Below are 115,343 nucleotides of genomic sequence, written 5' to 3' on the forward strand. Positions count from 1 at the left end.
GTAAAAAAGCCGGGTGGCGGCTTCGCCTTACCCGGCCTACAAATGGCTCGAACACGTAGGCCGGGTAAGCGTCAGCGCCACCCGGCTTTGTTTTAGGCTACGTGACTCGCCGCGATATCTAGCAGCGCCATCTCATCGCTGTTCAGCAGCTTCTCAATGTTCACCAGAATCAGCATACGCTCGCCGAGCGCGCCCAGACCGGTAAGGTATTCGGTCGACAGCGTGACCGCAAACTCCGGCGCAGGACGAATCTGGTCAGAGGTCAGGGAAAGCACGTCAGACACGCCATCCACCACGATACCCACCACGCGCTGCCCCAGGTTCAGGACGATCACTACGGTGTTGTCGTTGTAATCAACGTCGCCCTGGCTGAACTTCACGCGCAGGTCCACGATGGGCACAATGACGCCACGCAGGTTGGTGACACCTTTAATAAACGCAGGCGTGTTAGCGATGCGGGTAACCTGGTCGTAACCACGGATTTCCTGCACTTTCAGGATATCGATGCCGTACTCTTCATCGCCTAAAGTGAATACCAGAAATTCCTGTCCTGATGGCTCGCCCGCCAGTTTCGTTACATTACTCATACCGGTCATGTTATTACCTTCTACTTAATCAGGCGGCTGTGTACGCCACACGTTGTTCACGATTTAATCCCTGAAGCGCCGACACGTCGACGATCAGCGCCACGCTACCATCACCCAGAATGGTGGCGGCAGAAATACCCGGCACTTTGCGGTAGTTGCTTTCGAGGTTCTTCACCACCACCTGGTGCTGGCCAATCAGCTGATCGACCAGCAGCGCATAGCGGCGGCCCGCGCTTTGCAGGATCACCACGATACCCTGCGTGGCCTCGGTCTTTGCCCCGTCCACTTCGAACACTTTCCACAGTTCCACCAGCGGCAGGTACTCACCGCGAACCTCGAGCACGCGCTCGCCGCCCGCCAGCGGATGCAGATCTTCCTCACGCGGCTGCAGGGATTCCATCACCGCGTTCAGCGGCAGGATAAAGACTTCGTCCGCCACCTTGACGGACATGCCGTCGAGGATCGCCAGCGTCAGCGGCAGCAGAATGCGAATGGTGGTGCCGGAACCCTGTTTAGACTGGATTTCAACGTGGCCGCCCATCTCCTGGATGTTACGTTTCACCACGTCCATGCCCACGCCGCGCCCGGAGACGTCGGTCACCTGCTCTGCGGTAGAGAAGCCCGGCGCGAAGATCAGCATGCCCACTTCTTCGTCGGTCATGTTTTCATTGACCGCCATCCCCTGCGAAATCGCTTTTGCCAGGATGCGCTCGCGGTTCAGACCGGCGCCGTCATCGGTCACTTCGATACAAATGTTCCCGCCCTGGTGTTCCGCAGAGAGAATCAGGTTGCCGACCGGCGATTTCCCGGCGGCAATGCGGTTTTCCGGCAGTTCGATACCGTGGTCGAGGCTGTTACGCACCAGGTGCGTTAACGGGTCAATGATGCGCTCGATCAGGCTCTTATCCAGTTCGGTTGAGCTGCCCATCAGGGTCAGTTCAATCTGCTTGTTCAGCTTGCTGGCAAGGTCGCGGACCAGACGCGGGAAGCGGCTGAAGACATATTCCATCGGCATCATACGGATGGACATGACCGATTCCTGCAGGTCGCGGGCGTTACGCTGCAGCTGGCCCATGCTGGTAATCAAATCCCCGTGGGTGACCGGGTCGAGTTCGTTTGAACGTTGCGCCAGCATCGACTGGGTGATCACCAGTTCGCCCACCAGGTTAATCAGCTGGTCAACCTTCTCAACGGCAACACGGATGCTGGTCGACTCGCTGGAGCGCGCGGCAGGTTTTTCACCACGGCCCGGTGCAGCAGCTTCTTTTGGCACCGCCTTCAGCGCCGGGGCCGCAGGGGCCACAGCCGGTGCGGCGGCCTGGGCGACAACAGCCACCTCTTCCGCAGCCGCTGGGGCGTCAACCGCGACAGTTTCGGTTTCGAAGGCGATTTGATCGACTTCAATCACAAAGCACAGCACCGCCACGATATCGTCCTGGCCAATACCGTCATCAAGCGTCGCGGCCAGGCTGTCTTTGCCTTTTACCACGTTGCTTAATTTCGCCAGGTTACCCAGCTCTTCTTCCAGCAGGTTAACTTCATTCTCTTTCAGGCGAGACAGCACAACGCGCAGCTTGCCTGCCGGTGCGTCAGCAGGGGCAGACGCCTGCGCGGCAACCGTGTCCACAACGCTCAGTTTTGCGGCAGGAACCACGGCTGCGGCAACCTCACCTTTTGCTTCCAGCGCGAGCTGGCGCAGCGCATTGCAGATGTATTCAAAGCTGGCGGCATCAGGCTCTGCCGAACTTTTATAGGCGTCGAGCTGTTCCTGCATAATATCTTTGGTTTCCAAAAACAGGTTGATAATGTCGGTATTGAGCTGCATCTCACCGCGTCGTGCTTCATCAAGCAGGTTTTCCATTAAATGGGTCGTTTCCTGCAGGATGGTAAATCCAAACGTTCCGGCTCCGCCTTTAATGGAATGCGCCGCACGGAAGATGGCATTGAGCTGCTCGGAATCCGGTGCTTCGGGCACCAAATCGAGCAAGTGTTGCTCCATATCGGCCAACAATTCGTCGGCTTCATCAAAGAATGTCTGGTAAAAATCGCTAATATCCATGCTCACGCTATCACCTCGGATTGGCTGGTGGCGATGTTGGAACGGCAGCCGAAGGAACGGCCCCAGGCTGTTTTAAATCGTCCAGTGACTCATTCTGACTTTCGGCGTTTTCATGCAGGATGGCCTGCTCCGCCTGCTGGTTCAGCACTAAAAGACTGATACGACGGTTGATGGCATCATCCGGCCCGCGGTCGGAAACGCGCATGGTTGCGGCCATGCCGACTACGCGCAGTACCTTGCCATCATCAAGCCCACCTACCACCAGCTCGCGACGCGAGGCGTTGGCACGATCGGCAGAAAGTTCCCAGTTGCTGTATCCCTTCTCCCCACTGGCGTACGGGAAATCGTCCGTGTGTCCTGACAGGCTGATTCGGTTAGGAATGCCGTTCAGCACCGGTGCAATGGCGCGCAGAATATCGCGCATGTACGGTTCAACTTCCGCACTCCCGGTTTTAAACATCGGGCGGTTCTGACTGTCGATAATCTGGATACGCAGCCCTTCCTGCACCAGATCAATCTTCAGATGTGGTCGCAGCGCGCGCAGCTTCGGATCCGCTTCAATCAGCTGGTCGAGATCGCCACGCAGTTTCTTCAGGCGCGCCTGTTCCATCTTTCTCTTCAGCTCGTCGATGTTCGGCTCTTTTTTCACCTCACCTTTCTGCTGGGTGTAATCATCGCCGCCGCCCGGGATCGGGCTTTCGCTGTTAGAGATACGCGGTCCGCCAGCCACCGCCGTTGCCAGCGGCGTGCGGAAATACTCGGCAATCTGGATCAGTTCTTTTGGGCTGGAGATGGAGATCAGCCACATCACCAGAAAGAACGCCATCATTGCGGTCATAAAATCGGCATACGCGATTTTCCACGAGCCGTGCGCGCCATGCCCACCGCCCTTGTGCTTGCGTTTTTTTACGATGACGATCGGATGGGACTGGTTTTTCATGCGTCCTCAGTTGTCGTCTGTTGGTTTGGGTTTTTCACCGCACGCACGTGTTCTTCAAGCTCGATAAACGACGGACGCTCGCTGGAGTAAAGCGTTTTACGGCCAAACTCAACCGCGATCGGTGGCGCATAACCGTTGAGGTTAGAGAGCAGTGTGATCTTCACGCACTGCATCATTTTGGTGGTTTCCGCGCTCTTCTGGCGCAGTACGCTGGCCAGCGGAGAGATAAAACCATACGCCAGCAAAATACCGAGGAAGGTACCCACCATCGCATGGGCAATCAGCGCACCGAGCTCCGCTGCCGGACGGTCTGCTGAGGCCAGCGCGTGAACCACCCCCATGACCGCGGCAACGATACCGAATGCCGGAAGCGAGTCGCCGACCAGCGCCAGGCTGTTGGCCGGTACTTCAGATTCGCTTTCATGGGTTTCAATTTCTTCATCCATCAGCGCTTCGATTTCGAAGGTATTCATGTTGCCGCTGATGATCAGTCGCAGATAGTCGACGATGAAATCCAGCATCATGGCATCAGCAAGAATGCGCGGATAGCTGGCAAAAATTTCGCTCTCTTTCGGGTTTTCAATATCCCGCTCGAGCGAGAACATGCCCTGCTGACGCGACTTCGCCATCAGGCGATAGAGCAGTGCCAGCAGATCCATATACATGCTTTTGGTGTATTTCGAGCGACGGAACAGCAATGGAATTGCTTTCAGCGTGCCCTTAATCGATTTACCGTTGTTACCAACGATAAAAGCCCCTACCCCTGCGCCGCCGATGATAATAAGTTCAGCCGGTTGATAGAGTGCTCCAAGGTGCCCGCCGGTCATCATGTAACCGCCGAAAACTGTACCGAGAACTACCAGGTAACCTAATAAGATAAGCACGACATCATCCTTCCGCTAGTGACTATGGCAAGGACGTCCAGCTCGCAGCGTTGACCGTTTACGGGGTAAAAAAAAGCAGCGGTAATCGCTTACCGCTGCTGGAATCTTTCCCACACGTTCGGGTTAAACAGCTTGTTCGATCTGTTCATCCAGCAGTTGTGGAATAATATCGGCAGCATCCCGGGAAAGTTTACGTCTTTTTACTGCGCGGGATGGAGGCTGACATAAACTACAGGCGAAGCTGCCTGCAGGCTGATGAGCATGGGTAATAAAATTGCCGTTGCAGCAGTTGCAGCGCGACAACTCAAGCATTCCGCTCTCAACAAAACGCACCAGCGTCCATGCGCGGGTCAGCGCCAGCAGAGGACCTTCTTCCTGCTGTGGGCATTGTTCAAGGTAAAGTTTGTAGGCTTTGATCACGGCGTCAACGCCGCTACACAAACCGGTTTTGAGAAGATACTGCCAGGCATTACAGAACATGGAAGCGTGAATATTCTGCTCCCACGTCATAAACCAGTCGGTAGAAAACGGCAGCATGCCTTTCGGCGGGGGACTACCACGTAACTCTTTGTACAGTTTGATCAGACGGCCACGGCTCAACTGCGTCTCGCTTTCCAGCATTTGTAAACGAGCACCCAGTGTAATCAGCTCCATGGCTAACTGTATGTCACGCGCTTCCTGAACAATGCTTTTCTCGCTCATTGCTAGGCCCTTTTCTTACGGGCTACGTCATCAGGCTGGCTGATTTCGTTAAGCAAGCGAGTGGAAAGAAGAATACCGGTATGGATCTGTTGAAGATCGTCTACACGGGACTCCTGCGTCAGACGCGTTATTGTCTGTGAATCATCGAAACGGAACTGGCAAACCAGTTGATTCGTTTCAGCCAGTTTAACCATCTGCGGGAGGGTTAAGCCGCCCAGCATGGTTGCCATTTCTTCGTTAATACCCAGACGAAACATCGCGGACGCCTTGTCCTGACTAATCAAACGCTGCGCGAGCAGTAAATACGACAAATTGATGTCATAGATATGTTTTAGCAACTCGGATGTATGCATTGTTCCCATCCCGAATAACCAACTATTATTTTTATGCGGAAAGACCGCACCCCGTGATGTCGCCGGGAAATCACCCGGTATAAAAAAGAAAAGGCTAAATGCATAGTTGAATTTAGGTTTGTATTCATCGAAACGCGTAAGAGAGGAAACGCGAATGCGTCTCTTACATGTTTTATCATTTCTTACAAATAACTAAGATTTTTCCTAATTCGACGCAAACTCTACTCGTCAGTTTTGACACATACAATCCAGCCATCCTCAAATTTAAAAAAAATGTGATCCACGTCACACAATTTAAGTGAATATGACCCATAAATCCATCAGTATGACTTGTAATTTGTTCGCTTATTGACCAATCGGCACTGTTTTGTATTCTTAATTGACGAATACTCATGCAGAAGGGGGATCAGAACTGGCATGCAATGTGCTTTTCCATCGGGGAGCATGGCGCGGAAACATTTACATCAAACACCCCTTCGGGAAACATTTTTCTTACTGTGAAAAAACATAGAGTTATGCAGGGAGCCTAAAAAAGATGTTTCAGTCCGTGATCATTCGAAATGATTTTGTAACGCGTAAAAACGATTCAACAGTCAAGGCATAAATTTGTGTGATTTACGTTAAGTTGTTAATTTTTTTCATTTAGGCCCATTTTTCAGTTATTCTTCTTATAAGAATAATTAATGAATAATTATGATAAGCTTCACACTAATGTCGTAATCAGCCCTTGCAGAACCCCGAAATTCGCGGTAAAGGTGATCAAACGCTGTCAGTCAGACACCCAAGGAGTGCGCCATGAGTTACTCCCATCTACTTGTTTCTGTTGCTGTTTCCCCAGAAAGCCATCAACTCGTCGCCCGGGCAGTGTCCATTGCCAGACCCCACAATGCCCGCATCAGCCTCATCACGCTTGCGGCCGAACCGGAGATGTATAATCAGCTGGCTGCCCCTATGCTGGAGGATATTCGTGAGGTACTTCAGGAGGAAACGCAGCAATTCCTGCGCGAGCTGGTAGAAAAGGCAGATTATCCCGTCTTTGAGACCGTTATTGCGACAGGAGAACTTAATGCCCATATTCTCGATATGTGTCGTAAACAGAATATTGATTTAGTGATATGCGGGAATCATAACCACAGCTTTTTATCGCGCGCGGCCTGCGCGGCGAAATCTATTGTCGCGTCAAGCCAGGTTGATGTGCTGTTAGTACCGCTTGGGGGGCGTTAACCCCCCAGGGAAATATCAGGCAAGTTTAGGGAAGGTTGCGATCTTTTTTTGTAAATCGCCTTCATGGCTTTGTGGGGCGATATCGCGGAGATCCTGAATAAAACGCGCCTGCCAGTGGTTAATATCGTTTTTCCGGATCGTCTCCATCATTTCAGCATGGCGGGAAATGCGCTCCGTGAGCGGCATGGTCAGCGCGCGGTTCAGGGCGTTAGCCACGTCATCGCGATCGTAAGGGTTCACAATCAGCGCCGACGTGAGCTCATTTGCGGCCCCGGCAAACTGGGAGAGCACCAGCACACCCGGATCGGCGGGGTCCTGCGCCGCCACGTATTCTTTCGCGACCAGGTTCATCCCGTCGCGCAGCGGCGTCACCAGGCCGACGTCCGCGTAGCGGAAGACCTTCATCAGGATCTTACGGTCAAAGTGCTGGTTCAGATAAAACAGCGGCGTCCAGCCCAGCTGCCCGTAGCGGCCATTAATCCGCCCTGCTTCTGTCTCCAGCTGATGGCGAATGTCCTGATAGGCCTGAACCTCACCGCGCGACGTCGGCGCAATCTGGGTATAACGGATTTTACCGTGATGCTCCGGATATTTATCCAGCAGCGTTTCATATGCCAGGAAGCGCTCCGGCAGGCCTTTGGAATAATCAAGACGCTCGACTGAGAAGATATTTTTCACGTGCTTGAGTTCATTCTTAAGCTGCGCCAGCTTTGGCGGCAGCGGGCCAGCGGCCTGCTCCGCGATTTCGTCAGGTTCAATCCCTATTGGATACACTTCGGTGTGGAACGTTTTTCCCCACGCCGTATGGGTTTTCCCGCCTTTGGTCACCAGACGCGCTTTCCCTGACACGGAGTCAAGGAATGCCAGTCGGTCATTTTCCGTCTGGAAGCCCAGCAAATCGTAGTCACACAGCGCCTCCAGCAGCTCTTCATGCGGCGGCAGCGCGGTAAAAATTTCCGGCGTCGGGAACGGGATGTGCAGGAAGAAGCCAATCCGGTTATTCACTCCCCTCTTTCGCAGCTCTCTGGCGAACGGCAGCAGGTGATAATCGTGGATCCATAAAATATCGTCTTCTTCTATTAAAGGCAGCAGTTTATCCGCCAGCAGCGCATTCACGCGCGCGTAGCCTTCGAAGGATTCACGCTGGAATTTGACCAGGTCAAGACGATAGTGAAACGCCGGCCACAGGACGGCATTCGAGAACTGCGAGTAATACTCGTCGTAGTCTTTCTCTTTCAGTGCAAACGAGGCCCACGTGATGTTCCCGCGCGTCACTTTCTTGAGCGGTTTCTCTTCTTCACTGATTTCTCCGCTCCAGCCAAACCACAGCCCGCCAGCGGCTTTCAAGGCACCTAACACCCCTACCGCCAGGCCACCCGCACTGGCTTTTTTATCATCAGGCGGTGCGATTCGGTTAGAGACGACGACTAAGCGACCCATAATGGTTTCCCCCTTTGTTTTGCGCTATTTGTTGTTGTTGCTGGTTAGCGATATCAGATACCCACTGCCAGACGCTGGCGACATCCGCCAGCCGCCATTCGGCGACAGTGTCACCAGGCCCTACCTTAACGGCGATCCCTCCGGCCTGATTAACCACACGGAACCCGGCCTCGTCGGTCAGGTCATCCCCAAAGAAAACAGGCGTCCGGCCCTTAAAAGGTGCCTCCGCCATAAATGCGGCGATGGCTGCGCCTTTATTAATCCCCTTCGGCTTTAACTCTACCACGCATTTGCCCGGCTGCAGCGCCAGCTGTGGATGTTCATCCGCAACCGTCTGCGCAAGCGCAAGCACGGCAGCTTCATGCTGCGGCGCCTGGCGATAATGCAGGGCAAAGGCCATGCCTTTGGCTTCCAGTTCGGTGCCAGGCAGGTCTGCCAGTGCAGCAGAGAGCTGCTTCTGGAGCGTTTGCGTGAGTGCGTCGGGGAGTGAAACGATATGCGTTTGATCATGGATGTCGCGGCGCTCCGCTCCGTGTACACCGGCCAGCGGAAAGTGGTATGGACTGGCGAGCAGATCCAGCTCGGCCATTGAGCGCCCTGATATCAATGCCAGTGCTCCCTCATTCATGAGCGAGAGCTGATGCAAATCCTGTAACACCGCCTCCGGAATAGACACCTGATCGGGGTGCGGTTTTATCCCGGCGAGCGTGCCGTCGAGATCAAAAAAGAAAGCATAGTGTCCGGGCAGTACAGGCGGTGCGGTTAACAAGTCAGCCACCCTTTTCCTCCTTACGGTTGACGAGAGGCAAACGCCTTTACCTCTTTCATAGCCATGTAAGTATAGACAGTGTGACGTCGCTCGCCATTTGACAACCGCCCCGCCAGTTTTACTGGCGGGGCGGTTAAGAGGTCAACTATGGTTATAAGTTGAGCAATAAAAGAGGTGCAAAACGGTTACACGGTACGCTTCGCTTTTTGCTTGTAACGGTCGAAAATCACCGCTGCCAGCAGGATCAGACCACGTACCACGTACTGCGAGAACGGCGAAATATTCAGCAGGTTCATGGCGTTCTCTACCGTCCCTAAAATCAGGATACCGGCCACCACATATGAGATTTTTCCGATGCCGCCCTTGAGGGAAACGCCCCCTAACACGCAGGCCGAAATAACGATCAGCTCATAACCGATAGAGGTCATTGGCTGGCCGCTGGTCATACGCGACGCCAGAATAATCCCCGCCGCGGCAGAAACCAGTCCTGAAAGCACAAAGATAATAATCTTGGTGCGCACCACCGGCACCCCGGCCAGACGGGCGGCCTCTTCATTACCGCCAATCGCCAGCGTATTACGGCCAAAGGTGGTCCGGTTAAGCAGGAAGCCGAACAGGATCAGGCAGGCCACCGTCAGCCAGATAGGCGCAGGCAGACCCAGCCAGTTGGCGTATCCCAGCGTGAAGAAGCGTTCGTCTTCAATCCCCACCGCTTTACCGTCAGAGATGATATAGGCCAACCCGCGGACAATTTGCATTGTCGCAAGCGTCGTGATCAGGGCGTTAATCTTCAGGCGCGCGATGACAAAACCGTTCACCAGACCGCTGATGACGCCGAGTAACAGACCGGCAAGGACGCCAATCCACAGGCTCTCCGTCATGTTGATCACCACGGCCGTCGTGACGCCTGCGCAGGCAATCACCGACGCCACCGACAGGTCAAAATCGCCGGAGGCCAGGCAGAACAGCATCCCGCAGGCCACCATCCCGGACATGGAGATGGCGAGACCCAGCCCCTTCATATTAATGAAGGTGGCAAAATTGGGAACAAAGATCGCGCAGGCGACGAACAGTGCGGCAAAGACCACCAGCATGCCGTACTGATCCCAGATACGCCCAACGCTCAACGCCGACTTCGACTTCGGCACTCCGGATGTAGTAACAGAGGACATCATTAACTCCTTACTCAGGCGACGGCCTGGCTAACTTTAGGCATGGCGAGGTTCAACGCCTGTTGTTCATTCGCCTGTTCATGAAGTAATTCGCCGGCAATTTCGCCTTCACGCATCACCACAATGCGGTCGGCCACGCCAAGCACCTCCGGCAGATCGCTGGAGGCGAAAAGCACCGCCACGCCGCGTTTTGCCAGCTCATAGATCACGTTATAAATCTCGTGTTTTGCCCCCACGTCGATACCGCGCGTCGGCTCATCCAGTAAGATGACCTTCATATCCTCTGACAGCCAGCGGCCCAGAATGGCCTTCTGCTGGTTTCCGCCTGACAGATTCATGATCAGCTGTTCCGGACCCGGCGTTTTGATATTCAGTGAACGAATATGGTGGTCGGCGTTACTCGACTCCCAGCTATCGTTTATCAGGCAACCGGCGCGAATAAACTTACGCCGGGCGGAAATATTGATGTTGTCGCGCACCGAGTGCACCGGAATAATGCCCTCCGCTTTCCGGTCTTCCGGACAGAGCATCATCCCCGCCCTGATCGCGTGGGCTGGTTTCTGAATATCGATCCGCTCGCCGTCAATGGAGACCTGCCCATCGGTAATACGGGTACCGCCGAACAGACCTTTCATCAACTCGCTACGCCCCGCGCCCACCAGACCAAACAGGCCGACGATTTCACCGCTGCGTACGGATAACGAAATCGGCGTTCTGACGCCCGGCGCTTTTACGCTATCCAGGCGCAGGCGTTCCGGGCCGTACTGGCGCGGCTGCCAGTGATAGATATCACCCAGATCGCGTCCGACCATCGCCTGGACCAGTTGGTCATGGTTCACCTGCGCCATGTCGGTAAAGGTGCGCACATAGCGTCCATCTTTAAACACGGTGATGGCATCGCTCAGGGCAAATATCTCTTCCATGCGGTGCGACACGTACAGAATCGTCCGGCCTTCCTGACGCAATTCGCGGATCACGCGGAACAGATTTTCGATTTCCCGCTTCGAGAGCGAACTGGTGGGTTCATCGAAGGCAATAATTCTGGCGTTACGCGCCAGCGCCTTGGCAATTTCAACCATCTGCCACTGGCCGATGGAGAGATATTTCAGCGGCGTCTGGGGATCGACGTCCAGACCCAGATGTTTAAGCTGCAGCCCCGCTTCATAATTAAGTAGCGAACGATTCACCACGCCGCCTTTGTGCGGGAGCTGTCCTAAATAGATATTTTCCGCCACGGTCATCTCAGGGATGAGGTGCAACTCCTGATAGATAATGGCTACCCCGGCATTGAGCGCCGCCGTGGTATCGGCAAAAGCGACCTCTTCGCCGCGGATCGCTAGCGTGCCGGTCGTGGGCGAGTAGTTGCCGCTGAGGATTTTCAACAGCGTCGATTTTCCCGCACCGTTTTCCCCCATCAGGGCATGAACCTGGCCGGCATAGCAGTCGAAGCTAATATCGGTCAGCGCGTTAACACCGGGGAAGGTTTTCCCGATGCCGCGAAAAGAGAGATACGGATCAGACTGTCGCATAACGTCTCCGTGATTCCTGTAGTGTGTACGTCAGGCCCCTCACGAAGGATGAGGGGCACAATCACCGCGTATTACTTCCCGCCCAGTCCTTTTTTCGCCAGCTCCTCTTTGAAGTTGTCGCGGGTGATCAGCACCACGTCGGTCACTTCGGTAAATTTCGGCGGTTCAGCCCCTTTGGTGACCCAGTTGTAGAGCATCTCGCTGGATTTGTAGCCGTGAACGTCCGGGCTTGGCAGCAGTGAGCCGTAGAAGCCGGTTGCCTGCGCTTTGGACAGCTCGCTGACGGCGTCAACGCCGTTGATGCCAATCCCGATCACGTCAGGCGCTTTGAAGCCCTGACCTTCCGTCGCGCGCACCCCGCCCAGCACGGTGTTGTCGTTCATGCCGACCACCAGCCAGTGTTTGACTTCTGGATGCTGCACCAGCATTGAGTTCGCGGCGTCGAATGCGCCCGGGATATCGTTGGATTTGGTTGGGACTTTATAGATCTGTTTTTCCGGGAAGCCGGCTGCTTTCAGCGCGTCCATTGACCCGGTCGTACGACGACGTGCCGTGTCCAGCTCATCCGCAGTAATGGCCATCACCGCGGTTTCTTTGACATCCCAGCCGCGTTTTTGCATCTCTTTATAGAGTTCCTGGCCCTGACGCTCACCGATTTTGGTCGCCGCCATCATCACCAACGGGACGCTGTCCATCGGCTTGCCTTTGGCGTTAACGAACTGATCGTCAACGGCGATGACCTTCATGTCATAGCCCCGGGCCTTGGCCGCGATGGCCGAGCCCAGCTTGGGATCCGGCGTGCAGATCACAAAACCTTTCGCGCCGCTGGCTGCCAGGCTGTCGATGGCGTTCAGGGTTTTCTCACCGTCAGGCACGGCGATTTTAATCACTTCAAAACCTAAGTCTTTCCCGGCCTTATCGGCGAATTTCCACTCCGTCTGGAACCAGGGCTCTTCAGGTTGTTTTACCAAAAAACCGAGTTTTAAATTCTCAGCAATAGCGGATTGTGACATAACGGCAGCCAGACCGATGGCCGCCAGCGCTTTAGTAAATTTGTGCATGGTAAACTCCAGCTTTAGCTTTCTTTTCTGTAGGGAATATTTGCGTGCTTATTATTTAATCGGACTTAAAACAAGGCATTAGCGCTTACCTCGTCATAAGCGTTATTGCTGGTGATAGTTTTAGCGGGAAATTAATCATCCATAAGAGAGCCCCATCACACCGCAGAATTACAGTAATTGCGTACATAAATTCAGCGAAAAATGACATAAAAAAGGCAGGATTTGTCAGACAAATGAAACGAGGGTAAGCAGGATTATCCATAAGATTAGCTAAGATATCCCTGATGCCTTTTAACAGGCGTGAGGACGCCAGACGTCAGAACGCTGCAGCATGTTTTTCATCAAAAACGCAGCACGTCCGTAGCGTTATTTATTTCGTAGAATTTGATTTAACGCAATTTTATTAATGCATCATATATTCGAAATAATTAATCCGTAATTCATTCTTTTACGGAGCATTATTCCAGCTTAATATCCCCAAAAGAGTAACAGTATATCTCTTCGGTAAAAGCCATTAATTATCAATGGATTAATCAGAGGAAAATTGATGGCGAGCTAATTATATTTCTGTACTATATTAAAGTTTGTAATGTATGGTAAACACAGCCTATTTAAGAGTTTTCTTAGACCACAGACAAGGGTATGCTTATTTATATCGAACACAGGAAGTGAATTTCGGTCGACTTCGTTTACTGCAGAAAACGTATTTCTGCTCTTTTTCTTCGTATTTGCCTGGCGCTCAGGTTAAGCAACGGACATCACGTCCCACCGTCAATAAGGATATGAGTATGGCTACCCAAACGATGATGCAAAAACTTAACGCGCAGATGAACCTTGAGTTCTATGCCTCCAATCTGCACCTGCACTTAAGTGCGTGGTGCGCTGAGAACAGTCTCACGGGGTCTGCCACCTTCTTTCGCTCTCAGGCGCAAAGTAACGTCACCCATATGATGCGGGTCTTTAACTTCCTGAAGGCCTCAGGGGCAAATCCTGTCGTTAAAGCCCTTGATGGGATCAACGAGAGCTATTCTTGCCTGGAAGAACTGTTTCAGAAGACGCTTGAAGAGTATGAACAACGCTGCAGCACCCTCAACAAACTGGCTGATGAAGCCAAAGCGCAGCAGGATATTACGACGCTCAGATTCTTACGCGATATGGACAAAGAGCAGCAGCAGGATGGCCTGCTGCTGAAGACGCTGGCGGATGAGATCCATAATGCGCAGCAGGCAGGTTTATGTCCTGAGCAAACCGACCGTCACCTGCTCGACATTGTAGCGGTGCAGCACCACTGAGGTTTTGGCCTGCTTCCGTCCCGGGGAGCAGGTCCCCTTCCCCTCTCCAACCTTCTGCTTTTGCTGAAATTTAACAAATCAGATCTGGCTCCCAATGATTAACCACACAACGTGTGATGATTTATTTAATTACATAATCATTGACGAGGGAGCATCATGATCACCATTGAGTTTGTTGTCATTCTCCTCTGCCTGCTGACGGGTACGCGTTTCGGCGGGATGGGGCTTGGGTTAATCAGCGGTATTGGTCTTTTTATTTTATGTTTCGTCTTTGGTCTGCAGCCGGGGAAACCCCCGGTTGACGTCATGCTGACCATACTCGCGGTGATTGGTTGTGCCGCTACCCTGCAAACGGCGGGGGGCCTCAACGTCATGATGCAGTTTGCGGAACGCCTGCTGCGCAAACACCCGCAGCACATCACCCTGCTCGCTCCGTTTACCACCTGGATGCTGACCTTTCTGTGCGGCACCGGCCATGTGGTCTACACCATGTTCCCCATTATTGCGGATATCGCGTTGAAAAAAGGGATCCGCCCGGAGCGCCCCATGGCCGTGGCATCGGTGGCATCGCAGATGGCGATTACGGCCTCCCCCGTTTCGGTTGCCGTCGTGTCGCTGGTGTCCATCCTGGCGGCCCAGCATGGGATCGGCCACGCGTGGGGGATCCTGGAAATACTTGCCGTGTCGGTTCCCGCGTCACTTTTCGGGGTGGCCATTGCGGCCCTGTGGAGTTTACGCCGTGGGAAAGATTTGGCCGACGACACGGAGTTCCAGGAAAAGCTGAACGATCCTAAACAACGTGAATTTATCTATGGCGGAACGGAGACGTTAATGAATCAGCGTTTCCCAAAACAGGCCTACTGGTCCACGTGGATTTTCTTTGCCGGTATTGCCGTGGTCGTTCTGCTGGGGGCCTTCCCTGAGCTGCGTCCTGCCTTTGAACTAAAAGGCAAAATAACGGCCCTGTCGATGAACCTTGTCATTCAGATGATGATGTTAATTGCGGGTGCCGTGATGCTGATGGCCTGTAAGGTCAATGCCTCCGCGATTTCCAACGGCGCGGTGTTCAAGGCCGGTATGGTCGCGATCTTCTCGGTCTTTGGCGTGGCGTGGATGAGCGATACTTTTTTCCAGGCGCATCTCGACGAGTTAAAGCTGGCGCTGGAGGGCGTGGTGAAAAGCCACCCGTGGACGTATGCCATTGTTCTGTTTCTGGTGTCAAAACTGGTGAACAGCCAGGCGGCGGCGCTGACGGCGGTTGCGCCGATGGGGCTGATGCTGGGCATCGATCCGAAAATGCTGATCGCCTTTTTCCCGGCATCATACGGTTATTTTGTCCTGCCGACCTATCCCAGCGATTTGGCCTGCATCGGCTTTGACCGGTCAGGCACGACCCGCATCGGGAAATTTATCATCAACCACAGCTTCATTTTGCCAGGGCTGATTGGGGTGAGCTGCGCCTGTGCGGCGAGCTACCTGCTGGTTCAGACGTTTTTCTGACAACATCAAAGGGCGACACATGCCGTCGCCCATTTCCCTGCTTTAGTGAGATTCACCCTGCGGCGTGAATCGCAGCTCGATCAGCGCGATGGCTTTCTGGATCGCACGCAGCGTTACCGGGTCAGCGGCAGCAGGATGGCTGGCGAAGTCGATGTTTTTCAGCTGCGTAGACATCTTCTCGCGCACTTCAACCGGCGCAATCACGTCCAGAACATCGAGGATTTGTTTGATAACCAGCTGGCAGGCGACAACGTCAGAGACCAGTTCCTGATCGGCGCTCAGGTTTTGTGACATGGGGGCTTTCTCCTTATTTAAAGGCCGCCATAGTACCAAAACACGCCCCCTGACATCTTCCCTTCATCGCCTGCAGGTACAAAAAAACCCGCCGAAGCAGGTTTTTTTATCAGAACATGGCGCCCGGCGGCACGTCTTTGAAGGTGCGGCAGTAATTGGCCCACATACTTTTCAGGATTTTGCGCAGTTTCACGATGATGCTCCATTAACTTGTTATACAACTTTATCGTCAACGTGCTTATAATATGACCACCATCACAAAAATCAATACTTTTGTGACAAACATCACAATTTAATCAGCCAGTGGCCTGATGGCGTTCACCTCTGACCCGTTGCGAAGAGTGAGGGCAGATTGTCCGGCTATTCCAGCCATTGCGGCGGGCATCTGCGGGTACGATAACGTATTTCCATCCACTCAGAGCGAACCATGAAAAGAGTCATTGTAGCCGGCACACTCCTGCTGCTCGCGGGGTGCAGTATTAACCGCCAGGCTGAAGTCAGCAGCCTCGACGCGCCGAACGGCATCGTCCGCCTCGATTACGGCCAGGCAGCGCTGCAAAATGCGTATTCCGATGAGTATGTGAACAACGGCACGGCGGTAAAAGCCTGTCAAAACATGGGGTATGCCACTGCCTCGGCCTATGGTCAGCCCATCAAAACCTGCACCCTGATTAGCGGTTCGTTGTGTCTGAACGAGAGCGTGACTATCCAGTATAAATGCCTGGGTTACGCCGTTAACCCTAAGTCAAATAATCCGTGGTATTAATCCAGACTGCCAGCCTGTGCTGGCAGTTTATTTCATTACGAACAAAAACAATTCTCATTAATAAATAATAAATCGGCAATGCGTTTTATTCCCATTCGTATTTTTAATAAATAAAATAAAGTTTTTACGTTTTGCAAATAATTAAATAACAAATTATAGTGTCGCTCATTGTGAACCAGAAATAATAACCCGGAGCGTCACCATGCTGAAAACTGAAATGATCGACAAGCTCAACGCGCAAATGAACCTTGAGCTGTTTTCGTCCCTGCTCTACCAGCAGATGAGCGCCTGGTGCAGCTACCACAGTTTCGAAGGCGCGGCCGCGTTTCTGCGTCGTCACGCGCAGGAAGAGATGACCCATATGCAGCGTCTGTTTGATTATCTGACGGATACCGGCAGCCTGCCGCGCATTGAAACCGTGGCTTCCCCTTTTGCTGAATATAATTCTCTCGATGAACTGTTCCGCGCCACCTACGAGCACGAGCAGCTGATCACGCAGAAAATTAACGAACTGGTTCATGCCGCGATGACCAGCCAGGATTATCCAACCTTTAATTTCCTGCAGTGGTATGTAGCCGAACAGCATGAAGAAGAGAAGCTGTTTAAATCCGTGCTGGATAAATTATCGCTGGTGGGTAAATCCGGTGAAGGTCTTTACTTTATTGATAAAGAACTTTCCACGCTTGATACGCAGAATTAATTTCAGCGCGGTGCCGGTTTCCGGTACCGCGTTAATTTACATACACCCGGCACAGCTGGTGCAGCGCCAGTCGTGGGGATTCACGGCCTGGTAAAAATAGCGGTAGCTGGACGTCTCCAGCGGAATCCCCTTCTCGTAGAACAAATCCGTCAACCAGTCGACATTCTCGATAATCCACTCATCTTCCTGTAAGCCTTGTGCAAAGGTCTCATCTTCAGGATCAATAACCGAATAGATCCCCCAGGTGCCCATATCCTTTTCGCGACGGGACTCGGGAAGATTCAGGGGCTGGTTCTGCCAGCTGATTATCCAGTGGCCATGGCACAACAGGTTGCCTCCCCGGCTCCATGCCGCGGTAAAAGGATTCTCCCCCGCCATAACACCCTCACTTTATTTGATAATTTATATTTATTGTTTACGTTACGCCGGAATGTCGTGCAGCAGTATTGCCCTTATGAGGTAGGCATAGGCCAAAAAGGATCGGAGGGTCATCAATACGTAAACCATTTTTTACACCACTTGTAACGGTGATTTGACGAGTTACGGCTTTTCCCTTACTCTGCGCCGCAGATTTTGTCGCGGTTAAGAAGCGTTGTAGAGGAAAGCGTGAAAAACAGAACTCTGGGAAGTATTTTTATCGTCGCCGGAACGACAATTGGCGCAGGAATGCTGGCAATGCCTCTGGCAGCCGCGGGCGTGGGATTTGGCATGACCCTGCTGCTGCTGGGCACGCTCTGGGCGCTGATGTGTTACACCGCCCTGCTGCTGCTTGAGGTTTACCAGCACGTACCCGCCGATACCGGTCTGGGTTCGCTTGCGGCGCGCTATCTGGGACGCTATGGCCAGTGGATCACCGGCTTTAGCATGATGTTCCTGATGTACGCCCTGACCGCCGCCTATATCAGCGGCGCCGGGGAATTGATCGCCTCCAGCGTCAACGACTGGTTTGGCTCTGACATTACCCCTGCGACGGGCGCCATCTTCTTTGCGCTCATCGGCGGCGGCGTGGTCTGCGTCGGGACGTCGCTGGTCGATCTGTTTAACCGTTTTCTGTTCAGCGCCAAAATTCTTTTCCTGATTGTCATGCTGGTTCTGCTGGCGCCGCACGTGCATAAGGTCAACCTGCTGACGTTGCCGCTGGAAAAAGGTCTGGCGCTTTCCGCGATCCCGGTCATTTTCACCTCGTTTGGCTTCCACGGCAGCGTGCCGAGCATCGTCAGCTATATGAACGGCGATATTCGCAAGCTGCGCCGCGTCTTTGTGATCGGCAGCGCGATCCCGCTGATCGCCTATATTTTCTGGCAGCTGGTGACCCTGGGCAGCATCGACTCTTCAACCTTTATTGGGTTGATGGCGCAACACGCTGGACTGAACGGTTTTCTGCTGGCACTGCGCGAGGTTGTCACCTCGCCGCACGTGGAGCTGGCGGTACACCTGTTTGCCGACCTGGCGCTGGCAACCTCGTTCCTGGGCGTGGCGCTTGGCCTGTTTGATTATCTGGCCGACCTGTTCCAGCGTCGCAATACTGCCGCAGGACGGTTACAGACGGGGGCGATCACCTTCCTGCCGCCGCTGGCGTTCGCGCTGTTTTATCCGCGTGGGTTTGTGATGGCGCTGGGCTACGCGGGAGTGGCGCTCTCGATCCTTGCTCTGCTCCTCCCCTCCCTGCTGGCCTGGAAGAGCCGCCAGCAGCATCCGCAGCAGGGTTACCGCGTGGCGGGGGGAAAACCGCTGCTGTGCGTTGTGTTTGGCTGCGGGGTAGTGATTATTCTGGTGCAGGTGTTGATTGCAGCCGGGATGTTGCCGGAAGTGGGTTAAATAAAAAAGGGGCTGTCATCAGCCCCTTGAGATTGATGACAAACTTCATCATTTATATTGATACCGTCTTTCTTGCCGGGTGGCGCTGCGCTTACCCGGCCTACCTGCTGACTGGAGGTGAACGAAATAAATCCACCTAAGTTAATAAAAAATTGATCAGTGCAAACAACAGCTCTTAAACTTCTTCCCGCTGCCACAAGGACACGGATCGTTACGCCCGACCTTCGTGCCGTTCACAATCGGCTTCTTCGCTTCCGGCTGTTGCGGGTTGTTAGCCCAGTAGTTATACAGGCGCAGCGCCGCAGGCTGGATGCTCTCGATGCTGGCGATGTACTCCTCTTCGGACAGTTCATCCAGCTTGTCGCTGTTCTCTTCCGTCCCGTGCAGGGCAATCACCTCAAGATCGGCCTTCAGGGCTTCCGGCAAGGCTGACCAGTCCGTCAGCGCCACGCCGCGCATATAGCCGTAGCACCACTCTTCCACCACGGTATAACTCTCACCGTCCACGTCGTTATAGCCAAACATCGGTTCGAACTGATCCGGGTATTCGCTCAGGCGCTCGGCAATATCGTTCATGTGCTTAAAGCAGAGATCGATAAAACGGTTCATCTCACGATCGTTTTTCCAGCGCGGGATATATTTCTCGCCGCCCCACACCGCCACCAGCCAGGCATCTGGCTCAACGACAACAGGGCCGGAAAGCACTGCGGTAAGCATGCCGTCCAGTTCGGACACGTCGATCACGGACGCGTCATCATGACCGTAAGACATTAACGTCTCTTCAAGCCACGCCATCTCGCTTTCATTCAATGGGCCTTCAGTCATCGCTGACACTCCTGCAAAAAAGGAAACGATCCTAACACATATCTCACGCCTCTCCGGGCTGAAGTTTAGGTCTTTATTGCTGCAAAAACGTGCAAACCGTGACCTTTGCACAACTTATGGGCTTTATTGTTAACGATATGTGATCTCCGCTGTAATTTCTTCTCCTCCCGCAAGGCGGCATAACGCGGCGCTCTATACTCAAACATGTCACAAGCCCGTCAATGGGTTAACCATTCTGGCAACGTTTTTGCTTAATGTTCTTCGCGCGACGCTGCGCAGGGATACCTCGCCGTATATGCAGGATGCCGTCTGTATCTTGTTCGTTTAGTGCATTTTGTTCTTGCTCGTGTTTCGGATTGGCTGCGCCGTCGGGCGTTCGGGTTTACGCCGTGGTGCAAAAACCTCTTTGCTAAGGAACATAATAATGTCGCTGAAATTTATCAGAACTCCTCTTTCTCTTGTGCTGGCCGGTTGTCTGGTGACGGCGTTTTCCGCCCGGGCAGATATTGTGATTGGCGTGGCCGGTCCGTTCACGGGACCGAACGCCACCTATGGCGATCAATACTGGCACGGCGCAACGCAGGCTGCTGAAGACATTAATGCCGCCGGCGGCATTAATGGTGAGAAGATCAAACTGGTTCAGGGAGATGACGCCTGCGAGCCGAAGCAGGCCGTCGCCGTTGCCAACCGTTTAGTTGACCAGGATAAAGTCAACGCCGTGGTCGGCCATTTCTGCTCCTCTTCCACCATGCCCGCCTCCGAGGTGTATAGCGATGCGGGGATCATCGCCATTACCCCCGGTTCAACCAACCCGCTGATTACCGAACGCGGCATGAGCGATATGTTCCGCATGTGCGGCCGCGACGACCAACAGGGTCAGGTTGCCAGCGACTTCATCATCGACAAATTGAAAGCTAAACGCGTGGTGATCATTCACGACAAAGACACCTATGGTCAGGGTCTGGCTGACGCCACCAAAGCGGCGCTGGCGAAACGCGGGGTTCAGGATGTGATGTACGAGGGGTTATCCCGCGGTGAAAAAGACTTTAACGCGCTGGTCACCAAGATCGGCGCGCAAAAACCGGACGTCGTGTTCTTCGGTGGCTGTCACCCGGAAGCCGGTCCGCTGGTTCGCCAGATGCGTGAACAGGGCGTACAGGCAAAATTCTTCTCCGGGGACTGCATCGTCAACGAGGAGATGGTGACCGCCGCGCGCGGCCCGCAATATACCAATGGCATTTACATGACCTTCGGTAAAGACCCGCGCCTGATCCCGGACGGCAAAGCGGTTATCGAGAAATTCCGCGCCGGTAAATTCGAGCCGGAAGGTTACACGCTTTACTCCTATGCCTCCGTACAGGCGATTGCCGCGGCCTTCAAGGCCACCGGCGGCAAGGATTCTGCCAAAGCCAGCGAGTGGCTGAAGGCCAATTCCGTCGACACGGTGATGGGCAAAAAAGCCTGGGACAGCAAAGGCGATCTGAAGGTCTCTGACTACGTGGTTTACCAGTGGGACGACAAAGGAAAGTATAAGGAAGTGCAGTAACGGGACGGAGTCACGCTCAACGCCGACGGGCTCTCCCGTCGGCGCGTAATAAACATCAGGCTGCGCGGCTCGCGCAGCCTATAAAACGAGCGCGCTAAGATGAGTACATTCTTCCTGCAACAGTTAATCAATGGTTTAACGCTGGGTTCCGTCTACGGCCTGATCGCCATCGGCTACACCATGGTGTACGGCATTATTGGCATGATTAATTTCGCCCACGGCGAAGTGTATATGATTTCCGCCTATCTCTGCGCTATTGGCCTGGCGCTGCTCTCGTTCTTCGGCCTGCAGTCGTTCCCGCTGCTGATCCTCGGCACGCTGGTGTTCACCATTGTGGTTACCGGGGTGTACGGCTGGACAATCGAGCGTATCGCCTACAAACCGCTACGCAACTCCACGCGCCTGGCACCGCTGATCTCCGCCATCGGGATGTCGCTTATCCTGCAAAACTACGCGCAGCTGAGCCAGGGCCCGCGCCAGCAAGGGGTACCGACCATGCTGGACGGCGTTATTCGCCTGCATCTTGGCGAAGGGTTCGTGCAGATAACCTACACCAAAGTGTTTATCCTGGTTGCCTCGTTTGCCGGCATGCTGGTGCTCACCTGGATAATCAACCGTACCCGGCTGGGGCGGATGTGCCGCGCGGTCCAGCAGGATCGCAAAATGGCCTCCATTCTGGGCATTAACACCGACCGGATTATTTCGCTGGTCTTTGTCATCGGCGCGGCGATGGCGGGCCTGGCGGGGGTGCTGATCACCATGAACTACGGCACCTTTGATTTCTACGTCGGGTTTGTGATCGGTATTAAAGCCTTCACGGCGGCGGTACTTGGCGGCATCGGCTCCCTTCCCGGCGCCATGCTCGGTGGCCTTATCCTGGGCGTGGCGGAAGCGCAGTTCTCGGGCATGGTGAACTCGGACTATAAAGACGTCTTCTCGTTCGGCCTGCTGGTCATGATCCTTATTTTCCGTCCCCAGGGACTGCTCGGGCGCCCAATAGTGGCCAAAGTGTGAGGGAGAGAATGATGACATCACACGGTTTTTCACTTAAACGCTGCATTCTGGACGCGATTTTTTCCGGGCTGATTGCGCTGATTATCTTCGGCCCCATCGCGGGCGTGGTGCTGGACGGGTATAGCTTTACCTTCGCCGGGCAGCGCCTGGCCTGGATGGTGGGCATCGTCATGTTAGGGCGTTTTCTGTTGAGCGCTTTTTTAGGTACCGCTGCCGGGGCCCGTTTCCAGGCGCGCTTCGAGGCCGACAGCGCGGGCGTTTATGTCCGGCCACCGGACTACAAAAGCCGCATGCGCTGGATCATTCCCCTGGTGATTGCTCTTGCAGTTTGCTTCCCGTTTGTCGCCACCAAATATGTGCTTACCGTCGCCATCCTCGGGCTGATCTACGTGCTTCTTGGCCTGGGACTGAACATCGTCGTGGGCCTGGCCGGTCTGCTGGATCTGGGGTATGTCGCGTTCTATGCGATTGGTGCGTACGGCCTGGCGCTGGGATACCAGTATCTCGGCTTGGGGTTCTGGAGCATGCTGCCGCTGGCGGCAATCATGGCCGCCGCCGCAGGCGCCCTGCTCGGCTTCCCGGTGCTGCGCATGCACGGTGACTATCTGGCCATCGTCACTCTCGGATTCGGGGAGATCATTCGCCTGATACTGAACAACTGGCTGACCTTCACCGGCGGCCCCAACGGCGTGTCTGCCCCTCCCCCGACCTTTTTCGGTCTGGAATTTGGACGACGCGCGAAAGAAGGCGGCGTGCCCTTCCACGAGTTTTTCCACCTGACCTACAACCCGAACATGAAGTTTATCTTTATCTACGCGGTGCTGTTTCTGGTGGTGATGCTGGTGCTCTACATCAAGCACCGCCTGACGCGCATGCCGATTGGCCGGGCATGGGAAGCCCTGCGTGAAGACGAAATTGCCTGTCGCTCAATGGGGTTGAACCATGTTCTGGTAAAGCTTTCCGCCTTTACGCTGGGTGCGTCGACCGCGGGCATTGCGGGGGTGTTCTTCGCCACCTATCAGGGGTTCGTGAATCCAACCTCCTTTACCTTCTTTGAATCGGCACTGATCCTCGCCATTGTGGTGCTGGGCGGTATGGGCTCGACGCTGGGCGTGGTGCTGGCCGCCTTCGTGCTCACGGTCACGCCGGAACTGCTGCGCAGTTTTGCCGAGTACCGCGTCCTGCTGTTTGGCATGCTGATGGTGGTCATGATGATCTGGCGTCCACGCGGTTTGATCCGCATTAACCGCAGCGGGTTTGCCGTGCGTAAGGGCGTCGCGCCATGAACGAAACGATATTACGCGTTGAGCATCTGATGATGCATTTTGGCGGGATTAAGGCCCTGAATGACGTCAACCTGGACGTGCAGCGCGGCTCCATTACCGCCCTGATTGGGCCAAACGGGGCAGGAAAAACCACCGTCTTTAACTGCCTGACGGGCTTCTACAGAGCCTCCGGCGGCAGCATTTTATTTAATACCCGCCATAAAACGACCAACGTTATTCAGGTACTCGGCCAAAAATTCCAGCCCGGCGACTGGATTAACCCCGCGCAGCTCGGGCAGCGTCTGTGCTACAAAATGTTCGGCGGAACCCACCTGGTCAACCGTGCCGGGCTGGCGCGCACGTTTCAAAATATCCGTCTTTTTCGCGAGATGTCGGTCGTGGAAAATCTGCTGGTGGCGCAGCATATGCGGGTGAACCGCAATCTGCTCGCCGGGATCCTGAATACGCCGTCCTACCGACGGGCGGAAAGCGACGCCCTGGACAGAGCCTTTTACTGGCTTGAAGTGGTGGATCTGGTGGAGTGCGCCAATCGCCTGGCGGGAGAAATGTCCTACGGCCAGCAGCGGCGACTGGAAATCGCCCGGGCAATGTGTACCGGGCCGGAAATGATCTGTCTGGATGAACCCGCCGCAGGACTGAACCCGGTTGAAACGCACAAGCTGAGCGGGATTATTCGCTTTCTGCGAGATCATCATGACATCACGGTATTGCTGATTGAGCATGATATGGGGATGGTGATGGAAATTTCGGACGACATTATCGTGCTCGACCACGGCGATGTGATTGCCAGGGGGAAACCCGAGCAGATCCAGCATGATGAAAAGGTCATTGCCGCCTACCTGGGCACGGATGAAAGCGAGGTCTCCCTATGAGCGAACCGCTGCTGGCTTTTCGCGAAGTGGATGTGTTTTACGGCGTCATTCAGGCGCTGAAGCAGGTCTCTCTTGAGGTGAATAAGGGGGAAACCGTGGCGCTGATTGGCGCAAACGGCGCGGGTAAATCGACATTGCTGATGTCCATCTTTGGTCAACCCCGTATCCGCAGCGGGCAGATCCTGTTCTGTGGTGAAGATATCAGCCATCAATCCACCCACTACGTTGCGTCCGGCGGCATTGCGCAGGCACCGGAAGGAAGACGAATCTTCCCGGATATGACCGTTGAAGAGAACCTGCTGATGGGGACCATTCCCATCGGCAATCAGTTTGCGGCTGAAGATATGCAAACCATGTTTGACCTTTTCCCTCGCCTTAAAGAGCGGCGTAAACAGCGCGCGATGACCATGTCCGGCGGGGAACAGCAGATGCTGGCGATCGCCAGGGCGCTGATGAGCCGTCCGAAGCTGCTGCTGCTGGATGAGCCCAGCCTGGGCTTAGCCCCGATTGTGGTGAAGCAGATCTTCCAGACGCTGCGAGAGCTGGCCCGCAGCGGTATGACCATTTTTCTGGTGGAGCAGAATGCGCACCATGCGTTGAAGCTGTCTGACCGGGGGTATGTGATGGTGAACGGCCAGATCCGGCTGAGCGGCAGCGGTGAGGAATTGCTGGGGAATCAGGAGGTGAGGAAGGCGTATTTGGGCGGGGTGTAACTACACAATGTTCATGCACCAACAAACCACATATAGTCCGAGGCTACCCTTTCGTGATATCCCAATAATGCTTCCCATGAAAAGGGATAAAATAATTTACTCGTGTAAATCCTTTTTATATGCAATAAGCGTCCTTATGCGATAAAGTAATAAAGTGATATCTTCACATTCTCACACAGTAAAACTATTAGCTAACAGGTAATTACATGAAGAAATTTATTAAATGGATTTTCTATATCTTTATTGCTTTGATGGTTCTGGGATACATCGTCGGTAAAGACGACAAATCGCAAGCAGGCGCGACTTCGTCTTCTGCATCCGTTACGGATACGCAGAAGTCAGTACCGCAAAAAGAAGTGTTTACGACCTCCGCGAAAGAGCTTTTTAAAGCTTATGAAGAGAATGAAGTCGCAACCGATGAAAACATGAAGGGTAAGCTCATCGCAGTCAAGGGTGTTGTACAGTCCATTGATAAAGATTTTACAGACTCCATTATCGTCGGCTTACAAACAGACAACCAGTTCATGCCTGCACGAATGGAGATGGAAAACTCAGAAAAGTCCACCGCCGTAGCATTGAAAAAAGGTCAGCAGGTCACTGTGATTTGTAAAAAAATGATCCGAGTAATGGGTGCACCAGCTGGACGAGATTGTTTATTTGCAAAATAACGAATCGGGAGGGTTGCCCTCCCATTCCATTCTCCCGCTCATGATGTCTTCAACATCATAATCCTAATCGATTCCAGATATGCCTACATAAACCCCATCATCCCACGCACCAGTTGAGTTGCATTATCGGGGCAAGAAATCCATATGAAGACGTAAATATGTAGCCGGCCAGGATACTATTGAATAGCTGGAATGACGGAAGAGTGAAATTCAGAAAATAAAAAACCACCTTTCGGTGGTTTATACGACACTGCTTATTGCTTTGATTATTCTTTGTTTCCCATGGTAGCCGGAGTGGGACTTGAACCCACACAGCGCGAACGCCGAGGGATTTTAAATCCCTTGTGTCTACCGATTCCACCATCCGGCCAGGGAAGAAAGTGGAGGCGCGTTCCGGAGTCGAACCGGACTAGACGGATTTGCAATCCGCTACATAACCGCTTTGCTAACGCGCCGTAAAACTTTTCAAACTGACACCCGCTGTTGCGCATGCCTTTAATCTGGAGCGGGAAACGAGACTCGAACTCGCGACCCCGACCTTGGCAAGGTCGTGCTCTACCAACTGAGCTATTCCCGCTTGGGCAGTCCGTGCTGTGAAAGCACTTTCAAATTTTGGAGCGGGAAACGAGACTCGAACTCGCGACCCCGACCTTGGCAAGGTCGTGCTCTACCAACTGAGCTATTCCCGCATGTCATCAAGTAAATGTCTAACCACTTGATTTCATTATCGTCCGGCTGACTGTGCCGCCGTTCGATGCGTTGCATTCTACTGATATGACGTTATGAGTCAACGTTATTTTTTGCATCCCCGGATCGTTTGCTGAAAATTACGGCGAAACGATCACTGATCAAGCAAATCCCCGCGCGCAGCGTTCAAATATTGCAGCATTGACCACAACGTCAGCACTGCCGCCACCCACAGGAGGCCAATCCCAGCCCACTCAACCCAGGCGTTCGGACGCCAGAGCATCCAGACCAGCGCCGCCATCTGCGCCGTCGTTTTCACTTTACCAATCCAGGAGACTGCCACGCTGCTGCGTTTCCCCAGTTCCGCCATCCACTCGCGCAGCGCAGAGATAATAATCTCACGGCCGATCATGGTTGCCGCAGGCAGCGTCACCCACCAGGTATGATAGTGCTCAGCCACCAGCACCATCGCAATCGCGACCATCACCTTATCCGCCACCGGATCGAGGAAGGCGCCGAAACGGGTGCTTTGATTCCAGCGGCGCGCCAGGTAGCCATCAAACCAGTCTGTTACCGCTGCAATAAGGAAGATCAATGCGCAGGCAAAGGGTGCCCAGACAACCGGCAGGTAAAACGCCAGCACGAAGAACGGAATGAGTACGACACGAAAAAGAGTGAGCAACGTAGGGATATTATATTGCATAGTGACGGTAACTATTTGTTGTCAGTAAAATTTAGCTCTATGTTGCTACAGAGCCCTCAATGTTTCAACGAGTAGTAGATCTTTTCTGCCAGCCCTTGCGAAATACCCGGCACTTTTGCAATTTCCTCCATGCTGGCGTTGAGTAATCCTTGCAATCCGCCCATATACTTCAGCAGCATCTGGCGACGTTTTGGCCCCACGCCTTCGATCGTCTCGAGTGAGCTGGTGTTTTTCACCTTCGCCCGTTTTTTGCGGTGACCGCTGATGGCGTGATCGTGCGATTCATCGCGAATATGCTGGATGACGTGCAGCGCCGGAGAGTCTGGCGGCAGGCTGAAGCCCTCACCTTCCGGCTCGAAGAACAGTGTCTCCAGACCGGCCTTACGATCGGCCCCTTTTGCGACGCCCAGCAGCAGCGGATGGTGTTTATCCCAGCTGACATCAAGCGATTCAAATACCGCTTTCGCCTGGCCGAGTTGCCCTTTCCCGCCGTCAATCAGGATCACATCCGGGATCTTGCTCTCTTCTATGGCTTTACCATAGCGACGACGCATCACCTGATTCATCGCCGCATAGTCATCGCCCGGCGTGATGCCGGTGATGTTATAGCGGCGATATTCGGCGCGCAGCGGGCCGTTAGCATCAAACACCACGCAGGACGCGACCGTCTGTTCCCCCATCGTATGGCTGATGTCGAAACACTCCATCCGTTTCACTTCCGGAAGCTTCAGCAGCGCCGCCAGGGCCGTTAAACGCTGGTGCACCGTCGACTGCTGCGACAGCTTCGTGCTCAGCGCCGTTGCCGCGTTGGTCCGCGCCAGCTTCAGATAGCGCGCACGATCGCCGCGCGGTTTGGTTTGTACATTGACCCGGCGCCCAGCCAGTTCAGAGAGCGAATCGGCCAGCAGGGTTTTATCATCAAGATTAAAATCGAGCAGGATCTCAGAAGGCAGCGTTCGCATCTGGCTCCCCTGGAGATAGAACTGGCCGACAAAGGTTTCCACCACTTCGCCCAGTTCGGTACCGCCAGGCACTTTCGGGAAATAGCTGCGGCTGCCGAGCACTTTGCCCTGGCGTATGAACAGCACATGCACGCAGGCCATCCCGGCGTCAAAGGCCACGCCGATCACGTCGAGATCGTCACCGGTATTCGAGACAAACTGTTTCTCCGTGACTCTGCGCACCGCCTGGATTTGATCGCGGATACGCGCGGCCTCTTCGAACTCGAGTGCGGCGCTGGCTTTTTCCATCCGCGCAATCAGCTGCGTTAACACCTGATCGTCTTTACCGGCCAGGAACAGGCGCACATACTCCACCTGCTGCGCATACTCTTCTTCACTCACCAGCCCGGCCACGCACGGCCCCAGGCAGCGTCCAATCTGGTACTGCAGGCACGGGCGCGAGCGGTTACGGTAAACGCTGTTTTCACACTGGCGGATCGGGAAGATTTTTTGCAGCAGCGCCAGCGTTTCACGTACGGCATAGCCATTGGGGAACGGCCCGAAATATTCTCCCTTCGCATGTTTTGCACCACGGTGCATGGCGAGGCGCGGATGGGTGTCACCGCTCAGAAAGATAAACGGATAGGATTTATCATCGCGCAACAGGACGTTATAGCGCGGCTGGTACAGCTTAATATAGTTGTGCTCAAGCAGCAGCGCTTCTGTCTCCGTGTGCGTGACGGTGACATCAATATTCTGGATGAGTGAGACAAGCGCTTCGGTCTTACGGGAGGCCAGGTTGCTGCGAAAATAGCTGGAAAGGCGTTTTTTAAGATCTTTTGCCTTCCCCACATAGATAACCGTACCGCCAGCGTCATACATGCGATAGACGCCAGGCTGGCTGGTTACGGTTTTCAGAAATGCTTTTGAATCGAACACATCACTCACTGACTTAACAACGTCTCCGCATTACACAAACCATGTCGGATGGCCAGATGCGTCAGTTCGACGTCACCATGAATGTTCAGTTTACTGAACATCCGATAACGATAGCTGTTTACCGTTTTCGGGCTGAGATTCAGCTGTTCCGAGATCTCATTCACCTTCTGACCTTTGGTGATCATCAGCATAATCTGCAATTCACGCTCGGACAAACTGGCAAACGGTGATTCGGTTTTCTCGGGCTCGATCTGACTCAGCGCCATCTGCTGAGCGATGTCGGACGCAATGTAACGCTGTCCGGCAAACACGGAACGGATAGCATTGACGACTTCCTGCGGTGCAGCACCTTTACTCAGGTAACCCGCGGCCCCCGCCTGCATCACTTTCGCGGGCAGTGGATTTTCGGTATGCACGGTCAGCATGATGACTTTGGTGTCTACAAAGGTACGCGCGATTTTGCGTGTTGCCTCAAGACCACCGATACCGGGCATGTTCATATCCATCAGCACCACATCGGCGGAGTGAGTACGGCACCATTTTACCGCATCTTCACCACAGCATGCCTCACCGGCAACTTTAATACCTTTAATATCTTCAAGAATGCGTCGTATCCCTGCGCGCACCAGTTCGTGGTCATCAACAAGAAGGACGTTGATCAAAGGAAATGTCTCCAGAATAGGGATAACGCTACTGAGTGATAATTTGGTTTATATTAACGGTTTTCATGACAAGATTAAAACGTTAAAAAACCGGCTATTCGATTTTGCTCTCGTTTTTGGAAATTAGCCTGTACAGGCGGTGGAAAGAGAGCCCGTGTTTTTAGGGCTCTTGCGGCTTTTTTTAATCATCTGTATTCAAAAAGTTACAAAAAAACGTGCTGGCTTAACCTGCACAAAAACAGGGATCAACTTTTTGTAACAATAATTAACGGCAAGCGGACCCGACCTAAACAATTAATAGTCATTAACCCGGTTGAGTTTACCGGTACGATCTGTTTACGCAATTAAACACCCGCGTAAAAGTACGAAAAACAACCGCTGCATTTTTTGCGTTAGCTTGTGGTATACTCCGCCGCCTTGACTTTCGTCGTCGCGCTCTAGCGCCGTTTAATAATGAGGAAAATAAATGAGCACACCTGAATTTGCCACTGCGGAGAATAACCAGGAACTGGCACAGGAAGTAAACTGCCTGAAGGCACTGCTGACGCTGATGCTGCAGGCGATGGGCCAGGCTGATGCCGGCCGTGTGATCATTAAAATGGAAAAACAAATCGCGGAGATGGAAGACCAGGCTGAATCAGCGGTATTTGCTAACACCGTTAAGCAAATCAAGCAAGCCTACCGCCAGTAACAAAAAACGGCTGGATGCAGTGCATTCAGCCGTTCGCTCGTCTGTCACGCAGAACGTTTTACGGAGTCAGATCAGTCCCGTTGCCGCCGCGTAGCACGCGATCTGAGTCTTATTGGGCGCGTTAAATTTCTTCTGCATATTCTTCTGATGGAAGTTAACGGTATTCTCTGAGATCGAGAGGATGATCGCTATTTCCGCTGACGTCTTCCCTTCCGCAGTCCATTTCAGAATTTCACGCTCGCGCTTGCTGAATTTCATTTCGGGCGGCATGACCATCTCATGGTCAAAACGCATCAGGGAGGTTAAAGCCATTTGCACCAGCATTTGCAACCGCAGTTCTATTTCCTCATGGGCTAATGGCCCTTCCTGTACGCGACTACGGGAAACAGACAGGAAGCCGAGCGCATGATTCGGCAGCATCAGGCACTGCGTTATTCCGGCGCGTAAACCGTGGTCCTGGGCGCTATGCCATAATTCCTGCGCCTCAGCGAATAATGCGTCTGTCCAGGGGAGATGCCCCTGAATGAAATTCTCCGGTTTTAAAACCGGATCGATCGCGAAATAGTTCGCGGATTGATATTGCGCCATCCACAGCTTTGGATAAGTGGTATGCAGGGAGATCTTAGGGCGCGTAAATGGCACGGGATGGCGCACACAGAGCGCATAATAATCGAATTCCAGCGCCTGAGTTTGTCGCTCCAGCTCCTGATATACCTCGGCGGCACAGGTCAATTCCTGAAACCGGAGGGAGCACTCCCGTCGCCAGGTGAAAAAGTCTAAATCCTTCATACTTACTAAATGAAGCCTCTGAACAGATAATCATTATTATGGTGAATATAAGCTAACACAGAAAACTTTTTTCTAACCACAAAATATCGGCAATAGCACAATTAACTTTACTATCGATAAGGTTTATCCGAGCCGGATAGAATAAAAAAACAGGGGACCTCATGCAGAGGGAGAATAATTTGCTCCAGAGTAAATTTCTGGAGCAAATGCGTGCAAAAATGCTACTGCATAAGGAATTTTTCAAGGAATTGACGGGTTCGCGGCTGTTGAGGGTTAGCGAACAGGCTTTTCGCTGGCCCCTGCTCCACAATCCGCCCCTGATCCATGAAGATGGCTCTGTCAGCGACATCGCGCGCAAAGCTCATTTCATGGGTGACGATCACCATCGTACGTTTCTCCTGTGCCAGCTGGCGAATGGTGTTCAGCACCTCGCCCACCAGTTCCGGATCGAGCGCAGAGGTCGGTTCATCAAACAGGATCACGTCCGGGCGCATCGCCAGCGCACGCGCTATCGCCACGCGCTGCTGTTGGCCGCCAGAGAGGCGACGCGGATAGCTGGTCTCTTTTCCCGCCAGCCCAACTTTGGCGAGCAGTTCGCGAGCCCGCGCCGTCGCTTCCTCTTTGGGCTCACCTTTAACGATAACCGGCCCCTCAATGATGTTCTCCAGCACCGTACGATGTGGGAAAAGATTGAAGTTCTGGAAAACAAAGCCGACATGCTGGCGCAAGCGGCGAATCAACCCTTTCTGCTGGCTGATGGATTTCCCGGTATCAATCGTTATCTCCCCGACCCGGATGGTGCCGCCTTCCGGCTGTTCAAGCAGGTTAATGCTGCGCAGCAGCGTCGTCTTTCCCGAACCGCTCGGTCCGATAATCGCCACCACTTCGCCCTGCTCGACCTCCAGATCGATCCCATGGAGCACCGTTTGACCGTGGAATTTCTTCACCAGGTTTTTGACGTCAATTGCACTCATTTTGGATCACGCTCCTGGCGGTTAAGCTGGTTTTCGAAATAGTTTTGCAGAGCAGAGAGCACTGTCGCCATCACCCAGTAAATCAGCGAGGCGGCCAGATACATGGTAAAGACCTCAAGCGTACGGGAGGTGATGAGCTGTGCCTGACGGAAAAGCTCCGGAACCTGAATCGTTGCCGCCAGGGAGGTATCTTTCACCAGGCTGATAAAGCTGTTGCTGAGCGGCGGAAGCGCCACGCGCGCCGCCTGCGGCAGAATGGCGCGGCGCAGCGTCTGCCAGGGCGTCATCCCGATACTGGCCGCCGCTTCCCACTGCCCTTTGTCAATGGAGGAGATGGCCGCACGCAGGGTTTCGGAGGTGTACGCCGCGGTATTGAGCGACAGGCCAATCATCGCTGCCGGGATCGGATCCAGCTCGATACCAAACTGCGGTAAGCCGTAGTAGATCATAAAGAGCTGGGCGATAAGCGGCGTACCGCGAAACACGGAGATATAAAAGCGCGCCAGCCAGCGCACCGGCAGGATGGGCGACATGCGCATCAAGGCCAGCACAAAACCCAGAACCAGCCCAAAGAACATCCCGCCGATACTAAGCTGTAACGTAAATACCGCACCTTTCAGCAGATACGGCAGAGAATCAATAACCAGTTGAATACTTTCTTGCATTATTATTTTTCGACCTGATTTTTAGACATGAGGATGGTAGGCAAACAGCGCAGGCGCTCCGCCGGTATGGACAAATAAAATCGGCCCTTCATCCTTAAAGCGTTTTTGCGCAATGCCGTCGATCAGTCCGGCCATCGCTTTGCCGGTATAGACCGGATCGAGCAGTATGCCTTCGAGTCGCGCCAGCAGTTTCACCGCTTCCATTCCCTCTTCGTTCGGCGTGCCGTAACCCGGCGCAAAATAGTCATCCCAGAGCAGAATATCGGCCTTTGCCTTCAGCTCCAGCTGCTCTGCGACCGCCTGCTGTAACGTAACCACTTTTGGCTTCTGATCCGCGACGCTGCGGGACACCGTCACGCCAATCAGTTCGACGTCCGGCAGCAGTTGCTCCAGCCCCACCGCCAACCCGGCATGGGTGCCCGCACTGCCGGACGCGACCACCACGGAGGAGAGACTCACCGCGCCCTCGCACTGCTGCGCGATCTCCAGCGCGCTTTCCACATACCCCATCGCACCCAGCGCATTCGACCCGCCGACGGGGATAACGTAGGGGCGGAACCCCTGCGCTTCCAGACGCGTCGCCAGCTCATCGAGCTGGGCGCTCGGGTCGGTCAGCGCGTCAACCATCTCAACCTGCACGTTAAACAGATCCAGCAGCAGGCGGTTACCGTTGGTGAGATAGTTTTCAGCCCGCGTGCCAATCGGGTTTTCCAGCAACGCCACGCAGTGGAGCCCAAGTTTCGCCGCTACGGCCGCCGTCTGGCGAACGTGGTTGGACTGGATGGCCCCGGCAGTAATGAGCGTATCCGCGCCTTCACGCAGGGCGTCCGCCGCCAGAAACTCCAGCTTGCGCAGCTTGTTGCCCCCCATCGCCATGGGCGTCACGTCATCACGCTTAATAAAAATATCGCGCCCTAAATAATCAGAAAATCGCGGCAGATACTCCAGCGGCGTCGGCGCGCCGATGAACTCCAGGCGAGGAAAGCGCGTTAAATTCTGTAGTGACATGGATGCTCCGGTAACTCTGACAAAATGTGATATTTTTCATTATGCACGCAGACGCGTAAGAAATAAAAAAGGCGCTTTTAAAAGCGCCTTTTTTTACGTCCGAAACTTATTTCGTGACGTCTGCCCCGAACCACTTCTCGGAAAGCGCTTTCAGGCTGCCGTCTTTTTGCATATCCGCAATCGCCGCGTCAATCGCTTTCACCAGGTCTTCGTTACCTTTACGAACAGCCACACCGGATTCCTGACGAGAGAACGCATCACCCGCGACCGCCAGGGTGTTGTTGGTTTTCTTCACCAGATCCAGCGCCGCCAGGCGGTCAACCAGAATGGCGTCGATACGGCCCACGCGCAGATCCTGGTACTTCGTCGGGTCATCATCATAGGTACGGATATCTACGCCCTGCACGTTCTGGCGCAACCACTCTTCGTAGTTGGTTCCCAGACCGACACCGACTTTCTTCCCTTTCAGGTCCGCGGCAGTTTTAATCCCACCTTCGTTGCCTTTCTTCACCAGCGCCTGAATACCGGATACGGTATACGGGGTGGAGAAGTCATACTTCTTCTTACGCTCGTCAGAAATGGTGACCTGGTTGATGACCACATCAATACGTTTCGAATCCAGCGACGCCAGCATACCGTCCCATTTGGTCGGTTTCAGGGACGCTTTCACGCCGAGGTGTTTCGCCAGCTCTTCAGCAAACTCCACTTCAAAACCGGTCAGCTTACCGTCATCGCCCTGGAAGCTGAACGGAGGATAGGTTCCTTCCAGCCCGACCAGCAGCGTACCGCGCTCTTTCACTTTATTCAGCAGGTTTTCTGCGGCGAACGTTTTCACGCTCATGCCTGCAACCAGCGCAACGGCCATAACACCCATCAGCGCCTGACGACCCAGAAGTGCAAATTTCATAAATACCCCGATATAGTGGAATTTTTACGTAGTGTAGAGAAATCGCCTGCAACGTCAAAGGCGACTGCGCTACATCTTATTCTTTTTTAATATATATCAGAAGTTGTTCCGGCGTGGGCTTTCTGCTTTATCGCACCCGGCATTTGTACCTTATATTGTGCATACTTGCGCAGCGCAATTCGGTAGTTGTTGGTGCTGGTCGCAGGCAGCCACGGCTCCAGGTTCTCGTCCAGATAACCGGTTTTCAGCAGATCGCGGGAAATGTTGTTCACGGTCAGATGTTGTCCGAGGCGACGCAGGCGAACCACATATTCGCGAACGGTGCCGTGGCTCATCTCCGTTTGTTCAAACAGGAACTGCTTGAAGCCGATAATGTCGAAGAAGTCGCTTTGCTCTTTGCAATGGAGATCGCCACAGAAACGGCAAAGCGCCACCCACTCTTTTTGCTCTTCGAGCCATGCTGCTTCGTCCATCAACGTGTCGAGGCGAGAAATCGCGATCTTATTGACGATTTCGCCGCGGCGAACCAGCGTGATACGATCGAGTAACTTGTTACAGTGGGCGCAATGCGTCTGGCTGTGTTTAAAGTCTTTCAGGTAGCGGCTTAAAGGCCGTCTTTTAGATTGCTGCACCGTCATGATAACTCCTGGTTGTCAATACGTTGTGCGGCATTTTTAAGGTGAATCAATCACCTATAACTTACCCAGCTTGGTTCGTAAGCGTTTAATGGCCTGGCTGTGCAGCTGGCTCACCCGCGACTCTCCCACCTCCAGAACAGCGCCAATCTCTTTGAGGTTAAGCTCTTCCTGGTAATAAAGGGTCAATACCAGCTGTTCGCGTTCAGGCAGAGCTTCAATAGCTTCCATGACGCGCTGGCGTAAATTCCCTTCCATTAAATGGTGTAACGGGTTTTCTTGCTGGTGCTCATCCGTCACCAGCTCGATGCTATCGCCATGCTCTTCTCGCCACTCGTCATAAGAGAAGAGTTGGCTATTATTGGTATCGAGCAACATCTGACGATACTCTTCAACAGCAATGCCAAGACGATCCGCCACTTCAGTTTCCGTTGCGTTGCGTCCCAGTTCCTGTTCCAGCTGCCCCATCGCATGCGCCACTTCGCGTGCGTTGCGGCGAACACTGCGCGGCACCCAGTCACGGCTGCGCAGCTCGTCCAGCATCGCACCACGAATACGCTGAACTGCGTAAGTCGTAAATGCCGTTCCTTGCAGAGCGTCGTATCGGTCAACTGCATTCAATAACCCGATACCGCCCGCCTGTAGCAGATCGTCGAGTTCCACGCTCGCCGGCAAGCGCACCTGGAGGCGCAATGCTTCGTGACGCACCAGCGGGACATAACGCTGCCACAGCGAGTGTTTATCCATTACACCTTCAGCGGTATAGAGTGAATTCACGATAAACAGCCCTGCGTTAGTTGAGTTATCGGCATGATTATCCGATTCTGCAGGGCGTTCAATTGGATGAAAAAGGGGGATAAAGTGAGGTTATTCTGAGGTTGCCCTCAACCGGGGCAACTTTTCTGCCTAAATTAACAGTTGCAACAATGAAAGATCGTCGCCCAGTTTGACGCTATCTATATGTTGATGAAAGAGCTTTCCCGCTTCCTGATTATGCTGGCTTAGCGAGTGGAAGCTGTAAATAACATCAATGATATTATCTTGTTCAATTTTCCCCGCCACGATAGCCTGACCGGCAAGTAACGTTTTCAGGAAATAGTACTCGGCAACGATTAAATAAAGATTATTCAACATGCTGCGACCGTTGCTCTGCGGGAAGCCCTGCTCCCAGAGTTTGTATTTAAAAAAGTTCTTAAATAAGTGGTCATTGGTCGCCAGGTAACTACCCGCCACATCGCGCCAGACGGACTCGATGTTCTCCATGACCTTCTCTGCCGGTTCGGCATCACCGACAGATTCGAACTGTTGATAAAGCTGGGCAAAATAGTGGTTTAACACCGCACCGCCGCGGGCCGTCGCTTTCTTCGTAAAGTAACTCTGGATGAGCGAAATTAACGCGAATTTCAGGCTGTAGTTCTGATTAAATCCGCCCAGCTCCGTCTTGATTTTACCGCTCACCAGTTCGTTAACCAGCGAGAAATAAACCGTTTCGAGCGTGCCGATATTTTCTTCCAGGTTTTCGAGTTTTTCAGCCACCATGAGGAACTTCACCACGGCGTAAACCTGTTCTTCAACGCTAACGTCCTCAACGCTGAATATATTCTGGCAGAAGAGATTGATGACTTTTGCCTTTAAATCAATCATCGGCGCAGTATTGACGTCCTGCTGGACAATGACCGATTCCATCATCGACATAGACTCCCGATCGTTCAACAGAAGTCGGGTGACTTCCGGACACGAGAGATTCAATGATTTTTCGATTTCATTTTTATAGACCCGGTTTGTCCGTGGAAACGACGAACAGGTTGGGCTTAAGGCCTGCGCGCCCATGGCGCTGTGAATAGAACAGAGTTTTTCCGTATCCATGAACGGACAGTTTTTACTTTCCGTATGGAAAATCACTTCGCCCCAGTTGCCATACTGTTTTTTGGTAACTTTTATCGCCGTTTTCGCCGTGTGACGAATGGCGGCATTTTTACTGTTCAGATAGCGATTAACGGAGGATTTATCAAATGCGATGGTCCAGCCCTGACAACAATGTTCGCGGCATTCCCCACCGACACATGAAAAATCTGCGACCAGCTTTGGTTGAGTGACACTGATTTGTTTCACGGGCGGATTCTCAAATAGCAGAGATAAAAAAACCCCGCCGAAGCGGGGTTTCGTGCGTAAAATTAACGCAGCAGAGACAGAACGGTCTGTGGAACCTGGTTTGCCTGAGACAGAACAGAAGTACCAGCCTGCTGCAGGATCTGCGCGCGAGACATGTTGGAAACTTCAGTTGCGTAGTCAGCGTCCTGGATACGGGACTGAGCAGCAGACAGGTTGTTAGAGGTGTTGTTCAGGTTGTTGATTGCAGAAGTGAAGCGGTTCTGCACAGCACCCAGGCCTGAACGTGCTTTATCAACGGTAGCGATAGCTTTGTCGATGGTGTCCAGATCGGTAGCACCCATAGCTTTCAGGTCGATTGCGTTCACGCCCAGAGTCGTGGTGTCAGCTTTAGCGCCGCTCAGGTCCAGATCGATGGTGTCGCCGTCGTTCACGCCAACCTGAATTTTAACAACGCCCGCAGTACCTGCAGTGCCGTCCAGCAGTTTGATGCCGTTGAAGTCAGTTTTGCCCGCAACACGGTTGATTTCAGCCAGACGAGCGGTAACTTCATCCTGCAGAGAAGCCAGGTCAGATGCGCTGTTGGTGCCGTTGCTTGCCTGAACAGCCAGTTCACGTACACGCTGCAGGTTGTTGTTGATTTCGTTCAGAGAACCTTCAGCAGTCTGCGCCATGGAGATACCGTCGTTGGCGTTACGTGCTGCCTGGGTCATCCCTTTGATCTGAGCGGTCATGCGGTTTGCAATCGCCTGGCCAGCAGCATCGTCTTTCGCGCTGTTAATACGCAGACCGGAAGACAGACGCTCGATAGCAGTGCCCAGAGAAGACTGAGATTTGTTCAGGTTGTTCTGAGTGGTCAGGGACAACAGGTTAGTATTGATAACTGCCATAATTTTCTTTCCTTCAAAAATTGGGTTTTAGGTCCGGTGCCTAACACTCACAGCGTCTCTCACCGTCAACAAGGTTATCGACGGGTCCCCAAAAGACTTTAGAATCAATTTTGAAAAAATTACAAACGACTGATTATTAACAGATTTATTTTTAAAAAATCAATTAAGGTCCGTCAGCGCATTATTATTTACGCTTTTTTAACGCGCAAAGAGATGACAAAAAAGGCACACACTTATTCATGTTTTAAATGCGCGGATAATGATCCTAAAGTGCAATCCTTTCATTAACCCCGCCAGGACGTGCCTATTCTTTGGATTATTTTTTTCTCACCATCGTAAACTTTTGCGTTAAGATGCCGATAAGAGTCCTGAACTACTTTCGTATTTTAAGGAAAATATGCATGGCTACTATCAGTAACCTCGGGATAGGTTCTGCAGGACTCGGGGATTTATATAATCAGTTGGAAGCGGCAGAGAAAACCAAGCTGACGACGATTACTTCCCAGCAATCAACGTATAACGCACAGTTAAGCGCTTACGGCAAGCTGCAGAGCGCCATGACATCGCTGCAGACTGCCACCGCTGCACTGGGTAAAGCCACCACCTGGAACTCAACGTCCGTGAGCAGCACCAACACGGCCTTTACCGCCACGACGACGGCTGATGCGTCCGTGGGTTCCTTTGTGGTTAACGTCAACCAGGTTGCAAAAGCACAGGCGCTCACTACCGGCTCCTATGCGAACAACACAGATCTGCTGGGCGATACGACAGGGACGACGCGTAAAATCACCATCACCCAGCCGGGCACGAAAACGCCTTTAGAGGTCACACTGGCCGATGGTGATACGTCGCTGGCCGGGATCGCGAGCGCCATTAACAAAGCGAACGGCAACGTCACCGCCAGCGTCATTAAAGCGAAAGACGGTGATTACCGCCTGATGCTGTCATCAAAAACCACCGGTACCGATGGTGCGATGACCGTCAGCGTCACCGGCGACGCCAAGCTGCAAAGCGCAATTGGCTACGATTCAACCACCAAAACGGGCGCGCTGACGGTGAACACCGACGCGCAGAACGCGATTGTGGTGGTGAACAACATATCTATCGAGCGCCAGTCGAATACCATTACCGATGCGCTGCCTGGCGTGACTTTCTCGCTGAAAGCAGAAAGCAAGGCAGATGAAACACTAGAGGTGACTCGCGCAACGGATGCTAACCAGAAGGCGATTACGGACTGGGTCACGGCGTACAACTCGCTGCAGTCCACCATTAACAGCCTGACAAAATATGTGCCGGTCGATGCAGGCTCTGGCAGCCAGTCTACCAGCAACGGCGCGCTGGTCGGTGATGCGAACGTGCGTGGGATCCAGTCTCAGCTGCGCGGTCTGCTGACCGAAGTGCAGGCCGGCTCTGTTCAAATCATGGCCCAACTGGGGATTACCCAGGACCCGGTAAAAGGCGCAGACGGTACCGTCGGTAACCTGAAGGTCGATACCGACAAGCTGAAAAAAGCGCTGACCGACAACCCGAACGCCGTACAGCAGTATTTTGTCGGTGACGGGAAGAAAACCGGCATGGCCACGCAGATGAACAACACGCTGACCACCATGCTCAGCACCAGTACCGGCAGCGCCGGTGTGATCCAGAACGCGAAAGACGGGATCAACAAAACGCTGAAAACCCTGGGCGAACGCTATGATGCCATGGATGCCCAAATTGAAGCCACCATGGCACGTTACAAAACCCAGTTTACCAGCCTGGACGTATTAGTCACCAAAATGACCAATACAGCCAACTACCTGACCCAACAGTTCTCACAGAAATAGTCGTCGCATTGAGGAGTGGATATGTATAACACCTCTGGTGTTCAATCCTATCAGCAGATAGGAGTCGAAAGCGCAGTGATGAATGCCAGTCCACACCAGCTGATTGTCATGTTGTTCGACGGGGCGCATAGCGCCCTTGTCCGCGCGCGTTTGTTCCTGGAAGCCGGACAAATTCGTGAAAAAGGCGAAGCGTTATCGAAAGCCATCAACATCATCGACAACGGTTTAAAAGCAGGACTGAATATGGAGGTTGAGAGCGAGTTGTCCGGTAACCTTGCCTCCTTGTACGAATATATGGTTCGACGTTTGTTACTGGCGAATGTCAGTAATGACGTAGACGCAATTGTTGAAGTCGAGGGTTTATTAAACAACATTGCGGATGCGTGGAAGCAAATCGGCCCCAATGCGTCCTCTATTTCAGGATAATTTTGATGAATAATCCCAGCGCAGCGCTTAGCCACTGGCAGGCGTTACATGCTCAGAGCATTGCTATGCTAAATCTCGCACATTCTGGTCAATGGGATGCGCTTATCGAGCAGGAAATGCATTACGTACAACTGGTGGAAAGGATTTCTCAAACGCCCATCATGTCATGCCCTCCGGCTCAGGTTGAGCAAGCGCGTGCGCTGCTGGAAATGATCCTTGAAAATGAGAATGCGCTAAAAGCGCTGCTGAAAGTTCGAATGGACGAACTGCGCAATCTGATCGATCAAACCGGCAAACAGCAATCCATCACGTCTACCTATGGAAAGCTGTCAGGGAATATTCTTTACCCAGAAAGTTTTACCCGCGACACACAACTATGATTTCTTCATCCATACTCCAGAAGTCTGCCAATGGCTTCTGGAGCAAGGATGATGAAAAACCCCACCCTGTTACAATGTTTTCACTGGTACTACCCTGCTGGCGGTGAATTGTGGCGAGAGGTCACGGCGTTAGCACCCAATCTTAACGAAATCGGCATTAACATGATCTGGCTACCGCCCCCCTATAAAGGCGCGTCAGGCGGGTATTCTGTCGGTTATGACTCCTATGACCTGTTCGATCTGGGCGAGTTTGACCAGAAAGGGAGTATCGCCACCAAATACGGTGACAAAGCGCAACTTCTTGAGGCCATTGACGCCCTCAAGCGCAACGACATTGCCGTGCTGCTGGACGTGGTGGTCAACCACAAAATGGGCGCCGATGAAAAAGAGCCTGTGCGCGTTCAGCGCGTGAACGAGCAGGATCGCACGCAAATCGATGATGAGGTCATCGAGTGTGAAGCCTGGACCCGCTATACCTTCCCTGCCCGCGCCGGGCAATATTCCCAGTTCATCTGGGACTACAAATGCTTCAGCGGCGTCGACCACATTGAAAACCCCGATGAAGACGGCATCTTTAAAATCGTCAACGACTACACCGGCGAAGGCTGGAACGATCAGGTTGATGATGAGATGGGTAATTTCGACTATCTGATGGGCGAAAATATCGACTTTCGCAATCACGCCGTCACCGAGGAGATCAAATACTGGGCCCGCTGGGTCATGGAACAGACGGGCTGCGACGGTTTTCGTCTGGACGCCGTCAAGCATATTCCCGCCTGGTTCTACAAAGAGTGGATTGAGCACGTCCAGGAAGTCGCCGACCAGCCGCTGTTTATCGTGGCGGAATACTGGTCCCACGAGGTGGATAAGCTTCAGGCCTATATTAACCAGGTCGAAGGCAAAACCATGCTGTTTGATGCCCCCCTGCAGATGAAATTCCACGAGGCGTCACGTCAGGGTCGGGATTACGACATGAGCCAAATCTTCACCGGCACGCTGGTGGAAGCCGATCCGTTTCATGCGGTGACCCTCGTCGCGAACCATGACACCCAGCCTTTGCAGGCGCTGGAAGCCCCGGTCGAAGCATGGTTTAAACCGCTGGCGTATGCGCTGATCCTGCTGCGGGAAAATGGCGTGCCGAGCGTCTTTTATCCGGACCTCTTTGGTGCCAGCTATGACGATACGGGTGGAGACGGAGAAACGTACCATATTGATATGCCGATCATTGAGCTGCTCCACGAGCTGATCCTCGCGCGCCAGCGTTTCGCCCACGGCGTACAGACGCTGTTTTTTGACCATCCTAACTGCATCGCCTTCAGCCGCAGCGGTACGGAAGACGATCCCGGCTGCGTGGTGGTGATGTCAAACGGCGACGACGGGGAGAAGGTGATTTGCCTGGGGGAAAACTACGGCAACAAAACGTGGCGTGATTTTCTCGGCAATCGCGAAGAAACGGTCACCACGGCGGCAGATGGCGAAGGAACATTTACCTGCAAAGGCGGAAGCGTCAGCGTGTGGGTGATTGAGGATGCGTTGTAGAAACAATGCCGGGTGGCGCTGACGCTTACCCGGCCTACGGGACGGTACTTTTGTAGGCCGGGTCAGGCGAAGCCGCCACCCGGCAAAAAAACGGCTACGGTAGTTTACTCGCCAGCGGATTCTTGCTCAGGTAATCGGCACACTCAACCGTTGGGCGATCGACCTTCTGCAGCTCCAGCCCGTCGTACTCAAGCGTCGAGCCATCGCGCTCCAGCGGATAGATATCCAGCTTACGCGTCACGTTGTAATAACTGTCTGAACGCAGCATGATTTTACCCGGCACGGCAATCACGCGTTGCCACTGACGGCAGTCCAGCGTATCGCCCTCTTCCGTCACCACCAGCGTGGCAATCGCTTCAGGGCTGACCATGTTGCTCTGCGGCCCTTTTGACTGCCAGTATCCCGCCAGATGCGCCGGGACAGGATGCTTGATCACGTCGTTATAATTATCGACCTGAACGCACCCGGTCAGTGCCAGCAGCGCGCCAGCAATTGCTATTTTTTTCATCATCTTTCCTGCATTCGAAGAAAAAAATATTGTGGCATTAAAGCGCTGCGGCTGCCAGCGAAGATCGACAGGTCTTAGACCTGCATCCCCATGACCTCTTGATAGGCCGACACCAGCTTGTTACGCACCTGGATCCCCATCTGCAGAGAAACCGAGGCTTTTTGCAAATCGGTCATCACATCATTCAGCGCCACGCCCGGCTCGCCGAGGGTGAACTTCTCAGCCTGAGTGCGCGCTGCGGTCTGGGTATCACTGATACGGTCAAGAGCGGCATGCAGTTGCCCTGCAAAGCTGATGCTCGGCTGCTGATCTGCCACATTCTGGTTACGGGCCGTCATCGCCGTTGCCTGCAACTGACTGATTACCCCTTCAATGCCCTGTATAGCCATGACTCTCCCCTGGATGGTTTTTTACGCGGTCAAGACTAACAGCTTGTCAATAAGATAATGGCGGTAAATAGCATGAAAAAACCAGGTTATTTGACGCATAGAAAATCACGAATCATCAAATAATGGCAGGGCCATCAATATGGAACTTTTGTCGTGTTTGCCGACCCGGGAGTCAGTTTTGTTTCTCTACACGAATAACGTAAACCACCAGGATTTAAGAGGTGCGCAATGAGTGCAACAGCATCGACAGCGCCGCAGAATAAATCACTCGAGTGGATGAACCGCCTTCGCGCGAATCCTAAAATCCCGTTGATCGTGGCAGGCGCTGCCGCAATTGCGATCCTTGTAGCGATGGTCCTGTGGGCGAAAAGCCCTGATTACCGGACGCTCTACAGTAACCTTTCCGATCAGGATGGCGGCGCCATCGTCACCCAGCTGACCCAGATGAACATCCCTTATCGCTTTGCCGATAATGGTGGTGCGCTGGAGGTCCCGGCAGATAAGGTGCACGAACTGCGTCTGCGCCTGGCCCAGCAGGGGCTGCCAAAAGGCGGCGCGGTAGGCTTTGAGCTACTGGATCAGGAAAAATTCGGTATCAGCCAGTTCAGCGAGCAGGTGAACTACCAGCGTGCGCTGGAAGGTGAACTGGCCCGCACCATTGAAACATTAGGCCCGGTGAAGAGCGCCCGCGTGCACCTGGCGATGCCTAAACCTTCCTTATTTGTCCGCGAACAGAAATCACCTTCGGCTTCCGTGACCGTGAACCTTGAGCCTGGCCGCGCGCTGGACGAAGGGCAAATCAGCGCGGTGACGCATCTCGTCTCCAGCGCCGTCGCCGGTCTGCCGCCGGGTAACGTGACGCTGGTTGACCAGAGCGGTCACCTGCTGACGCAATCCAACACCGCCGGTCGCGATCTGAATGACGCGCAGCTGAAATATGCCGCCGATGTCGAAAGCCGTCTCCAGCGTCGTATCGAAGCGATCCTCGGCCCGGTTGTGGGCAACAGCAACGTGCACGCGCAGGTCACCGCGCAGATCGACTTCTCGAATAAAGAACAAACCGAAGAGCAGTACAGCCCGAACGGCGATGCGGCTCAGGCGGTCATGCGTTCGCGTCAAATCAACTCCAGCGAGCAGATTGGCGGTGCCTACCCGGGCGGCGTGCCGGGCGCGCTGTCTAACCAGCCTGCCCCGGCAAACGCGGCGCCGATCTCTACGCCGCCGGCCAATCAGCAGAACGGCCAGCAGAATAACCAGCAGACCACCTCTACGGCGAATAACAGCGGCCCACGAAACACCAGCCGTAACGAAACCACGAACTACGAAGTGGATAGAACGATTCGTCACACTAAACTGAACGTGGGCGATATTCAGCGTCTCTCTGTTGCGGTAGTGGTGAACTACAAAACGCTGGCGGATGGCAAACCGTTGCCGTTGACCGCCGAGCAGATGAAGCAGATTGAAAACCTGACCCGTGAAGCGATGGGTTACTCCGAGAAGCGTGGCGATACCCTCAACGTGGTGAACTCACCGTTCAACTCGGTTGAAGAGACCGGCGGTGAACTGCCGTTCTGGCAACAGCAGGCGTTTATCGACCAGCTGATGTCCGCAGGACGCTGGCTGCTGGTACTGATTGTCGCGTGGCTGCTGTGGCGTAAGGGCGTTCGTCCACAGCTCCAGCGCCGTGCCGAAGCTGAAAAAGCGGCTCGCGAGCAGATGAATGCGCGTCAGGAAACGGAAGAAGCGGTTGAAGTTCGCCTCAGTAAAGATGAACAGATGCAGCAGCGCCGTGCTAACCAGCGCATGGGTGCCGAGGTGATGAGCCAGCGCATTCGCGAAATGTCAGATAACGATCCGCGCGTCGTGGCGCTGGTCATCCGCCAGTGGATGGGTAACGAACATGAGTAATACGCTTACGGGCACCGATAAAAGCGTCATCCTGTTGATGACCATTGGCGAAGATCGCGCGGCAGAGGTGTTTAAACACCTCTCCCAGCGAGAGGTACAGATTCTCAGTGCGGCCATGGCCAACGTGCGTCAAATCTCCAACAAACAGCTGACCGAAGTGCTGTCGGAGTTTGAGCAGGAAGCCGAACAGTTTGCCGCGCTGAACGTCAACGCCAACGACTACCTGCGTTCCGTGCTGGTCAAGGCGCTGGGCGAAGAGCGTGCCGCCAGCCTGCTGGAAGACATTCTGGAAACGCGCGATACCGCCAGCGGTATCGAAACGCTCAACTTTATGGAACCGCAGAGTGCCGCCGACCTTATTCGCGACGAGCACCCGCAGATTATCGCCACCATCCTTGTCCACCTAAAACGTGGTCAGGCGGCCGATATTCTGGCGCTGTTCGAAGAGCGCCTGCGTCACGATGTGATGCTGCGTATCGCCACCTTCGGCGGCGTCCAGCCAGCCGCGCTAGCGGAGCTGACCGAGGTGTTGAACAACCTGCTCGACGGCCAGAACCTCAAGCGCAGCAAAATGGGCGGCGTGAGAACGGCGGCGGAAATCATCAACCTGATGAAAACGCAGCAGGAAGAGGCCGTCATTACGGCGGTTCGCGAATTCGACGGCGAGCTGGCACAGAAAATCATCGACGAGATGTTCCTGTTCGAAAACCTCGTCGAAGTGGACGACCGCAGCATCCAGCGCCTGCTCCAGGAAGTGGATTCCGAGTCGCTGCTTATCGCCCTCAAAGGTGCCGAGCAGCCGCTGCGCGAGAAGTTCCTGCGCAACATGTCTCAGCGTGCAGCCGATATCCTGCGCGACGACCTTGCCAACCGCGGCCCGGTTCGTCTGTCTCAGGTGGAAAACGAACAGAAAGCCATTCTGCTTATTGTTCGTCGTCTGGCGGAAACCGGCGAGATGGTGATTGGCAGCGGAGACGACACCTATGTCTAATGAGCTGCCGTGGAAGCGCTGGACGCCGGACGATCTGGCCCCTCCCCTCTCCGAGTTCACGTCAGCCGTGATCCCGACCGAGGAGCTTGACCCGGACGTCGAACAGCCTGAGCTAAGCGAAGAAGAGCAGCAAGCACAGATGCTGGCTCAGCTGCAAATGCAGGCGCACGAGCAGGGCTACAATGCCGGTCTGAACGAAGGCCGGCAGAAAGGCCACGAGCTGGGGTATCAGGAAGGCCTGTCAAAAGGGTTAGAGCACGGTATCGATCAGGCGCGCCAGCAGCAGGCGCCGATCCATGCCCGCATGCAGCAGCTGGTGAGCGAGTTTCAGCACACGCTGGACGCGCTGGACAGCGTGATTGCCTCGCGACTGATGCAGATGGCGCTGGAAGCCGCGCGTCAGGTGATCGGCCAGACGCCCGTGGTGGATAACACGGCGCTGATTAAACAAATTCAGGGCCTGCTGCAGCAGGAGCCGCTGTTCAGCGGTAAGCCGCAGCTGCGCGTCCATCCGGACGACCTGCAGCGCGTGGAAGAGAGCCTGGGCGCGACGCTAAACCTGCACGGCTGGCGTCTGCGCGGCGATCCGTCGTTACATCACGGCGGCTGCAAAGTCTCAGCCGATGAAGGCGATCTGGATGCCAGCGTCGCCACCCGCTGGCAGGAACTGTGCCGTCTGGCGGCACCAGGAGTCGTCTGATGACCGCACGCCTCACCCGCTGGCTCACCACGCTCGACAATTTTGAGACGAAGATGGCGCAACTGCCCTCTGTTCGTCGTTATGGGCGACTGACGCGCGCCACCGGTCTGGTACTGGAGGCCACCGGCCTGCAGCTGCCGCTGGGCGCGACCTGCGTGATCGAGCGTCAGGACGGTCTGGAAACGCGTGAAGTGGAAAGCGAAGTGGTCGGGTTCAACGGCCAGCGCCTGTTCCTGATGCCGCTTGAAGAGGTGGAAGGCATTTTGCCCGGCGCGCGCGTGTATGCCAAAAACACGTCTGGCGATGGGCTGCAAAGCGGGAAACAGCTGCCACTTGGTCCTGCCCTGCTGGGGCGCGTGCTGGACGGCAGCGGGAAGCCGCTCGACGGGCTGCCCTCGCCGGACACCACCGAAACCGGCGCATTAATCACCCAGCCGTTTAACCCCCTGCAGCGAACCCCTATCGAGCATGTGCTCGATACCGGCGTACGCCCGATTAACGCCCTGCTGACCGTGGGACGTGGGCAACGTATGGGCCTGTTCGCCGGGTCAGGCGTGGGTAAATCCGTTCTGCTCGGCATGATGGCGCGCTATACCCAGGCCGACGTTATCGTTGTGGGCCTGATCGGCGAACGTGGTCGCGAAGTTAAAGATTTCATTGAAAACATTCTGGGTGCGGAAGGCCGTGCCCGCTCGGTGGTCATTGCCGCACCGGCGGACGTGTCACCGTTACTGCGTATGCAGGGGGCAGCGTATGCCACCCGCATCGCCGAAGATTTTCGTGACCGCGGCAAGCACGTGCTGCTGATCATGGATTCGCTGACCCGCTACGCGATGGCACAGCGTGAAATCGCGCTCGCTATCGGTGAGCCACCGGCGACCAAAGGCTACCCGCCGTCGGTCTTCGCCAAACTCCCTGCCCTGGTGGAACGTGCGGGGAACGGCATCAGCGGCGGCGGCTCCATCACCGCGTTCTATACGGTGCTGACCGAAGGCGATGACCAGCAGGATCCGATTGCCGACTCTGCGCGCGCGATCCTTGACGGCCATATTGTGCTGTCGCGTCGTCTCGCCGAAGCCGGACACTATCCGGCAATTGATATTGAAGCCTCTATCAGCCGCGCAATGACGGCGCTGATAACCGAGAAGCACTACGCCCGCGTGCGTAACTTTAAACAACTCCTCTCCAGCTTCCAGCGCAACCGCGATCTGGTCAGCGTGGGGGCGTATGCCAAAGGCAGCGACCCGATGCTCGACAAAGCGATTACCCTGTGGCCGCAGCTGGAGGCATTTTTACAACAAGGCATTTTTGAACGTGCCAACTGGGAAGATTCAATTCAGGCACTGGAGCTGATTTTCCCGCAGGTGTAACACAGGTGGAGGGCGAAGGTCATGGCGCAAAACAGCGCGTTATCAACGCTGAAAGATCTGGCTGAAAAAGAAGTTGATGATGCCGCATTGCAGCTTGGCGCAATGCGACGCGGGTGCCAGCAGGCTGAAGAACAGTTGAAGATGTTAATCGACTATCAGCATGAATATCGCACCAACCTCAATACCGATATGACACAGGGCATTGGAAGCCAGCGCTGGATTAACTATCAGCAGTTTATCCAGACGCTGGAGAAGGCGATAGATCAGCATCGCCAGCAGCTTCACCAGTGGACCCAGAAAGTCGATACCGCGCTGAATTTCTGGCGCGAGAAGAAGCAGCGACTGCAGGCCTGGCAGACCTTACAGGACCGACAGATTGCGGCAACGACCCTGGCGGAAAACCGTCTGGATCAGAAAAAAATGGATGAGTTTGCCCAGCGCGCATCAATGAGGAAACCGGAATGATCACACTGCAACAACTGCTGATGAGCGACAGCGACCTGTCAGGCGGTACGCAGACGGGGAAAGGCACCGACGGTGCACAGGACTTTCTCGCGCTGCTCGCGGGCGCCCTGTCAGACGCGACGGGCAAGGGCAAAGATGCGCCACTGACCCTGGCTGACCTGAAAGCCGCCGGCAGCAAGCTGTCCCACGTTGCTCAGGAAGCCAAAGGGGATACCACCCTGCAGGCCAAAATTGCCGACCTGCTCTCGCGCCAAACCGCGCTGAATGGCGACGAAACGGCGCCCGTCACCTCGCTTGATACGCTGGTTTCCGGACTGGTGCCGCTGTCTAAAGGTGACGCACTGAAGACGATCAATGCCGCGAACAGCAAAGATGACGGTAAAAGCGAGCTGAGCGAAGAGGAGTTGGCCGGATTGAGCGCCCTGATGGCAATGCTGCCGCACCAGCAAACTACCGCCTCTCGCGTAGCTGGCAGTGACGGCGTTTCCGCCACCGCAACGCTGAGTACAGCAGCGCTTGCGCAAAACGGCGCGGGCCAACCGTCCCTGAACGCGCTTCCGGGAAGCCATGATAAAGCGCAGAGTGCTGCGCCTTATCAGAGCCAGGCGAAAAACAGCGACCCGGCCCTGTCGAGCAACGCGCCGGCCACGCCGGTCGTGGCCGCAACCGCAGAGAAGCAGGAGCTCGCCAGCGCCTCCTCCTCATCATCGCCGACGGCTACCCTGGCACCGATTATGTCCAGCCATGCAACCAGTCAGACGGCCGCCACCGTTGCTCCCGCGCCGGTATTAAGCCAGCCTCTGGGCACGCATGAATGGCAGCAGTCCCTGAGCCAGCACATCACCCTGTTCACCAAACAGGGCCAGCAGACGGCCGAGCTGCGTCTGCACCCGGAAGATCTGGGTCAGGTGCAAATTTCGCTTAAGCTGGATGATAACCAGGCGCAGTTGCAGATGGTCTCTGCGCACAGCCATGTCCGCGCGGCGCTGGAAGCCGCGCTGCCGGTACTGCGAACCTCGCTGGCAGAAAACGGCATTCAGCTTGCGCAGAGCAGCGTCAGCAGCGAGAGCTTTGCCGGGCAGCAGCAGTCCTCATCCCAGCAGCAGCACCAGGCTTCGCGTTCCGGCAACACCGGCGGTTTTAATGAAGAGAGCGATGAACTACTGCCCGTTCCTGCCACCCTGCAATCCGCCGCGCGCGGTAACAGTGCCGTAGACATCTTCGCCTAAACGCCAGAGGTAGCGTGATTATCCCCGTCTTTTCCACGCTTTGACGACAGCAGGACACGGGATAATCACCTTATTAAGCTGTACCGAAACAGGAAGCTCGTATCAGATGACTGACTCCGCTATCACCAAAAAAAGTAAGCGTTCCATCTGGATCCCGCTGCTGGTGTTGATCACGCTCGCCGCCTGCGCTACCGCGGGCTATAGTTACTGGCGTATGCAGCAGGAACCTTCAACCGCTGCGGCCAAAGCCGAACCTGCACCGCCACCGGCGCCGGTATTTTTCCCTCTGGACACCTTCACCGTGAATCTCGGTGACGCGGATCGTGTGCTGTACGTCGGTATTACGCTGCGCCTGAAGGATGAAGCCACGCGCGCGCGTCTGAATGATTATCTTCCGGAGGTGCGTAGCCGCCTTCTGCTGCTGTTCTCTCGTCAGGACGCTTCGGCGCTGGCCACCGATGTGGGTAAGCAAAAGCTGGTCGACGCCATTAAACAAACGCTGGCGACCCCGCTGGTAAACGGCCAACCTAAGCAGGAAGTCACTGACGTTCTGTATACAGCCTTCATTCTGCGGTAACGACATGGGCGACAGTATTCTTTCTCAGGCAGAAATCGATGCGCTGCTCAACGGCGACAGCGATAAAAGTGATGATCCGCAACCGGGTATCGGCGGCGATAGCGATATTCGTCCCTATGACCCGAATACCCAGCGTCGCGTGGTACGTGAACGTCTGCAGGCGCTGGAGATCATTAACGAACGTTTTGCACGTCAGTTCCGTATGGGGCTGTTTAACCTGCTGCGTCGTAGCCCGGATATCACGGTCGGTGCGATCCGCATTCAGCCGTATCATGAGTTTGCCCGCAACCTGCCGGTGCCAACCAACCTTAACCTGATTCATCTGAAGCCGCTGCGCGGCACCGGTCTGGTGGTGTTTTCCCCAAGCCTGGTGTTCATTGCGGTGGATAACCTGTTCGGCGGCGACGGGCGCTTCCCGACCAAAGTAGAAGGTCGCGAATTCACCCACACCGAACAGCGCGTCATTAACCGCATGCTGAAGCTGGCGCTGGAGTCTTACAGCGACGCGTGGAAAGCGATTAACCCGCTGGAAGTGGAGTACGTCCGTTCTGAGATGCAGGTGAAATTTACCAATATCACCACCTCCCCGAACGATATCGTCGTTAACACCCCGTTCCACGTGGAGATCGGTAACCTGACCGGCGAGTTCAACATCTGCCTGCCGTTCAGCATGATCGAACCGCTGCGCGAGCTGCTGGTTAACCCGCCGCTGGAGAACTCCCGCAACGAAGACCAGAACTGGCGTGAAAACCTGGTCCGCCAGGTCCAGCATTCGCAGCTTGAGCTGGTGGCGAGCTTCGCCGATATCCCGCTGCGGTTATCTCAGATCCTGAAATTACAACCCGGTGATGTTTTGCCGATAGAAAAACCCGACCGCATTATTGCCCATGTGGATGGTGTCCCCGTGCTGACAAGCCAGTACGGCACGATTAACGGTCAGTATGCGTTACGCGTTGAGCACTTGATCAACCCGATTTTGAATTCGCTGAATGAGGAACAGCCCAAATGAGTGACATGAACAATCCGTCCGATGAAAACAGCGGAGCACTGGACGATCTGTGGGCTGACGCGTTAAACGAGCAAAAAGCGACCCCGGCCAAAAGCGCAGCGGATGCCGTATTCCAGCAGCTCGGCGGCGGTGATGTCAGCGGCACGCTGCAGGACATCGACCTGATTATGGATATCCCGGTTAAGCTGACCGTTGAACTGGGACGCACACGTATGACCATTAAAGAGCTGCTGCGCCTGACGCAGGGTTCCGTGGTGGCCCTTGACGGCCTGGCCGGCGAGCCGCTGGATATTCTGATCAACGGCTATCTGATTGCTCAGGGTGAAGTGGTGGTGGTAGCCGATAAATACGGCGTACGTATCACCGACATCATTACCCCGTCTGAACGTATGCGTCGTCTGAGCCGTTAAGCATGAAAACCCAGGCAACACTATCGCAACCTTCTGCCGTTCCCGGCTCACCTCTGCTCCAGGTGAGCGGGGCGTTGTTCGGTATTATTGCCTTTATTCTTATCACCGCCTGGCTGGCGAAGCGCTTTGGCCTGGCGGGGAAAACCGCCGGCGCCCGCGGGCTGAAGGTCAGCGCCAGCACCACCCTGGGACCACGTGAACGCGTGGTCATCGTCGAGGTGGACGATGCGCGTCTGGTTCTGGGCGTCACGGCGTCAAACATCAGCGTATTACATAAGCTGCCGCCCGCCCCTGCTGTGGTGGATGAGCGTGCAGAGGCCCCTGCGGATTTCCAGTCCGTGATGAAGAGTTTGCTTAAGCGTTCCGGGAGATCCTGATGCGCCGTTTGTTATCCCTGACGCTTGCGGGCGTTGGCCTGTTTGCTCCCGCGGTCTATGCGCAACTGCCCGGTCTGGTGTCAACCCCTCTCGCAGGCGGCGGCCAAAGCTGGTCGCTTCCGGTGCAGACGCTGGTATTCATCACCTCGCTGACGTTTATTCCGGCTATCCTGCTGATGATGACCAGCTTCACCCGCATCATCATCGTTTTTGGTCTGCTGCGAAACGCGCTCGGCACCCCTTCCGCTCCGCCAAACCAGGTTCTGCTCGGACTGGCGCTGTTTTTGACCTTTTTCATTATGTCGCCGGTGATCGATAAGATTTACACCGACGCCTATCAGCCGTTCAGCGAAGATAAAATCTCCATGCAGGAAGCGCTGGATAAAGGCGCGCAGCCGCTGCGGGAATTTATGCTGCGCCAGACGCGCGAAGCGGATTTGGCCCTCTTTGCCCGCCTGTCCACCACAGGCGAGCTGCAGGGACCGGAAGCGGTACCCATGCGTATTCTGCTGCCCGCCTATGTGACCAGCGAGCTGAAAACCGCGTTCCAGATCGGCTTTACCATCTTTATCCCGTTCCTGATTATCGACCTGGTGATCGCCAGCGTCCTGATGGCGCTCGGGATGATGATGGTGCCGCCCGCGACCATCGCCCTGCCCTTTAAGATCATGCTCTTTGTGCTGGTCGACGGCTGGCAGCTGCTGGTCAGCTCGCTGGCGCAGAGTTTCTACAGTTAAGGAACGGCAATGACACCCGAATCGGTCATGATGATGGGCACGGAGGCGATGAAAATTGCCATTGCCGTTGCCGCTCCGCTGCTGCTTGTCGCGCTGGTTACCGGTCTGATTATCAGTATTCTGCAGGCCGCCACGCAGATTAACGAAATGACGCTGTCGTTCATCCCGAAAATCATCGCCGTGTTCGTGGCGATTATCGTGGCCGGACCGTGGATGCTGAACCTGCTGCTGGACTATATGCGCAACCTGTTTACCAATCTGCCGTACATCATCGGCTGACCTGACGATGCTGCACTTCACCAGCGACCAGTGGGTTCAGTGGCTCGGCGTCTACTTCTGGCCGATGCTGCGCATCATGGCGCTGATCTCCACCGCCCCCATTCTCAGCGAGAAATCGATACCCAAGCGTGTCAAAGTGGGGCTGGGGATTATCATCTCCATTATCGTCGCACCGTCTCTCCCTCCCGTGGATATTCCGATCTTCTCGGCGAATGCGGTGTGGGTCGCCCTGCAGCAGGTGATGATTGGCGTTGCCGTCGGCTTTACCATGCAGCTCGCTTTTGCCGCCGTGCGTACCGCGGGGGAACTGATTGGCCTGCAGATGGGGTTATCGTTCGCCACGTTTGTCGATCCCGGCAGTCATCTCAACATGCCCGTGCTGGCGCGCATTATCGATCTGCTCGCCATGCTGCTGTTCCTGTCGTTCAACGGCCATCTGTGGCTTATCTCCATGCTGGTGGACACGTTCCATACGCTGCCGATTGGCGAAAACCCGGTGAACAGCAACGCTTTCCTGGCGCTCACCCGCGCCGCGGGGCTGATCTTCCTGAACGGGCTGATGCTGGCGCTGCCGATCATCACCCTGCTGCTGACCGTCAACCTGGCATTAGGTTTACTGAACCGAATGGCGCCGCAGCTTTCGGTGTTTGTCATTGGTTTTCCGTTAACGCTGACGGTCGGAATTTTATTAATGTCATTACTGATGCCACTGATCGCTCCCTTCTGTGAACATTTATTCGGCGAGATATTCAACCTGTTAGCGGATATTGTCAGCGAACTGCCTCGTAAATAATAGACCGTACTGTTGCTACTGTCTTTCTGAGGATATTCCTAAAATAAAACGCGAAAAACATCTTCCAGGATATATCTGACGCGGTTTAATTGTTTCTAACCACCTCACAATACTTAATATTTACTTTACTTTAAGAAGATTCCTGGCAAATTATACGTAACTTTACGGGATAGTGAGTCCGCCTGAAAGTCTTTGTCATGCTCACAGGTTTATTATTTTTTTCCATCCCGTATGGCTGTTTTGAGCTCTCAGGCAGATGGTGAATTATCGTTACGCATTGAGTGAGGGTATGCCATGTCAACGATCATTATGGATTTATGCAGCTACACCCGGCTAGGGTTAACCGGGTACCTGGCAAGCAGAGGGGTAAGAAAGAGAGACATCAACGATGCACACACCGTTGACGAACTCGCAGCCGCTTGTGACGAACTAAAACCAGGCGTGGTGTTTATTAATGAGGACTGTTTCATTCACGATCCAGCCAACAGTCAGCACATTAAGCAAATCATTAATCAGCATCCAAAAACCCTGTTTATTGTTTTTATGGCGATCGCGAATATCCATTTCGATGAGTATTTGTTGGTCCGTAAAAATTTATTGATCAGTTCTAAATCGATTAAACCCGAGTCGCTGGATGACATTTTGGGTGATTATTTGAATAAAGAAGTTAAAAATGTAGGAGCGGTTAACTTACCCACCCTATCATTAAGCAGGACTGAATCAAGTATGCTGCGAATGTGGATGGCGGGACAAGGAACTATTCAGATCTCTGACCAGATGAATATTAAAGCGAAAACCGTTTCATCACACAAAGGAAATATTAAACGGAAAATTAAAACGCATAATAAGCAAGTGATCTACCACGTGGTACGCCTGACCGATAATGTGACGAACGGGATTTTCGTCAACATGCGTTAGTCGCTTAAGACCCTGTGCACCCTACCTTTGATCTCTGGCCTGGCCAGAGATTTTTGCTTCTGCAGAGGGTGTCGGGCACGCGATGTGCTACCCGACGCCGTGTTAGTCTGCTTTCTCAACAAAAATACCGTCCGGATGCCCCAGTTCGTTAAAAAACCAAATGCCGAGCGGGTAGTCTTCCAGTGATACCAGGTACATTGTCCCTTCGCTAAACTCTTCAATTGCCAGCACCACACCCGGGCGGCGCGGCCCACCGTCCGTTTTAACGGTTACCCGATCGTTGACCTTCATACATTCCTCCTCTGGTTTTGAGCCAGTGTAGAACAAAACGCAAAATCGCACATCGCCGCCCGGTGTGAATGGCGTTTTTATCTACAGTCTATACTTAGCGATGGACCCGGCTGAATGAGGAACCCCGCAATGAAGACCGATAAAGAGTACAGCGACACCATCAAGCGCGAAGTCGAGGTGGATGTCGATGCCCTGCTGGCCGCCATCAATGAGATTAGCGAGTCAGAAGTCCGCAGGACGGACGACAATTCGGACCGCGTCATTGTTAACGGAAGGGATTATCACACCTATCGTGAGCTGGCGGAGGCCTTCGAGCTCGATATTCACGACTTTAGCGTGTCGGAAGCCAATCGTTAGCGCGAAAAAAATCCCGGTCATGGGGATGACCGGGATCAAAACTTGCTTATGCAAGAAGCACTTGAAAATTCGTTACACCAGGAAATCTGATGTACAAGCCACACTATCCCCAACGAATTTGTCTGACAAGCATATATTCTTATGATGAATATAATATTTTTAACATAATGCTTTTCGTTATGAGCAATAACTTACGCCGAATGCGGGTTTGCCAGGGATTGTTCCCATTTCATCTGTTAACAATTCGGTTATTTTTTAGGAATTTTCTTAGAACGAAACGCAACCGTCATCGGGAGTCACTATGCCTTCACTGCGGGATACCTTGCTGATTTTTTCTGACCTGGATGGCGCGTTGCTGGATATTCATACCTACGACTGGCAACCCGCAATGCCCTGGCTGGACAGGCTACAGGATAACCAGATTCCGATTATTCTCTGCAGCAGCAAAACCGCGGCAGAGATGCTGGATATTCAGCAGGATCTGGGGCTGGAAGGCCTGCCGTTTATTGCCGAGAACGGCGCGGTAATACAGCCTGACGTGCGCTGGGACAAGGTCCAGCGTCAGATCCGGGGGATGACGCACCGGGATATTCGCCCGCGAATCGAGCAGATTCGTCTGCAGACGGGCTTTAAATTCACCACCTTTGACGATGTGGATGAGCACGTTATCAGCGAGTGGACCGGACTGACGCGCTACCGTTCGACGCTTGCCCGCAAGCATGAAGCCTCCGTCACGCTCATCTGGCGCGATACCGACGAGAAATTGGTCCAGTTTGAAGAGCAACTGGCGCACATCGGCCTGAAGTGTGTGCAGGGGGCGCGCTTCTGGCATATTCTCGACGTCCGCTGCGGTAAAGACGTGGCGGTTAACTGGCTGATTGAACAGTATCGCGAACAGGACGAGATCGAGCCCACCACGCTGGGGCTCGGCGATGGCCCTAACGATGCGCCGCTGCTCGACAGCATGGACTTCGCGGTGGTCATCAAGGGGATTAACCGCCAGGGTATCACGCTACGGGACGATAACCCCGAGCGGGTCTATCATACCCAACAGACCGGCCCGGCAGGCTGGCAGGAGGGGCTGGATCACTTCCTGTCCTGATCCCGCCACACGACCCGGTTACGCCCGCTCTGCTTAGCCTGATAAAGCCGGACGTCCGCCACGGACTGCAGCTGTTCAAAATCGTAATTGCCCGTTTCATCCGCGCTGCTGACGCCCAGCGACGCGCTGATGCGCAGGGTGGTGCTCTTCTTCACCAGGATCTCCTTACTGGTGATTCGGCAACGAATGCGGTCAGCGACGCCTCTCGCCTCCTCCAGACCAATGCCGGGAAGGACCACACAAAACTCTTCTCCGCCGACGCGCCCGGCCACATCATTCTTGCGTAACGCGCTGGCAATCACGCCTGCCGTATGGGAAAGCACCTTATCACCGGCCTGATGGCCGAAACGGTCGTTAATGCTTTTAAAATGGTCGAGATCGATCTGAATCACCGAGAACGGCAGCGACTGCTGACGGCAGGTTTCCGCCAGCAATTTGGCGCGGTCGAACAGCGCGCCGCGATTATTCAATCGGGTCAGCGGATCGTGCCAGGCCTGCCACTGGAGGGAGTGCTGAAGCGTATACATGTTACTCACCATCCGACGGATCACCAGCCACGAGATCAACAGCATGGCGGTAAAGAGTGCCCACAGCAGCGCCAGCACGATACTGATACTGCCGAAATCATCCTGCACCCCTTCATGCAGGGTGTGGATCCGCAGGACGACGCCATCGAAGTGATCGAGCCGCTCCCAGGTGATAAACCGGCTCCCGAGGCGGATCCCGCCGCCGGTATCATGCTCAATCGCCTGGGCAATCTGCGCCGTTTCGCGTTCGTCAAAATGGTTAACCAGGCTTCCCGCGTGGGCAGAGGTGGCAATCATATTGAGCCGGGTATCATACAGCTGATACTCCCCTTCCGTCCGGTCTTCCGTCGCGTCGGTCAGCAGACGCTGCATCGTGTCTAAGGTAAAGTCCATCGCCACGACGCCGTACCAGTAGTGATCGAAATAGATGGGGACGCTGGCGGTGATCGTTCGTTCATCCCCGGTCCAGGATGAAGGGGTAGAGATAAACCAGCGCACGGCGCGCGCGCGATTGTTACGTTCTGACTGCTGGGTAAACCAGGACTGCGTGACCAGATGATAATAGCGGGCGGTAATATCGCCCGCCCGGTCCGGCGTATCCGTGGAAAGGAAAAAACCGGCGCGAGAGACGTAGATCACCCGCGCTTCTGTTTGTGCTCTCGATGACGCCAGCCTGAGCAGATACCCCACTTCGAGCGCGGCAGAAATTTCATGACTGATGCGCTCAGCGTCCCGGTTCAGAAGCGTGGTTTTATCCACGAATGCATCCGAGACCCCGTTAAGGGGAAGCGTGCGCTTTTTATCAACGGCAAGCTGCCAGGTGGGGAGCATGCGGACGGTATTAAAGCGTGACACCGCATCCTGTAAGACATCAAAGGCCAGCGGCGTCTCGATTGCATCATGCATGCCCTGGCGGAATAACAGCATCCTGTCGACGCTGTTCTGTAACTGCCTGTCCAGCGAACTGGCCACCGTATCCAGATGGTTGCGCTGGCTGGAGATGTACGCCTCTTCCAGCACTACCACCTCACGCCAGGTCAGGAGCGTGGAAAACACCAGAACGATCAGAAAACAGAGATTAACAATCCGCCCCGGATTGCTACGCTTATGCAGCCATTGCAAAAAAGTTTGTCTTACAACAAAGGTATCGCGCTGCACACACACTCCCTGATTACTGCTCTTTACCCGAAACCTGAGATAAAAACGCCCGGCAAAGCCGGGCGTTATGTGATTAAGCCTTGTCCCGCTGGTGCTGCCCGTCACCCGGCTGAAGCTCATCTTCACGGAATGCTTCCCGCTTGATGCTATAGCCATCGTGCCACCGACATTCCACCATTCCGCTGGAATACCCGGTGACGATCATACGTGGGCCGCCCTTCTTAGGCTTAACTTCATCACTGACCAAAAAGACCATACCTGCCTCCTGTATCAGGGTGAAACTGTTTCAATTTAGACGAGGAATGGTCTTTTTGCATCCTGCCGCGGGTAACAATTAGTGCGACGTGCCGCGAATTTTTTCAACCAGCTTCACCGCCGCGACGACGATAGCGCCAATGATAAAGCCCAGCACCAGATTCAGCAGCGTAGGCAGAATCGCCGCGATAACGGCCCCCTGCGTGGAGGAGAAATGTTCGATGGCATGGTGCAGCGGCGCAATGCCGTGAACCACAATTCCGCCGCCCACGAGGAACATCGCCAGCGTGCCCACCACCGACAAACTCTTCATCAGCCACGGGGCCAGCACCAGCAGGCTTTTGCCGATGCCTCTTGCTACCGCGCTCGATTTTTCCTCCAGCCAGTAGCCAATATCGTCCAGCTTGACGATCAGTCCCACCAGACCGTACACGCCCACGGTGACCAGAATCGCGATGCCGGAGAGGATCAGCACCTGATTCAGAAGCGGCGCGTCAGAGACAATGCCCAGCGTAATCGCGACGATTTCCGCAGACAGGATAAAGTCGGTCCGAATAGCGCCTTTGACCTTATCGCGCTCGAAGGTTTTCGGATCCTGCGCGGCCAGCGCTTCAAGACGCTGCTGGCGCACCTCCGGCGTATCGCTCTGCTTGCGCGAGCTAAAGGAGTGCAGCACCTTCTCCACGCCCTCGAAGCAGAGAAATGCCCCGCCAATCATCAGTAACGGCGTGATGGCCCAGGGAATAAACGCGCTGATCAGCAGCGCCAGCGGCACCAGAATCACCTTGTTCAGGAAGGAGCCTTTCGCCACGCCCCACACCACCGGCAGTTCACGGTTTGCCCTCACCCCACTCACCTGCTGAGCGTTAAGCGATAAATCATCGCCCAGCACGCCTGCGGTTTTCTTCGCCGCCAGTTTCCCCATCACTGAAATGTCGTCCAGTAAGGTGGCAATATCATCCAGCAATGTTAATAAGCTACTTCCTGCCAAAATCTTAATCCTTCATTTTTTGGTAATTAAGTGAATAGTATGGAGCAAAAGCGCCAACCCGGAAACAGGCACCTTACGTCAACAAAAAATTCACATCTGCCACACAATTAAAGGGCTCGCCAGCGAGATAGTTTTCGCGTTTACTATCAGCGAACTTTTTATTTCGTCGTGAGGGATTATGCGTTTCCGGCAATTGCTACCGCTCATCGGGGCACTCTTTTCGCTGTACATCATCTGGGGGTCAACCTACTTTGTCATTCGCATCGGCGTGGAAAGCTGGCCGCCGCTGATGATGGCGGGCATTCGCTTCCTCTCGGCGGGCATCCTGCTGCTGGCCTTCCTCCTCCTGCGCGGGCATAAGCTTCCCCCGCTACGCCCGATGCTGAATGCCGCCCTGATCGGCCTGCTGCTGCTGGCGGTGGGTAACGGGTTTGTGACGATTGCCGAGCACCAGAACGTCCCGTCCGGGATCGCCGCCGTGGTCGTTGCCACCGTACCGCTGTTTACCCTCTGCTTCAGCCGCCTTTTCGGCATCCGCACCCGCAAGCTGGAATGGCTGGGGATTGGGATTGGCCTGGCCGGCATTGTTCTGCTCAACAGCGGCGGCAACCTGAGCGGGAATCCGTGGGGCGCGGTGATTATCCTGATTGGCTCGATGAGCTGGGCGTTTGGTTCCGTCTACGGGTCGCGTATCGAACTGCCGACCGGCATGATGGCCGGTGCGATTGAGATGCTCGCCGCGGGGATTGTCCTGCTGCTGGCCTCGGCGTTGACGGGAGAAAAGCTGACCACGCTGCCGGACCTGTCGGGCTTTCTCGCGGTAGGGTATCTGGCGCTGTTTGGCTCTATCATCGCCATTAACGCCTATATGTTCCTGATCCGCAATGTCTCTCCGGCTGTCGCCACCAGCTACGCCTACGTCAACCCGGTCGTGGCCGTGCTGCTCGGAACAGGACTGGGGGGAGAAACGCTCTCACCTGTGGAATGGATTGCTCTTGGGATCATCGTGTTTGCCGTCGTGCTGGTCACGCTGGGCAAATATCTGCTGCCGGCAAAACCGGTGGTCACGCCTTGCGAGGTGGAGAAACCGTAAGCAGGTGAATGCCCTGCGTGTCGATCTGCGCGGTCTGGCCGCCGCCGCAGATCCACTCTTCCAGCCGTTCGCTCAGATCGGCATCGTTCAGCTTTAATCTGCCTCTCAGCGCACACTCCCAGACGATCAGCACCCGCCAGCCCTGCGCCATCAGCGTGGCCAGATCCCGCCTGTCGCGCTCGACGTTCTTGCCAATCTTATCCAGCCAGAAATCGGTGCGCGTCGCCGGGACTTTAAACAGGTAGCAGTCGTGATGGTGCCAGAAACAGCCGTGGGTAAAGATGATGCACTGCCAGTCGTCGATGACGAAATCCGGGCGCCCCGCCAGGGCGGGATCCTGCACGCGGAAGTCAAACCCCGACTGCGTCAACAGCGCGGCCAGGCGCTTTTCAATGGCGGTGTCACGCGTGCCGATGGCACGCATGTTTTTACTGCGCGTCGCCTTATCGTGAACATCCGTCATTGACGGCCTCACCCTGACGAAGTGCCACCGCCTGTCGGATGCGCGAGGCCAAGAGCTTTGCGACAGCCGCGAACGCGAGAACCACCACCGAGTTACCAAACTGACGGTACGCCTGGGTATCCGACACAGGAATGCGGAAGCGATAACCCTGCGGCGTCTCAAAGCCCATCAGCCGGGCGCATTCGCGCGGCGTTAAGCGCCGTGGGCGATGGCGCTGGTTGTGCGGATCGTCGAAATCTTTTTCACCCAGCGCCTTGTCCCAGCCTCTGTCGATCAGGATTTCCGCGCCGTCTTTATAGTAGCGAGCAGACAGCGTGCGGGTGACGCTGTGCGGATCGTTCGGGTTGACCATCCCAAAGCCGAAGCCGTTGCCTTTCGCCTGGTGCTTCTTGGCATAGCGGTAGAGGTATTTCCACAGCACAGGGGTTAGGATAAATTTCGCGTCGACGACGGGTTCCAGCAGATCGGCCACGGTGGGGCGGCGCTCGGGATACAGAGAAGGAATATCCCGCAGAGTAAAATCGCCTTTCAGATTGAGATCGCGGCGGAAGCCCACCAGCACGATACGTTCGCGATGCTGGGGCAGGAAATGTTTCCCATCAATAATTTTAGGATCGTCCGCGCCCATGTCCTCTGAATCGGCCACGTCATAACCCAGCTCATCCAGCGTTTGCATGATAATGCGGAAGGTTTTCCCGCCGTCGTGGCTTTTTAAGTTTTTGACGTTTTCCAGTACGAAAATGGCCGGACGACGGGCGTCAATAATACGCGCCACGTCAAAAAACAACGTTCCCTGCGTATCGCAGGCAAAACCGTGGGCGCGTCCAAGGGCATTCTTTTTGGAGACGCCGGCCAGCGAGAAAGGCTGACACGGGAAGCCTGCCAGCAGCACGTCATGCGCCGGGATCGTCTGACGAATGTGCTCGGCGGCCTGTTCATCGCTCACGCCGCTTTTATGGCTCAGGGTCACATCGCGGATATCCGCGTTGAAATGATGCTCGTGCGGATCGCAGTACCAGTTTGCCTTGTAGGTACGCACGGCGTGCTTGTTCCACTCGCTGGTAAACACGCACTGTCCACCGATGGCTTCAAAACCGTGACGAATGCCGCCGATACCGGCAAACAGATCGATAAACCGGAAGGCATAGTTCGGGTGCGCGGCAGAAGGACGCGGAAGCAGATTTTGCAGATAACGAAACTCGCCTTCACTCAGGCGACGCCCTGCTCGCTCGCTGGTCAGCAGACGTTTAAGGATCGCCGGGCTCCAGTGGCTCTCGCCGTGCGCCACCAGCAGGCTGGCCAGCGTTTTAGCATCATAGATATCCAACAGCTGGCGCAGTAAGGCCTGCACCGTTGCCGTTGATTTCTCAGCCTGCGCGGGCGCGGGCTCTGTCACTGATCGATTTTCCTGCATTCTTTTAACCGGAGAGTAAAGACTGGGAACAGATTACCACAGTTCAGTTGCGCAAACTGCGACGGAAGCGGCTCAGCACCTGGCTATCCAGCCCGAGGCAGTCGCCGTGTAATTCGGCGCTGAGTTTCGCCATAAACTGGATCAGGAAATCGGCATTGTGACGTGCCAGTTCGCGGCCCATGTCCGTTTGCATTGTATCAGGCAAACGCAGCAGCTTGGTCTGAAAATGGTCGAGGGCAAACGCGCGGTCGTCGAGGGGACGCGCATCGGCAAAGGGATCGTCCGCGTCAAATAGTGGTACGCCCAGTGCGCCCGAGACGGCAAAAACGCGCGCCAGGCCGATAGCGCCTAACGCTTCCAGCCGGTCAGCGTCCTGCACAATTTTGGCTTCTATACTTTGCGGCGCAATACCGGCGCTGAAGCTGTGCGCCTCAATCGCGTGCGCGACGGCGGCAATATGCTCGGGCGGAAAGTCCGGGAAGTCGCGGCGCAGTATCTCGCTCGTCTTGCGAGCAGCGAGCCGTGACGACTGGCTGCGTTCAGGATGGTTCTTCGGGAGGCTGACAATATCGTGAAAATAGCAGGCGGCCAGAATCACCCGCGGCTCGGCCGTGTGGTGAACCATGATTTTTTGCGCCGTCATCCACACCCGACGAAAATGCGAAATATCATGTGCAGTATCGTCGTTCTGGTGATTTTCCTTGAGCCAGCGCTCAAAGCCATGCTGCCACCGGGCCAGTTCCATCATCATGTCCTGTTGTTTAAAAGAAGGTGAATTATAACATAGCCAAATTAAATGAATTTAAAAATAGCGCTGCGAAATATTTAATAATAATTACTCCTTATAAATCCACACCGATAATTCACAAGAAAAATAAAGAGATTAATAGAAATAATTTGAAATATTTCATCGAATTTAATTACATTTATTTTTGAAACTAAATCACAAGCCATAGAATAGTATCGAGCCTGTAATTACGGAGGGTGATTACATATATTCATATAAATTATCTTTAAAGGGAATATATAATGAAAAGAAAAGTTCTGGCATTTCTGGTACCCGCGTTATTAATGGCAGGCGCAGCGAATGCGGCTGAAATGTATAACAAAAATGGCAACAAAGTTGACCTGTACGGTAAGGTTGACGCGCGTCATACCTTCTCTGACAACCCTGGTGATGATGGCGATGAAACCTATGTACAGGTTGGTTTCAAAGGCGAAACCCAGATTACTCGCGATCTGGTCGGTTACGGTCAGTGGGAATATAAAACGTTCGCTAACGATACCGAAGGCGCGGGTGACAAATCCTTTAACCGTCTGGCCTACGCTGGCCTGAAATATGGCGAATACGGTTCATTTGATTATGGCCGTAATTACGGCGTCGTGTACGACGTTGAAGCCTGGACCGATATGCTGCCGGTATTTGGCGGTGATTCTTACACCTGGACCGATAACTTTATGAATGGCCGTGCCAACGGTCTGGCAACCTACCGTAATAGCGATTTCTTCGGTCTGGTTGAAGGTCTGAATTTCGCGCTGCAGTATCAGGGTGCGAATGAAGGTGCTAACGCTGATGAAAATCAGGAAGGCACCAAAAACGGACATAACAGCGTTCGTTTCCAGAACGGTGACGGCTTCGGTATGTCTACCTCCTATGACTTCTCAGGCGATCTCTCCGGCCTGAGCCTGGGTGCGGCGTACTCTTCTTCTGATCGTACTAATGAGCAGGAAGCGGCAGGCCAATACAACGCGCATTATGCGAGCGGTAAAACAGCTGAAGCGTGGACCCTTGGCGCGAAATACGACGCCAACAACGTCTATCTGGCAATGATGTACGCTGAAACCCGCAACATGACGCCATACGGTGATTATGGTATCGCGGATCAGACTCAGAACTTCGAAGCGGTAGCACAGTACCAGTTCGACTTCGGCCTGCGTCCATCCCTGGCATGGGTTTACTCTAAGGGCAAGGACATGACCTATCCAGGCAACGCCAGCAACCCTCAGGGTCAGCATGGAGACATGGACCTGGTTAACTACATCGACTTGGGCATGACCTACAGCTTCAACAAGAACTTCTCCACCTATGTTGACTACAAAATCAACATGCTGGATAACGATGAAAGCTTCTACGAAGCCAACGGTATTTCCACCGACGACATCGTTGGCGTCGGCATGACCTACCAGTTCTAATCTTTAAAAATACCAAAGGCCGCATCTGCGGCCTTTTTTATTTCTTCGCGGTCTGTGTTATGGCGCTTCCTGCAGCGCCACGCGGATGAACCCGTTATTCTGCGCCAGCAGTTCATGGGCTTTCCACGCATCCAGCCCTGTCAGCACCATCAATACCGCCGTTTTACAGTGATGGTTACAGCTCTCCAGCGCCGCTTTTGCCTCCGCCCGGGAGCATCCCCCCGCTTCCATCACAATGGCGATTTGGCGTTCGGCCCATTTGGTACTGCTTGCCTCGAGATCCACCCGCAGGTTGCTGTAAACGCGTCCGGTTCGAACAGCCAGCCCGGTAGCGATCATCGAGAAGATCATTTTCTGCGCAATCCCCGCTTTGGTGTTGAGATAGCCGGCCACCACATCGGCCCCCAGTTCGGGAGCAATCACCATACTCGCCAGCTGCGCGGCTTCACTTTGCGCATCACCGGTAATAACGGCGACCGGCGCCCCCAGCGACCATGCATGGCGCATTGCCCCCCAGACCCACGGTGTTTTTCCGCTGACGGTCACGGCCAGCATCATATCGTGTTCACCAAACTTAATGGCCTGCAGATCGGCAACGCCGCGCTCGTAGCTCCCTTCCCCCTCTTCTGCCGTGACGGCCACCACGGGGGTTTTGCCCGGCGCATAGTCATCGGCAACCTGTTGCGCGACCCGACCAGACGGTCCCGCCCCGACAATCACCAGACGGCCACCGTGATTGAGGGTCGCGGCAGCGTTATCCACCGCGCGGGCAATCACAGGTAAGCAAGGGGTGAGTGCAGCAGAAATGAGTGCATCATCCTGGTGAATGACTTTCAGCATGTCCAGCGTGGACAATCGATCGATATTCATCGTGCTGGCGTGCCGTCTTTCCTTGACCGAACCGGTAAGCAGAATGCTCATAAACAGCCTCCTTATTATGAGTACCCACACACTATAAAGTGTTTTATATAGATGACCTGCGAGGAGGGTCACGAAAAGAGGACCAAATCCACGCCTTTACATGGCTTTAAGAAAAGCGCGTCATCGGCGATAATTACCCCCATACTTAATCATCGCGGAGTATTGATGAGCGATTTGCAGCCTTTCCTTCCGACGCGCAAGCGCCCCATGAAACTCAATACGCTGGTCACGCTGATGGTATGCGCGATTATCGGTTCAGTGCTGCTGGTGGTCTTTGCGCTCTATTCGGTGCAAATCACCCGCGCCACACGCGATGATGTCAAAGACACCGCGCTCGGCATTGCCCGCACCCTCGCCGACAGCCCCGAGATACAGCGCGGCCTGATGCAGGCGCCGCAGGAGAATATTATTCAGCCCATCGCCCAGGCGGTGACGAAACGAAACGATCTGCTGTTCACCGTGGTCACCGATATGCGCGGGATCCGCTATTCTCACCCGAACGAGGCGCTGCTGGGGCTGCATTTTATCGGCGACGATTTAACGCCCGCGCTGGAAGGCAAAGAGAACGTATCGGTTAACCGGGGCGCGCTCGCCGAAGCGCTGCGCGTATTTACCCCCGTCTACGACGGCCAGCACGAGCAGATTGGCGTGGTAGTGGTCGGTATCTCCCTGAATAAGGTGGAAGAGCAGATTACCCGCGGGCGGCTAAACGCCGTCTGGACCATTTTGTTCAGCATTTTTATGAGTTCGATGGCGATTTGGGGTCTGGTGCGGGTCCTGAAACGCATCCTGTTCGGACTCGAACCCTATGAAATTTCCGCCCTGTTCGAACAGCGCCAGGCGATGCTACAGTCGCTTCGTGAGGGGGTGCTGGCCGTTGATATTCACGGGCGCGTGACGATGATTAATCAGACCGCCAGAGAAATATTGCTTCTCCCGTCCGGCAAGCAGACCGAAAACACCAGCGCCCCCCTGCTGGCCAGCCTGCGTGACGTCTCGAAGACGGGCGTCGCGCGCCAGGATCAGGAGATCAGCTGCAACGGCCGGCTATTGCTGTGCAACATGGTCCCGGTGAAAAGCCAGGATCGGGTGATCGGCGCCATCACCACCTTCCGTGATAAAACGGAAATCAGCCAGCTGATGCAGCGTATTGATGGCATGGTGAATTACGTCGATGCCCTGCGCGCCCATACACACGAGTTTATGAATAAACTGCATGTGATCCTGGGCCTGCTGCACATGAAGCGCTACGACAAGCTGGAAGAGTACATCCTGCAGACGGCACATCATTACCAGACGGATATCGGTACGATACAGAGCAAGGTAAAATCCCCGGTGGTAGCCGGGTTCCTGCTGGGTAAAATCAACCGGGCGAAAGAAGCGGGCGTCACCCTGACGCTGGCGGATGAAAGCCAGATACCGGATACCGCAAGTGAAGAGCAGGTCGCGGTGCTGATCACCGCGCTGGGCAACCTCATTGAAAACGCGCTCGACGCGATGGAAGGACAGCAGGAAGGTGAGATTGGCCTGCTGCTGCATTATCAAAATGGCTGGCTCAGCTGTGAAGTCAGCGACGATGGCCCCGGCATTGATCCCACTCAGCTGGAGTCTATTTTTACAAAGGGCTTCTCAACAAAAGGCGACAACCGCGGCGTTGGGCTGTTCCTTGCTCGCCAGCAGATTCAGAACCTTGGCGGCGATATCACCGTCGAGTCTGAGCCCGGCGTATTTACCCAATTTTTTGTTCACATCCCCTGGGATAGCGAGAGGAATATCGCGTGATAAATGTGTTAATTGTCGATGATGACGCCATGGTGGCCGACCTCAACCGTCTGTACGTCAACCGTGTTGAAGGCTTTACCTGCTGTGGCGTCGCCTCCACGCTAAACCAGGCCGAGGCCATCATTAATGACCCCAGCCATCCTGTCGATCTGGTGCTGCTGGATGTCTATATGCAGCAGGATAACGGGCTGGATCTGCTGCCCGTCATTCGAGCATCCGGCCGCCCAATCGATGTGATCATGATCACCTCGGCCGCCGACGCCGCCACGATCCAGACCTCCATCCATTATGGCGTGGTGGATTATCTGATAAAGCCGTTCCAGTTCCCGCGCTTTGAAGAGGCGCTGAACGGCTGGAAGGCAAAGCACAGCCTGATGGGGTCGCATCAGTATTACGAGCAGGCGGACGTCGACCGTCTGATCCACGGCGGGGCACCGGAACTGGCAGACAGCAAAAAGCTGCCGAAAGGGTTAACGCCGCAAACGCTGCGCACGATTTGCCAGTGGATTGACGCACACCCGGAGACGGAGTTTTCAACCGATGACCTGGCAAACGCGGTCAATATTTCCCGCGTGTCCTGCCGCAAATATCTGATCTGGCTGGCGCAAATCAATATTCTGTTCACCAGCATTCACTACGGCGCCACCGGGCGTCCGGTGTATCGCTACCGTCTCCAGCCGGAGCAGACGGGCCTGCTCAAGCAATACTGCCAGTAACGCGGTAGGTATCGTCCAGCAGGGTAAAGCGGAAGTGGTGTGCTGAAGAGAACACCACTTCTTTTGTTTTGGTCACAAAGATCGCTTCTATGTCTGGACGCGCACGCAGCGCGGCGCAGCCCTTCTCCACGCCCATGCCGTACATCAGCGTGGTCCAGATATCGCCGTCGATGGAATCTTTTGAAATGATGGTCACGCTGTCCAGTTCGTTGTCCAGCGGATACCCGGTGCGCGGATCGAGAATGTGGTGATAGCGTTTGCCGTTGTGCTCAAAGTAGCGCTCGTACGTTCCCGACGTCACGACGGAGAGGTTCTCGACGACCATCGTGCCGATCAGCGCATCCCCGGCGAACGGTTTTTTCAGCCCGACGCTCCAGCCCCCTTCCGGGGAGCCTAAGGTCTGAATGTTTCCGCCAAGGTTGATCAGCCCCAGCTCAGCGCCCTCTTTATGCAGGTAATCCCGCACCCTGTCGGCGATATAGCCTTTGGCAATCGCCCCCAGATCGATCTCCATCCCCGCCCGGGTCAGAAACACGCTGCTGCTGGCCTCATCAAGGAGAACATCCTCTGGGCGGGTAATTGCCAGCAGCGACGCGATTTCATCGGCAGGCGGAACGCTGTCTCCCTGAAAACCAATCTTCCAGCGCTTCACCAGCGGACCGATCGCCAGATTAAAGGCGCTGTCCTTGAACAGGCTTGCCGCTTTTGCACAGCGGATCAGATCAAACACTGGCCGACTGACGGTGACCGGATGCTGGCCGGCCGCATGGTTGATGTCCATCACCTGCGAGTGCGCGCGGTTGACAGTGAGCAGGTCTTCGTACTGTTTGATCAGGCGAAACACGCGGGACGCGAGGGCTTCGTCATGGGAGAAGAGCTTCAGGAGGATGGGTGACCCCATCAGGACGGCGGAGTAACTGTAAACGCGATGGCTATCAGGCATGGCAGGAGTCCTCAGCTGAAGCCCCGGCAGGCACCGCGCCGCCGGGGAAAATGCCGGATAACGCTGCGCGTATCCGGCCTGGGAAGCAGGAGCCTTACCTCATTTTCGAACGCAGAGCCGCCTGATGTCCTGCAAGGGTACCAAAAATAATGATATCTGCCACCGCGTTACCGCCGATACGGTTAGCACCGTGGATCCCGCCGACCACTTCACCGGCTGCAAACGCGCCTGGCAGCACGTTGTGGTTGCTGTCCAGCACGCAGGTTTCGGTGTTGATGGTCACGCCGCCCATGGTGTGGTGCACGCCCGGCGCAATCTGAATGGCGTAGAATGGCCCTTCATTGATGGGCGCACGCAGCGCAGTGGTACGACCAAAGTCGTCATCATGCTGTTTTTCAACGAAACCATTGTAACGTTCCAGGGTCGCCAGGAAAGCGTGGTAATCCATACCGAGCGCTTCCGCCAGGGCTTTCGGCGAGCTGGCGCTGGTCACGAAGCCTTTGGCAATGTACTCATCCGCGGCTTTGTTTTTGGCGCGTACGTGCTCGTCAAAGACGATGTAAGCGTATTTCTCCGGCAGGGCGATGATTGACGCTGAGACTTTATCGCGGGTCGACATTTCGTTGTAGAAGCGTTCCCCTTTCTGATTGACCAGAATCGCCCCGCCCCCGCGGATGGATTCGGAAATCAGGTACGAGGTTTTCTGCTCTACGGTTGGGTGAATTTGAATTTCGCCCATATCGACAGTGCCTGCCCCAATGCGCTCCAGCAGCGCGATACCGCCACCGGTCGCCCCTTTATGGTTGGTGGTGACGAAACCTTCCAGATCCGGACGGTATTTCACGACCATCTGGCTGTTAGCGCTGAAGCCGCCGGTTGCCACAATCACGCTTTTCGCTGCCACTGTGATGGTTTCATTCTCTTCGGTGGTCAGGCGCACGCCGGTGACTTCACCGTTTTCGAAGAGGATGTCGCTGACGGAAGTATCCAGCATCACCTCGATGTTGCGTTTGTTGACGTTACGCACCAGGCCGCTAATCAGGTAACCGCCCACCGCAGAACCGTCTTTTGGACGGTGAGTACGGTCGATGCTCATCCCGCCGGTGGTGGTGATGTCGTTCAGCATGATGCCGCGGGTTGCCAGCCACTCAATTGCCTGCGGCGCGTTCTCGACGAAGCGGCGCAGCAGTTCAGGGTTGTTCTTGTTGCCGCCACCTTTCAGGCTTTCCTGGTAGAACAGCTCTTTGCTGTCCTGAATGCCCTTCACGCGCTGGAAACGGGTTTCGGCGGCGTTCATCCCGGCAGAGGCTTTAATGGTGTTCCCGCCGATGGTTGGCATTTTCTCAACAATCAGCACGCTCGCGCCTTCGTCGTGAGCCTGAATCGCCGCCGCCAGACCGGCGCCGCCGCTACCGACAACCACCACGTCCACGCTGCGGGTTTCGTTCGGGTCAACGCCCTCTTCCGCTGCCAGCGCTTTGCTGGATTTCAGCATCGCTTTAGAGACCGCTTTCTTCACCGCTTCACTCTGGCTGGTTGCGCCTGTGATGGCATCCACGTGCGGGGTATTGGCATCCAGAATGCGGGTGCGGATCTCTTCAAAGCTAGTGACGAACTCTACGTCTTCGCTCGGGCCAGACGCCAGCTCGATGTCTGCAATGCGGTCAGTCTCCAGGCTGACGTTAATCACCAGTTCATTCGCGTCGTCCTGCACCTTCTCGGTGAACATACCCGGTTTGAATTTTGATTCGCCCATGCTCATGTCGCGGATCATCGCTTCCACCAGCGAGAAGCGCCACAGCGGTTCAGGAATTTTCAGCGCCTCGCGCTGGGTGCTGTCCATAAACAGCTCCAGCGTTTCCCCGGTCGCGATGCGGTCGGTCCAGTCCGGATAGGCAATGGTGGCACGGCCCACGGCAATCAGGTCGTAACCGTGTTCCAGCGCTTCATTGGCATCGGCGGCATTCACCACGCCACCCACGCCCATGACTGGAACCTGCGCCAGCGTTTCAGAACGCATCGCGCAGTATTTTTCGATAAGCGGCGTTGGGTCCTGGGTGTCGACAATGGAAGGACGCAGGGTCGCGCCGACGGAGAAGTGCAGGTAATCCACGCCGCGCGCCGCCAGTTTTTCCAGCAGGTACATGGTGTCTTCAAAGCGGATGCCCGGCACTTCCAGCTCTTCGGGGGAGAAGCGGTAGCCAATAATAAAAGCGTCGTCCGCGTACTGGCGCACCATTTTGTGGGTGATATCCAAAACTGCCAGCGGGAACTTCGCGCGGTTATCGCGGCTGCCGCCCCACTCGTCGTCACGCTGGTTAGAGTTTGGCGAATAGAATTGCTGAATCAGATAGGTGTTTGCCCCGTGGATTTCCACGCCGTCGAAGCCGGCCTGGATGGCGCGGCGCACCGCTTCACCAAACTTGCCGATCATGCCTTCGACTTCTTCGCCAGTCAGTGCCACTGGCGTTGCTGCGCCCTCACGCGGCGCGGCAACGGCACTTGGGCCAACCGGCGTACGGCCACCGATCAGTTTCGGGTCAACCATGCGGCCGCCGTGGTAAATCTGCAGCAGAGCCTTAGAGCCTTTGGATTTAATCGCCTCCGCGATTTTCGCCAGCCCGGCAATTTTCTCATCATTATCAATCCCGATCGCGCCCGGGAAGGCCAGACCGAGATCGTCGACGAAGCAGCACTCCACAATGATGGTGCCGATACTGCCGGAACGGGCACGATAGTACTCCACCAGTTCACTGGTAACGGTGCCGTCGTAATAGCCGGTGCAGGTGGTCATAGGGGCCATTAACAAACGGTTTTTCAGTTCGGTGCCATTCGGTAATGTGAAGGGGCTAAGAATACGTTCGTTAGTGCTCATATTAGAAACTCCAAACTTTTAAAAAATTAAGAATTCGTTATCGGATTAGTTTTTAGTTCGTCGTTATTTGCCGATGTCATGATATTAATATAATGATTTTTTTAGTTTCTAAAGTTATTACGTTAGTTAAAAAACTATTTAATCCCTGCAATAACACAAATAACACATTGGTGTTAGCGAATGTAATTCAGTCATTCACAATAATTTAAAATTCGTTAAATAAAAATTGGTAAAACCAATTTCCATCACGCATATAAAGCCATTAAAAACAACAATATATAAAACAAAGAAAACACGGATGTTACGAAAATGATAAAACAAACCAATAAAACAGGTAATACCCACATACGCCTGAGTGGTTATTAATAAAAGCATAAAAATAACGCTGCAATTCTGTTCTTTTGATCGCGATCAATAGTTATGGCATCCAAAAGCGCAATATAAAAACATCATCATTTTTTAATTTAGCGCCACCGTAAAAGCGTTAAATTGCTATTACTGAAAATACAAAACCGCACCTTTAATAACTAAAAAAAGCAAAGAAACTTAAGAAAATGATTTTGTTTTTTCAGTACGACCGAATCTTTGACAACTTAAGACGTGAAACTATGAATACAAAAACTGCTGTAACGCCCCCTGTGGCGAACCAGGCATCAAATGGAAACGCAAAACGTCTGCTGATGATGGCACTGCCCGTCATTGTCGCCGTACTGCTGCTGTTTGTTCCGGTACCGGAAGGTCTGCCTCCTTACGCATGGCACTATTTCGCTATCTTCGTTGGCGTGATCGTCGGTTTGATCTTCGAACCGCTGCCGGGTGCGGTGATCGGTCTGACCGGCGTGGTCGCCATTGCCCTGTGCAGCCAGTGGGTGCTGTTCAGCCCTGAACAGCTGGCTGACCCGAAATTCAAGCTGGCAGGCGCCTCCTTTAAGTGGGCGGTTAGCGGGTTTGGTAACTCGACCGTCTGGCTGATTTTCGGTGCCTTCATGTTCGCCGCAGGCTATGACAAAACCCGCTTCGGCCGCCGTCTGGCGCTGATTCTGGTGAAATACCTCGGCCGTCGCAGCCTGACGCTCGGTTACGCGATTACGTTTGCTGACCTGCTGCTGGCACCGTTCACCCCGTCCAACACCGCGCGCAGCGGCGGGACCATCTACCCGATTATCGCTAACCTGCCGCCGCTGTACGGTTCTAAACCGAACGACCCAAGCGCGCGTAAAATTGGTTCGTACCTGATGTGGGTGGCGATCACCGCGGCCTGTATCACCAGTTCAATGTTCCTCTCCGCCCTCGCGCCGAACCTTCTGGCGCTGGCGCTGGTGAAAAGTACGGTTGGGATCGATATCTCCTGGGGCACCTGGTTCCTCGCCTTCCTGCCGCTGGGTATCCTGCTGATTCTGGCCATGCCGCTGCTGGCCTACTGGTTCTACCCGCCAGAAGTGAAGGTGAACAACGAAGTGCCGCTGTGGGCGACCCGTGAGCTGGAAAAACTGGGCAAACTGTCCCGCAATGAAATTCTGCTGCTGGTGTTCGTGTGCTGTGCGCTGCTGATGTGGATCTTCGCCGCCGCGTGGATTGAACCCGCTATGGCTGCCCTGCTCATCGTCGGCCTGATGCTGTGGACCGGCGTGCTGGAGTGGAACGATATCACCGGTAACAAAGCGGCGTGGAACACCTTCGTCTGGTTCGCCACCCTGGTTGCGCTGGCGGACGGCCTCTCCTCTACCGGCTTCATCAGCTGGCTGGGTAAAGAAGGTGGTCTGTTAATGAGCGGTATCTCTCCGGGCGTGGCGACCATCGTCCTGCTGCTGGCGTTCTACCTGCTGCACTACCTGTTTGCCAGCACCACCGCGCACACCACGGCGCTGCTGCCAGCGATGCTGACCATCGCCTCCACCATTCCGGGCATGAATATGGAAGTGTTCGTTCTGCTGATGGTGACCTCGCTGGGCGTGATGGGGATCATCACCCCGTACGGTACTGGCCCAAGCCCGATCTACTACGGTAGCGGCTACCTGCCAACCAAAGACTACTGGCGCCTCGGCACCATCTTCGGTGCCATCTTCCTGGCGGCCCTGCTGCTGATTGGCTATCCGTGGATGTCCATGATGTTCTGATTTCTGACCGCCGGGGCCTTCCTCCGGCGGTTTTATTTTTGTGGAGCAAGCTATGTCAAACAAACCGTTTATCTACCAGAACCCCTTCCCTCTTTCGCATGACGACACCGAATACTACCTGCTGACCAAAGAGCACGTCTCCGTTGCCGAGTTCGAAGGCCAGGAAATCCTGAAAGTGGAGCCGGAAGCGCTGACCCTGCTGGCGCAGCAGGCCTTCCACGACGCCGCATTTATGCTGCGTCCTTCCCACCAGCAGCAGGTTGCCGCCATCCTCAACGACCCGGAAGCCAGCCAGAACGATAAGTACGTTGCCCTGCAGTTCCTGCGCAACTCCGAAATCGCGGCCAAAGGCGTGCTGCCGACCTGCCAGGATACCGGCACCGCGATCATCATGGGTAAAAAAGGCCAGCGCGTCTGGACCGGCGGCGGTGACGAAGCGGCCCTGAGCCAGGGCGTGTATAACACCTACATTGATGACAACCTGCGCTACTCCCAGAATGCGGCGCTGGATATGTATAAAGAGGTGAATACCGGTACCAATCTGCCCGCGCAGATCGATCTCTACAGCGTGGACGGCGATGAATACAAATTCCTGTGCATGGCGAAAGGCGGCGGCTCTGCCAACAAAACCTATCTCTACCAGGAAACCAAAGCGCTGATCACCCCGGCTAAGCTGAAAAATTACCTGGTTGAGAAGATGCGTACCCTGGGGACGGCAGCCTGCCCGCCGTACCACATTGCCTTTGTTATCGGCGGAACCTCGGCGGAAGCCACGCTGAAAACCGTGAAGCTGGCTTCCACGCGCTACTACGACGCGCTGCCAACGGAAGGCAACGAACACGGCCAGGCGTTCCGCGATATTCAGCTGGAACAGGAGCTGCTCCAGGAAGCACAGAACCTCGGCCTCGGCGCGCAGTTTGGCGGTAAATACTTCGCCCACGACATCCGCGTGATCCGCCTGCCGCGCCACGGCGCGTCCTGCCCTATTGGCATGGGAGTTTCCTGCTCCGCGGACCGCAACATCAAAGCGAAAATCAACCGCGACGGGATCTGGATTGAGAAGCTGGAGCACAACCCGGGCCAGTACATTCCTGAATCGCTGCGCCAGCAGGGTGAAGGCGACGTGGTCAGCATCAACCTGAACAAGCCGATGAATGAGATCCTGGCGCAGCTTTCCGCGCACCCGGTCTCTACCCGCCTGTCGCTGAACGGAACCATCATCGTGGCGCGCGACATCGCCCACGCGAAGCTGAAAGAGCTGATCGACAACGGCGAAGAACTGCCGCAGTACGTCAAAGATCATCCGATTTACTACGCAGGCCCGGCCAAAACGCCGGAAGGCTACGCGTCTGGCTCACTCGGTCCAACCACCGCAGGGCGCATGGATTCGTATGTGGACTTACTGCAGTCCCACGGTGCGAGCATGATCATGCTGGCAAAAGGCAACCGCAGCCAGCAGGTGACGGACGCCTGCCATAAGCACGGCGGCTTCTACCTGGGCAGCATCGGCGGCCCGGCGGCGGTGCTGGCGCAAAACAGCATTAAGAGCCTGGAGTGCGTCGCGTATCCTGAGCTGGGCATGGAAGCCATCTGGAAAATTGAAGTCGAGAACTTCCCGGCGTTTATCCTGGTGGATGACAAAGGCAACGATTTCTTCCAGCAGATCCAGAACCAGCAGTGTAAAGGCTGTTCACAGCGCTGAGTGCTTCCATACGTCCGGCAAGAGCGACAGCGTTTCAGCGATCGTGCTGCGCTTGTCGCTTCCCGGCTTCCAGATGGTGACCATCGTCTGACCAATCCCCTGGCTGCCCACTTCGGTGTGCAGCCTTTTTACGTTTTGCCACTGCCCGGCGTGAAAATGCGTCGGTAAGAATCCCCAGCCGCAGCCGCGCTCCAGCAAACCGCGCAGCATCTCCGGTTCATTGGTAAAGAGGGTATGCCCGGAAATCTGCAGGCGGCGTGCCACCGGCTCGTCCGAGGCGGGGTGCATGATGACCTGGGGCACCAGGGAGAGATCGAGCAGCGACAGAGGCGAAGAACGGTCAGCAAACAGCCCGCTGGCGGCATAAAAATCCATATCGATGGCACCCAGGGCGCGCCACTCCATATCATTGCCCACGCTGCGGTTGCGTGCCTGGCAGATGGCGAGATCCGCGTCGTTGTTCGCCAGCAGCCGTTCCGATTCATCCCGCGAGGCGCAAATAAGGCTCAGGCGGATTTTTCGCACCGCCATTTCAGCAATCACCCCGTGCAGAAAGGCTCTGGGCGTAAAAGGATCGTAGACCAGCGTCAGGTCCTGCGTGGCACCGTGCGGCACCTCTCTGGCAAACGCCTCAAAGGCTTTTACCTGCCGCATCAGCAGGTGCGCCTGGCGCTGAAGCTGTTCCCCTTCGGGCGTGAGCCGCAGGGTGCGGCCGTCGCGAATAAACAGCGCGTAGCCTAACCCATCCTCAAGAAAATCAACCAGATCGCGAAGCGTCGTTCGGTCCTTCTTCAGCGCCACCGCGGCTTTACTCAGGCTCCCGTTCTCGGCCACGGCGGTAAATGCCTCGAGCTGTGCAAAAGAGTAAATCAGTCCCGCCACGCTACGCTCCTTCTGTTTTTTGGGGGGATTTTCCCCCGCTACGCGTTTTTTATTATAGCCCCGGGGTTTTTAAACTGAAGCCGTTCCTAACCTGTAAGAGACGGATATGAAAAACAGAAAAGTAAACCATGCCCTGCTGGCGGGCCTTGTCTTCAGCACCCTGATCTCCCCTGCGGCAGTGGCGGCCTGTAAAGGCACCGACCTCAGCGCCTGCCCTGCCCCCTTCGACACCACGCTGCCTGACACCCATAAGATGCTCACCTGGAGTCAGGCCGATCGGGTGGTGGGCTTTCGCAATGACTACCGCAACTACGCCGGGGATGTTTTCCGCCACGGTAACTCTGTGCCGCTGGAAATGTCGGACAAGCCGCTCACGGACGCACACTATCAGGTCAACGGCAGGCGCTACGGCCTTCAGGAGTACCTCCAGCGCCAGAACGCCAGCGGCATGCTGGTACTGAAGGACGGCAAAATCGCCTGGAAGTATCTTGGAGAGGGCAATACCGACTCGACGCTCTGGACCTCGCGCTCGGTTGGGAAATCGGTGGTATCGACGCTGGTGGGCGTGGCCCTCAAAGAGGGAAAGATCCACTCGCTTGACGATCTGATCACGCGGTATGAACCCGACCTGAAAGGCACCGCGTGGGATGGCGTGACGCTCAGACAGCTGATCACCCATACCTCCGGCGTGGCCTGGAACGAGGATTACACCAACCCCCACTCCGACTTTGCGCAGCTCACCGAGTGCGAGGCGAAGCCGGGTACCTATGACTGCGTGCACAAGCTGGTGAAGGGGTTACGCAGAGCGCATCCGGCCGGAGAGAGCTGGTCTTACTCTTCGGGTGGCGCCTGGCTGCTGGGTGACGTGCTGGAGCGGGCCACCGGCATGACGCTCGCAGCTTATCTGGAGAAAAGCATCTGGCAGCCTTACGGCATGGCGAGCGACGGCGTGTGGCATGCCTACAGCAAAGGCCAGCACGACGTCGGCGCGCACGGCTTTAACGCCACGCTGGAGGACTGGGGACGCTTCGGGCAATTTATCCTGAACAACGGTACGCTGCCGAACGGTAAGACCATCCTGCCGGAAAACTGGCTCCGGCAGTCGTCAGACTGGACGAAGGCCAAAGGCTCGGTATCAGACGCCCATCCCGGGGGACTGTACGGCTATCAGTGGTGGAACAATGAAGTGCCCGCAAACGCCACGGGCGTAGTGCCAACAGCACAGGATTCGCTAAAAGGTTCGCTCTGGGCGCTGGGCATTTTCGGGCAGATGATCATGGTGAACCCGAAGGAAAATCTGGTCATCGTCCAGTGGTCTACCTGGCCGCAGGCGGAGCCGTCCTTCAGCGCCCAGCCGCTGGAAGCTTCTCTGATGTTTAGCGCGATTGCCAGGGCGCTGCGCTAAAATGCATCCGCCGGGTAATGAAGCGGTTACCCGGCGCATTCTGAAACGCGCCTCTGCGCCACATCACAAAATCGCAATATCAGAGACTTACAGATTACTGGTGAATAAAAAGCCAACGGTTTGTTAAGTTATTGTTGCCATTAATTGTATTTAACAACCGACTTATATTCATGCAAGAAATGCATCAGTCGATGCGGCATTTGCGCTTATCTAATTCCTCATCCTGATCCAGTTTTCAGAAACAGACGCGTAAAACGTCAACAATAAACTGGAGATAACCATGTTTTCCTCAACCTCACCTGCAACCGTACGGTCGAAAGCGGGCGCGATACTTCGCGTCACGTCCGGCAACTTTCTTGAGCAATTCGATTTCTTTCTGTTCGGCTTCTATGCCACCTACATCGCCCACACGTTCTTCCCGGCGAGCAGTGAATTTGCGTCGCTGATGATGACCTTCGCCGTCTTCGGCGCGGGCTTTTTGATGCGTCCAATCGGCGCCATCGTGCTTGGCGCGTATATCGACAAAGTGGGCCGCAGAAAGGGGCTGATTGTCACGCTGTCCATCATGGCGGCGGGGACCTTCCTGATCGTGCTTATTCCGTCTTATCAAAGTATCGGTCTGTGGGCGCCGCTGTTGGTGCTGACGGGCCGTCTGCTGCAAGGCTTTTCCGCCGGCGCGGAGCTTGGGGGCGTGTCGGTCTATCTGGCTGAAATCGCCACGCCGGGCCGCAAGGGTTTTTACACCAGCTGGCAGTCCGGTAGCCAGCAGGTCGCCATTATGGTCGCCGCCGCAATGGGCTTTGCGCTGAACGCGATGCTGGAAGAGAGCGCCATCCGCGAATGGGGCTGGCGAATCCCGTTCGTGTTCGGCTGTTTAATCGTGCCGTTTATCTTCTTCCTGCGCCGCAAGCTGGAAGAGACGGAAGAGTTCAGCGCGCGTCGCCATCATCTGGAGATGCGTCAGGTCTTTAAAACGCTGCTCGCGAACTGGCAGGTGGTGGTCGCGGGCATGCTGATGGTGGCGATGACCACCACGGCCTTTTATCTGATCACCGTTTATGCGCCCACCTTTGGCAAAAAGGTGCTAATGCTGAGCGCGTCGGACAGCCTGCTGGTCACGCTGCTGGTGGCGATCTCTAACTTCATCTGGCTGCCGGTGGGCGGTGCCCTGTCGGATCGCTTCGGGCGCAAGCCGGTGCTGATTGCCATGACCCTGCTGGCGCTGGCGACCAGCTACCCGGCCCTGACGCTGCTGGCGAGCGCGCCCAGCTTCTCGATGATGCTGAGCGTGCTGCTGTGGCTCTCCTTCCTCTACGGCCTCTATAACGGCGCAATGATCCCGGCTCTGACGGAAATTATGCCGGCTGAAGTGCGCGTGGCGGGCTTCTCGCTGGCTTACAGCCTGGCAACGGCGGTCTTTGGCGGCTTTACCCCGGTCATGTCCACCGCGCTGATTGAATACACCGGCGACAAAGCCTCGCCGGGCTACTGGATGAGCTTCGCCGCGGTATGTGCCCTGCTGGCGACGCTCTACCTCTACCGCCGCCGCGCGGTATCGCTGCAAAACACCGTCAAGTCAGAGGGGGCAGTATGAAACGCACTTATCGCTATACCGCAAGCGCGCTGGTGCTGACGTTCCTGAGCGTCAATGCCTTTGCCCAGGACGTGAAGGTGATGATCTCAGGCGGTTTTAAAGCCGCCCTTGAAAAGCTGGCCCCGGAATATGAACACCGGACCGGGGATAAAATTGTGATCATCCCCGGCCCCTCAATGGGCAATACGCCGCAGGCGATCCCAAACCGACTGGCGCGCGGCGAGAAGGCCGACGTGGTGATTATGGTGGGCGATGCGCTGGAGAAGCTCGAAAAGGCCAGCCAGACCCAGCCGGGTTCGCGAACGGAACTCGCGGATTCTCCCGTTGGCATGGTGGTAAAAAAAGGAGCGAAAGTACCGGATATCAGCAGCGATGCGAAACTGCGTGAAACGCTGCTGCAGGCCAGCTCCATCGCCTACTCTGACAGCGCCAGCGGCAGGTACGTCAGCCAGGCATTATTCAAAAAGCTGGGAATAGAAAAAGAAGTGGCGGGTAAAGCGACAAAGGTCGAACGTATTCCGGTCGCCTCAGAAGTGGCAAATGGAAAATACACCCTCGGTTTCCAGCAGGTTAGCGAGCTGTTGCCGGTTCAGGGCGTCACCTTTGTCGGGAAAATCCCTGACAATGTGCAATACATCACGCGCTTCGCGGGCGCGGTTACCCGCCATGCAGAACATCCCGGGGAGGGGAAAGCGCTGTTGACCTATCTCGCCTCACCGCCCTCAAGGGCCGTCATTACGGAGACGGGGATGATCCCCGTTACGTCCGGCGATACTGCTCGGTGATCTGCTTTTCCAGTTCAGCCGCAATATAAGACTGGATGCGCCCCCGGCGTCGGATAAGCCCCACGGTGCGTTTCACTTCCGGCGCCATCAGCGGCAGATGCGTCAACAGCGTGTGCTCTGAGGTCGGCATTGACATGGCGGGAACGGCAGCGATGCCGATCCCCGCCTCAACCATACCGAGCATCGTGGTAACGTGACGTGTTTCGCAGACGCTGGGCCGCTCGGGAACGATATCCCCCAGCATCCGGTCGAGCAGATTGCGGTTGCCTGACGTTTTATCGAGGGAGATATAATCCTGCTGGTAAAACGTCTTCCACGTCAGGTGACTCTTCTGCGCCAGAGGATGATCCTTTCTGCACGCCGCAACGTAGACATCCTCCACCAGCGGGAAAAATTCGATTTCAGACGGCAGGTTTCCTGCAAAGCAGATACCGAAATCCGCCTGGCTGCGGGCCACGGCGTCAATCACATTGCCCGCGCTGCTGTCGATGAGCTTAATGCGAACACGCGGATAGCGAGACTGAAAACGCCGGATCACGTCAGGCATAAAGTAACAGGCCGCGGAAGGTACCGTGGCAACCGTGATCAGCCCCGTCCGCTCTTCACTGGCCTTATCGACATCCGCGAGCATTGACTCAACGCTGTCGAGCAACTGTGCGGAGCGCTCGGCAAAGTTTTGTCCGTAGAGCGTCAGCGCCACGCGGCGGGTGGTGCGATCGAACAGCCTGTTTCCCAGCGCGGCTTCCAGCTTTTCAATCCTGCGGCTCAGCGCCGACTGGGATAAACAGATAGATTCAGCGGCGACACGGAAGTTACCGTATTCCACTAACGCTCTGAAAGCATAAAGATCGTTAAGGTCAAAATTCACGGGCATAGCGTCTGGATGTCCTGTCAGGGAATACGCAACAAAGTCAAAAATAATAGCGTCTTATTGACCTGCCGCAACCGCCCAGGCGTTGAAATACCGATCAGAGGTCGTTGAGATGCAGGCGGACGTACCCCGCGCGGTCTGCAATGGCCTGCCGATCCTCTTCCGTCATGTCCGCTAGCTGTTTAAAGACAATGCCCAGGCGGGGATTGTTACCGAGACGCGCCTTATTGCGCGCAAAGAAGTCCCAGTAAAGGGCATTGAAGGGGCACGCCTGTTCGCCGGTACGCTGGTTGTGTTGATACCGGCACCCCTGACAGTAATTACTCATTTTATGAATATATGACGCGCTCGAGACGTAGGGTTTACTCGCCAGTAACCCACCATCGCCAAACTGGCTCATGCCGAGGGTGTTGGGCAGCTCCACCCACTCAAAGGCATCAATATAGACTCCCAGATACCATTCATGGACCGCCTGCGGCGACAGGCCGCTGAGCAGGCTAAAGTTTCCAATGACCATCAGGCGCTGGATATGGTGGGCGTAAGCCTCGGTGAGCGACTGCCCAACGGCATGCGCCAGGCAGCGCATCTGCGTCTTCCCCGTCCAGAACCAGTCCGGCAGCGGGGCGTGCTGGTCTAAGGCATTCAGCTCCCGATAGCCCGGCATCTGCGACCAGTAGATCCCGCGCACATACTCCCGCCAGCCGAGAATTTGTCGGATAAACCCTTCTACGGCAGGCAGCGGCGCGTGGCCCGAACGCCACGCCTGCTGGGCGGCCGCGACCACTTCCCGCGGATTAAGCATTTTAGCGTTCAGCGCGAATGAAATTAACGAGTGGAAAAGAAAAGGTTCCTCCGCGTGCATCGCGTCCTGCCAGTTTCCAAACTGCGGGAGCACGTGCGCGATAAAATCATCCAGCCTGGCTTTGGCTTCCGCACGGTTGAGCGGCCAGCGAAAATTGTCGGCCTGCGGTTCGCCGAAGGTCTTTACGCCGCAGCGTTGGATCTCCGCCCATAAGGCGGAACGATCGTGGCAGGGACGCGCGTCCCCCGGCGCGGGAGGCTCGCCGGACCAGCGCTTGCGGTTTTCAGCATCGAAATTCCATTTCCCCCCTTCCGGCTCGCCTTCAGAGGTTAACAGGACGCCGTGCTGACGACGCATTTCCCGATAAAAGTACTCCATTCGCCAGCTTTTGCGTGACGCAAAGAACGCGCTGACCTGTTCCCGAGTGGTGAAAAAATGCTCGCTACTGACGCAGGCCGTTTCAACGGAGACCGTCTTCGCCCACGCCTGCAGCTGCGTATCAAGACGCCATTCGTCTGGCTCCTGCCATATCACCCTATCCGCGCGGTAATGCGCGACAAGCGCGTTGAGATTGTCTTCCAGCGCGCCGCGGTTCGAGCCATCAGAGAGCCGGACATACCTCACCCGATGCCCCTTCTCTTTTAATGCAGAGGCAAACGCGCGCATGGCGGCGAAGATAGCGATAACTTTCTGGGCGTGATGAAGCACATAGGCGGTTTCTGCCCGGAGTTCCAGCATCACGTAAATGACGTTCGGACTGCAGGTATCAAACCAGCTGTGATGCGGATTAAGCTGATCGCCCAGGATCAGACGCAGCTCGGTCAACGGTGGCTCCTGCGGCAACGCTCAGAACAGTATTTAACCTCATTCCAGCATTTCGCCCATTTCTTGCGCCACGTCATGGGCCGCTGGCAGTGCACACACAGTCGACTGGGCAGGTCCTGCTTGTTACCTTTGAAATCGCTCATCTTTTCAATACCGCACTGATTAATTCACCCCACCTGCGGATAAAGGCCACGACAGACTTCACAAAATGAAGGTGATGCCCGCAAACCGCTACCCACCGCTACGTACGAAATGATAGTTTATTCAGGCTGGATTTGTCGCAGTGAACGATTTTCTGGCATCTTAACCGAACCTGACTTTCCCATTTTTGTTCAAGTGACGAGTTTGCGAGCAAAGCGATGATAAAGTGGCCCTGGAAAACGAATGAGGCTGGCCGGGATGTAGCGCTGCCATGGGATGACGCGCTGACGATCCCTGTTCTGGCTAATCTAAACCCGGATGAACAATCGAAACTGGTTCAACTGGCGGATCGTTTTTTACAGCAAAAACGCCTGGTGCCACTGCAGGGGTTTGAACTCGATCCCCTGAAAAACGCCCGCATCGCCCTGCTGTTCTGTCTGCCGGTGCTTGCACTCGGCATTGAGTGGCTGGACGGTTTCCACGAAGTGCTTATCTATCCCGCGCCGTTCGTGGTGGATGACGAATGGCAGGACGACATCGGGCTGGTGCATAACCAGCGCGTGGTGCAGTCCGGACAAAGCTGGCAGCAAGGGCCGATAATCCTCAACTGGCTCGATATTCAGGACTCGTTCGACGCCTCCGGTTTTAATCTGATTATCCATGAGGTGGCGCACAAACTGGATACCCGCAACGGCGATCGCGCCAGCGGCGTTCCGCTGATCCCGCTTCGCGAGGTCGCGGGCTGGGAGCACGACCTGCACGCGGCGATGGATAACATCCAGGATGAAATAGACCTTGTGGGCGAGAGCGCGGCCAGCATTGACGCCTATGCGGCAACCGACCCGGCTGAGTGCTTTGCGGTGCTCTCCGAGTATTTCTTCAGCGCGCCAGAGCTTTTCGCGCCCCGTTTCCCGGCCCTGTGGCAACGTTTCTGCCAGTTTTATCAGCAGGATCCGCTCCAGCGCCTGCGGCAGAATGAGGGGGCTGGCGGGCATTCCTCCTCCCGCCAGGTCCATTAAGCTTTTTCAGCAGGGGTACGCTCAGTTGACCATACCCCTATGCTCAGGGCTAAAAACAGCACCGCCATTCCCCATGCGGCCACCGTTAAAGCCTGCTCCCCGTAAAAGCGCGTCACGACCGGCACCAGCAGTGCGCTGACGCCGTAGCCTAACGTGTGGCTGGTGGCGATGACGCCCGCGCCTTTCCCCGTCGTCAGCCGATCGTTCAGCAGAAGCTGGTAGCCCGGCGTGGCCATCGCCGCCCCGAGTGACGTGATAACAATCCCCACGTAGAACAACATTAAACCGGCAACAGACATCAGCCCAAGCCCTGCCACCATCAGCACCGCCGCGATACAGAGCAATGTCACCGGGCTGAAATGCTGCGGGCGTACCACCAGAAACTGTGCCGCGAGCGTGGCCAGCGCGGCCAGGCTCAGCAGGAGCGCGACATGATGGCTGATCTCCCGGGCGTTACCGTCCAGCAGCGGGCTAAGATGCGGTGACAGGCCAATCTGCATCAGGCTCACCAGCGCCGCCAGCAGCAGCGCCAGCAGCAGGAACGGCAGCATGGAGGCCTGCAGGCGGGTTGCCTGGTGGGCTACCGGCGGCAGCGGCGGGTCAGCGACTTCGCGAAGCACCAGCAGCAGAGCGAGAAGCGGCGCAACCGCCATCAGCCAGAGCGGCGCGACCGGATTAACGCTGAGCATCAGCGCCGCCAGCGGTGGGCCGAGCAAACGCCCGCAGCTGAGGCCGGAGCTTATCGTCGCCAGCGCCGCCATTCTTTTCTCCAGTCCCGCACGCTGAATCGCCCACGTCTGGGCCGCAGGCACCAGCCCCGAGACCGTCAGTCCGTAGAGCAGGCGCGAGAATATAAGCCCCGCCAGCCCCCAGACCGTATCCAGCCTTCCGGCCGCCATCGCCCAGACCACCAGCGCCATCACAACAAAACTGGCCAGATAGCCGCTTAGCGAGGCCAGCATGACGGACTTACACCCCTTCCGCTCGCTCTGACGCCCCCACCAGGGTGATGCCGGTAAAAAGAGCATGGATCCAAACATCAACAGCCCGGCCCAGACCGAGAGTGACAGCCCGGTCAGGGTGACCAGCTGCGGGAGCATCACCAGCAAACCGTTTTGCCCGATGCCCAGTAAACCCGCAGATAGCGCCAGGGGCCAGTTAGCTTTTGAGGTGACGTTTTCCGTCAAGGTTTCAGAGTCAGCGCGCATGAGAATGTGAACATAGTGTCAATAAATGTGTGGAAATTATGAAGTTTATGAAAACAAATATTGCAAAAATGGTTGCGAGTGTAAACAGAATGAATATCATAACGAGAATTATTATCAATCATGGAATGAGGTACATCTATGCGTGCTCTGCTCCGCGCCGCCGGTACAGACGTTGCAGCCCAGTGTTTTTTAAACGCCCTGTTGCGCGAAACGAAGGACTGGCGCTATCTCCCCGCTACCGATGCGGATGCGCTATCTGAGATCCATATCCCGCTTTCCCAAACCCAGGCGCTTCGGGTGCCGGTACGCTATTTCTCTCCCACCCAGCATCATCAGTACCGTTTCCCGGCAACGCTTATTCAGAGCAACAGCGACCGCAGTGACGCTGTCACATTCTCTCAACTGGTTGATTTAATTCTTGAAAAACCGTCCGTAAAAGGCTCGCTGGATGCCGATACGCTGGCGCGTTTTAAGCAGCGCGTTCTCGAAAGCCATGTCCATACCTGGCAGGCGATTGATTTACGCCACCGCTGGGCAACCCTGCGCGATAAGCCGCTGACGTTTGCCGACGCGGAACAGGCGCTGCTGGTCGGCCATGCGTTTCATCCGGCACCGAAGTCGCACGAGCCGTTCAACGAAACCGAGGCGCGTCGCTACCTGCCTGATTTCGCCTCCCGCTTCCCGCTGCGCTGGTTTGCCGTTGAGAGCACACTCGTTGCCGGCGACAGCCTGAACGTCTCCCTGCGTGAACGTCTGCTGCGCTTTGCGGCCCAGAGCGCGCCCGAGCTGCTCGGCCACTTCACCGACACCCGTTGGCTGCTGCCGATGCACCCGTGGCAGGCCGACTATCTGCTGGAGCAAGACTGGTGCCAGCGTCTGGCGGGAAACGGTTCACTGCAGGATCTGGGTGAAGCGGGCGCACAGTGGCTGCCCACCAGTTCCTCCCGCTCGCTGTACAGCGAGACCAACAGCGACATGATTAAGTTCTCCCTCAGCGTGCGCCTGACCAACTCCGTGCGCACGCTGTCGGTGAAAGAGGTGAAGCGCGGCATGCGCCTGGCGCGTCTGGCAAAAACGGAACGCTGGCAGGAATTACAGGCGCGCTACCCGACCATGCGCGTGATGCAGGAAGACGGCTGGGCGGGACTGCGCGATGACAGCGGCGTCATTCAGGAAGAGAGCCTGATGGCCCTGCGCGTTAATCTGCTGTTCGATACGCCAGCCACCCAGACCAACGTGCTGGTGAGCCTGACGCAGGCCGCGCCGGACGGCGGTGACAGCCTGCTCGCTGCGGCGGTGCGCCGTCTGAGCCAGCGTCTCGATTTACCGCTCGCTCAGGCCGCCCGCTGCTGGCTGGACGCCTACTGCGACCGCGTATTGCTTCCGCTGTTCAGCGCCGAGGCGGACTACGGTCTGGTCCTGCTGGCGCACCAGCAAAATATCCTCGTTGAGATGCAGCAGGATTTCCCGGTCGGGCTGATCTATCGCGACTGCCAGGGCAGCGCGTGGACCGAAGGCGCCGACGCGTGGCTGAAAGAGGCGGGCGAAACTGAGGTGGAAAACCGCTTCGGCGAGAGCCAGCTGCTGCGCTACTTCCCTTACTACCTGCTGCTGAACTCCACCCTTGCCGTCACCGCCTCCCTTGCCGCCGCCGGATTTGACAGCGAAGAGAGCCTGATGTCCCGGGTGCGCGACGCGCTGGCAGAACTGCGCCGCACGGCGAAGCAAACCCGCTGCCTCGACTACGTGCTCGACAGCCCGACCTGGAACTGCAAAGGCAACTTCTTCTGCTACCTGCACGATCGCAATGAAAACACCATCGCCGATCCGGCGGTGATCTATTTCGACTTTAGCAACCCGTTCTACAAGGAGAAGGCGTGATGGCTATCGCGAATATCGTCCATTCCGGCTACGGCTTTCACTGCACCGCAACGGATCGCCCCCTGCCGCTGGCGTTGGGTCTCGACGGCAGCGCGGTGCTGGAGCGTCTGAAGGGGATCCCGGACGGCTGGTTGATGGAAGCTCTGGATCAGCTGTTTGTGGCCGCCCCCGCGCTGACCGGCATTACGTTACCGTGGGCGGACTGGCAGGATGAACCCCAGGCGCAGGCGCTGTTTGGCCTGGCCCACGGTGATTATCTGGCGCGCAATGCCTTCTGGCAGTTGCCGCTGTGGCTGAAAGGCGAATGGCATCAGGCGAGCGGCGGAATGCAGTTTGACGAGAGCCGTCAGCTGTATTTCCCGCTGCGCCCTCACCGCCCGCAGGGCGAAGTGTATCGCCGTTACGATCCGCAAATTAAGCGCACCCTCAGCTTCCGCGTGGCCGACGTCGCGCTGGACGGCGAACGTTTTACCCGCTGGATGAACAACCCGCGCGTGAACGCCTTCTGGGAGATGGCGGGCCCGCAGGCCGAGCAGGAAAACTACCTGCGCCGTCAGCTCGACTCGACCTACTGCTACCCGGTTATCGGCTGCTTCGACGACCAGCCGTTCGGCTATTTTGAACTCTACTGGGCGGCGGAAGACCGTATTGGCCGCCACTACCGCTGGCAGCCGTTTGACCGCGGGCTACACATGCTGGTGGGCGAAGAAAACTGGCGCGGTGCGCAGTATATCCGCAGCTGGCTGCGCGGTCTGAGCCACTACCTGTATCTGGATGAACCGCGCACCACGCGGATTGTCGCCGAGCCGCGCTTCGATAACCAGCGCCTGTTCCGCCATCTGGACTCTGCCGGTTTCGACACGGTGAAAGAGTTCGACTTCCCGCATAAACGCTCGCGCCTCATTATGAGCCAGCGTCACCGCTTCTTCAGCGAGGTGGGCCTGTGAACGCGCTCTGGGAAAAAGTGAACCGCGAGATGGTGGCGAAGATCCTCGCCGAGCTGGAGTATGAACGCACCCTGCGCGCTGAGCCGCTTGCGTCTGACGCCTGGCGCATCACCATGGGCAACGAGTCCTGGCAGTTTTGCGCCACGCGCGGGATCTGGGGCTGGTTGCATATCGACCCGGATAGCCTGACCACCGCCAGCGGTGCCGCCGTGGAGGCGGAGCGCGCGCTGCTGCAGCTGGCGAAGGTGCTGGAGATGAGCGACGCGCAGACGGCGGAGCACATGGAAGATCTCTACGCCACGCTGCGCGGCGACATGCAGCTGCTGCAGGCGCGTGAAGCGCTGGACGCGGACGCGCTGATCCACCTCGATCCGGACGAATTACAGTGCCTGATGCGCGGTCACCCGAAGTTTATTTTCAACAAAGGCCGCCGCGGCTGGGGTCTGGACGCGCTGCGTCAGTACGCGCCTGAGTATCGCGGACGTTTTCGTCTGCACTGGGTTGCCGTTCAGCGGGAGCATCTGGTCTGGAGCAGCGACGCCGATTGCGATATCAGCGCCCTGCTGGCCAGCGCCATGGACAACGCCGAGCGCGCCCGCTTTGACACCCGCTGGCAGGCGCTGGGTCTCGACGACGGCTGGCTGCCCGTGCCGCTGCACCCGTGGCAGTGGCAGCAAAAAATTGCCATTCATTTCCTTGCGCAGCTGGCGCGCGGTGAAATGGTTGAGCTGGGCGAGTTTGGCGATGAGTACCTGGCCCAGCAGTCCCTGCGCACGCTCACCAACGCCAGCCGCCGCGCGCCGTATGACATCAAGCTGCCGCTGACCATCTATAACACCTCCTGCTATCGCGGTATTCCGGGCAAATACATTGCCGCCGGGCCGCTGGCCTCGCGCTGGCTGCAGCAGCAGTTCGCCAGCGACGCCACGCTTGCCCGCTCTGGCGCGCAGGTGCTGGGTGAGCCCGCTGCTGGATACCTGTCGCACCCGGGCTATGCGGCGCTGCCGAAAGCACCCTATCGCTATCAGGAGATGCTGGGCGTGATCTGGCGGGAAAACCCGTCCTGCTATCTGCAGGACGGCGAACAGGCGGTGCTCCTGGCTGCGCTAATGGAAACCGACAACGCCGGGCGTCCGCTCATCGACGCGTGGATCAACCGTTCCGGGTTAAGCCCTGACGCATGGCTGGAAAAACTGTTTGAGGCATCGGTGATCCCGTTCTATCACCTGCTCTGCCGCTACGGCGTGGCGCTGATCGCCCACGGCCAGAACGTGACGCTGGTGATGAAGGATTATGTCCCGCAGCGCATCCTGCTGAAGGATTTCCAGGGCGATATGCGCCTGGTGGATGAAGATTTCCCTCAGGCCCAGAGCCTGCCGGAACAGGTGAAGGCCGTCACGGCGCGCCTGAGCGCGGATTACATCATTCACGATCTGCAAACCGGCAACTTTGTGACGGTGCTGCGTTTTATCTCACGCCTCACGCTGCAAAGCGGCGTCAGCGAAACGCGTTTCTATCAGATCCTCGCCGGGGTTCTGCACCGCTATATGGCCGCGCACCCCGAGCTTGCCGATCGCTTCGCGAAGTTCGACCTGTTTAAGCCGCAGATTATTCGCGTGATCCTCAACCCGGTCAAACTGACCTTCTCCGAACACGACGGCGGCAGTCGCATGCTGCCGAACTACGTCACCGACCTTGATAACCCTCTTTTTCTGGCCTCCCGGGAGTCAGCGCAATGAAAACCTATGATTTCATCGGCATTGGTATCGGCCCGTTTAACCTCAGCATCGCCGCGCTGGCGGAAGGGCTGGACGGTTTTAGCTCGCTGTTTCTTGAGCGTAAACCTCACTTTTCCTGGCACCCGGGAATGATGGTGCCTGACTGCCACATGCAGACCAGCTTCCTGAAGGATCTGGTCAGCGCCGTGGAGCCGACCAACCGCCACAGCTTCCTGAACTACCTGGTGCAGCGCAAAAAGTTCTACCGCTTCCTGACCACCGAACAGCGCACCGTTTCGCGGGAAGAGTTTGCCGATTACCTGTGCTGGGCGGCGGACAACCTCACCAACCTGTCCTTTAGCCAGCAGGTGCAGCAGGTGAGCTTTGATGAGAAAAACGGCCTGTTTGAGGTGGTGACCCAGCGCGACCGCTTCCTGGCGCGCCACGTCTGCGTAGGGATCGGTAAGCAGATCAACCTGCCGGACTGCGTCACGACGCAGGACGATAGCTGCTTCCATGCCAGCGAGATGATGCTGCGCACGCCGGATCTCGCGGGCAAGCGCGTTACCATCGTCGGCGGCGGCCAGAGCGGTGCCGACCTGTTCCTGAATATTTTCCGTGGCGAATGGGGCCAGCCGCTGAGCCTGAACTGGGTCTCGCGCCGCAACAACTACAATGCGCTGGATGAAGCCGCCTTTGCTAACGAGTATTTCACGCCGGAGTACGTGGACAGCTTCTCCACGCTCGGTGAAGAGGCACGTCGGCAGATGCTACACGAGCAGAAGATGACCTCCGACGGCATCACCACCGAGTCACTGCTGGCGATTTACCGCGCCATGTACCATCGCTTCGAAGTACTGCGTGAAAAACCCTGGGCGCACCTGATGCCGTCCCGCTCGGTGACAGCCCTGACGCGCCTGGAAAACGGCCAGCGCCTGAGCATACAGCATCACCTTGACGGCGGCCGAGAGCAGCTGGAGAGCGACGTGACGATCTTTGCCACCGGCTATCGCGCCGTGCAGCCTGCGTTCCTGGCGCCGCTGTCTCACCGCCTGCATCTGGATACGGACGAAGCCTTCTGCATCAACAACGATTTCACCCTCAAATGGGACGGTCCGCAGAGCAACCGCCTGTTCGCCGTGAATGCCGGGATGCACCGTCTCGGCATTGCCGAACCCCAGCTCAGCCTGATGGCCTGGCGCGCGGCGCGCATTCTGAATCGCGCGCACGCTGACGAGCCGTTTGAGCTGGCTACCACGCCTGGCGTTATCCACTGGCGAAGCACCACCAGCCCGGAGAACAGTCAGGTTTTTAAATCATTAGCAAAAACCACCGAGTACTGACACACACAATCAGGGTCAACATAACAATGAAACGTTCTCATCTTTGGGTTTTAAATCCTTGCTTGCTTGCAATGCTTTCTACCTCTGCGTGGGCGGAAGAACAAAAGGAAGAAAATATCGTGGTCTCCGCCAGCCGCGCGCACCGCAGCGTGGCGGAGATGGCGCAGACCACCTGGGTCATTGAGCGGGCTGAAATTGAGCAGCAGGTTCAGGGCGGGAAAGAGATTAAAGAAGTGCTGGCACAGCTGATCCCGGGTATGGACGTCAGCAGCCAGGGGCGTACCAATTACGGCATGAACCTGCGCGGCCGCTCCATGATGGTGATGGTGGACGGCGTGCGCCTGAACTCGTCCCGCAGCGACAGCCGCCAGCTCGACTCTATCGATCCGTTCAACATTGACCGTATCGAAGTCATCTCCGGCGCCACGTCACTCTACGGCGGAGGCAGTACCGGCGGTCTGGTGAATATCGTTACCAAAAAGGGCCAGCCTGAGACCGAAGTCGAGTTCCAGACGGGTGCTAAAAGCGGGTTCAACAGCCACAACGACCATGATGAGAACGTATCGGCAGCGGTCAGCGGCGGCAACGATAACGCATCCGGTCGTCTGTCGGTGTCGTATCAGCGCTACGGCGGCTGGTATGATGGCAACGGCGACGAGGTGATCATTGATAACACCCAGACCGGCTTACAGTATTCCGACCGTATCGATGTGATGGGCACAGGCACCCTCAATATTGACGATCACCAGCAGCTGCAACTGACCACTCAGTACTATAAGAGCGAGTCCGACGGCAAGCATGGTCTGTATCTCGGGAAGAACTTCTCGGCGGTCACGGGGGATGCGACCGCGTACAACAAAGGTAACCTCGATTCTGACCGCGTGCCGGGTACCGAGCGCCATCTGATCAACCTGCAGTACTCCAATACCGATTTCTGGGGCCAGGATCTGGTCGCGCAGATTTACTATCGCGACGAGAGCCTGACCTACTATCCGTTCCCGACCCTGACCAAAGGCGTGGTCAGCAGCATCGGCGCGTCGCAGCAGAAAACCGATTTTTACGGCGGCAAGCTGACGCTGAACAGCAAGCCGGTGGACGATTTGACGCTGACCTGGGGTATGGATGCCGACCACGAAACCTTCGACGCCAACCAGCAGTTCTTTAACCTGAGCAAAGCTGCAGCGAGCGGCGGCATGGAGCTGGATAACGCCTACAACGTGGGCCGCTACCCGGGCTACAGCATCACCAACCTCGCCCCGTTCCTGCAGGCCAGCTACGATATTGACGCCATCACCCTGAGCGGCGGCGTGCGCTACCAGTACACCGAGAACAAGGTGGACGATTTTGTCGGTTACACCCAGCAGCAGGCCATCGCTACCGGGAAAGCCACCTCCGCCGACGCGGTGCCGGGTGGGAAAACCGATTACAACAACTTCCTGTTTAACGCCGGGATCCTTGGTCGCCTGACCGAACAGCAGCAGGTGTGGTTTAACTTCTCCCAGGGCTTCGAAATTCCGGACCTGGCGAAGTACTACGGCTCCGGGACCTATCAGCTCAGCAACGGTCACTATCGCCTGCTGAACAGCGTCAACGTGAACGACTCGAAGCTGGACGGTATCAAGGTCAACGCTTATGAGCTGGGCTGGCGCTACACCGGGGATAACCTGCGCACGCAGGTTGCGGCGTATTACTCGCTCTCGGATAAAACCATCACCATCAACAAGACGGACATGACCATCAACCTGGAAGACGACAAGCGTCGTATCTACGGGGTGGAAGGTCAGGTGGACTATTTCTTCACCAACAGCGACTGGAGCACGGGCGCGAACTTTAACGCCATTAAGTCTGAAACCCGCGAAAACGGGAAATGGGAGAAGCTGACGGTCGACAGCGCCAGCCCGTCAAAAGCCAGCGCGTGGGTCAACTGGGCGCCGGGCGACTGGACCCTGCGCGTGCAGAGCACGCAGACCTTTGACGTCTCCGACGCCGACGGCAAGAAGATCGATGGCTACAACACGGTCGACTTCCTGGGCAGCTACGCCCTGCCGGTGGGTAAAGTCAGCTTCAGCGTGGAAAACCTGCTGGACAAAGACTACACCACCGCCTGGGGCCAGCGCGCGCCGGGGCTGTATAGCCCAACCTACGGTGCACCAGGTCTGTATACCTACAAAGGCCGCGGGCGGACGTTTGGTCTGAACTACTCCGTTCTGTTCTAATCCTGCGCGCCGCCTGCGGGCGGCGCAATTTGCTGTGTAATTTCGAAGCAAATTTACTATAAAATCAGCGATTTGCTGAAATTGTCGGCAAACGAACGAAAAGTGCGTTTTCACCCTTTGACAAGGCGTAGTGAGGTCGCTACTATGCGCCTCGTTCACACGATTCCTCTGTAGTTCAGTCGGTAGAACGGCGGACTGTTAATCCGTATGTCACTGGTTCGAGTCCAGTCAGAGGAGCCAAATTTGAAAAGCCTGCTTTTGAAGCAGGCTTTTTGCTTTTCTGCGTCGGGTAAAATTGTCGGGTGGCTGCTTCGCCTTACCCGACCTACGGGACCGTAGGCCCGGTAAGCGCAGCGCCACCGGGCAATAAACCGCTGCTTTCATCAATTTACCTCTGTCTTATCTTTCGACTGGCGGAAGAACCCGTAACGCTCAGGGCAGCCGGGCAATCACCTTTATCTCAAACTGGAATCCGTACAGCCACGTCACGCCGATCCCTGTCAACGTAGGGTAAGGCGCTTCCCCCCAATATTCTGGCAGGATACTCCAGATAGCGTCGAGGTTTGACTCGGGGTCGACGACAAAGAGGGTCACGTCAACCACGTCACTGAACGTGCAGCCCGCAGCCGCGAGGACAGCATTAAGATTATCGAAGGCCAGCCTGACCTGCGTTTTCAGATCGGGCTCAGGCGAACCATCCTCGCGACTACCCACCTGCCCCGAAACGAACAAGAAACCGTTGGATTTGATGGCGGGTGAATACCGATTGCGCTCATAGAGCGCCTGCCGACCGGAGGGGAAAACTGCTTCGCGTGCTGTCATGTTTGTACCTTTGTAATGGGGCGAAATCTGCCCGGTGAACATACAGACACTTTACAGGTGCAGGTTCTGGCGGATAAACAAGCGACTTTGTCCATCATTGTTTGTAATATCCAAACAATCGGTGAAAAGAGAGGACAAGTGATGGATCGTTTCGATGCGATGCGCGCCTTTGCTCGCGTGGTGGAGGCAGGCAGTTTTACAAAGGCTGCCCAAACGCTTCATATGAGCAAAACTACAGTGACGCAGCTCATTCAGCAGCTGGAAGCGCGCCTGCGCGTCAAGCTGCTCCATCGCACCACCCGCAGGCTCGGCGTCACTCCCGATGGCGCGATCTACTACGAGCGCGTCATCCGCCTGTTGGCGGATATGGAAGATGCTGAAAACAGCCTGTCCAGCGCGACGATGACGCCCAGGGGACGCCTGCGGATAGATGTGCCCACTCCTCTCGCCCGCCTGGTGCTGGTGCCCGCGCTGCCGGCTTTTCACGCACGCTATCCTGATATTCAATTCGACCTGGGCGTGAGTGACCGGGTGGTGGATCTGATCGGCGACAACGTGGATTGCGTCCTGCGCGGTGGCGAAATCAACGACCAGTCCCTGATCGCACGTCATGTCGGTGATTTGCAAATCGGTGTTTACGTCGCACCGAGCTATGTGGAACGCCTTGGCTCCCCTGCGCATCCGCGTGAGCTGGAAAACACCGACCATCGCATAGTGGGATTCTTATCCTCACGCACCGGTAAGATTGATCCTCTGTTACTGCACAGCGAGAGTGAACATATTGAAATCAAGGGCAGCTACGTGCTTGCAGTGGATGATGGCAATGCTTACCTCGAAGCTGGGTTAGCGGGATTAGGCGTAATTGCGCTGCCGGTCTATATGGCAGAAGCGCATCAGGCTTGTGGTTCCTTGATTCGGCTGTTCGAACATTGGCGTATTAAGCCAATGCCCCTGTACCTGGCATTTCCGCCTAACCGCCATGTCAACGCCAGACTGCGCGTTTTTATTGATTGGATCGTTGAATTGATGCGGCAACATGTTCCTAATTCCAATAATAAGTCACTTACTCCCAGCCCCTGATTCGCTCATTAGGGTTGGTTACTTTCCACAGCACTCACCGCTCGCCGCCAGGCCGCCACCTCCTCATCCAGCCACGCCACAAAAAGCCCCACCTCCGGCTTCGCCTCCGTTAACTGCGCCGTCACCAGCCAGTAAGGCCAGGGATACGGTGCGGTGACAGAGGTTAGCTGGACCAGTTCACCTCGGGTGATGGCATCCTGAACCAGAGAGCGGCGCTCCAGCGCGATGCCTTCTCCAAGCCGGACGGCTTCGATAATTAAATTCGAGTCGTTAACGCATAAACCGCCAGGCACGATCTCTTTCTCAAGACCCGCATTCATGCACCATGCTTTCCACGACTCCATGGAGAAAATAATATGACTCTTTGCAATCTCCGCTGGCGTAGCGGGCAGCACGCCCCCGTTATAGCCCGGTGCGGCCACCACAATAAGCTCATCGGAAAAAAGATAATGGCTTTCACTCTCTTCCCAGTTTCCCTGCCCCATCCGTATCGCGATATCTATCCCTTCCTGCTGCAGGCTGGTGACCGTCAGGCTGGCCTGGATCCGCAGGGTAATAAGCGGATATTTCGCCCGAAAACGAGCCAGACGCGGTAATAACCAGTGGCATCCAAATGACGGCACCATCGCCAGCGTCAACTCCTGCTTTCTCGGCTTCACCTGTACGAGTCGGGTAGCATCCGCGATGTGGTTCAACGCTTCGCGTACCTGTAAGGCATAGAGCCGCCCTTCTTCGTTGATCTGCACTCCTCGCCCCTGACGGATAAACAGCTTTACGCCCACCATCTCCTCCAGCGTTTTGATCTGCTGGCTGATAGCGGAATGGGTAACGTGGAGTTCTTTCGCCGCCAGCGTCACGCTGCCAAGACGGGCGACGGCTTCAAAGCTTCGCAAACTGGCAATGGGTGGAAAATCCGACATGAAAGCACTTCCTTATCTGCGCTGGATATACAGCGGCAACCTGATCATATGTCAGTAATACTAACCCTTACGGTAAGATACTGAAGATATTCACCATGCAAATTGTATTGTAATGTCGGGTCATCCTTTTCAATGACGCGTTCTTTCACAGAGACAGGAAAACGGGAAAGATGATTAAGCTTGTTGGCATGATGGATTCACCTTATGTACGGCGCGTGGCGATCTCCCTTGAGCTTTATGGCGTTGAGTTTGAAAGCCAGCCGCTGTCAGTCTTTAGCACCTTCGACGCGTTCTCCCGGATCAACCCCGCGGTAAAAGCCCCGACGCTGGTTCTGGATAACGGAATACATCTGATGGATTCCTCGCTGATACTGAATTATTTTGAGGCTCAGGCCGCCCCTGAGCGCAGACTCCTGCCCGTCGATCCAGATGCGCTGGCAAACGATCTCCAGACGCTGGGCTTTATCCTCGCCGCTGCGGAGAAAGCCGTGCAAAATGTTTATGAACACAACCTGCGCCCGGTTGAGAAGCAGCATGATACATGGGTCGAACGCATTACAACCCAACTGCTGGCGGCCTGCAGGGAATGGAATAGATTACTGCAGGCGCGTCCGGTCACCACAGTGCCCAATCAGGTGGCCATTACCGGCACGGTTGTCTGGACGTTTATGCTGTCGATGATCCCGCACATCGTTAGTGCAGCGGAGTTTAGCGCGATCCAATCGCTTGCCGAATCATTCGAATCACAGGCGGTCTTTAGAAAATACCCATTCAGCTAAGTGGCGAGCCCGGTAAGCACTCGCCACCGGGCAAAACCGCACCTAAATCTGATAATCAATCGCCACTTCTTCCGGCTCCATCACCTGACGTTTAATCTCATCCACCGACAGCCCGGCGTTGCAGAGCTCGATAAAGCGCCACACATAGTTACGTTGCAGCTGTCCACGCTTCAGGCCAAGCCATACGGTGTTGGCGTCAAACAGATGACGCGTGTCAAGACGCACCAGGTTCCCATCTTCGCGTTCCCCACTGGACTGTTCCGCCACCAGGCCAATGCCCAGCCCCAGTTCGACGTAGGTTTTGATCACGTCAGAATCCTGCGCGCTCAGCACGATGTCCGGCGTTAACCCTTTGCGGTTGAAGGCTTCATCAATACGCGAGCGTCCGGTGATCCCCTGGCGGTAGGTAATGAGTGGCCATTTCGCAATGTCTTCCAGCGTCAGGGGAGAAACCTGATTCAGCGGATGATCGACCGGAAGTAATAAGCTGTGGTACCAGCGGAACCAGGGGAAAGCCACCAGCAGCGGATCGTTGCTCAGGCGTTCGCTGGCAATGCCGATATCCGCCCCACCGTTTTGCAGCAGCACTTCAATTTCCTGCGGCGTGCCCTGGATAAGCTCCAGACGGACGTCAGGGAAAAGTTCGCGGAACGCTTTAATCACCGGCGGCAGGCTGTAGCGCGCCTGGGTGTGGGTGGTGGCAATGGTGAGCACGCCCGAGGCGTCATTGGTGAAGAGATCCGCCAGGCGACGCACGTTGCTGGCCTCGTTGAGGATCCGCTCAGCGATGGTGAGCAAAGCCTTACCCGGCTCCGTCATGCCGAGCAGCCGCTTGCCGCGACGGATAAAGATCTCTATGCCCAGTTCCTCTTCCAGCTCGCGGATATGGCGGCTGACGCCGGACTGAGAGGTATAAAGCATATTGGCGACCTCGGTCAGGTTGTAGTCCCGCCTGGCCGCCTCACGGATAATTTTAAGTTGCTGGAAATTCACGATTCACTCCGGCGCATCTGACATAGCTCTATTGTTAGAGTCAGCCGAGCTGCAGAACAAATAATAAAAACCAGCATCTTATGCTTTTATGGAATATCAGCTCACGAGCTGGAGTTCACGGTTCTCAAGCGATGGCTTGCTGACCAGCGACATCAAAATCTCTTTTACCGCCTGCGCCTGTGGCGACAGCGAACCGCGTGCGGACATGTTCAGCGACAGCGGCAGGCTCATGGAAGGCGTGGTTATCCGCGCCATCCAGCCGTTTGCCGCACTGCACAGCGAGCGTGCTGCGGATTCCGGCAGAACGGTCACCCCCATGCCGCTGGCAATGGCTGCGGTCAGCGTGGAGATCGAGTCGATTTCGCCGATGATTTTGGCCGTCAGGCGGCGCAGGGAAAATGCTTCGTCCACGCGCACGCGCACGGCGCTGTAGTCGCGCGGCAGATAGAGGTTCATTTCCGCCACGGCGGTAAGGTCGACGCTCTGGCCCGGGCAGTCGCGGGTGCCCACGAGGTAGAGATCTTCTTTCAGCAGCGGCTGGCTGGTGATCCCGGCAACCGGGGAGCGATCGTAAAGGACCGCCATGTCCAGCTGGCCACTGAGCAGTTTATCATTCAGGACAGAACCGCTGTTTTCGTGCAGATAGACCAGCACTTCAGGCAGCTCAGCGCGGACGGCCTGCAGCAGCGGCATGGTTATGGACGATGCCGCCGTTCCCGGCGCCAGCCCGATGGACACGTGCCCGCTCAGGGTCTGGCCCACGTTATTCACCGCCAGCTGCGCCTGTTCACACTGGCGAAGAATGGTGCGCGCATGGGTATACAGGATCTTACCGGCTTCCGTTGGCGTGACGCCGCGTTTGGTGCGGATCAACAGCTGCTGATCCATCTCGCCTTCCAGAGTAGCCACCTGCTGGCTCAGCGCAGGCTGCGCGATATGCAGCACTTCTGCCGCTTGAGTCAGGCTGCCGATATCGACGATTTTTACGAAGTATTTCAGTCGTCTTAAGTTCATTTTGCCCCCTGTTCGAAATGCTGTGCCGGAACCGGCTGTCGTTGTTGAACAGGTTTTGCAATATGAATGCCACTTTTACCAGGCGGTCTGAATTGGGCGCTAAACGCCTGAAAATAAGGAAACCTAATCATGGAGGGGGGTTTTATTACCGAAACAGCAGTTTATGATCTGCCCCATTTGAGGTATACCCGCACCAAAGCGGTGCATTCCGCTGTCAAAAACATCACTTTGCCGATTTTGTCAGCAAACGATCAAAAGGCGGCGATCCACCCTTTGACAAGGTGAACGCAGGTCGATAATATGCGCCCCGTTCACACGATTCCTCTGTAGTTCAGTCGGTAGAACGGCGGACTGTTAATCCGTATGTCACTGGTTCGAGTCCAGTCAGAGGAGCCAAATTTGAAAAGCCTGCTTTTAAAGCAGGCTTTTTGCTTTTCTGCGTCGGGTAAAATTGTCGGGTGGCGGCTTCGCCTTACCCGACCTACTGGACTGTAGGCCCGGTAAGCGCAGCGCCACCGGGCAACACAGCCTCAATAAGCAAGCTTCACCGGCATCCCTGACCGCCGGTCCAGTTCGGCTCCCGCCCCCTCGTTTATCAACTGCGTCCGCTGCGCGGCTGACATTGGCAGAGGCACTTTTCGGGTCGATTCAAACTCCGCGCGATTACGTGATAATGGCTCGTGAACCTCCACCCAGCGGCTGCCGTCCGGTTCCGTGGTGACTTTAACGGGCCGATCGATAAGCTGTACGCGGGTTCCAACGGGGACATTATCGAAAAGGTATTTGATGTCGTTATTGCGCAGACGAATACAGCCCTGGCTCACCCGCAGTCCGATGCCGAAATTCGAGTTTGTGCCGTGTATGGCATACAGCCTGCCAATATAGATCGCATACAGCCCCATCGGGTTATCCGGTCCGGCGGGCACGAAGGCAGGCAGCGTTTTTCCCTCTGCCGCATAGGCACGGCGCGTATTCGGCGTCGGAGACCAGGTTGGCCCCACCTGCTTACGTTCAACCGCCGTTACCCAGTTACGCGGGGTTTCGCGCCCGGCCTGACCGATGCCGATGGGCAGCACTTCAACGGTATTGCTGCCAGGTGGATAATAGTAAAGACGCATTTCCGCCACGTTAACGACAATCCCCTCGCGGACGGTGTCGGGCAAAATCAGCTGCTGGGGAATCACCAGCCGGGTGCCGGATTTGGGCAAGAAAGGATCCACCCCCGGATTCGCTTCCAGCATATTGCTTAGCCCCTGCCCGTACTGCGCGGCAAAGGCCTCAAGCGGTAACGTATTGCGCTCGGGAACGGTGATGATAATCGGGGTTCCCACCAGACGACTGCCTTCCGGCGGTAAGGGATAGGTTACGGCAAACGCGCCGGGTACAGCGGCACACAGCGTAAGGACGAACCAGGTAAATCGCATCATAATTTCCTGTGCTCAAAAAAGAGAAAGCCTCGACTCAGGCAGGCTTTCTCAGTTTACGCTATTACGCCTCGGTTTTGCGCCATCTGCGCGTCAGCATTTTTTCCGCCTCGACAATAAGGAACATCACAAAACCAATCAGGAAGGTGATGACCCAGTAGCGGAACGGCAGTGCTTCGGTGCCAAACAGCATCTGCATGAACGGTGCGTAAATGATAAGAAGTTGTAGCGCCAGCAGTACACCGCTCACGATCCAAATCCCTTTATTCGCCAGCAGGCCTTTGCTCAGCGAGAAGCCGTCATTAACGCGGCAGTTAAGCATGTAAAACCACTGCGCGGTCACCAGGGTTTGCAGCAGCACGGTGCGGATAAATTCCGCCGAGTAACCGCGCGGCTGTAGCCAGGCTTCCAACACGAAAGCGCTGATGGCAATCATCAGACCGACAAACACCACGCGCCAGATGGCATAGCCGTCCATCACATGCAGATTCGCCTTACGCGGTGGCCGGTTCATGATGTCCTTCTCACCCGCTTCAAACGCCAGGCCAAACGACAGCGTTGCCGACGTCGCCATGTTCATCCACAGGATCAGGACCGGCGTCAGCGGGATCAGGTTCCCCGCCAGCAGCGCGATGATGATTAGCAGGGCCTGCGCAATGTTGCTCGGGATAACGAAGAGAATCGTTTTTTTCAGGTTATCGTAAACACGACGCCCCTCGTGCACCGCACTGGCAATGGTGGCAAAGTTGTCATCCGTTAACACCATGTCGGCGGCTTCCTTGGTGACCTCTGTCCCCTTAATCCCCATGGCGATACCCACATCCGCCCGCTTGAGCGCCGGGGCATCATTTACGCCATCCCCGGTCATGCCCACCACTTCCTGTTTACTTTGCAGGGCCTGCACGAGGCGGAATTTATCCTCCGGGCTGGTTCGGGCGAAAATATCGTACTGCTGCGCGGCGTCGCTCAGCTGACGGTCGTCCATCGCCTCCAGCTCGCGTCCGGTGATAGCGCTTGCAGCGTTACCAATCCCCAGCATTTGCCCAATGCTCATGGCCGTTTGCGGGTGGTCGCCGGTGATCATTTTCACGCGAATCCCTGCCTGCAGACAGTCGGCGATTGCAGTAATGGCCTCCGGACGCGGCGGATCCATCATTCCCGCAATACCCAGCAGGATCACGCCATCACGCAGGTCCGGGTGATCCAGCTCGCACTGTCCCTCGCGGGCAGGTTTCCAGGCCGCAGCCACCATACGCAACCCTTCCCGGGCATACTCTTCGATCTTGCCTTCCCAGTAAGGTTGATCGAACGGCTGCAGTCCGTCATTCGTCTGCTGGTGCTGGCAGAGGCGGAACAGGACGTCCGGCGCGCCGGTGATTAAAATCGCCTCTTCTTCACCCAGCCGGTAGAGCGTGGACATGTATTTATACTGCGAATCAAACGGGATTTTACTGCGCATTTCCGTATCAAGCGCTGGGAGCGGGATTTTTGCCGCCAGCACCTTCAGGGCGCCCTCGGTCGGCCCCCCGGTGATTTTCCACAGCCCCTGCTCGTCTTTGATCAGCTGGCTGTCATTACAGAGGTCAATGGTGCGCAGGTAGCGTTCCAGCAGGGAACCCTGCGTCACGCTGACGGGCGTCGGGTCATCTACGGGGTGAATATTCCCCACCGGTTCGTAGCTGTCGCCCTCCACGCGATAGGTCGTGTCAGCGGTAATCACCGCTTTGACCGTCATTTCATTCATCGTCAGGGTGCCGGTTTTATCCGAGCAGATGACCGTCATTGCGCCCAGGGTTTCCACCGTGGGCAACTTACGAATGATGGCCTTGCGACGCGCCATGGCCTGTACGCCAAGCGAAAGGATGATGGAAATGATGGCCGGCAGGCCTTCCGGCACGGCGGCAACGGCGAGGCTGATAAGCGACAGCACCAGTTCAGAAACCGGCATATCCCGGAACAAGAGGCTGAAAACAAACAGCGCCACCATCATGACCAGGATAGTAATGAAGATGGTTTTACCGAGCTTATCCATCTGCACCATCAGCGGCGTGCGGTGCTTTTCAATGTCGGACATCATCTGATTGATGTGGCCAAGCTCGGTCTCGCTCCCGGTTGCCACCACCACGCCTTTACCGCCGCCGGAGCTAACGGTGGTGCCTGAGTAAAGCAGGTTATACCGGTCACCTAAAGGCAGTTCCCCGCTTAACGCATCGCTGTTTTTTTCAACAACGGTGGATTCGCCGGTCAGGATGGCCTCCTCCACGCGAAGGTTATGCGCTTCAATCACACGCAGGTCCGCAGGAATACGATCCCCGGCGCGGATCACCACGATATCACCCGGGACCAGCGACGTGGTGGGGATCGTTTCATGATTCCCCTGTCGTACCACCACGGCTTCGCTGGAGAGCATATTGCGAATACTCTGCAACGATTTTTCAGCATTGCTCTCCTGGATATGGCCAATCAGCGCGTTAATGATGGCAACCCCCAGGATCACGAACATATCTACCCAGTGGCCCATAAAGAGCTTAAGCAACGCGGCCACCAGCAGAACGTAAATCAATACATCGTTAAAATGCGCCAGGAAGCGCAGCCAGGCGGGTTTGCCCTTTTTTTGCGGCAAAGCATTCTCACCATGCTGCTGAAGTCGGGCTGATGCCTCAGTGCCGCTAAGTCCTTCCAGAGTGGAGTGGATATTCGACAGGGTTTCGTCAACGGTTTGTTGATAATATGGACGTTCAGATTTTCCTGTTTTCATCGTTCCTTCCTCAGGTTCTATTCAGAAATCACCTTGCTTTCATGTAATTAACGAATAACGAAAACAGGAACATGGGCGTAACGGACAATACTTGCCGCCTCCGATCCTAACAAATGGGTTTGAATATTTGGATTTCGAGAGCCAACAATAATCGCGCCAGCAGCAAGTTCATCCGCCAGCTTAATAACCTCATCACGAACATTTCCGCTACGAACATGGAGATGAACCCGCTCTTCTGGCAGATTCAATTTTTTGACCAGGTCAGACAGTTTTTCTTTCGAATTATTAATCATATATTCATCCATCTTGCGCGCATCTGAAATAAAACCGCGCGTCAGTTCGGCTGAAAATTTGGGCATGACGTGCAGCAAATGAATGTCACCCGATGCGCTTTGCGCCAGAAACTGTGCATGTTGCAACGCTTTATCCGCCAGGCTTGTCTCGTAGACGTCCACCGGAACGAGAATGTTTTTATACATATCGAGCATCCTTTTTATAACCAACATGAGAGTGAATGAAGCATAAAAACGCATTAAATGCAGGGGGTTGCCCTTAATGCCAGTTACGGTAAAAAGAGATGAATAATATTAAACGTAGCACAGGAATATCAGGTTTAGCGCTTCCCCACTGCTAATGGTTATTTAACATTTATCTTTTCGCCGACTATGCTCATAGTTAGCCACCGCGTCCGGCTCATGGAGGAATGTATGTATGGTATAAGCCTGATCCGACTGGGTATGTTTATTGCGCTTGCCATTATCGCCAGCACGGCGATTGGTTTATTTACCTATATGGTCGTCACTGTTCTGGCAGAATAGTGTCACCCCTGTCCAGGTTATGGAATAAATAAAACAGTTATTTATTAGGGGAATACAGTGAACCGCTACCTCTCTCTTTTACCGTTCGTTTTGTTAACGCTCACAGCGTGCGACCCGAAACCCAAAGACGTCTCCCCCCTGCCCAGGATGGTAAAAGTAGCGGAGGTGACGGTTCCCGGTAACGCCCAGCAGCGCGTTTTTCCCGCCCGCATTGAATCGGGCGATGCCACAGACCTTTCCTTCAAGCGCGCAGGTCAAATTGAAGCGCTCGATGTGCGTCAGGGCGCAGTCATCAAGCAGGGTCAACAGCTTGCAAGATTGAATGCCCGTGAAGCCCAGCAGCGGGTTAATGACAGACAAACGGCGGCGACGCTGGCCCAGAGGCAATTCGATCGCTTCCAGACGCTGGCGGGCCGCCAGGCGATTTCGAAAGCCGAAATGGACGTGCAGCGTGCGAACCGCGATTCGGCGAATGCAGCGCTACAGATCGCCCGAGAAGAGTTGAATCAAATGACGCTTGTCGCCCCCTTCAGCGGGACGGCGGCCAGCGTACATGTCCGAAACCATCAGGTAGTGTCTGCCGGTCAGCCCATCGCGACGTTAACCCGCACCGATCTGCTTGACGTGGTGTTCAGCATCCCTGAAAACCTGTTTAAGACCTTTGATATTCGCAACGCGCAGTATCGCCCGGTAGTGAGAATTAACGCCATTCCGGATCGGGAATTTACCGCCGTTTATAAAGAACACTCGGGCAGCAGCGACAGTAATACCCTGACCTGGCAGGTAATACTCACCATGCCGCGGCCAGATGATTTTCCCGCCGTCGGTGGCGTAAGCGGTACGGTGACCATTAATTTAACCAACCTCCCGGCTGGCACGGGCACTCAGGCGCTGGTCGTACCGGTTGAGGCAGTCTTTAACCCGGACAACAGCCCGCGCAATGAGCCGCACGTCTGGGTTGTGGCAGGAGAAGGCGACACGCTCCATCTTGAAGACCGCAAGGTCAGCGTGGGGCAAGTGATTACCGAAGGCGTGGTGATCACCAGCGGGCTTAAGGCGGGTGAGCGCGTCGTAGCCGCAGGCGTTGGGGAGCTGCATGCTAACCAGCCGGTGCGTATCTGGACGCGTGAACGGGGACTGTAATGGATATCTCTCGTCAATTTATTAATAACCCTGTTCGCGTCTGGCTAACGATTCTGCTGCTGGGCATCGGGGGTATTTTCGCGCTGTTGAATATCGGCAGGCTGGAAGATCCCGCCTTTACCATCAAAACCGCAGTGGTGGTCACCCACTACCCCGGCGCATCCGCTCAGCAGGTCGAAGAAGAGGTGACGCTGCCGCTGGAGAATGCCCTTCAGCAGCTGCCTTATCTGGACAACGTGAGCTCCATCTCTTCAAACGGTTTGTCGCAAATCACCGTTAACATCGCGTCACGCTATCACTCAAACGAACTGCCGCAGATTTGGGATGAACTGCGCCGCCGCGTGGGCGACGCCTCGCGTCAGTTCCCGCCCGGCGTCGTCACGCCCTTTGTGAATGACGATTTCGGCGACGTGTTCGGCTTCTTCTTCGCCATTTCCGGGGATGAATTCAGTAATCCTGAACTGGTGAGATACGCGGAGCAGCTGCGCCGCGAGTTGATTCTGGTCCCCGGGGTCGCGAAGGTTGCCATCGGTGGAGCGATTAGCCAACAGGTCAATATCGATATTTCCCTGACCAAAATGGCCGCGCGCGGCATTACGCTGAACCAGCTTTCCGCCCTGCTCAGCAGGCTTAACGTCGTTTCCAGCGCAGGAGAAATCACCTCCGGCAGCGAATCCATTCGTCTGCACCCGACCGGTGAGTTCGAGAATCTGGATGAACTGGCGGATCTCATCATCACGCCTTCCGGCACGGGGGCGGCGACGCGTCTGCGGGATATCGCCACGCTGTCGCGCGGGCTGAACGAATCGCCAGCCAGTATCTACCATGCCAACGGCAAAAAAGCCGTCACCATGGGCATCTCGTTTATTCCCGGCGTGAACGTGATCGACGTGGGCCACGCGCTGGAGGCGAAGCTAAACCAGATGTCGGCGGAAAAACCGGCAGGCATACAGATAGATCTGTTTTACGATCAGGCAGCCGAAGTGGGCCACTCTGTTAACGGTTTTATTATTAACTTCCTGATGGCGCTGGCGATTGTCATCGGCGTGCTGCTGATCTTTATGGGCGTACGCAGCGGGATCATCATCGCGTTTTCCCTCGCGCTTAACGTGCTGGGCACGCTGCTGATTATGTATCTCTGGGGCATTGAGCTACAGCGCATCTCGCTTGGGGCGCTGATTATCGCCCTTAGCATGCTGGTGGATAACGCCATCGTCATTGTCGAAGGGGTGTTGATTGCCCGACAGCAGGGCGCCCCGCTATTAACCGCCGTTAACACGATCATCCGTCGCTCCGCCCTGCCGCTGCTGGGGGCGACGGTGATCGCTATCCTTGCGTTTGCGCCAATCGGGCTGTCGCAGGACTCCACCGGGGAATACTGTAAATCCCTCTTCCAGGTGCTGCTGATTTCCCTGATGCTGAGCTGGTTCTCGGCGCTCACCCTCACCCCGGTGATGATTAAGTGGTGGTTGTTTAAAAACGACAGCGCGCCGGAGACCACTGACGAGTCAGATCCTTACGACAAACGTCTCTACCGCCTCTATCAGCGCCTGCTTAACACGCTGCTGCACCATAAGGCACCGACGCTGGTAGTGATGGCCGCCCTGCTGGCCGCGTCTGTCTGGGGGTTTGGCGCGGTGCGGCAAAACTTTTTCCCGTCGTCCAATACGCCGATTTTCTTTGTCGACCTGTGGTTACCCTACGGGACCGATATCAAATGGACCGAGAAAATGACCGGTGATATTGAGAAAACCATCAAGGACCAGCCCGGCGTGGAAACCACCGTCTCCACCATCGGTCAGGGGAGCATGCGGTTTATTCTGACCTACAGCGGACAGCGGCAGTACAGCAACTATGCGCAGATCATGGTGCGCATGGATGACCAGCGTAACATTTCCCCCTTGACCCGCCACGTTGACGAGTACATCGCGCGAAACTACCCGCAGGTGAACGCCAGCACGAAACGGGTGATGTTTGGCCCTTCCGGCGACAGCGCCATTGAAGTGCGTATTAAAGGCCCGGATCCTGACAGGCTGCGTCTGATTGCCAGCCAGGTGGACGATATTCTGGCGCGCGATCCGGCTACGGGGAGCGTCCGAAACGACTGGCAAAACCGCAGCAAAGTGATCCGCCCGCAGTACGTTGCCGAGCTGGGACGCGAGCTTGGCGTGGATAAACAGGATGTCGACAACGCACTGGAGATGAATTTCTCCGGCAGCCGGGCGGGGTTGTATCGGGAAGGCAGCGACCTGCTGCCCGTGGTGGTGAGGCCCCCGGAAAGCGAAAGGCTGGATGCCAGCCACCTGAACAACGTGCTGGTGTGGAGCCAGGCGCGGCAGCAGTATATCCCGCTGAGTAACGTCGTCAGTCGCTTCTCTCTGGAGTGGGAAGATCCGCTCATTCTTCGACGCGACCGCTCGCGGGTACTGACGGTTCAGACGGACCCTGACCCGCTGACCCAGCAAACCTCCGGCGATATTCTCGCCCGCGTGAAGCCGCAGGTTGATGCCCTTCCCCTGCCACACGGCTACAGCATCGAGTGGGGGGGCGATGCGGAAAACTCCAGTGAAGCGCAGCAAGGGCTGTTCACAACGCTGCCTCTCGGGTATTTGGTGATGTTTGTCATTACGGTGCTGATGTTCAGCTCGGTAAAAAATGCCGTCGCAATCTGGCTGACCGTACCGCTGGCGTTGATTGGCGTCACACCAGGATTTTTAATTACCGGCATTCCCTTTGGCTTTATGGCGCTGATTGGTCTGCTGAGCCTGAGCGGAATGCTCATCCGCAACGGCATCGTGCTGGTGGAAGAGATCGAACAGCAGAAAACGCAAAAGGATCAGCACAGTGCGATCGTTTATGCCGCCACCTCGCGCCTGCGCCCTATCCTGCTCACCGCGTTCACGACCGTACTTGGCCTGGCTCCGCTACTGCTGGATGTTTTCTTCCAGAGCATGGCCGTTGTGATTATGTTTGGACTGGGGTTTGCTACAATCCTGACGCTACTGGTACTCCCCGTGATCTATGCGTGTTTCCATCGTAAGGACGAAGCCAAACAACAATGAATGCGACAGGGCTGAACATTATCAAGACGCTGGGCTGCATGACGGCGGTTACCTTCTTCACCATCTACAATACCTGGGATCATTATGATTATGACTATCACTGGATCCTGGGGTTTTTAACCTTTATCTCGACGATCGCTACACCGCTGTTTTTTGTGGTGTCGGGCTATCTCGACGGACAATCCCGGCACGGCACGCGCTGGCAGCTGGGAAAAATTAAAAGTCTTGTGATTGTTTTTCTGTTCTGGATAACGATCTACTACCTGTGGGAGCCTTATCAGCGCGGGTATTTAATCCAGCCCTGGTTCGTGTTCGCCTTTGTCGTGATTTACACCTTCCACCCGGCGGTAGAGTGGCTTAGCCAGCGGAGATCGCTGTTCTGCGGCGCGATTGCTGCCCTGCTGTTCTTTTCCTACGGATACGATCTGTTATCGGCGCTTTATCCTGAAACGCACGCCCTTTCTCTTTCACCGCAGTATCGGCTGTGGACGTGGCTGCTGTTTTATCTGACGGGGCAACTCTTCTGCGATCCTAAAATCGCCGAGTGGATAAGCCGCAAAAATGTAGTCCGGGCGGCGGTTATCGCCATCCCGTTTATCTATCTCTTCACCTGGTTTTACGAGCGCCACTTCTTTTTTGCCCTGTTTAAGGCCGACAGAAACGCCTTTATCCTCACCGGCTCGCAGATCTACATCCTGATTATTGCCCTGGTGATTGCGGCGAACGGCGTGCGCTTTCGCCGCAATGCTGAATTTAAGGAGTCCATGCTGGCCGCCATCAGCAAAACGATGACAGGCGTATATATTGTGCACTACTCGGTGTTTCATCTGCTGACGGCGCTGATACCGGTGACGTCACTCGGTATGAAGCTGGCGTTGATTGTACTTACGTTCGTCACCTCTGTTCTCTTCTCCATGCTGGTATTGTCTAACGCCGTGGCAAAAAAGGTGATCACCCTTTAAAAGCCTAAGCGCAGCCAGGCAAAGAGCACGTTGCCGTTGTTATAAGTCCCGGGAATATAGGTGAACTGGACGGTAACGCGCTGATAGCTGGCCGAAAAAAGCGGGAAGATGAACGGTAGCGGGACATAGTTCGCAAAATCATCTCGCGCCGTGATGCCTGCGGCGGCACCGAGCCCAAGGCGGAAATCTCTGGCATTATCCAGATACCAGCCCTTCTCCCAGCCATAGCCCATCGCGGGCTGCCATTCGTTGTGCGAGTCCTTGAACATCATCGCGAAAAGCGCGCTCCAGTTACCCTCTTCGTTATAGCGGGAAACGCCCAGCCCGCCTCCCCACGGCATTTCGTTGTACTTGTCGGTTTTTTCTTTGTCGTACATAAAGCGAGCGTGCCAGCTCAGAAACGGCAGGTACAGATCGTAACGCTGAGGCTGCGCCCAGGTTTGCGAAATGTCTTCCGTCAACGCATTCCACCAGCCGCTGATGCGTTGCTCGCCATAGACGTTGGGCTCCGCCTGAAGCGGTGCGACGAATAAAAACAGAATCATCCAGAATGCCGAAAAGGTGCGTTGCATCGTTATTCCCTCAGCTTAACTCACGCGGCGGTCACTATTACTGTAAACCATTCAGCACTTAACGAAGCCAGAAGAGGCAATTATCTCGCCGCAGGTGTGGATGAAATTTATTTATTCAGGACCTTCCGGAAAGATAAAAACGTTTTCTCAGGCGTTTTGTCGCGGTAGTCTCATAGGTTCCGTTTATATGACGGGCGCAATGTGAGTGACCTTTTCTTATACCAATAATTAAAAAATCAGTACGGACAGGACAACTATGGACTCCACCCTCATCTCCGATCGTCCCAACGCGGAGACACCTTCGCTCAATCGCGCCCGCCGCGCCGCACTCGGCAGCTTCGCGGGTGCCGTCGTCGACTGGTATGATTTTCTGCTTTACGGCATTACCGCCGCGCTGGTGTTTAACCGTGAATTCTTCCCCCAGATCAGCCCTGCGATGGGTACGCTCGCCGCGTTTGCCACCTTCGGCGTCGGCTTTCTGTTTCGCCCGCTGGGCGGGGTGATCTTCGGCCACTTCGGCGACCGCCTGGGCCGCAAGCGCATGCTGATGCTCACCGTCTGGATGATGGGGATCGCCACCGCGCTGATTGGCATTCTCCCGTCGTTTTCCGCCATTGGCTGGTGGGCCCCGGTATTGCTGGTGACATTACGCGCCATTCAGGGCTTCGCCGTGGGCGGCGAATGGGGCGGCGCGGCGCTGTTATCCGTTGAGAGCGCGCCAAAAAATAAGAAAGCGTTTTACAGCAGCGGCGTGCAGGTCGGGTACGGCGTAGGGCTGTTGCTTTCTACAGGGCTGGTGTCGTTAATCAGCCAGCTCACCACCGACGAGCAGTTCCTGAGCTGGGGCTGGCGCATTCCGTTCATCTTCAGCATCGTGCTGGTGATTGCCGCACTGTGGATCCGTAACGGCATGGAGGAGTCCGCTGAATTCGAACAGCAGCAACAGGAAAAACTGGCCGTCAAAAAGCGGCTGCCGGTGATGGAAGCCCTGATTCGGCACCCTGGCGCTTTTCTGAAAATTATCGCCCTGCGCCTGTGCGAGCTGCTGACGATGTATATCGTCACCGCCTTTGCGCTGAACTACTCGACGCAGAATCTCGGCCTGCCCCGTGAATTGTTCCTGAATATCGGCCTGCTGGTCGGCGGGATCAGCTGTCTGACAATACCCTGCTTCGCCTGGCTGGCGGACCGGTTTGGCCGCCGTCGCGTCTACATCACCGGCGCGCTGATTGGGAGCCTCAGCGCCTGGCCATTCTTTATGGCGCTGGAGGCGCAGTCGATCTTCTGGATTGTCTTCTTTGCCATCATGCTCGCGAACATCGCTCACGATATGGTGGTCTGCGTGCAGCAACCGATGTTTACCGAACTGTTCGGCGCCAGCTACCGCTACAGCGGCGCGGGCGTGGGCTACCAGGTCGCAAGCGTGGTCGGCGGCGGGTTTACGCCGTTTATTGCCGCCGCGCTGGTGACCTTCTCCGGCGGTAACTGGCACAGCGTGGCGGTTTATCTGCTGGCCGGTTGCCTGCTGTCGGCGGCAACGGCGCTATTGATGAAAGAGACGAGCCACCGCTGATCTCACTTTTGTTTCACAGGCGTGTGACATACTATCGGGTAGAGTCGCACACCTGTGGAACAAGGAGACAGAGATGAATAATAAGGGCTCCAGCCTGACCCCGGCTCAGGCGCTGGAAAAACTCGACGCGCTGTATGAACAGTCCGTCAACGCGCTGCGCAGCGCCATCAGCGAATATATCGAAACTGGGAAACTTCCCGACGAAAAGGCCAGAACCGAGGGCCTTTTTGTTTATCCATCGCTCTCTGTGACCTGGGACGGCAGCGCCAGCACAACACCGAAAACCCGTGCCTACGCCCGTTTTACCCACTCCGGCTGCTACAGCACCACCGTCACCCGCCCAGCCCTGTTCCGCCCGTACCTCGAAGAACAACTTACGCTGCTGTATCAGGATTACGGCGCGCACATTCACGTTGAGCCCTCGCAGCATGAAATTCCATACCCCTACGTGATTGACGGTTCGGCGTTAACCCTCGACCGTTCGATGAGCGCGGGGCTAACCCGCCACTTCCCGACGACGGAACTGTCGCAGATTGGCGATGAGACGGCCGATGGGATCTATCACCCGGCAGAATTTTCTCCCCTGTCGCACTTTGATGCCCGCCGGGTCGATTTCTCCCTGGCGCGTCTGCGCCACTACACCGGCACGCCCGTCGAACATTTCCAGCCGTTCGTCCTCTTTACCAACTACACCCGCTACGTTGACGAGTTTGTCCGCTGGGGCTGCAGCCAGATCCTCGACCCGGAAAGCCCGTATATCGCGCTCTCCTGTGCGGGAGGGATCTGGATCACTGCGGAGACCGAAGCGCCCGAGCAGGCCATTTCCGACCTGGCGTGGAAAAAACATCAGATGCCCGCCTGGCACCTGATCACCGCCGACGGTCAGGGCATTACGCTGATTAACATCGGCGTGGGCCCGTCAAATGCCAAGACCATCTGCGACCATCTGGCGGTGCTGCGTCCGGACGTATGGCTGATGATCGGCCACTGCGGCGGCCTGCGTGAAAGCCAGCTGATTGGCGACTACGTGCTCGCCCACGCCTATCTGCGTGATGACCACGTGCTGGATGCGGTGCTGCCGCCGGATATCCCAATCCCGAGCATCGCCGAAGTGCAGCGTGCGCTGTATGACGCCACCAAAGAGGTTAGCGGCATGCCGGGTGAAGAAGTTAAGCAGCGCCTTCGCACCGGTACAGTCGTCACGACGGATGACCGCAACTGGGAGCTGCGTTACTCCGCCTCCGCGCTGCGGTTCAACCTGAGCCGCGCGGTGGCCATTGATATGGAGAGCGCCACCATCGCCGCGCAGGGGTATCGCTTCCGCGTCCCGTACGGCACGCTGCTGTGCGTCTCCGATAAGCCGCTGCACGGCGAAATTAAGCTGCCCGGGCAGGCCAACCGTTTCTATGAAGGGGCGATATCCGAACATCTGCAAATTGGCATTCGCGCCATTGACCTGCTGCGGGCAGAAGGTGACCGGCTCCATTCCCGCAAGCTGCGCACCTTCAACGAGCCGCCGTTCCGCTAATAACGATAAGGAATAATCATGTCCAGCACATCTCCGCTCTCTGCCCTGCGCCACTGGCTTGAGGCCAGCCATCTCGACGGGATGATCGTCCCACGTGCGGATGCATGGCAGAGCGAATACTGCGCGCCCTGTGACGAAAAGCTGGCCTGGCTGACGGGCTTTGACGGTTCGGCCGGTGTGGCGCTGGTGCTGAAAAACAAAGCGCTGCTGTTCGTTGACGGGCGCTATCAGGTTCAGGCCCGCGTTCAGGTGAATCTAGACGAGATTGAAATTCACCACCTGCACAACGAGCCGCTGGCAGAATGGCTGGCAGAAAACGTTGAGGCAGGCACGCGCATTGGCTTTGACGCGCTGCTGATGACCAACTCGGAGTTTGAGCAGCTGTCTGCCACGCCGTGCGAGCTGGTGCCTCTGAAGGACTCACCGTTTGACGCCCTATGGACTGACCGCCCTGCTGCACCGGCGGGGCTTATCCGGGAAATGCTGGTTGAATACAGCGGTGAAAGCAGCGCTGATAAACGTCAGCGCGTCGCCGCCGTGCTGGCTGCAAGCAATGCCGATTATCTCGCCGTTACCCTGCCGGATAATATCGCCTGGCTGTTAAACGTCCGTGGCGCGGATATCCCTTACAGCCCGGTACCACTCTCTTTTGCTCTTCTGGGCCGTGACGGCCACGTTGAGTGGTTTGTTAACGACAGCAAGCTCGGCGCCCTACCGGAAGACGTGCGCAATGCGTTTACCATTGCGCCGCAGGACGCCTTTGTCGAACGCTGCCAGCAAATTGCTGCAGGAAAACGGGTGATGGTTGATGCCGATTCCGCGCCGGTCGCCCTGCGCTTTGCCATCGAACCCCGGGGAGAGATTGTCTGGCGGACCGACCCCATCACCCTGATGAAAGCCACCAAAAACCCGGTTGAGCTGGCCGGTTATCGCGCGTGTCATCACCAGGACGGCGCCGCCTGGGTCAACTTCCTCGCCTGGCTGAGCCGTGAAGTGCCGCTGCGCGAGGCGGCAGGGAATCCGCTAACAGAGCTGGAAGTCCAGGCGCAGCAGCTGGCGTTCCGTCAACAGCAGCCCGGGTTCATCGAGCAGAGTTTTGCGACCATCTCCGCCTCTTCGAGCAATGCGGCGATGTGCCACTATCATTCGAGCGAGGCCAGCAACAAGCCCATCGGTCATGACCATTTTTACCTTAACGATTCCGGCGGTCAGTACGTGAATGGCACCACCGACGCCACGCGCACGCTGGCATGGGGTAAGGTCGATCCGCAGCAGCGCCTGCACTACACCGCCGTGCTGAGAGGCTTCCTGTCGCTGATTACCCTGCAGTTCCCTTCCGGGACTCAGGGACATCAGCTGGATGCTTTTGCGCGTCGTCCGCTGTGGGAGATGGGACTGGATTACGATCACGGCACGGGGCATGGCGTGGGTCATCAGCTTCTTATCCATGAGAACCCGCATCGCATTGCCAAAAAGGTCAACCCGTGGCCGCTGGTGGCGGGCAATATCATGACGATTGAACCGGGATACTATCTGGGCGATAGCCACGGTATTCGTATTGAAAACCAGGTGGAGATTGTGGAGAGCCGTCCGGGGTTCTGCAGGTTTGCCTCGCTGACGCTGATCCCGATCGACTTAAGCCAGGTTGAGCTGCATTTGCTGAGCGAGCAGGAAAAGCAGTGGCTGGATGCGTATCACCAGCAGGTACGCGAGGCGCTGTCACCGCTGGTAAACAGCGATGCGCGTCCGTGGCTGGTAGAGGCGACGGCGCCGGTTCGTGTGAACGGATAGTGCGGCTTTTGCCGGGTGGCGGCTTCGCCTTACCCGGCCTACGATTCGAGATTTTTGTAGGTCGGGTAAGGCGAAGCCGCCACCCGACAATTTTACCCGACGCAGAAAAGCAAAAAGCCTGC

The 115,343-nt window shown here is 55.7% G+C and carries 107 protein-coding genes, 6 tRNA genes and 1 pseudogene; 58 read left to right on the plus strand and 56 right to left on the minus strand.

Features of this window, described 5'->3' with window-relative positions:
* Positions 1-92 precede the first annotated feature (92 nt).
* From cheW to flhD, 6 genes are all read right to left on the minus strand, one after another.
* Positions 93-596 (minus strand): chemotaxis protein CheW, encoded by a 504-nt coding sequence (gene cheW, locus BMW97_RS13385; RefSeq protein WP_008500420.1) that lies wholly within the window; start codon positions 594-596, stop codon positions 93-95.
* A 19-nt stretch (positions 597-615) separates the two neighbouring features.
* On the minus strand, positions 616-2,652 hold the full coding sequence (cheA, locus tag BMW97_RS13390; RefSeq protein WP_045908188.1) for a chemotaxis protein CheA: 2,037 nt from the start codon (positions 2,650-2,652) through the stop codon (positions 616-618).
* Positions 2,653-2,656: 4 nt separating this feature from the next.
* Positions 2,657-3,586 carry a flagellar motor protein MotB gene (motB, locus tag BMW97_RS13395; RefSeq protein ID WP_032658606.1) on the minus strand — a complete coding sequence of 310 codons (930 nt, stop codon included), beginning with the start codon at positions 3,584-3,586 and terminating at the stop codon, positions 2,657-2,659.
* Positions 3,583-4,470, minus strand: coding sequence for a flagellar motor stator protein MotA (gene motA, locus BMW97_RS13400; RefSeq protein ID WP_008500417.1), 888 nt, complete (start codon positions 4,468-4,470; stop codon positions 3,583-3,585). Before motA ends, motB begins: the two co-directional genes overlap by 4 nt.
* Positions 4,471-4,593: 123 nt before the next feature.
* A complete protein-coding gene (flhC, locus tag BMW97_RS13405) occupies positions 4,594-5,172 on the minus strand; it encodes a flagellar transcriptional regulator FlhC (protein WP_008500416.1) in 579 nt (192 codons plus the stop codon).
* Positions 5,173-5,174: 2 nt separating this feature from the next.
* Positions 5,175-5,525: a flagellar transcriptional regulator FlhD gene (gene flhD, locus BMW97_RS13410; protein ID WP_008500415.1), complete on the minus strand. Its 351-nt coding sequence runs from the start codon at positions 5,523-5,525 to the stop codon at positions 5,175-5,177.
* Positions 5,526-6,320: 795 nt separating this feature from the next.
* Between flhD and uspC the strand changes: the two genes are divergently transcribed.
* Positions 6,321-6,749, plus strand: coding sequence for a universal stress protein UspC (gene uspC / locus BMW97_RS13415; protein ID WP_045908186.1), 429 nt, complete (start codon positions 6,321-6,323; stop codon positions 6,747-6,749).
* Between the two features lie 15 nt (positions 6,750-6,764).
* Here uspC and otsA read toward each other — a convergent pair whose 3' ends face one another.
* The 5 genes from otsA to araF form a co-directional block, all read right to left on the minus strand.
* Entirely contained in the window at positions 6,765-8,189 is a 1,425-nt protein-coding gene (gene otsA / locus BMW97_RS13420; protein ID WP_045908185.1) for an alpha,alpha-trehalose-phosphate synthase, read from the minus strand.
* Positions 8,164-8,967: a trehalose-phosphatase gene (gene otsB / locus BMW97_RS13425; RefSeq protein ID WP_045908184.1), complete on the minus strand. Its 804-nt coding sequence runs from the start codon at positions 8,965-8,967 to the stop codon at positions 8,164-8,166. Before otsB ends, otsA begins: the two co-directional genes overlap by 26 nt.
* A 176-nt stretch (positions 8,968-9,143) precedes the next feature.
* Entirely contained in the window at positions 9,144-10,133 is a 990-nt protein-coding gene (gene araH, locus BMW97_RS13430; RefSeq protein ID WP_175430159.1) for an L-arabinose ABC transporter permease AraH, read from the minus strand.
* An 11-nt stretch (positions 10,134-10,144) separates the two neighbouring features.
* Positions 10,145-11,659 carry an L-arabinose ABC transporter ATP-binding protein AraG gene (araG, locus tag BMW97_RS13435; RefSeq protein WP_045908182.1) on the minus strand — a complete coding sequence of 505 codons (1,515 nt, stop codon included), beginning with the start codon at positions 11,657-11,659 and terminating at the stop codon, positions 10,145-10,147.
* Between the two features lie 71 nt (positions 11,660-11,730).
* Entirely contained in the window at positions 11,731-12,720 is a 990-nt protein-coding gene (gene araF / locus BMW97_RS13440; protein ID WP_008500409.1) for an arabinose ABC transporter substrate-binding protein AraF, read from the minus strand.
* A gap of 788 nt (positions 12,721-13,508) precedes the next feature.
* Here araF and BMW97_RS13445 point away from each other — a divergent pair.
* Complete coding sequence (locus BMW97_RS13445) at positions 13,509-14,012, plus strand: non-heme ferritin-like protein (RefSeq protein WP_045908180.1); 504 nt, start codon at positions 13,509-13,511, stop codon at positions 14,010-14,012.
* A gap of 156 nt (positions 14,013-14,168) precedes the next feature.
* A complete protein-coding gene (locus BMW97_RS13450) occupies positions 14,169-15,512 on the plus strand; it encodes an anaerobic C4-dicarboxylate transporter (RefSeq protein WP_045908179.1) in 1,344 nt (447 codons plus the stop codon).
* Between the two features lie 42 nt (positions 15,513-15,554).
* On the opposite strand, the gene BMW97_RS13455 is transcribed toward BMW97_RS13450, so the two are convergent.
* Together BMW97_RS13455 and azuC are read right to left on the minus strand one after the other, a co-directional pair.
* Positions 15,555-15,806: a DUF2766 family protein gene (locus tag BMW97_RS13455; RefSeq protein ID WP_008500405.1), complete on the minus strand. Its 252-nt coding sequence runs from the start codon at positions 15,804-15,806 to the stop codon at positions 15,555-15,557.
* A gap of 109 nt (positions 15,807-15,915) precedes the next feature.
* Entirely contained in the window at positions 15,916-15,999 is an 84-nt protein-coding gene (gene azuC / locus BMW97_RS13460) for a stress response protein AzuC (RefSeq protein ID WP_014884364.1), read from the minus strand.
* 234 nt (positions 16,000-16,233) lie between these two features.
* Here azuC and yecR point away from each other — a divergent pair, with 234 nt between their 5' ends.
* Positions 16,234-16,572 (plus strand): YecR family lipoprotein, encoded by a 339-nt coding sequence (gene yecR, locus BMW97_RS13465; protein ID WP_045908178.1) that lies wholly within the window; start codon positions 16,234-16,236, stop codon positions 16,570-16,572.
* A gap of 202 nt (positions 16,573-16,774) precedes the next feature.
* Entirely contained in the window at positions 16,775-17,272 is a 498-nt protein-coding gene (gene ftnA / locus BMW97_RS13470; RefSeq protein ID WP_014884366.1) for a non-heme ferritin, read from the plus strand.
* Positions 17,273-17,308: 36 nt separating this feature from the next.
* Here ftnA and BMW97_RS13475 read toward each other — a convergent pair whose 3' ends face one another.
* Positions 17,309-17,650 carry a hypothetical protein gene (locus BMW97_RS13475; RefSeq protein ID WP_045908177.1) on the minus strand — a complete coding sequence of 114 codons (342 nt, stop codon included), beginning with the start codon at positions 17,648-17,650 and terminating at the stop codon, positions 17,309-17,311.
* A 228-nt stretch (positions 17,651-17,878) separates the two neighbouring features.
* Between BMW97_RS13475 and tyrP the strand changes: the two genes are divergently transcribed.
* Positions 17,879-19,090, plus strand: coding sequence for a tyrosine transporter TyrP (gene tyrP, locus BMW97_RS13480; RefSeq protein WP_024909783.1), 1,212 nt, complete (start codon positions 17,879-17,881; stop codon positions 19,088-19,090).
* A gap of 156 nt (positions 19,091-19,246) precedes the next feature.
* Here tyrP and BMW97_RS13485 read toward each other — a convergent pair whose 3' ends face one another.
* Positions 19,247-19,915, minus strand: coding sequence for a YecA/YgfB family protein (locus BMW97_RS13485; protein ID WP_045908176.1), 669 nt, complete (start codon positions 19,913-19,915; stop codon positions 19,247-19,249).
* A gap of 424 nt (positions 19,916-20,339) precedes the next feature.
* Between BMW97_RS13485 and BMW97_RS13490 the strand changes: the two genes are divergently transcribed.
* From BMW97_RS13490 to BMW97_RS13515, 6 genes are all read left to right on the plus strand, one after another.
* Complete coding sequence (locus BMW97_RS13490) at positions 20,340-21,461, plus strand: branched-chain amino acid ABC transporter substrate-binding protein (protein WP_090392920.1); 1,122 nt, start codon at positions 20,340-20,342, stop codon at positions 21,459-21,461.
* Between the two features lie 99 nt (positions 21,462-21,560).
* Positions 21,561-22,475 carry an ABC transporter permease subunit gene (locus tag BMW97_RS13495; RefSeq protein WP_032646250.1) on the plus strand — a complete coding sequence of 305 codons (915 nt, stop codon included), beginning with the start codon at positions 21,561-21,563 and terminating at the stop codon, positions 22,473-22,475.
* A gap of 11 nt (positions 22,476-22,486) precedes the next feature.
* Positions 22,487-23,761 (plus strand): high-affinity branched-chain amino acid ABC transporter permease LivM, encoded by a 1,275-nt coding sequence (gene livM, locus BMW97_RS13500; protein WP_045908175.1) that lies wholly within the window; start codon positions 22,487-22,489, stop codon positions 23,759-23,761.
* Positions 23,758-24,633, plus strand: a complete 876-nt coding sequence (locus BMW97_RS13505) for an ATP-binding cassette domain-containing protein (protein WP_045908174.1) — start codon at positions 23,758-23,760, stop codon at positions 24,631-24,633. The genes livM and BMW97_RS13505 overlap by 4 nt, the downstream gene beginning before the upstream one ends.
* Positions 24,630-25,346, plus strand: coding sequence for an ABC transporter ATP-binding protein (locus BMW97_RS13510; protein ID WP_008500393.1), 717 nt, complete (start codon positions 24,630-24,632; stop codon positions 25,344-25,346). Before BMW97_RS13505 ends, BMW97_RS13510 begins: the two co-directional genes overlap by 4 nt.
* 206 nt (positions 25,347-25,552) lie before the next feature.
* On the plus strand, positions 25,553-26,014 hold the full coding sequence (locus BMW97_RS13515) for an OB-fold protein (protein WP_045908173.1): 462 nt from the start codon (positions 25,553-25,555) through the stop codon (positions 26,012-26,014).
* A gap of 283 nt (positions 26,015-26,297) precedes the next feature.
* Here BMW97_RS13515 and BMW97_RS13520 read toward each other — a convergent pair.
* The 7 genes from BMW97_RS13520 to uvrY form a co-directional block, all read right to left on the minus strand.
* A tRNA-Leu gene (locus BMW97_RS13520) sits at positions 26,298-26,384 on the minus strand.
* Positions 26,385-26,395: 11 nt separating this feature from the next.
* Positions 26,396-26,469 (minus strand) — tRNA-Cys (locus BMW97_RS13525).
* A gap of 46 nt (positions 26,470-26,515) precedes the next feature.
* Positions 26,516-26,591 (minus strand) — tRNA-Gly (locus BMW97_RS13530).
* Between the two features lie 36 nt (positions 26,592-26,627).
* Positions 26,628-26,703: transfer RNA gene (locus BMW97_RS13535), tRNA-Gly, on the minus strand.
* Between the two features lie 152 nt (positions 26,704-26,855).
* Complete coding sequence (gene pgsA, locus BMW97_RS13540; protein ID WP_008500348.1) at positions 26,856-27,404, minus strand: CDP-diacylglycerol--glycerol-3-phosphate 3-phosphatidyltransferase; 549 nt, start codon at positions 27,402-27,404, stop codon at positions 26,856-26,858.
* A gap of 56 nt (positions 27,405-27,460) precedes the next feature.
* Positions 27,461-29,293: an excinuclease ABC subunit UvrC gene (uvrC, locus tag BMW97_RS13545; protein ID WP_090392922.1), complete on the minus strand. Its 1,833-nt coding sequence runs from the start codon at positions 29,291-29,293 to the stop codon at positions 27,461-27,463.
* Entirely contained in the window at positions 29,290-29,946 is a 657-nt protein-coding gene (gene uvrY, locus BMW97_RS13550) for a UvrY/SirA/GacA family response regulator transcription factor (protein WP_008500346.1), read from the minus strand. Before uvrY ends, uvrC begins: the two co-directional genes overlap by 4 nt.
* A 466-nt stretch (positions 29,947-30,412) precedes the next feature.
* Between uvrY and BMW97_RS13555 the strand changes: the two genes are divergently transcribed.
* Positions 30,413-30,637: a DUF2594 family protein gene (locus BMW97_RS13555; RefSeq protein ID WP_008500345.1), complete on the plus strand. Its 225-nt coding sequence runs from the start codon at positions 30,413-30,415 to the stop codon at positions 30,635-30,637.
* A 66-nt stretch (positions 30,638-30,703) separates the two neighbouring features.
* On the opposite strand, the gene sdiA is transcribed toward BMW97_RS13555, so the two are convergent.
* The 9 genes from sdiA to BMW97_RS13600 all read right to left on the minus strand — a co-directional run bounded on the left by sdiA (position 30,704) and on the right by BMW97_RS13600 (position 38,614).
* Complete coding sequence (gene sdiA, locus BMW97_RS13560; RefSeq protein ID WP_045908171.1) at positions 30,704-31,426, minus strand: quorum-sensing transcriptional regulator SdiA; 723 nt, start codon at positions 31,424-31,426, stop codon at positions 30,704-30,706.
* Between the two features lie 221 nt (positions 31,427-31,647).
* Entirely contained in the window at positions 31,648-32,400 is a 753-nt protein-coding gene (tcyN, locus tag BMW97_RS13565) for an L-cystine ABC transporter ATP-binding protein TcyN (protein WP_008500343.1), read from the minus strand.
* Positions 32,397-33,065, minus strand: a complete 669-nt coding sequence (tcyL, locus tag BMW97_RS13570) for a cystine ABC transporter permease (protein ID WP_014884380.1) — start codon at positions 33,063-33,065, stop codon at positions 32,397-32,399. The genes tcyN and tcyL overlap by 4 nt, the downstream gene beginning before the upstream one ends.
* A gap of 21 nt (positions 33,066-33,086) precedes the next feature.
* Positions 33,087-34,073: a D-cysteine desulfhydrase gene (gene dcyD / locus BMW97_RS13575; RefSeq protein ID WP_045908170.1), complete on the minus strand. Its 987-nt coding sequence runs from the start codon at positions 34,071-34,073 to the stop codon at positions 33,087-33,089.
* Positions 34,074-34,179: 106 nt separating this feature from the next.
* Positions 34,180-34,980: a cystine ABC transporter substrate-binding protein gene (gene tcyJ, locus BMW97_RS13580; RefSeq protein ID WP_045908169.1), complete on the minus strand. Its 801-nt coding sequence runs from the start codon at positions 34,978-34,980 to the stop codon at positions 34,180-34,182.
* Positions 34,981-35,066: 86 nt separating this feature from the next.
* A complete protein-coding gene (fliZ, locus tag BMW97_RS13585; protein ID WP_008500339.1) occupies positions 35,067-35,618 on the minus strand; it encodes a flagella biosynthesis regulatory protein FliZ in 552 nt (183 codons plus the stop codon).
* A gap of 54 nt (positions 35,619-35,672) precedes the next feature.
* The gene (locus BMW97_RS13590) at positions 35,673-36,392 is read right to left on the minus strand and encodes an RNA polymerase sigma factor FliA (RefSeq protein ID WP_008500338.1); all 720 of its coding nucleotides are present in this window, start codon (positions 36,390-36,392) and stop codon (positions 35,673-35,675) included.
* A 129-nt stretch (positions 36,393-36,521) separates the two neighbouring features.
* The gene (fliB, locus tag BMW97_RS13595) at positions 36,522-37,727 is read right to left on the minus strand and encodes a flagellin lysine-N-methylase (RefSeq protein ID WP_045908168.1); all 1,206 of its coding nucleotides are present in this window, start codon (positions 37,725-37,727) and stop codon (positions 36,522-36,524) included.
* 62 nt (positions 37,728-37,789) lie between these two features.
* Positions 37,790-38,614, minus strand: a complete 825-nt coding sequence (locus BMW97_RS13600; protein ID WP_045908167.1) for a flagellin N-terminal helical domain-containing protein — start codon at positions 38,612-38,614, stop codon at positions 37,790-37,792.
* Between the two features lie 401 nt (positions 38,615-39,015).
* On the opposite strand from BMW97_RS13600, the gene fliD reads away from it, so the two are divergent.
* From fliD to amyA, 4 genes are read left to right on the plus strand one after another with little or no spacing between them, the layout of a single operon-like run.
* Positions 39,016-40,440: a flagellar filament capping protein FliD gene (gene fliD / locus BMW97_RS13605; RefSeq protein WP_090392923.1), complete on the plus strand. Its 1,425-nt coding sequence runs from the start codon at positions 39,016-39,018 to the stop codon at positions 40,438-40,440.
* Positions 40,441-40,461: 21 nt separating this feature from the next.
* A complete protein-coding gene (fliS, locus tag BMW97_RS13610) occupies positions 40,462-40,866 on the plus strand; it encodes a flagellar export chaperone FliS (RefSeq protein WP_025912252.1) in 405 nt (134 codons plus the stop codon).
* Positions 40,867-40,871: 5 nt separating this feature from the next.
* Positions 40,872-41,246, plus strand: a complete 375-nt coding sequence (fliT, locus tag BMW97_RS13615; protein ID WP_008500332.1) for a flagella biosynthesis regulatory protein FliT — start codon at positions 40,872-40,874, stop codon at positions 41,244-41,246.
* 51 nt (positions 41,247-41,297) lie between these two features.
* Entirely contained in the window at positions 41,298-42,785 is a 1,488-nt protein-coding gene (gene amyA / locus BMW97_RS13620; protein WP_090392993.1) for an alpha-amylase, read from the plus strand.
* A gap of 94 nt (positions 42,786-42,879) precedes the next feature.
* Here amyA and yedD read toward each other — a convergent pair whose 3' ends face one another.
* Both yedD and fliE read right to left on the minus strand, forming a co-directional pair.
* Complete coding sequence (gene yedD, locus BMW97_RS13625; RefSeq protein WP_048029396.1) at positions 42,880-43,293, minus strand: lipoprotein YedD; 414 nt, start codon at positions 43,291-43,293, stop codon at positions 42,880-42,882.
* 74 nt (positions 43,294-43,367) lie between these two features.
* On the minus strand, positions 43,368-43,682 hold the full coding sequence (fliE, locus tag BMW97_RS13630; protein WP_008500329.1) for a flagellar hook-basal body complex protein FliE: 315 nt from the start codon (positions 43,680-43,682) through the stop codon (positions 43,368-43,370).
* A 228-nt stretch (positions 43,683-43,910) separates the two neighbouring features.
* Between fliE and fliF the strand changes: the two genes are divergently transcribed.
* The 14 genes and pseudogenes from fliF (at position 43,911) to rcsA (ending at position 55,445) form a co-directional block, all read left to right on the plus strand.
* Positions 43,911-45,590 carry a flagellar basal-body MS-ring/collar protein FliF gene (gene fliF / locus BMW97_RS13635; RefSeq protein ID WP_069718962.1) on the plus strand — a complete coding sequence of 560 codons (1,680 nt, stop codon included), beginning with the start codon at positions 43,911-43,913 and terminating at the stop codon, positions 45,588-45,590.
* Positions 45,583-46,581, plus strand: coding sequence for a flagellar motor switch protein FliG (gene fliG, locus BMW97_RS13640; RefSeq protein ID WP_008500327.1), 999 nt, complete (start codon positions 45,583-45,585; stop codon positions 46,579-46,581). The genes fliF and fliG overlap by 8 nt, the downstream gene beginning before the upstream one ends.
* Positions 46,574-47,281 carry a flagellar assembly protein FliH gene (fliH, locus tag BMW97_RS13645; RefSeq protein WP_090392925.1) on the plus strand — a complete coding sequence of 236 codons (708 nt, stop codon included), beginning with the start codon at positions 46,574-46,576 and terminating at the stop codon, positions 47,279-47,281. The genes fliG and fliH overlap by 8 nt, the downstream gene beginning before the upstream one ends.
* Positions 47,281-48,651 carry a flagellar protein export ATPase FliI gene (gene fliI, locus BMW97_RS13650; protein WP_045908161.1) on the plus strand — a complete coding sequence of 457 codons (1,371 nt, stop codon included), beginning with the start codon at positions 47,281-47,283 and terminating at the stop codon, positions 48,649-48,651. Before fliH ends, fliI begins: the two co-directional genes overlap by 1 nt.
* 21 nt (positions 48,652-48,672) lie before the next feature.
* Positions 48,673-49,116 carry a flagellar export protein FliJ gene (fliJ, locus tag BMW97_RS13655; RefSeq protein WP_021241386.1) on the plus strand — a complete coding sequence of 148 codons (444 nt, stop codon included), beginning with the start codon at positions 48,673-48,675 and terminating at the stop codon, positions 49,114-49,116.
* Positions 49,113-50,345 (plus strand): flagellar hook length control protein FliK, encoded by a 1,233-nt coding sequence (gene fliK, locus BMW97_RS13660; RefSeq protein WP_090392927.1) that lies wholly within the window; start codon positions 49,113-49,115, stop codon positions 50,343-50,345. The genes fliJ and fliK overlap by 4 nt, the downstream gene beginning before the upstream one ends.
* Before the next feature lie 106 nt (positions 50,346-50,451).
* Complete coding sequence (fliL, locus tag BMW97_RS13665) at positions 50,452-50,922, plus strand: flagellar basal body-associated protein FliL (protein WP_021241388.1); 471 nt, start codon at positions 50,452-50,454, stop codon at positions 50,920-50,922.
* Positions 50,923-50,926: 4 nt separating this feature from the next.
* Positions 50,927-51,931, plus strand: a complete 1,005-nt coding sequence (gene fliM, locus BMW97_RS13670; protein ID WP_008500320.1) for a flagellar motor switch protein FliM — start codon at positions 50,927-50,929, stop codon at positions 51,929-51,931.
* The gene (gene fliN / locus BMW97_RS13675; RefSeq protein ID WP_008500318.1) at positions 51,928-52,341 is read left to right on the plus strand and encodes a flagellar motor switch protein FliN; all 414 of its coding nucleotides are present in this window, start codon (positions 51,928-51,930) and stop codon (positions 52,339-52,341) included. Before fliM ends, fliN begins: the two co-directional genes overlap by 4 nt.
* A 2-nt stretch (positions 52,342-52,343) precedes the next feature.
* On the plus strand, positions 52,344-52,718 hold the full coding sequence (gene fliO / locus BMW97_RS13680) for a flagellar biosynthetic protein FliO (protein WP_090392929.1): 375 nt from the start codon (positions 52,344-52,346) through the stop codon (positions 52,716-52,718).
* Positions 52,718-53,455: a flagellar type III secretion system pore protein FliP gene (gene fliP, locus BMW97_RS13685; protein WP_090392930.1), complete on the plus strand. Its 738-nt coding sequence runs from the start codon at positions 52,718-52,720 to the stop codon at positions 53,453-53,455. Before fliO ends, fliP begins: the two co-directional genes overlap by 1 nt.
* Positions 53,456-53,464: 9 nt before the next feature.
* Positions 53,465-53,734, plus strand: a complete 270-nt coding sequence (gene fliQ / locus BMW97_RS13690) for a flagellar biosynthesis protein FliQ (protein WP_008500315.1) — start codon at positions 53,465-53,467, stop codon at positions 53,732-53,734.
* Positions 53,735-53,741: 7 nt separating this feature from the next.
* Positions 53,742-54,534, plus strand: a pseudogene (gene fliR, locus BMW97_RS13695) (flagellar biosynthetic protein FliR); the annotation flags it as partial.
* 287 nt (positions 54,535-54,821) lie between these two features.
* A complete protein-coding gene (gene rcsA / locus BMW97_RS13700; protein ID WP_008500313.1) occupies positions 54,822-55,445 on the plus strand; it encodes a transcriptional regulator RcsA in 624 nt (207 codons plus the stop codon).
* A gap of 102 nt (positions 55,446-55,547) precedes the next feature.
* Here rcsA and dsrB read toward each other — a convergent pair whose 3' ends face one another.
* Positions 55,548-55,736, minus strand: a complete 189-nt coding sequence (gene dsrB / locus BMW97_RS13705) for a protein DsrB (protein WP_008500312.1) — start codon at positions 55,734-55,736, stop codon at positions 55,548-55,550.
* Between the two features lie 129 nt (positions 55,737-55,865).
* Here dsrB and yodD point away from each other — a divergent pair, with 129 nt between their 5' ends.
* Together yodD and BMW97_RS13715 are read left to right on the plus strand one after the other, a co-directional pair.
* Positions 55,866-56,093 (plus strand): YodD family peroxide/acid resistance protein, encoded by a 228-nt coding sequence (gene yodD / locus BMW97_RS13710; protein ID WP_013097742.1) that lies wholly within the window; start codon positions 55,866-55,868, stop codon positions 56,091-56,093.
* 301 nt (positions 56,094-56,394) lie between these two features.
* On the plus strand, positions 56,395-57,195 hold the full coding sequence (locus BMW97_RS13715) for a mannosyl-3-phosphoglycerate phosphatase-related protein (protein ID WP_090392932.1): 801 nt from the start codon (positions 56,395-56,397) through the stop codon (positions 57,193-57,195).
* Here BMW97_RS13715 and dgcQ read toward each other — a convergent pair.
* The 3 genes from dgcQ to BMW97_RS13730 all read right to left on the minus strand — a co-directional run bounded on the left by dgcQ (position 57,180) and on the right by BMW97_RS13730 (position 60,126).
* Entirely contained in the window at positions 57,180-58,880 is a 1,701-nt protein-coding gene (dgcQ, locus tag BMW97_RS13720) for a cellulose biosynthesis regulator diguanylate cyclase DgcQ (RefSeq protein ID WP_090392934.1), read from the minus strand. The genes BMW97_RS13715 and dgcQ overlap by 16 nt on opposite strands.
* 73 nt (positions 58,881-58,953) lie before the next feature.
* Positions 58,954-59,136, minus strand: a complete 183-nt coding sequence (locus BMW97_RS13725; protein WP_023618677.1) for a YodC family protein — start codon at positions 59,134-59,136, stop codon at positions 58,954-58,956.
* Positions 59,137-59,214: 78 nt separating this feature from the next.
* Positions 59,215-60,126, minus strand: coding sequence for a DUF808 domain-containing protein (locus BMW97_RS13730; RefSeq protein ID WP_045908157.1), 912 nt, complete (start codon positions 60,124-60,126; stop codon positions 59,215-59,217).
* Between the two features lie 178 nt (positions 60,127-60,304).
* Between BMW97_RS13730 and yedA the strand changes: the two genes are divergently transcribed.
* A complete protein-coding gene (yedA, locus tag BMW97_RS13735; protein WP_090392936.1) occupies positions 60,305-61,219 on the plus strand; it encodes a drug/metabolite exporter YedA in 915 nt (304 codons plus the stop codon).
* On the opposite strand, the gene BMW97_RS13740 is transcribed toward yedA, so the two are convergent.
* From BMW97_RS13740 to BMW97_RS13750, 3 genes are all read right to left on the minus strand, one after another.
* Positions 61,191-61,682: a very short patch repair endonuclease gene (locus BMW97_RS13740; protein WP_090392938.1), complete on the minus strand. Its 492-nt coding sequence runs from the start codon at positions 61,680-61,682 to the stop codon at positions 61,191-61,193. The two genes, yedA and BMW97_RS13740, sit on opposite strands and share 29 nt — an antisense overlap.
* Positions 61,663-63,078, minus strand: a complete 1,416-nt coding sequence (locus BMW97_RS13745) for a DNA cytosine methyltransferase (RefSeq protein WP_090392940.1) — start codon at positions 63,076-63,078, stop codon at positions 61,663-61,665. Before BMW97_RS13745 ends, BMW97_RS13740 begins: the two co-directional genes overlap by 20 nt.
* A 61-nt stretch (positions 63,079-63,139) precedes the next feature.
* The gene (locus tag BMW97_RS13750; protein ID WP_090392942.1) at positions 63,140-63,841 is read right to left on the minus strand and encodes a phosphohydrolase; all 702 of its coding nucleotides are present in this window, start codon (positions 63,839-63,841) and stop codon (positions 63,140-63,142) included.
* A gap of 284 nt (positions 63,842-64,125) precedes the next feature.
* Here BMW97_RS13750 and ompC point away from each other — a divergent pair, with 284 nt between their 5' ends.
* A complete protein-coding gene (gene ompC, locus BMW97_RS13755) occupies positions 64,126-65,289 on the plus strand; it encodes a porin OmpC (RefSeq protein ID WP_045908152.1) in 1,164 nt (387 codons plus the stop codon).
* 57 nt (positions 65,290-65,346) lie between these two features.
* On the opposite strand, the gene BMW97_RS13760 is transcribed toward ompC, so the two are convergent.
* The gene (locus BMW97_RS13760; protein WP_045908151.1) at positions 65,347-66,210 is read right to left on the minus strand and encodes an N-acetylmuramic acid 6-phosphate etherase; all 864 of its coding nucleotides are present in this window, start codon (positions 66,208-66,210) and stop codon (positions 65,347-65,349) included.
* Positions 66,211-66,375: 165 nt separating this feature from the next.
* Between BMW97_RS13760 and BMW97_RS13765 the strand changes: the two genes are divergently transcribed.
* The gene (locus BMW97_RS13765) at positions 66,376-67,992 is read left to right on the plus strand and encodes a sensor histidine kinase (protein WP_045908150.1); all 1,617 of its coding nucleotides are present in this window, start codon (positions 66,376-66,378) and stop codon (positions 67,990-67,992) included.
* Complete coding sequence (gene dcuR, locus BMW97_RS13770; RefSeq protein WP_045908149.1) at positions 67,989-68,708, plus strand: two-component system response regulator DcuR; 720 nt, start codon at positions 67,989-67,991, stop codon at positions 68,706-68,708. Before BMW97_RS13765 ends, dcuR begins: the two co-directional genes overlap by 4 nt.
* On the opposite strand, the gene BMW97_RS13775 is transcribed toward dcuR, so the two are convergent.
* Both BMW97_RS13775 and BMW97_RS13780 read right to left on the minus strand, forming a co-directional pair.
* The gene (locus BMW97_RS13775) at positions 68,689-69,651 is read right to left on the minus strand and encodes an FAD:protein FMN transferase (RefSeq protein ID WP_090392944.1); all 963 of its coding nucleotides are present in this window, start codon (positions 69,649-69,651) and stop codon (positions 68,689-68,691) included. The two genes, dcuR and BMW97_RS13775, sit on opposite strands and share 20 nt — an antisense overlap.
* Positions 69,652-69,745: 94 nt before the next feature.
* On the minus strand, positions 69,746-72,526 hold the full coding sequence (locus BMW97_RS13780) for a flavocytochrome c (protein WP_045908147.1): 2,781 nt from the start codon (positions 72,524-72,526) through the stop codon (positions 69,746-69,748).
* A 608-nt stretch (positions 72,527-73,134) separates the two neighbouring features.
* Here BMW97_RS13780 and BMW97_RS13785 point away from each other — a divergent pair.
* Together BMW97_RS13785 and fumA are read left to right on the plus strand one after the other, a co-directional pair.
* Complete coding sequence (locus tag BMW97_RS13785; RefSeq protein WP_008500292.1) at positions 73,135-74,643, plus strand: anion permease; 1,509 nt, start codon at positions 73,135-73,137, stop codon at positions 74,641-74,643.
* A 52-nt stretch (positions 74,644-74,695) separates the two neighbouring features.
* Entirely contained in the window at positions 74,696-76,345 is a 1,650-nt protein-coding gene (fumA, locus tag BMW97_RS13790; protein WP_045908146.1) for a class I fumarate hydratase FumA, read from the plus strand.
* Here fumA and BMW97_RS13795 read toward each other — a convergent pair.
* Positions 76,334-77,227 carry a LysR family transcriptional regulator gene (locus BMW97_RS13795; RefSeq protein ID WP_045908145.1) on the minus strand — a complete coding sequence of 298 codons (894 nt, stop codon included), beginning with the start codon at positions 77,225-77,227 and terminating at the stop codon, positions 76,334-76,336. The genes fumA and BMW97_RS13795 overlap by 12 nt on opposite strands.
* 106 nt (positions 77,228-77,333) lie before the next feature.
* Here BMW97_RS13795 and BMW97_RS13800 point away from each other — a divergent pair, with 106 nt between their 5' ends.
* From BMW97_RS13800 to BMW97_RS13810, 3 genes are all read left to right on the plus strand, one after another.
* On the plus strand, positions 77,334-78,632 hold the full coding sequence (locus BMW97_RS13800) for a serine hydrolase domain-containing protein (RefSeq protein WP_045908144.1): 1,299 nt from the start codon (positions 77,334-77,336) through the stop codon (positions 78,630-78,632).
* A 280-nt stretch (positions 78,633-78,912) separates the two neighbouring features.
* Positions 78,913-80,226, plus strand: coding sequence for an MFS transporter (locus BMW97_RS13805; RefSeq protein WP_045908143.1), 1,314 nt, complete (start codon positions 78,913-78,915; stop codon positions 80,224-80,226).
* Entirely contained in the window at positions 80,223-81,011 is a 789-nt protein-coding gene (locus tag BMW97_RS13810; RefSeq protein WP_045908142.1) for a substrate-binding domain-containing protein, read from the plus strand. Before BMW97_RS13805 ends, BMW97_RS13810 begins: the two co-directional genes overlap by 4 nt.
* Here BMW97_RS13810 and BMW97_RS13815 read toward each other — a convergent pair.
* From BMW97_RS13815 to BMW97_RS13825, 3 genes are all read right to left on the minus strand, one after another.
* Entirely contained in the window at positions 80,986-81,885 is a 900-nt protein-coding gene (locus BMW97_RS13815) for an L-proline-binding transcription factor PsrA (RefSeq protein ID WP_045908141.1), read from the minus strand. The two genes, BMW97_RS13810 and BMW97_RS13815, sit on opposite strands and share 26 nt — an antisense overlap.
* A gap of 94 nt (positions 81,886-81,979) precedes the next feature.
* The gene (locus BMW97_RS13820; protein ID WP_090392945.1) at positions 81,980-83,509 is read right to left on the minus strand and encodes a cryptochrome/photolyase family protein; all 1,530 of its coding nucleotides are present in this window, start codon (positions 83,507-83,509) and stop codon (positions 81,980-81,982) included.
* On the minus strand, positions 83,506-83,652 hold the full coding sequence (locus tag BMW97_RS13825; RefSeq protein ID WP_071530926.1) for a DUF2256 domain-containing protein: 147 nt from the start codon (positions 83,650-83,652) through the stop codon (positions 83,506-83,508). The genes BMW97_RS13820 and BMW97_RS13825 overlap by 4 nt, the downstream gene beginning before the upstream one ends.
* 216 nt (positions 83,653-83,868) lie before the next feature.
* On the opposite strand from BMW97_RS13825, the gene mtfA reads away from it, so the two are divergent.
* Positions 83,869-84,669, plus strand: a complete 801-nt coding sequence (gene mtfA / locus BMW97_RS13830) for a DgsA anti-repressor MtfA (RefSeq protein ID WP_045908139.1) — start codon at positions 83,869-83,871, stop codon at positions 84,667-84,669.
* On the opposite strand, the gene BMW97_RS13835 is transcribed toward mtfA, so the two are convergent.
* Positions 84,666-85,877 carry an MFS transporter gene (locus BMW97_RS13835; RefSeq protein ID WP_045908138.1) on the minus strand — a complete coding sequence of 404 codons (1,212 nt, stop codon included), beginning with the start codon at positions 85,875-85,877 and terminating at the stop codon, positions 84,666-84,668. The two genes, mtfA and BMW97_RS13835, sit on opposite strands and share 4 nt — an antisense overlap.
* A gap of 138 nt (positions 85,878-86,015) precedes the next feature.
* Between BMW97_RS13835 and BMW97_RS13840 the strand changes: the two genes are divergently transcribed.
* The 6 genes from BMW97_RS13840 (at position 86,016) to BMW97_RS13865 (ending at position 94,222) form a co-directional block, all read left to right on the plus strand.
* Positions 86,016-87,758 carry an IucA/IucC family protein gene (locus BMW97_RS13840; RefSeq protein WP_045908137.1) on the plus strand — a complete coding sequence of 581 codons (1,743 nt, stop codon included), beginning with the start codon at positions 86,016-86,018 and terminating at the stop codon, positions 87,756-87,758.
* Positions 87,758-88,705 (plus strand): GNAT family N-acetyltransferase, encoded by a 948-nt coding sequence (locus BMW97_RS13845; RefSeq protein WP_045908136.1) that lies wholly within the window; start codon positions 87,758-87,760, stop codon positions 88,703-88,705. Before BMW97_RS13840 ends, BMW97_RS13845 begins: the two co-directional genes overlap by 1 nt.
* Positions 88,702-90,444, plus strand: coding sequence for an IucA/IucC family protein (iucC, locus tag BMW97_RS13850; protein ID WP_045908135.1), 1,743 nt, complete (start codon positions 88,702-88,704; stop codon positions 90,442-90,444). The genes BMW97_RS13845 and iucC overlap by 4 nt, the downstream gene beginning before the upstream one ends.
* Positions 90,441-91,766, plus strand: coding sequence for a lysine N(6)-hydroxylase/L-ornithine N(5)-oxygenase family protein (locus tag BMW97_RS13855; RefSeq protein WP_045908134.1), 1,326 nt, complete (start codon positions 90,441-90,443; stop codon positions 91,764-91,766). The genes iucC and BMW97_RS13855 overlap by 4 nt, the downstream gene beginning before the upstream one ends.
* Positions 91,767-91,792: 26 nt before the next feature.
* Positions 91,793-93,982, plus strand: a complete 2,190-nt coding sequence (locus BMW97_RS13860; RefSeq protein ID WP_045908133.1) for a TonB-dependent siderophore receptor — start codon at positions 91,793-91,795, stop codon at positions 93,980-93,982.
* A gap of 164 nt (positions 93,983-94,146) precedes the next feature.
* A tRNA-Asn gene (locus BMW97_RS13865) sits at positions 94,147-94,222 on the plus strand.
* Positions 94,223-94,414: 192 nt separating this feature from the next.
* On the opposite strand, the gene BMW97_RS13870 is transcribed toward BMW97_RS13865, so the two are convergent.
* Complete coding sequence (locus BMW97_RS13870) at positions 94,415-94,804, minus strand: RidA family protein (RefSeq protein WP_045908132.1); 390 nt, start codon at positions 94,802-94,804, stop codon at positions 94,415-94,417.
* A 141-nt stretch (positions 94,805-94,945) separates the two neighbouring features.
* On the opposite strand from BMW97_RS13870, the gene BMW97_RS13875 reads away from it, so the two are divergent.
* The gene (locus BMW97_RS13875) at positions 94,946-95,884 is read left to right on the plus strand and encodes a LysR family transcriptional regulator (protein WP_045908131.1); all 939 of its coding nucleotides are present in this window, start codon (positions 94,946-94,948) and stop codon (positions 95,882-95,884) included.
* 8 nt (positions 95,885-95,892) lie between these two features.
* On the opposite strand, the gene BMW97_RS13880 is transcribed toward BMW97_RS13875, so the two are convergent.
* A complete protein-coding gene (locus BMW97_RS13880; protein WP_045908130.1) occupies positions 95,893-96,804 on the minus strand; it encodes a LysR substrate-binding domain-containing protein in 912 nt (303 codons plus the stop codon).
* Positions 96,805-96,974: 170 nt separating this feature from the next.
* Between BMW97_RS13880 and BMW97_RS13885 the strand changes: the two genes are divergently transcribed.
* Positions 96,975-97,583 carry a glutathione S-transferase family protein gene (locus BMW97_RS13885; protein WP_045908129.1) on the plus strand — a complete coding sequence of 203 codons (609 nt, stop codon included), beginning with the start codon at positions 96,975-96,977 and terminating at the stop codon, positions 97,581-97,583.
* A gap of 42 nt (positions 97,584-97,625) precedes the next feature.
* Here the strand turns inward: BMW97_RS13885 and cbl are convergent, their stop codons facing one another.
* Together cbl and nac are read right to left on the minus strand one after the other, a co-directional pair.
* Entirely contained in the window at positions 97,626-98,576 is a 951-nt protein-coding gene (gene cbl / locus BMW97_RS13890; RefSeq protein ID WP_028013741.1) for an HTH-type transcriptional regulator Cbl, read from the minus strand.
* A gap of 96 nt (positions 98,577-98,672) precedes the next feature.
* On the minus strand, positions 98,673-99,590 hold the full coding sequence (nac, locus tag BMW97_RS13895; RefSeq protein ID WP_045908128.1) for a nitrogen assimilation transcriptional regulator NAC: 918 nt from the start codon (positions 99,588-99,590) through the stop codon (positions 98,673-98,675).
* Positions 99,591-99,910: 320 nt separating this feature from the next.
* Here nac and BMW97_RS13900 point away from each other — a divergent pair.
* A tRNA-Asn gene (locus BMW97_RS13900) sits at positions 99,911-99,986 on the plus strand.
* A gap of 134 nt (positions 99,987-100,120) precedes the next feature.
* Here BMW97_RS13900 and ldtA read toward each other — a convergent pair.
* The 3 genes from ldtA to BMW97_RS13915 form a co-directional block, all read right to left on the minus strand.
* Complete coding sequence (gene ldtA, locus BMW97_RS13905; protein ID WP_045908127.1) at positions 100,121-101,017, minus strand: L,D-transpeptidase; 897 nt, start codon at positions 101,015-101,017, stop codon at positions 100,121-100,123.
* Positions 101,018-101,078: 61 nt separating this feature from the next.
* Positions 101,079-103,772, minus strand: a complete 2,694-nt coding sequence (locus BMW97_RS13910; protein ID WP_045908126.1) for a cation-transporting P-type ATPase — start codon at positions 103,770-103,772, stop codon at positions 101,079-101,081.
* Between the two features lie 47 nt (positions 103,773-103,819).
* Positions 103,820-104,251 (minus strand): universal stress protein, encoded by a 432-nt coding sequence (locus BMW97_RS13915; protein WP_028019628.1) that lies wholly within the window; start codon positions 104,249-104,251, stop codon positions 103,820-103,822.
* A gap of 396 nt (positions 104,252-104,647) precedes the next feature.
* On the opposite strand from BMW97_RS13915, the gene BMW97_RS13920 reads away from it, so the two are divergent.
* Genes BMW97_RS13920 through BMW97_RS13930 form a run of 3 tightly spaced genes read left to right on the plus strand, consistent with a single transcriptional unit; the run spans position 104,648 to position 109,757 of the window.
* Positions 104,648-105,733 carry an efflux RND transporter periplasmic adaptor subunit gene (locus tag BMW97_RS13920; RefSeq protein ID WP_048223940.1) on the plus strand — a complete coding sequence of 362 codons (1,086 nt, stop codon included), beginning with the start codon at positions 104,648-104,650 and terminating at the stop codon, positions 105,731-105,733.
* On the plus strand, positions 105,733-108,795 hold the full coding sequence (locus BMW97_RS13925; RefSeq protein WP_045908124.1) for an efflux RND transporter permease subunit: 3,063 nt from the start codon (positions 105,733-105,735) through the stop codon (positions 108,793-108,795). Before BMW97_RS13920 ends, BMW97_RS13925 begins: the two co-directional genes overlap by 1 nt.
* Positions 108,792-109,757 carry an acyltransferase gene (locus BMW97_RS13930; RefSeq protein WP_045908123.1) on the plus strand — a complete coding sequence of 322 codons (966 nt, stop codon included), beginning with the start codon at positions 108,792-108,794 and terminating at the stop codon, positions 109,755-109,757. Before BMW97_RS13925 ends, BMW97_RS13930 begins: the two co-directional genes overlap by 4 nt.
* Here BMW97_RS13930 and pagP read toward each other — a convergent pair.
* Positions 109,754-110,329, minus strand: coding sequence for a lipid IV(A) palmitoyltransferase PagP (pagP, locus tag BMW97_RS13935; protein WP_045908122.1), 576 nt, complete (start codon positions 110,327-110,329; stop codon positions 109,754-109,756). The two genes, BMW97_RS13930 and pagP, sit on opposite strands and share 4 nt — an antisense overlap.
* 256 nt (positions 110,330-110,585) lie before the next feature.
* On the opposite strand from pagP, the gene shiA reads away from it, so the two are divergent.
* The 3 genes from shiA (at position 110,586) to BMW97_RS13950 (ending at position 115,221) form a co-directional block, all read left to right on the plus strand.
* Entirely contained in the window at positions 110,586-111,902 is a 1,317-nt protein-coding gene (gene shiA, locus BMW97_RS13940) for a shikimate transporter (protein WP_045908121.1), read from the plus strand.
* A 73-nt stretch (positions 111,903-111,975) separates the two neighbouring features.
* Positions 111,976-113,430, plus strand: coding sequence for an AMP nucleosidase (locus tag BMW97_RS13945; RefSeq protein WP_045908120.1), 1,455 nt, complete (start codon positions 111,976-111,978; stop codon positions 113,428-113,430).
* A gap of 18 nt (positions 113,431-113,448) precedes the next feature.
* The gene (locus BMW97_RS13950) at positions 113,449-115,221 is read left to right on the plus strand and encodes an aminopeptidase P family protein (RefSeq protein ID WP_045908119.1); all 1,773 of its coding nucleotides are present in this window, start codon (positions 113,449-113,451) and stop codon (positions 115,219-115,221) included.
* Positions 115,222-115,343: the final 122 nt, after the last annotated feature.

Source organism: Enterobacter sp. NFIX58, assembly GCF_900110475.1.
Taxonomy (GTDB): Bacteria; Pseudomonadota; Gammaproteobacteria; order Enterobacterales; family Enterobacteriaceae; genus Enterobacter; species Enterobacter quasiroggenkampii.

What these genes read in the sequence shown, in the direction of transcription:
- fliF (WP_069718962.1), top strand. Translation starts at nt 43,911, where the DNA reads ATGAGTGCAACAGCATCGACAGCGCCGCAGAATAAATCACTCGAGTGG.
- livM (WP_045908175.1), top strand. Translation starts at nt 22,487, where the DNA reads ATGACATCACACGGTTTTTCACTTAAACGCTGCATTCTGGACGCGATT.
- fliL (WP_021241388.1), top strand. Translation starts at nt 50,452, where the DNA reads ATGACTGACTCCGCTATCACCAAAAAAAGTAAGCGTTCCATCTGGATC.
- ldtA (WP_045908127.1), bottom strand. Translation starts at nt 101,017, where the DNA reads ATGATGCGATTTACCTGGTTCGTCCTTACGCTGTGTGCCGCTGTACCC.
- pgsA (WP_008500348.1), bottom strand. Translation starts at nt 27,404, where the DNA reads ATGCAATATAATATCCCTACGTTGCTCACTCTTTTTCGTGTCGTACTC.
- araH (WP_175430159.1), bottom strand. Translation starts at nt 10,133, where the DNA reads ATGATGTCCTCTGTTACTACATCCGGAGTGCCGAAGTCGAAGTCGGCG.
- BMW97_RS13485 (WP_045908176.1), bottom strand. Translation starts at nt 19,915, where the DNA reads ATGACTGAAGGCCCATTGAATGAAAGCGAGATGGCGTGGCTTGAAGAG.
- yecR (WP_045908178.1), top strand. Translation starts at nt 16,234, where the DNA reads ATGAAAAGAGTCATTGTAGCCGGCACACTCCTGCTGCTCGCGGGGTGC.
- BMW97_RS13600 (WP_045908167.1), bottom strand. Translation starts at nt 38,614, where the DNA reads ATGGCAGTTATCAATACTAACCTGTTGTCCCTGACCACTCAGAACAAC.
- BMW97_RS13915 (WP_028019628.1), bottom strand. Translation starts at nt 104,251, where the DNA reads ATGTATAAAAACATTCTCGTTCCGGTGGACGTCTACGAGACAAGCCTG.
- motB (WP_032658606.1), bottom strand. Translation starts at nt 3,586, where the DNA reads ATGAAAAACCAGTCCCATCCGATCGTCATCGTAAAAAAACGCAAGCAC.
- BMW97_RS13950 (WP_045908119.1), top strand. Translation starts at nt 113,449, where the DNA reads ATGTCCAGCACATCTCCGCTCTCTGCCCTGCGCCACTGGCTTGAGGCC.
- BMW97_RS13945 (WP_045908120.1), top strand. Translation starts at nt 111,976, where the DNA reads ATGAATAATAAGGGCTCCAGCCTGACCCCGGCTCAGGCGCTGGAAAAA.
- BMW97_RS13740 (WP_090392938.1), bottom strand. Translation starts at nt 61,682, where the DNA reads ATGACGGATGTTCACGATAAGGCGACGCGCAGTAAAAACATGCGTGCC.
- BMW97_RS13505 (WP_045908174.1), top strand. Translation starts at nt 23,758, where the DNA reads ATGAACGAAACGATATTACGCGTTGAGCATCTGATGATGCATTTTGGC.
- BMW97_RS13925 (WP_045908124.1), top strand. Translation starts at nt 105,733, where the DNA reads ATGGATATCTCTCGTCAATTTATTAATAACCCTGTTCGCGTCTGGCTA.
- fliH (WP_090392925.1), top strand. Translation starts at nt 46,574, where the DNA reads ATGTCTAATGAGCTGCCGTGGAAGCGCTGGACGCCGGACGATCTGGCC.
- tcyJ (WP_045908169.1), bottom strand. Translation starts at nt 34,980, where the DNA reads ATGAAATTTGCACTTCTGGGTCGTCAGGCGCTGATGGGTGTTATGGCC.
- BMW97_RS13515 (WP_045908173.1), top strand. Translation starts at nt 25,553, where the DNA reads ATGAAGAAATTTATTAAATGGATTTTCTATATCTTTATTGCTTTGATG.
- fliS (WP_025912252.1), top strand. Translation starts at nt 40,462, where the DNA reads ATGTATAACACCTCTGGTGTTCAATCCTATCAGCAGATAGGAGTCGAA.
- dsrB (WP_008500312.1), bottom strand. Translation starts at nt 55,736, where the DNA reads ATGAAGGTCAACGATCGGGTAACCGTTAAAACGGACGGTGGGCCGCGC.
- amyA (WP_090392993.1), top strand. Translation starts at nt 41,298, where the DNA reads ATGAAAAACCCCACCCTGTTACAATGTTTTCACTGGTACTACCCTGCT.
- shiA (WP_045908121.1), top strand. Translation starts at nt 110,586, where the DNA reads ATGGACTCCACCCTCATCTCCGATCGTCCCAACGCGGAGACACCTTCG.
- BMW97_RS13785 (WP_008500292.1), top strand. Translation starts at nt 73,135, where the DNA reads ATGAATACAAAAACTGCTGTAACGCCCCCTGTGGCGAACCAGGCATCA.
- BMW97_RS13815 (WP_045908141.1), bottom strand. Translation starts at nt 81,885, where the DNA reads ATGCCCGTGAATTTTGACCTTAACGATCTTTATGCTTTCAGAGCGTTA.
- araG (WP_045908182.1), bottom strand. Translation starts at nt 11,659, where the DNA reads ATGCGACAGTCTGATCCGTATCTCTCTTTTCGCGGCATCGGGAAAACC.
- BMW97_RS13880 (WP_045908130.1), bottom strand. Translation starts at nt 96,804, where the DNA reads ATGTCGGATTTTCCACCCATTGCCAGTTTGCGAAGCTTTGAAGCCGTC.
- fliO (WP_090392929.1), top strand. Translation starts at nt 52,344, where the DNA reads ATGAAAACCCAGGCAACACTATCGCAACCTTCTGCCGTTCCCGGCTCA.
- BMW97_RS13835 (WP_045908138.1), bottom strand. Translation starts at nt 85,877, where the DNA reads ATGCGCGCTGACTCTGAAACCTTGACGGAAAACGTCACCTCAAAAGCT.
- fumA (WP_045908146.1), top strand. Translation starts at nt 74,696, where the DNA reads ATGTCAAACAAACCGTTTATCTACCAGAACCCCTTCCCTCTTTCGCAT.
- BMW97_RS13825 (WP_071530926.1), bottom strand. Translation starts at nt 83,652, where the DNA reads ATGAGCGATTTCAAAGGTAACAAGCAGGACCTGCCCAGTCGACTGTGT.
- BMW97_RS13780 (WP_045908147.1), bottom strand. Translation starts at nt 72,526, where the DNA reads ATGAGCACTAACGAACGTATTCTTAGCCCCTTCACATTACCGAATGGC.
- cheW (WP_008500420.1), bottom strand. Translation starts at nt 596, where the DNA reads ATGACCGGTATGAGTAATGTAACGAAACTGGCGGGCGAGCCATCAGGA.
- BMW97_RS13930 (WP_045908123.1), top strand. Translation starts at nt 108,792, where the DNA reads ATGAATGCGACAGGGCTGAACATTATCAAGACGCTGGGCTGCATGACG.
- ompC (WP_045908152.1), top strand. Translation starts at nt 64,126, where the DNA reads ATGAAAAGAAAAGTTCTGGCATTTCTGGTACCCGCGTTATTAATGGCA.
- BMW97_RS13775 (WP_090392944.1), bottom strand. Translation starts at nt 69,651, where the DNA reads ATGCCTGATAGCCATCGCGTTTACAGTTACTCCGCCGTCCTGATGGGG.
- BMW97_RS13750 (WP_090392942.1), bottom strand. Translation starts at nt 63,841, where the DNA reads ATGGAACTGGCCCGGTGGCAGCATGGCTTTGAGCGCTGGCTCAAGGAA.
- BMW97_RS13510 (WP_008500393.1), top strand. Translation starts at nt 24,630, where the DNA reads ATGAGCGAACCGCTGCTGGCTTTTCGCGAAGTGGATGTGTTTTACGGC.
- BMW97_RS13475 (WP_045908177.1), bottom strand. Translation starts at nt 17,650, where the DNA reads ATGGCGGGGGAGAATCCTTTTACCGCGGCATGGAGCCGGGGAGGCAAC.
- BMW97_RS13875 (WP_045908131.1), top strand. Translation starts at nt 94,946, where the DNA reads ATGGATCGTTTCGATGCGATGCGCGCCTTTGCTCGCGTGGTGGAGGCA.
- yodD (WP_013097742.1), top strand. Translation starts at nt 55,866, where the DNA reads ATGAAGACCGATAAAGAGTACAGCGACACCATCAAGCGCGAAGTCGAG.
- BMW97_RS13870 (WP_045908132.1), bottom strand. Translation starts at nt 94,804, where the DNA reads ATGACAGCACGCGAAGCAGTTTTCCCCTCCGGTCGGCAGGCGCTCTAT.
- pagP (WP_045908122.1), bottom strand. Translation starts at nt 110,329, where the DNA reads ATGCAACGCACCTTTTCGGCATTCTGGATGATTCTGTTTTTATTCGTC.
- fliE (WP_008500329.1), bottom strand. Translation starts at nt 43,682, where the DNA reads ATGGCTATACAGGGCATTGAAGGGGTAATCAGTCAGTTGCAGGCAACG.
- uspC (WP_045908186.1), top strand. Translation starts at nt 6,321, where the DNA reads ATGAGTTACTCCCATCTACTTGTTTCTGTTGCTGTTTCCCCAGAAAGC.
- mtfA (WP_045908139.1), top strand. Translation starts at nt 83,869, where the DNA reads ATGATAAAGTGGCCCTGGAAAACGAATGAGGCTGGCCGGGATGTAGCG.
- BMW97_RS13910 (WP_045908126.1), bottom strand. Translation starts at nt 103,772, where the DNA reads ATGAAAACAGGAAAATCTGAACGTCCATATTATCAACAAACCGTTGAC.
- fliZ (WP_008500339.1), bottom strand. Translation starts at nt 35,618, where the DNA reads ATGACGGTGCAGCAATCTAAAAGACGGCCTTTAAGCCGCTACCTGAAA.
- BMW97_RS13845 (WP_045908136.1), top strand. Translation starts at nt 87,758, where the DNA reads ATGGCTATCGCGAATATCGTCCATTCCGGCTACGGCTTTCACTGCACC.
- flhD (WP_008500415.1), bottom strand. Translation starts at nt 5,525, where the DNA reads ATGCATACATCCGAGTTGCTAAAACATATCTATGACATCAATTTGTCG.
- nac (WP_045908128.1), bottom strand. Translation starts at nt 99,590, where the DNA reads ATGAACTTAAGACGACTGAAATACTTCGTAAAAATCGTCGATATCGGC.
- yedD (WP_048029396.1), bottom strand. Translation starts at nt 43,293, where the DNA reads ATGAAAAAAATAGCAATTGCTGGCGCGCTGCTGGCACTGACCGGGTGC.
- yedA (WP_090392936.1), top strand. Translation starts at nt 60,305, where the DNA reads ATGCGTTTCCGGCAATTGCTACCGCTCATCGGGGCACTCTTTTCGCTG.
- BMW97_RS13800 (WP_045908144.1), top strand. Translation starts at nt 77,334, where the DNA reads ATGAAAAACAGAAAAGTAAACCATGCCCTGCTGGCGGGCCTTGTCTTC.
- BMW97_RS13445 (WP_045908180.1), top strand. Translation starts at nt 13,509, where the DNA reads ATGGCTACCCAAACGATGATGCAAAAACTTAACGCGCAGATGAACCTT.
- BMW97_RS13855 (WP_045908134.1), top strand. Translation starts at nt 90,441, where the DNA reads ATGAAAACCTATGATTTCATCGGCATTGGTATCGGCCCGTTTAACCTC.
- fliM (WP_008500320.1), top strand. Translation starts at nt 50,927, where the DNA reads ATGGGCGACAGTATTCTTTCTCAGGCAGAAATCGATGCGCTGCTCAAC.
- BMW97_RS13860 (WP_045908133.1), top strand. Translation starts at nt 91,793, where the DNA reads ATGAAACGTTCTCATCTTTGGGTTTTAAATCCTTGCTTGCTTGCAATG.
- fliQ (WP_008500315.1), top strand. Translation starts at nt 53,465, where the DNA reads ATGACACCCGAATCGGTCATGATGATGGGCACGGAGGCGATGAAAATT.
- BMW97_RS13455 (WP_008500405.1), bottom strand. Translation starts at nt 15,806, where the DNA reads ATGTCACAAAACCTGAGCGCCGATCAGGAACTGGTCTCTGACGTTGTC.
- BMW97_RS13495 (WP_032646250.1), top strand. Translation starts at nt 21,561, where the DNA reads ATGAGTACATTCTTCCTGCAACAGTTAATCAATGGTTTAACGCTGGGT.
- BMW97_RS13810 (WP_045908142.1), top strand. Translation starts at nt 80,223, where the DNA reads ATGAAACGCACTTATCGCTATACCGCAAGCGCGCTGGTGCTGACGTTC.
- flhC (WP_008500416.1), bottom strand. Translation starts at nt 5,172, where the DNA reads ATGAGCGAGAAAAGCATTGTTCAGGAAGCGCGTGACATACAGTTAGCC.
- fliJ (WP_021241386.1), top strand. Translation starts at nt 48,673, where the DNA reads ATGGCGCAAAACAGCGCGTTATCAACGCTGAAAGATCTGGCTGAAAAA.
- BMW97_RS13840 (WP_045908137.1), top strand. Translation starts at nt 86,016, where the DNA reads ATGCGTGCTCTGCTCCGCGCCGCCGGTACAGACGTTGCAGCCCAGTGT.
- rcsA (WP_008500313.1), top strand. Translation starts at nt 54,822, where the DNA reads ATGTCAACGATCATTATGGATTTATGCAGCTACACCCGGCTAGGGTTA.
- BMW97_RS13715 (WP_090392932.1), top strand. Translation starts at nt 56,395, where the DNA reads ATGCCTTCACTGCGGGATACCTTGCTGATTTTTTCTGACCTGGATGGC.
- ftnA (WP_014884366.1), top strand. Translation starts at nt 16,775, where the DNA reads ATGCTGAAAACTGAAATGATCGACAAGCTCAACGCGCAAATGAACCTT.
- otsA (WP_045908185.1), bottom strand. Translation starts at nt 8,189, where the DNA reads ATGGGTCGCTTAGTCGTCGTCTCTAACCGAATCGCACCGCCTGATGAT.
- BMW97_RS13555 (WP_008500345.1), top strand. Translation starts at nt 30,413, where the DNA reads ATGAGCACACCTGAATTTGCCACTGCGGAGAATAACCAGGAACTGGCA.
- tcyN (WP_008500343.1), bottom strand. Translation starts at nt 32,400, where the DNA reads ATGAGTGCAATTGACGTCAAAAACCTGGTGAAGAAATTCCACGGTCAA.
- fliK (WP_090392927.1), top strand. Translation starts at nt 49,113, where the DNA reads ATGATCACACTGCAACAACTGCTGATGAGCGACAGCGACCTGTCAGGC.
- dcyD (WP_045908170.1), bottom strand. Translation starts at nt 34,073, where the DNA reads ATGTCACTACAGAATTTAACGCGCTTTCCTCGCCTGGAGTTCATCGGC.
- BMW97_RS13490 (WP_090392920.1), top strand. Translation starts at nt 20,340, where the DNA reads ATGTCGCTGAAATTTATCAGAACTCCTCTTTCTCTTGTGCTGGCCGGT.
- BMW97_RS13885 (WP_045908129.1), top strand. Translation starts at nt 96,975, where the DNA reads ATGATTAAGCTTGTTGGCATGATGGATTCACCTTATGTACGGCGCGTG.
- fliD (WP_090392923.1), top strand. Translation starts at nt 39,016, where the DNA reads ATGGCTACTATCAGTAACCTCGGGATAGGTTCTGCAGGACTCGGGGAT.
- fliG (WP_008500327.1), top strand. Translation starts at nt 45,583, where the DNA reads ATGAGTAATACGCTTACGGGCACCGATAAAAGCGTCATCCTGTTGATG.
- tcyL (WP_014884380.1), bottom strand. Translation starts at nt 33,065, where the DNA reads ATGCAAGAAAGTATTCAACTGGTTATTGATTCTCTGCCGTATCTGCTG.
- BMW97_RS13450 (WP_045908179.1), top strand. Translation starts at nt 14,169, where the DNA reads ATGATCACCATTGAGTTTGTTGTCATTCTCCTCTGCCTGCTGACGGGT.
- fliN (WP_008500318.1), top strand. Translation starts at nt 51,928, where the DNA reads ATGAGTGACATGAACAATCCGTCCGATGAAAACAGCGGAGCACTGGAC.
- fliT (WP_008500332.1), top strand. Translation starts at nt 40,872, where the DNA reads ATGAATAATCCCAGCGCAGCGCTTAGCCACTGGCAGGCGTTACATGCT.
- araF (WP_008500409.1), bottom strand. Translation starts at nt 12,720, where the DNA reads ATGCACAAATTTACTAAAGCGCTGGCGGCCATCGGTCTGGCTGCCGTT.
- BMW97_RS13765 (WP_045908150.1), top strand. Translation starts at nt 66,376, where the DNA reads ATGAGCGATTTGCAGCCTTTCCTTCCGACGCGCAAGCGCCCCATGAAA.
- BMW97_RS13725 (WP_023618677.1), bottom strand. Translation starts at nt 59,136, where the DNA reads ATGGTCTTTTTGGTCAGTGATGAAGTTAAGCCTAAGAAGGGCGGCCCA.
- sdiA (WP_045908171.1), bottom strand. Translation starts at nt 31,426, where the DNA reads ATGAAGGATTTAGACTTTTTCACCTGGCGACGGGAGTGCTCCCTCCGG.
- fliI (WP_045908161.1), top strand. Translation starts at nt 47,281, where the DNA reads ATGACCGCACGCCTCACCCGCTGGCTCACCACGCTCGACAATTTTGAG.
- BMW97_RS13805 (WP_045908143.1), top strand. Translation starts at nt 78,913, where the DNA reads ATGTTTTCCTCAACCTCACCTGCAACCGTACGGTCGAAAGCGGGCGCG.
- fliP (WP_090392930.1), top strand. Translation starts at nt 52,718, where the DNA reads ATGCGCCGTTTGTTATCCCTGACGCTTGCGGGCGTTGGCCTGTTTGCT.
- BMW97_RS13760 (WP_045908151.1), bottom strand. Translation starts at nt 66,210, where the DNA reads ATGAGCATTCTGCTTACCGGTTCGGTCAAGGAAAGACGGCACGCCAGC.